This is a genomic window from Duganella sp. GW821-FHT07F09 (assembly GCF_059418705.1).
Window position 1 is genome coordinate 57672 of sequence record NZ_JBWKQJ010000014.1, and the last position, 89413, is coordinate 147084.

Sequence of the window (89413 nt, forward strand, 5' to 3'; positions counted from 1 at the left end):
TTTGACGGCACCTGGACCACTGACAAGGGCACGGTCACTGCCTATACGAAGCCGACGCTGAACGAGGTGATCGGCACCGCCGCCGGCACCATCTCCGGCGGCAAAGGCGTCAGCATCACCGGGCGCAGCTTTACCAACGTCGACGTCACCGCCGGCACGGCCGGCAACATCCTCGACAGCGTCAACGTCGTCGCCACCGGTAACAACATCGCCACGGCCGCCAGCCACGCCTCCGGCAGCGGCGGCAGCGGCGGCAGCGCCTACGGACAGGTCGGCGGCAGCGGCGTCGGCAACCACGCCTCGGGCGGCGGCCTGAACGGCGCGAGCGGCCTGGTCAACAACGCCCTCACCAACGGCCAGGCAGGCGCCAGCGGCACGGGCAACAACGCCCAAACCATGCTGGACACCAACGGCAGCGGTCTGGTCAACAATGCGGGCGACGCCAGCAGCGCCAACGGCAGCGGCGTCACCGGCGGCGCACGCGGCGCGGATCGCGTCAACGGCAGCGGTGCCAACGGCGGCGCACTGGGCGACCTCACCACCGGACGCGGCGCCGGGCAGACGCAGGGCGCCTCGCAAGTCGGCGGCAACGCCAACGCGGTCAAGGTCTCGCCCAATGGCTTGTCCACGATCAATCCCGACGCCAATGGCAGCTATGTGTTCGAAACCCGCTCGCAATTCGCCAACCATGGCAACTGGGTCAGCAGCGATTACCTGCTCAACCAGCTGGCGATGGACCCGTCGACCACCCAGAAACGCCTGGGCGACGGCTTCTACGAGCAGAAAATGGTGCGCGACCAGTTGATCGAGCTGACCGGCCGCGCCCCTGCCACAGGCGAGAGCGATGACAGCCGCTACAAGGCGTTGCTGACCAGCGGCGTCAGCTTTGCCCAGCAATTCAACCTGCGTCCCGGCATCGCGCTGACGGCCGATCAAATCAGCCGCCTGACCAGCGACATCGTCTGGATGGAAAGCGAAACCGTCATGCTGCCCGATGGCACTGTCGAAAAAGTACTTGTGCCCAAGGTCTATTTGGCGCACGCCGGCAACGACGCCGTCAAGCCTGGCGGCGCGCTCGTCACCGGCGCGGGCGTCTTCATCGATACCGCTGATAGCATCGTCAACCGGGGCGGTCTGATTGACGGCGGCAACGGCCGTACTGTGCTGATCGCGGGGCAGGACATCGTCAACCAGGGCGGCGCGATCAAGGGCGGCGACGTCGGCCTGAAGGCCGAGCGCGACGTCATCAACCAATCGCTCAGCGTCAAGCAGGAGTATGCCAGCGTCAACACAAGCGGCAGCTACACGTCGCTGTCGAACCAGGCCAGCATCACGGCCACGGGCGCGCTCGGCATCTCGGCCGGACGCGACGTCACCGACACCGGCGGCGCCATCGTCGGCGCCAGCGCCGTCATCGACGCCGGACGCGACATCGCCTTTAACGCCATCCAGACTGGCAGCGCCTATTCCGCCAAGATTGGCAGCCACACGCAGAATGACAGCAGTATCACTCACGTGGTCGGCCAGCTTGGTACCACCGGCGACCTGTCGCTCAAGGCCGGGCAGGACATCAAGCTGAGCGGCACGCAAGTGAACCTGGGCGCCACCGGCAACGGTACGATGGTTGCCGGGCGCGATATTTCCATCGCGGCGGTCGTCGACGAGGTCAAGACCCACCGGGAAAACGATCCGTCTGGCAAACTCTACGAAAAAGTCATCCATGAGAACCAGACGGTCGTGGGCGCCACGGTGGCCGGCGGCGGCAACCTGACGATCAAGGCGGGCGACGCCGCCGCGGGCGGATTGGCTATCGCCGGCAGCAACATCGCCGGCGGCGGCAACGTGTCGCTGGCGGCGAGCGGCGACGTCAGCATCACCCAGGTGCAGGAGAACCACCTCTCGGATCTGGCTTATCACAGCGAATCGAAGAGCACCTTCAAGAAAAGCAGCGACACGACGGCCGATTACAGCAGCGTGAGCAACGTTATCGGCAGTAACGTCAGCGGTGGCTCGGTCTCGGTCAAATCGGGCAATGACATCGTCATCGGCGGCAGCCAGCTGACGGCGGAGAACGCCTTGACCTTGAACGCCGGGCGCGACCTGCTGGTGTCGAGCGCCGCGCAGACGGGCAGCGAGAACCACAGCGCTGAACACAAGAAGAGCGGCTTCTCGCTCGACATCACCGAAGGCGTCGGTTACACCAAGAGCCAGGACAACAAGACCGGCAGCAGCAACACGGTCACGCAGGTGGGCAGCGTGCTCAGCGGCGGCAGCGTGAATGCCACCAGCGGGCGCGACACGATCATCACCGGCAGCACGGTGGTGGCCGACAAGGACATCGTCATCGACGCCAAGCGTGACCTGAGCATCGTCAGCGCCGAGAACAGCGTCGACAGCGAATCGGCCACCAGCAGCAAGAAATCCGGCTCGATCGGCACGCGCTTCCAGGCGGCGATCGGCACCGTCAAGACGACCAACGACGGCACGGCCGAGAGCGTGACGCAGGTGGGCAGCCAGATCGCCAGCCTGGGCGGCAATGTGACGTTGAAGGCGGGCGGGCAGTACACGCAGACGTCGAGTGAGGTGACCACGCCGGAAGGGGACATCAAGATCGTCGCCAAGGACGTGCTGATCAACGCGGCCAACAACATCAACAACAGCACCGATCACACGACCTACAACAAGACGGCGATCGGCGGCACGATCACCTCGCCGGTGGTGGAAGCGCTCAAGAGCGTGGGTAGCATGGTCAAGGCCGCCGAGGGCACTGGGAGCAGCCGCATGCAGGCGCTGGCGGCGCTCAACGCGGCAGCCAGCTTGAAGGACGCTGCCACGTCGCTGATGACGGCGACGAACGCCGGCCTGCGCGTCAGCATCAGCCTGGGCAACTCCAAGAGCGAGAATAATGTCGTCTCGACCAGCAGCACCGTCGCGGGTTCCACCATCGCCGCAGGCGGCAACGTCAGCATCACCGCCACCGGCGGCGGCAAGGACAGCAACCTGACGGCGATCGGCAGCGACATCACGGCCGGCGGGAACGTTTTCCTGTCGGCGGACAACGACGTCAGCCTGTTGGCGGCGGAAAACACGGTCAGCCAGCACAGCACGAACAAGTCTAGCGGGGCCAGCATCGGCATCGGGTTTGGGATCGGCGGTACCTCCAATGGCTTTACCATCGACCTGGCGGTCAGCCAGGCGCGTGGCAAGGCGGACGGGGATGACATCGGCTACACCAACACGCACGTCAACGCTGGCAACAACGTGACCGTGATCAGCGGTGGCGATACGACGTTGAAGGGCGGCGTTATCTCCGCTGACAGCGTCGTCGCCGACGTCGGAGGCGATCTGAACATCGAAAGCCTGCAGGACAGTAGTCACTTCGACAGCAAGCAAAGCAGTTCCGGTCTCAACGCGAGCTTGTGCATACCGCCGTTCTGCTACGGCGCCAGTACGGTCGGCGGCAGCATCAGCAAATCGAAGGTGAACGGTGAGTTCCTGTCGGTGCTCGAGCAAAGCGGCATCAAGGCTGGCGATGGCGGCTTCCAGGTGACCGTTGGCGGTAACACGGACTTGAAGGGGGGCTTGCTGAGCAGCAGCCAGGCGGCCGTTGACGAAGGTAACAACATACTGATGACTGGCAGCCTGACCGCAAGCGACCTGCAGAACAAGGATGAGTTCAGCGCTAGTGGCTTCTCGATGTCCGGCTCGGTGAGTGGAACCTTTGGCAACCAGACGCTGCCGCCGGGTAAAACACTTACGGAAGAGCAGCAAAAGGCGGCGAACGCGGGAGGCACGCCAACCGCCAGTGCCGGTATCGGTTCGGCCAGCGGTAGCCAGAGCAGTACTACATTGAGTGGTATTAGCGGCGGCTTGGTAGTCATTACAGATCAAGCCAAACAACTCGCGACTGGCAAAGACGCTGCTGCTGTCGCGGAGAGTGTTAACCGGGCAGTAACGACTGAGACCGCTGATGCAGGTGCGCTAACGAAACTTTGGGATGGCAATAATCTTCAGAAGGACATAGATTCACAGATAGCCATTACGCAGGAATTCAGCAAACAGGCGCCAAAGGCGATCGCTGAATTCGCCGATAAGCAGATTGCCGCACTTGTCAAGCAAGGCGCTACTCCAGAAGAAATTGAAAAGTGGAAGGATGGAGGAATTTATCGAGTTGCACTGCATACCGTTAGTGGCGCGCTGTCAGGGGGAATTGGTGGCGCTGCAGGTTCTGCAACAGTTGCTGAGTCAGCGAAATTACTGAATGAACTACAGAATAGTGCCATAGAGAAACTTTCCGGACAGGGCATGGGGTACGAAACAGCAAAAGTAATGGTTCAAGGACTTGGGGAACTGATGTCCGTGGGCGCCGGTGCTTTAGTCGGGGGTGTAGCGGGCGCGGCGAGCGCTCTTGGCACCGATACGAACAACCGGCAGATGCATTGGAAAGACTACCTGAAGGCTTCGGAAGATTGCCGTAGCAATCCGGCTGCCGGAGGTTGTGGAACTATCTTAAAAATGGGTGGCGTCGGTTCTCAAGTTCTGGGATTTATGGCGACGCCTACTGCGAACGTAGCGGTTAATACGGACGCTAATGGTGCGGTAGTTAGCTTTACGTTGCTAGATAAAATCTCCCACCAACCGCTGGCGATTATGGAGCCTTTAGATTTCGAAGCTTTCAGGAACGCTCCAGCCGGCTTTCAGGCACTAATTTTGAAAGTTTCGCCTCAGTATTCGTTAGATATGGCATCTGCAATGCTAGAAGCAGCGGCTGGAAACACAGATAAAGCCACTGCCGCTGGCATGGCAGTCATTACTTCTCCTGAATATTGGAGAGATGTCATCCTAGGTGTTGGCGGCGAGATTGTGGTAGGTGGTTCTTTAGGTAAGACTGTAGGGACCAATGGCACCGCAAATGCAGCGACATCGGTGGCCTTAAAGGAGCAGTTAGCATTAGAAAACCTCGCAAATATTGCGGCACAAGACATCCGTCTAGCCGAAGCCATAAAAGGAAGCGGCACTAAAAATCCCAATTTTTCCATTGGAAGTGGCACTGTGGCGGAGGCTGATCAGTTAGGGAAGACTTGGGTCGGGGATGGTGCTAAACTTACTAGTGATGGCAGCGGTTGGATAAGCGCTGATGGGACAAGGGTATACCGAACGCCTGTAGTAAAGTCTTCGGAATTTGCGACCACCGGAGTTCAAGCAAACTTTGAGATTTATCGTATAAATCCTGTAACGGGGGTTAAGGAGAAAGTTTCAAACGGGCATTTAAATGTAAAAAAGGAATAGTGATGAAGGCAGTATTAAAAGGTTTGACCTCTGATGAGGTGAATGTGGAAAACTATACGCCGGATAATTCTGAGTGTTTTAATGTTAAGCTGTTGGCAAAAATTGGGCCTAGCGATCAGGAAGGGAGCGACTATTTCGAATTCTACGTGTGTACCGCTGAATGGATCAAGCTATATGGCGCTTTTCCATGGTGGGGCAGGAATCACCTTGTGGTTAATGTATATGATATCATGGCGATTCGCAAGGCTATCGAATTACTTCTGGAAAATGGTGAGGCTGAAAAATGGGGGGATTTGGCTAAAGATTTATCTACATATATGGCGTGGGAATATGCCGGTTATAATTCGTAATTATTTATTAGTTCATAATTGTTACGAATTTTGCGCCGTGGTTAGTGTTGCTGGATCAAGTCGATGCTTAAAAGAAAAATGAAAATGGAGTCGTTGGCACTTCGTACTCTGCTTTAGAAGCATTCGCCGGTTGATGTGGACGTTAAAGAAGTATTGGATACTGTTAAGCCATTTCTTGATGGCATTGACGCTGGCTTAGTCATGAAGGGCGAGAGGAAGCAGTCACCCATCAGGATCAGGCAAGTCAGTAAGCTGTACCGGTCGTCCACCGAGGAATAGGATCAGGTCCATTATCGCTATGTGAGGTGTGCTTGAGGACCGAAGCTTCGTCACGGCTGCCAACACCATCTCCGGCGGCAAAGGCGTCAGCATCACCGGACGCAGCTTCACCAACGTCGACGTCACCGCAGGCTCGGCCGGCAACATCCTCGACAGCGTCAACGTCGTCGCCACCGGTAACAACATCGCCACGGCCGCCAGCCACGCCTCCGGCAGCGGCGGCAGCGCCTACGGACAGGTCGGCGGTAGCGGCGTCGGCAACCATGCCTCGGTCGGCGGCCTGAACGGTGCGAGCGGCTTGGTCAACAACGCCCTCACCAACGGCCAGGCAGGCGCCAGCGGCACGGGCAACAACGCCCAAACCATGCTGGACACGAACGGCAGCGGTTTGGTCAACAATGCGGGCGACGCCAGCAGCGCCAACGGCAGCGGCGTCACCGGCGGCGCACGCGGCGCGGATCGCGTCAACGGCAGCGGCGCCAACGGCGGCGCACTGGGCGACCTCACCACCGGACGCGGCGCCGGGCAGACGCAGGGCGCCTCGCAAGTCGGCGGCAACGCCAACGCGGTCAAGGTCTCGCCCAATGGCTTGTCCACGATCAATCCCGACGCCAATGGCAGCTATGTGTTCGAAACCCGCTCGCAATTCGCCAACCATGGCAACTGGGTCAGCAGCGATTACCTGCTCAACCAGCTGGCGATGGACCCGTCGACCACCCAGAAACGCCTGGGCGACGGCTTCTACGAGCAGAAAATGGTGCGCGACCAGTTGATCGAGCTGACCGGCCGCGCCCCTGCCACAGGCGAGAGCGATGACAGCCGCTACAAGGCGTTGCTGACCAGCGGCGTCAGCTTCGCCCAGCAGTTCAACCTGCGTCCCGGGATCGCGCTGACGGCCGATCAGATCAGCCATCTGACGAGCGACATCGTCTGGATGGAAACCGAAACCGTCATGCTGCCCGATGGCACCGTCGAGAAGGTGCTCGTGCCCAAGGTTTATCTGGCGCACGCGGGCAACGACGCCGTCAAGCCTGGCGGCGCGCTCGTCACCGGCGCGGGCGTCTTCATCGACACCACCGACAGCATTGTCAACCGGGGCGGCCTGATCGACGGCGGCAACGGCCGCACGGTGCTTATCGCCGGGCAGGACATCGTCAACCAGGGCGGCGCCATCAAGGGCGGCGAAGTCGGCTTGAAGGCCGAGCGCGACGTTATCAACCAATCGCTCAGCGTCAAGCAGGAGTATGCCAGTGTCAACACCAGCGGCAGCTACACGTCGCTGTCGAACCAGGCCAGCATCACGGCCACGGGCGCGCTCGGCATCTCGGCCGGACGCGACGTCACCGACACCGGCGGCGCCATCGTCGCCGCCAGCGCCGTCATCCAGGCAGGGCGCGACATCGCCTTCAACGCCATCCAGACCGGCAGCGCCTATGTCGCCGACGTCAACGGCAACCGGCAGAACGACAGCAGCATCACCAACAAGGTCGGCCAGATAAGCACCACCGGCGACCTGTCGCTCAAGGCGGGGCAGGACATCAAGCTGAGCGGCACGCAAGTGAACCTGGGCGCCACCGGCAACGGCTCGATGGTGGCCGGGCGCGATATTTTCATCGCGGCTGTCGTCGACGAGGTCAAGACGCACCAGGAAAATGATCCTAAGAGCAAGAGCTACGACAAGATCCTCCACGAGGACCAGACCGTCGTGGGCGCTACGGTGGCCGCAGGCGGCAACCTGACGATCAAGGCGGGCGACGCCGGCGCCGGTGGGTTGGCCATCTCCGGCAGCAACATCGCCGGTGGCGGCAATGTGTCGCTGGCGGCAAGCGGCGACGTCAGCATCACCCAGGTGCAGGAAAACCACCTGTCCGACGTGGTCTTCCACCGCGAATCGAAGAGCACTTTCAAGAAAAGCAGCGACACGACGGCCGACTACAGCAGCGTGAGCAATGTAATCGGCAGCAACGTCAGCGGTGGCTCGGTCTCGGTCAAATCGGGCAACGACATCGTCATCGGCGGCAGCCAACTGACGGCGGAGAACGCCTTGACCTTGAACGCCGGGCGCGATTTGCTGGTGTCGAGCGCCGCGCAGACGGGCAGCGAGAACCACAGCGCCGAACACAAGAAGAGCGGCTTCTCGCTCGACATCACAGAAGGCGTCGGTTACACCAAGAGCCAGGACAACAAGATCGGCAGCAGCAACACGGTCACGCAGGTGGGCAGCGTGCTCAGCGGCGCCAGCGTGAGCGCCACGAGCGGGCGCGACACGATCATCACCGGCAGCACGGTGGTGGCCGACAAGGACATCGTCATCGACGCCAAGCGCGACCTGAGCATCGTCAGCGCCGAGAACAGCGTCGACAGCGAATCGGCCAGCAGCAGCAAGAAGTCCGGCTCGATCGGCACGCGCTTCCAGGCGGCGATCGGCACCGTCAAGACGACCAACAACGGCACGGCCGAGAGCGTGACGCAGGTGGGCAGCCAGATCGCCAGCCTGGGCGGCAACGTGACGTTGAAGGCGGGCGAGCAGTACACGCAGACCTCGAGCGAAGTAACCACGCCGGACGGTGACATCAAGATCGTCGCCAAGGACGTGCTGATCAACGCAGCCAACAACATCAACAACAGCACCGATCACACGACCTATAGCAAGACAGCGATCGGCGGCACGATCACCTCGCCGGTGGTGGAAGCGCTCAAGAGCGTGGGTAGCATGGTCAAGGCCGCCGAGGGCACTGGGAACAGCCGCATGCAGGCGCTGGCGGCGCTTAATGCAGCGGCCAGCTTGAAGGATGCTGCCACGTCGCTGATGGCGGCGACGAACGCCGGCCTGCGCGTCAGCATCAGCCTTGGTAACTCGAAGAGCGAGAACAATGTCGTCTCGACCAGCAGCACCGTGGCGGGTTCCACCGTCGCCGCAGGCGGCAACGTCAGCATCACCGCCACCGGCGGCGGCAAGGACAGCAACCTGACGGCGATCGGCAGCGACATCACGGCAGGCGGGAACGTTTTGCTGTCGGCGGACAACGACGTCAGCCTGTTGGCGGCGGAAAACACGGTCAGCCAGCACAGCACCAACAAGTCCAGCGGGGCCAGCATCGGCATCGGGTTCGGGATCGGCGGCACCTCCAACGGCTTTACCATCGATCTGGCGGTCAGCCAGGCGCGTGGCAAGGCGGACGGGGATGACATCGGCTACACCAACACGCACGTCAACGCTGGCAACAACGTGACCGTGATCAGCGGTGGCGACACGACGTTGAAGGGCGGGGTGATCTCCGGTGATAGCGTGGTCGCCGACATCGGTGGCGATCTGAACATCGAAAGCCTGCAGGACAGCAGTCACTTCGACAGCAAGCAAAGCAGTTCCGGCCTCAATGCGAGCCTTTGCATACCGCCGGCCTGCTACGGCGCCAGTACGGTCGGCGGCAGCATCAGCAAATCGAAGGTGAACGGTGAGTTCCTGTCCGTGCTCGAGCAAAGCGGCATCAAGGCTGGCGATGGCGGCTTCCAGGTGACGGTTGCTGGCAACACGGACCTGAAGGGTGGGGTGCTGAGCAGCAGCCAGGTAGCAATCGATCAAAGCAATAATTTGCTAGCGACCGGTAGCCTGACCTCTAGCGATCTGCAGAACAAGGATGAGTATAGTGCTAGTGGCTTTTCTATGTCTGGATCTGTCAGCGGGAAACTTCGGGACCAGAGCAGTTTGCCAGATAAGCTAACTACCGCCCAAAAGAAAGCGGCTACTGCGGATGCTGGCTCGGGCGGCAGTGCAGGCTTCGGGTCGGCAAGCGGAAGCCAGAGTAGCACGACATATAGTGCGATCAGTGGAGGTGCTGTATTCATCACCAACCAGGAAAAACAGTTGGCAACGGGCAAAGATGCGGATGCGGCATTGGCTGAGATTAATCGTCGTGTGACGACTGAAAACGGTGACGCCGTAGCTGGCTCTTTGATCAAAGGCTGGGACGGCAAGCAATTGCAGAGCGAGGTCGATGCGCAAGTTGCGATTACCAGTGAATTTGGAAAGTTAGCGTCTAAGAAGGTCGGTGATTTCGCAGATGAGAAGCGAGATGACGCGTTGCTGCGCGGGGATCTGGCAGAGGCTGACAAGTGGGACGAGGGCGGTGCGTATCGTGTTGCTGCGCATGCCGCAGTTGGGGCTGTGGCTGGCGGTGTGAACGGTGCGTTTGGCGCTGCAGCAAGTGCGATAGCTGCGCCTCAAATTAATGAACTGATTGCCGATATGGGTTTACCTGACGAGGTAAGAAAACTGGTGATCGCTGCCGCCAGTTCAGGCGTTGCTGCAGTAGCTGGTGGCGCGGGTCTGGCCAGTGGCTTCAACCAAGTTGAGAACAACTTCCTAATGCATGAGCAAGCAGCAGCGATGAAGAAGGAGTTTGACCAATGCGGTAAGAAAGCAGGCGGTTGTACTGACTCAGAATATGTTGGTTTGCGCGATAAATATCTAGCGTTGTCCAATAAAAACATCGCACAGGTACAATCTTGTGTCTTCAGCGGTAATGTGGCTTGCGTTTCAGCTCTTGAGGGACAAGCAGCGACTACGAGAGAGCTGAGTCGCGACTTGATTAGTGCGGATTTCACTGTTTTTGCAGGTAAACAAAATAGCGTGTTGTCGTACCAATCGGTTAATGGTTCTGCTTCTTTGTTTGGAACTGATGCGCAGCAGGCGACTGAGATTGCCAAGTTTAGGCTAACTAATTGCGGAGGCGTCAGTTCTGCCGCTTGTGACGGCATGGTTAAAGATGCCTTGGCGGATCAGAAGGCTCGCGTCGGATTATTGATGGCTGCGGGGACAGTCGTTCCGTTGGCAAGTCAGGCAACTATCAACGGTTTAAGAAGTTTGAAATCGCCGACCAAAGTAGCGAGTACTAAGCCAGTAGAGTCTGGAGGTACAAGTAAAACCGGTACTCCGGACGATCTTCTGCCCGACGCGGATTTTGCTGGACAATTTGTTCCTCGTCCGGACCTGGAGAGTCACTTGACAAATGGTACCGTGTCGGGAAAGCAAATATCAGGTGGGCATGACCTGAATAATTTTAAGGCTGTGCTTGCGGATGCTGGAGGCACGGAAGTTTCACGGACTGAAGTCGCACCTGGTATATATGAAGTAAAGTATGTTCTTCCTAAATCGAAGAAGCCAGCAGATAAAACGCTTTACGATCCTACCATGTATCCGGAGATGCCTTCAATGACATCGCAAGCCGCAAATAAGGGATTGATGCAATATCAAATAACCGGGGAAACAACGCAAACAGTTATTGTTGGTGGGATTAAATTTAACGTGAATATTAGTGCTAAGCCGGGTGTGTGCCGGCGACCGTTACTACGGCATATCCGAAAGGAAAGGTATAAGTATATGAAGTGGGCAATATTGGACGGAATCGAACCGGATAAGAAGTTGTTATATCAAGTTCTGATCTGGGTAATCGCGCCATATGACAACAGGCCGGTCGATCATCATCTTAAAGAAGTACTCGGCCCGGAAAAAGGTTTGGGTGGAGATCCTGGGTGGGAAGTAGAGCGAGTTACTGATGAGCATGATGGTGAGTATTTTCGCGTCTGGGCTGATTCATACCATAGTGGCTGCGATCTGGAGGACCAGAGATATGATGCCGCGACGTTCTTGACCGCCGTTCGAGAGACTTTAATGGCCTACGCAGTAAGGTATCCCTCCCGTTCTGGCGAAGTAGATAAAATTATACGTAACTATGGATTATGACAGGCTTACCCTCCCGACACTATGCAGAACCTGCACCTCTATCTGATCCGTTACTAGCAAGGTGTTTTGAAGACGATGTAACAGACTTCACAAATCCGCGATTGCGATTCAATACTTGACTTTTGGTGTGAGCGCTGGCCATGATCTGTTTAAGTTTGTCAGACGGCCCGCTTGTTCTACTTGAGAACGCTGTCCCGCTACGAGCCCTTGTGCTTGAGCACGTGTTTGTGGAATATTTGAATAATGAATTAGATGTTATTGGGATTGGTAATGGGAATAATGATGGTATTTGAGTCAAGTCCAGAGATCGATCCGCATATGTTGCGGGATATTTTGGCTGAGTGTGGCGCCGTGCCCTTTGATGACGAGACTTTTAACTTCGAAAATTCAAATATGTATTGCGTCATTGCGAATCCATCCAAGCTCGTTGAGGTTGATTTTTTGGGGCTGGATTATTCTCCTTGGATTGTGAAGTGCAGGTTGATCTTCCATTATGCAAGATCTAATTTTGCTGAATGCAGTGCCCAATTGCATGATTTTATAGACAAGGTCGGATTATTAGAGGGGAAATTCTTCCTGACTTTTCAAAATGAAACGCCTTGTGCAGTGAAGAGTGAGCATGAAATTTTTATTTGGGATAGGTTTTAGTTAAAACGTGGACGGGTTTAGAATGAAAAAGACAGGTTTTGCAACGATATTGGTTATAGCTGCCTCTCGTCAGCAATAGCAGCGCCAACCCAGCAGTGCAGGGATCAGAAGGTCGAACAGTCCTACATAGAAATCTGCTTGGTTCCGGGCGCTGCCTTCCAGCACGACATGTACCCACTCAAGGCCGATAAGGTACTGATCGCGGCCTTTGTCGATGATTACGTTGAAAACGTGGAGTTGACGCATACTATCCCCGAAGGCTTGACGATTGAGCTGCCGTTTTCGAAGCAAGGCGAGAAGGTGGTCAAGATCGGCGGCGGCTGCCTCCCGGAAAGCAAGGACGGCGCGGAGGTCGCCAGGGTTTGTAATTTCTTCTGGGGCAAGCACCAGATCGTAAAAGACGTTCGATTCCAGTTCGACTGAGCCCGGCAGGGCTTGCGGCGAACCTGGGTTTTTCAAAAAGGAATTCGCCAATGAAGACAGTAACGTTTCCATCAGGCCGTGCAGTGCCAGTACTCGGCCAAGGCACCTGGAACATGGGCGAGGACCCATCCCGCAAGGGCGATGAGGTCCGCGCGCTGCAAATGGGCCTCGATCTTGGCATGACGTTGATCGACACCGCCGAAATGTACGGCGAGGGTGGCGCGGAGTTGGTCGTCGGCGAGGCGATCGCCAGCCGCCGGTCCGAGGTCTACCTGGTCACCAAAGTCTATCCGCACAACGCCAACCTGGAAGGCACGCAAGCGGCCTGCGAGCGTAGCCTTAAACGGTTGAAGGTCGATTGCATCGATCTCTATCTGCTGCATTGGCCCGGATGTTTCGCGCTGGACGAGACCTTCGACGCCTTCGAGACGCTGAAGAAGGCCGGTAAGATCAAGGAGTACGGTGTGAGTAATTTCGACCTGGAGGGCATGCAGGACGCCGTCGATTGCGGCGCCGTGTCCACCGACCAAGTGCTTTACAATTTGATGAAGCGCGGGATCGAGTTCGATCTGCTGCCGTGGTGCCGCCAACAGGGCATGCCGGTGATGGCCTACTCTCCGCTGGAGTCGACCGGCCGTGAACAAGCCGCGCTGCTTGGCAATCCCGGCCTGCTCGCCGTGGCCGAGGCGCATGGCGTCACGCCCGCGCAGGTGGCGTTGGCGTGGGTGCTGCATCAGGAAGGCGTGATCGCCATCCCCAAGGCCGTCGATCCTGTACACTTGCGCGCTAATCGCGCCGCCGCCGATATCCGCCTCTCTGCGGAAGACCTGACGGCGCTGGACCGAGCGTTTCCACCGCCGCGCCGTCGCCGTGCGCTGGATATGCGTTAAATGACGAATCACTTATGCTAAACCGAATCAAACAATTCTTCGCCGCGAAAGACATCAGTAACCACATCCTGCTTAACGCCTACTGCACGGTGGCCGACGCGCCCAAGCTCGATTTCGCGCATGTGCTGAACGCGCGCCGCGATTTGTCCGATCCTGAATTGCAGCCGCATCTCAATGGTTTCATGAACTTCGTGGCGGATGCCGGCCAGGGCAACATGACGCGCGTGCGCTACCACGTTATCCGCCACCTCCAGCGCGTGCGCCAGCACGTCAGCCTGGCCGTGGAGGAGGGTGAGATGGCTCGTTTCTCCGCGTGGGCGAAGGCGGCCAACGCCATCGTGTTCATGGCAGATGGCAGCGTGCGCGATCCGCTGGGACGCATTCTTTTGCCGGCTTCCGGCGACGATGGAGATGCGCAGGCTGTGGTGCCGTACCCGCCGCAGGCCTGGGAGCGCAAGGCGCGCAGCGACGAGCTGCTCGCCGCCCGCAAGGTCACCGTGCCGGCGGATCTACCGCCGCTGGTGTCCGAGCCGGAACTGCGCTTGCGCGCGCCCGAGGATGTGCTGCGAAGGATGCTGGCCTTGTTCGTCGTGGCGATACGCGCCGAGTCTTTGAACGGCGAGACGCCGATTACGGCCGCCGATCTTCAACGGCGCTTCCCGCCGGCGTTTGCCGGTTTGACGGACGCGGAGCGCGCATTCCTGGCGCAGGAGGCGCCAACGCAGCAGGAAATCACGCAGTTCCTGTGGCGCTACGAGGCCATCCTGGTGTTGCAGTGGGCCTTGGGGCTGCAGGATGCGCTGCCGTTCGCGGACGCGATCTGTGATGTGTCGTCGATCTCCCGCACCGCGATCGAGCGCGGAACCGAAGGCTTGCGCAAGCAGCCGGCAATGCGGTCGGCGACGGAGATTTTGGATGCGCTGGATTTGCACTATCGGCTCCATTGGGCCACTCGCCAGGCGCTGTTGAAGAAGTACCCGGCGCCGGCGGGCTTGAACGATGGCGTGCTGCAGGAGCGTCATCACGCGTTGAACTGGCTGGTTAGATTCGAAGACCGTGATTGGGATGAAGTCGATACGCCCACATAACGGCTGTCTCGCCTGCGCGCGACGTCTGCTAGGATAGACGCTTTGCAAACGGATAGAGGCGCGGGATGATCTACAGGCACCGGCTGGCACTGCTGGCCACCACGACCGCCATGGCGGCTTTCTGCGCGCCGGCGCGGGCGGCGGTGGAACGTATCGAAGTGATCGAGCGCACGCCGTTCGCGGCGGGGATGACTTTCGGCGACACCGGTGCGTATGAAAAGATACGCGGCGTCGCTTACTACGCGTTGGATCCCAAGTCGAAGTCCAACGCCGTTATCGTGGATTTGAAGCGTGCACCCCGCGATGCGCGCGGCCGCGTGGTTTTCTCCAGCGAGTTCGTACTGCTGCGTCCAATCGGAACCAAGCCCTCCAGTTTGATCTATGACGTCAACAACCGTGGCGGCATCGCGATCATGGGGCAGGTCAATGGCCGCAGCCCGGTCAACAACGATCCCACCACCGCCGCAGACGCGGGCGACGGTTTCCTGGTGCGCCACGGTTACTCGCTGCTGTTCTCCGCCTGGACGTGGGATGTGGCGCCGCAGGCTGCCGGCGCGCGTCCGCTGGTGTTTGCGCCGCCGGTCGCCAAGGGCATCAAGGGCAAGGTGCAAAATGAATTCACCGTCAACGCACCGGTCGATATCGCGGTCTACGCCGGCCAGCGTGGCCTTACCTACGAACCGGCCAAGCCTGGCGATCCTAAAGCACAGTTGACCCAACGCGCGCGTCCCGCCGACAAGCGCAAGCCTATTCCGCGCAGCAGCTGGAGTTTCGTGGCGCCGGAGAAGAAGGGCGGGCCCGGCCGCGTGCAGTTGGACGGCGGCTTTAAGCCCGATACCATTTATGAGTTGACGTACGTGGCGAAAGATCCTTACGTCACCGGAGCGGGGCTGGCTGGCATACGCGATCTGCTGGCCTACTTCCGCGATACACCGTTTGAGGGCGCGCCCGTGCCGAAGGCTGTGCTCATGTTTGGCATCAGCCAGTCCGGCCGCCTGATTGGACGGATGCTGCACGACGGGTTGAATGTGGACGAATCCGGGCGGTTGGCTTTCAGCGGCGCGTACCTCCAAGTGCCTGGCGCCGGCGGTTCGGCGGGGTTTAATAGCCGCTTCGTACAGCCTACGCGTCACCCGTCGATGATGGAGGAGCATGAGTATCCGGCGGATGCCTTCCCGTTCACCACGGCGCCGTCGCGCGATCCTGTTAGCGGCAAAACGGCGTCCACCCTTGATCGGGCGCGGGACAAGCAGGGGAATTTGCCGAAGCTGATCTATGCGAACACGTCGACCGAGTACTGGAATCGCGGTGCGTCGCTGATCACCACCACGACGGATGGCGCGCGCGACGTGGCGCCAGCTGACAATGCGCGCGTGTATGGCTTCATGGGCGCGCAGCATTATGTCGGCCGTTCGCGCGTGCGCGCGCCGTTCACCGCTTGCGTCTCCACCAGTAATCACTATTTGCCTATGCGGGCGTTGATCGTGGGGCTGGAGGGTTGGGTGGTCGAGGGCAAACAACCGCCGGACAGCGCTTATCCGCAACTGGCCGACGGTTCGCTGACGACGGTTGCCGATTACCGGGCGATCTTCCCCAAAGGGGTGGGCTTAACGCCGCCGGAGCAGAATCTTCGTGAACCGAGGTTGATCGGTGACGGAGCGCCGGTCAAGCGGGGCGAGGACTTTGAGACGCGGGTGCCGACGCCGGATGCCGATGGCAATGACCGGGGTGGGGTGCGGCTGGTGGAGTTGCAGGCACCTTTGGGAACGCATACGGGCTGGAACTTGCGGGCGACGGAGACAGGGTTTGCTTGGGCCACGTCGCGTTTCGATGGGAGTTTTGTGCCGTTCGCGCGGACCGAGGCGGAGCGGGTCGCGGCTGGCGATCCTCGGCCTAGTTTGGAGGTGCGCTATCCGACGCGGGATGACTTTGTGGCGGCTGTTCGGGCCGCGGCGGAGCGGCAGGTCGTGGCGGGGTTGCTGCTGCCGGAGGATGTGGAGAGGACTCTGGCGGAGAATGCTGGGTTGTATGACAGGATATTGGCGCGCGATCCTTCGGATCAGGGGTGCGGGTATTTGTTCGCGCCTTGACCTGTATTGCTTGCGTTATCGGCGACGCGCGCATTTGCGGATTACGGCGTCCCGCCTAATCCGCCCTACGTGTCTCCGTGGGTTTTTGTTACCCCATTGGCCTTAGCGCGATGATCGCGTCCCGCAGTACTTGCTGCATATGCTGGTCGTGCTTCATCTGGTCTTCGTCCGCGCTGTTTGAGGGCGGTGCCGTACCGTCGCGGCGCTGGCTCAGTTCTTCCAGCGCTTGCGTGAGATAGGCTTCCTCGTTGCCGAACCACTCTAGCGTGACCTTTTCGTCCAGCATGCGGTTGCGCAGCTGTTCCCGCTGCCGCTGCCAGCCGATCAGGCGATTGAGGTCGGGCGTGGCGCCAAAATTTTGCGCCGCCAGCAGTCGGTCGTGCGCGTTCAAATACGCGTTGTAGCTGGTCGCAAGCTGTCCGGCCTCGCGCGCCGCGTTGGCGGGCAGGTGGCGATTCAAGTAGTCCAGTAGCGCCTGAAGACCTCCGTTGTCGCCGCCTCCGAGTAAATAGGAATCCATCACTTTACGCAACGCGCTGTCGGCGATCAGCTCTTGATTATCGGTGAGCGCGATATCCGACGACATGACACCGGGCTCGCGCAGCGGCGATACACCGCGAGGTGGTGCGGTGCCCGCTACCACAGGCGCCGCTGTCGCCGGCGGAGGTGCGGGCGCGGTAGCCGGTTCGTCGTCCGGCCATCGTGCCCACATCAGCGCTGCCGCGCCGAGGATGCCGCCCGCTGCTGCCGCCAGCATCACCGGCCAGCGCTTTTTCTCCGCCTGGTACGTCATCAGAAAGTCGGCCAGCCGTTCGTGAAGTACAGGTCGCTGATGAACAGTACCCCGTTGTAGTTGTTCTGACTGTCGAGACGGTGGCGCACCATCGCGCCGTTGCTGATCGATTCGCCGCCAGGGGCGATGAAGCGCGCGCCGCCCGAGTCGAGCACGGTGCCGCCGCCGTTGCGCATGTCGACGCCATTCTTGTCGACATACGGCCCGGTGATGCTGGTGGAGCGTCCGTAGGAGATGTGATAGGTGCTGTTGGCGCCCGCGCAGCAGGTGCCTTTGGAGACGAACAGGTAGTAGTAGGAGCCGTTGGCGATGATGAACGGGTTTTCGATGCCGGCCGCGTCATCGGCCAGACGGTATTTGGTGCCGATTGGCTTGAGCGTGTTGGCGTCGACTCGCGTCAGGAAGATCCCGTCCCAGAAGGAGCCATAGCTTAGCCAGGGTTGCCCCGATTTGTCGACCACGAAGTTGGGATCGATCGCGTTGAAATTGTCGCCCGGTGCGGAGGTGATGACGACACCTTTGTCCACCCAGTTACCCTGGGCGATGCTGCTCGCCGTCGCTAGCCCGATCGCCGATTTCTGGTTGCCGAACGTGGACACCGCGTAGTACATGATCGCCTTGCCGTTCCACACATGGATGTCCGGCGCCCACACGGTTTTGCTGTTGCCGTTGTACTGGCCCCACCACGACAACCCGCCGCCGAAGATGCTGACGCCTTGCGTCCACGCGCGGCCATCCGGCGAGTATTTGACGCCGATGCCTGTGTCGCTGGTCTCGGTGATCCACCAGGTATTGCCTTCCTTGTAGACGCTTGGGTCGTGCGTGACGACCGCGCCGGTCAGCGTCCATGTGGTGGCGCCGGCGTTGAAGGACGAGGCCAGCGCGATGCAGCCGACCGCCGCCCACTTCTTCAGGTGCGTGAATTTACTCATGTTTGTCTCCGTTTTTATTGGTGTGTACAGCCACCCCATGCTGTGCCACGCACCGGTGTCCGTCTAATGACTTTTTTCACATGGTTGATATTCCGATCTGTATCGCGACTACATATATATATGTAGTCGCCTTACATATTGTAAGGCGCCATAGGAGAAAATAATTCAGATTCCAGTTGATGTTTACTGTAGTTCTGCTACATTTTGTGTGGGAGACAGTATTTCCCTAAACATAACGATAAGGACACATGATGATCAATACGACACAACGCAGTCTGATGAAATCCCTTTGCGCCGCAGGTTTGTTGAGCGCCCTGATGGTCGTGCCGGCGCATGCGGCGCTCAACGCGCCCGATACCTCGGTGCAGATGTTCCGCTGGAAGTGGAACGACATCGCCAAGGAGTGCACCAACTGGCTGGGGCCCCAGGGTTACGGCGCGGTGCAGGTGTCGCCGCCGACGGCTGCGGCCAGCCTGGGTACGTGGTGGGATGTTTACCAGCCGGTCAACTTCAATTCGCTCAAAAGTAATATGGGCACCGAGGCCGAGTTCCAGTCCATGGTCAACACCTGCCACGCGGCCAAAGTGCGCATCTACGTCGACGTGGTGGTCAATCACGTGGCGGCGGGCGCCGGCACCGCTACCGACGGCTCGACCTGGAATTCGACGTCGCTGACCTATCCCTTCTTCAGCGCCAGCGATTTCCATCCGGCTTGCGACATCGCCGGCGGCGACTACGGCTCGCCCGGCAATCGCAACAACGTGATGTTCTGCCGCCTGAGCGGCCTGCCGGATCTTAAGACGGAGGGCGCGTACGTACAAGGCCAGGTGAAAACCTATTTGAACAAATTGGTCTCCATGGGCGTGGACGGTTTGCGTTTCGACGCGGCCAAGCATATGCAGCCATCCGATATCCAGGCGATCATGAGCGGCGTGACGCAGACCACCACGTCCGGCGAGCCGCTGTGGGTGACGCAGGAGGTTATCCCGGACAGCAATGTGGTGAGATCGAGCTACTTCGCGAGCGGGACGCTGAACGAGTTCCAGTACACCTATGCGATCAAGGCCGTGTTCCGCAACGAGAATGGCGCCAACCTGTCGCAGATCCGCACCATCATGGGCACGCCGGGTAACTGGGGCGGCACCTGGGGTTTCATCCCGAGCGAGAAGGCGACGGTGTTCGTCAACAACTGGGACACGGAGCGCAACAACAGCTCACTTGTGGCCAGCAATTACGTCTCCGGTTCGCCCAACGACACGCAAGGCACCAAGCGCTACGACCTGGCCAATATCTTCATGCTGGCGTGGCCGTACGGCGCGGCGCAGCTGCATTCGGGCTTCCGCTTCACCAGCTATGATCAGGGTCCACCGAGCGCCAGCCCGTTCGACGCCGGCGGCGCGCCGCTGATCAACCAGCAGTGGGACTTCATCCACCGCTGGAGCGATATCTCGAACATGGTGGCCTTCCGCGCGGTGACGTCCGGCCAGGGTGTCGACAACTTCACCAACGGCACCGGCAACCAGATCGCCTTCGGTCGCGGTGCGAAAGGCTACGTCGCGATCAATAACGATAGCGCGGCGTGGAACGCGTCGCTGCAAACGCAGCTGCCTGCGGGGACCTATTGCAACGTCGTGCATGGGCAGCTGAACGCTGCGGGAACCGCCTGCACCAGCGACAGTGTGACGGTCGGCACCAATGGCGTGATCAGCGTGAGCATTCCTGGTAACGGTGGTTCGGTCGTTCCGGCGGTGGCGCTGCACATCAACCAAAAGATAGGCGGCAGCGGTAGCGGCGGTGGCGCTTGCACCACGGTGCCGGTGACCTTCCGCGTGGCGAACGCGAACACGGTGGTCGGGCAGAACGTTTACGTGGTCGGCAACCGCGCGGAACTGGGCAACTGGGTGCAGGGGACAAGCAACCAGTTGACCATCGAAGGCAGCGGCGCCAATGTGCCGTGGTCGCGCACCTTCCAGCTGCCGCCGGCGACCGCCATCCAGTACAAGTTCATGAAGTACGGCGTGAGCACCGTGTGGGAGGGTAATCAGTCCACCGCCAGCGGCAATCGCGAAGCCACGACGCCGGCGTGCGGCGGGTCGCTGACCCTGGACGCGGGCAGCTTCAAGTTCTAAGCGCGGCTTAGTGCACGCTGGCTGGAACCGCTTTTTCCTGCTGCACGATGATGAACGGGCTGACGACGACCGCCCATAGTTCGGCGTTCGCTTCCAGCCAGCCTTGCGCCTGCTCGTCGCTGACGCGCGCGAGCAGGCCCGCGTTCATCCATTGGCTGATGTTGGCCTTGTCGTCGTGCGAGATGCGCACGGCGACATCGACCAGATCGAGCGAGTTGGCGACCCACACCACGTTGCCGGCGGCGAAGTGCTTGAGCAGTTCGGTCCATGGCATGCGCGCGGTTTCGCGGTTCACTTTGAGGCGCAGTTCAGTGTCGTTTTCAGGTTTGGTTTGCATGGTAAAAATGAGTCAGATAATGTCGATGGTCGGTTCCGGGCTGCCTTGCCAGGTCAAGCGGTAGACCGCGCCTTTGCGCACGTTGCCCACCAAGGCGGGCCGGAAGCAGGCCAGGTTGGTGCCGCTCGGGCGCCGCACGCTCGGGTAGATGATGCCGAGCGAGCCGCCGTCGAGCAGGCGTTCGGCCAGTGTCTGCGATTCGATGTAGCTGGCCGGCGACAGGCAGGCGTCGTAGCGCGGCTGGCCGCGCAGGTCGTGGAAGGTGGCGGTGAAGTCGGCCAGCATGCATTGATACTGCACGCTGTCGTCGAAGCGGTTGATTTCCGCGTATTCCACCGCCTTGTGAAAGCTGACCTCCGCCAGCGCGGTTTCCACGTCGAAGGCGCAGTACCAGGCGCCGCGCCGGCCGTCGTTGAAGCGGCTGCCTTGCGGGTGCGCGTAGGTGAAGGCGGCGTTCACGATGCGGAAGTTCGGCACGCCGAACACCAGTTCATCGACATTGATGCCGGCCGAGCCGCCGTTTTGCGTGCGCAGGCGCGCATTGGTGGCGTTGTCAAGGTCGAACAGGTCGCGCAGCATGTCGTCGCTGTCGGCCAGCGGCGACAGCACGGAATCCTCCAGGTCGGCGAACCGGGATGGCAGCAAACGGCAAGTGTCGAACTGGCGCAGCGTGGTAAGTGGTGGAATCAGGCTGACCGGCACTTACAGTCCTCCGCGGCGCGCATCTAATAATTGACGCACGGTTTGCATCGCCAGCAGGCCGCCGCCCAGCATGTACGCCAGCGGCGTGCGGCCTTCAAAAATCTGGTTGTTGTTGGGTAGGTTGACCCATTCGTCGGCGAGTTTGTCGCCGTAGATGATGTGCAGCGCCTTGTAGATGCCCAGCAGGTAGGAGATGCGGGTTATACAGTCCACCTCCAGTGTGCGTTCCGGGTTCTTTTTCCATTCGTACAGGGCGCTGCTCGACAGCCCGCCCAGCAGCTGGCGGGCGTCCTCGTCGCGCACGTGCCACGTGGCGGCGAGCTTGAAAAAGCCTTTGAGGGCCGACTTCGATAACCGCTCGCGCTCGGCCTTGGCGTTCAGGTCCACCAAGACGGTCGGCTCGAAGCGGCTGCGAGGGTAAGCATAGGTCAGATTCATAGATCCTCCGGTAATGGAGTACTTATACTCCTTTTTCGGATGAATAGCAATCGGGGAGTGAATCGGGCGGCGATATTGGCGGCTCGGTGGCGGATTACGCGCTTTGCGCTAATCCGCCCTACGTGTTTCCGCGGCATTGCTGGCTATGACGGCCTGGTTTTACGCTGGTTCGGCGTGCTCTACTAATAATTGCACTTTTGTTACCCCATTGTATTCATTGGCGTCCAGGCGGAAGGCGACTTTGGCCCGTTCGCCCAGCGAGTCGACGTGGCCGAACCAGATGGCGTCGTAGCGCGCGCCGTTCTTTTCGAGCAATAGTTTGAGGTGGCGCTCTTTTAATATGCGCTGGCTGACCACGCGGAATTCGTCGCAGAACACCGGTGGGGCGAAGCCCTGGCCCCACACCTGGCCGGCCATCAGGTCGATGAAGGCGGTGGTGTAATAGGCGTCTTCCAGCGGGCCGTCGGTTTCGACGATGCGTTCCAGTTGCTGCTTGCTCAGCCACGCCCGGCCGACTTCCTCGAAGGCGGCGGCGAAGGCGTCGAAGGCGTCGGCGCGCAGGGTTAGTCCGGCCGCCATCGCGTGGCCGCCGAACTTGTCGATCAGGCTGGGGGCCTTCTTGTAGACCAGGTCGAGCGCGTCGCGCAGGTGGAAGCCGGGGATCGAACGGCCCGACCCCTTGATCCAGCCGTCGGCGCCGGGCGCGAAGGTGATCGTCGGGCGGAAGAATTTTTCCTTTAGCCGCGAGGCGACGATGCCGATCACGCCTTGGTGCCACGATTCGTCGAACACGCAGATGGTGCTGCTGTTGGCCGGCTCGAAGGTGTCGAGGTGCAGCAGCGCCGCGTCCTGCATCTCGGCCTCGATCTCGCGCCGTTTCAGGTTGATCTCGTTGAGCCGCTGCGCCAGTTCCCAGGCGCGGCCCTCGTCGTCGGTGATCAGGCATTCGATCCCGAGCGACATGTCTTCCAGCCGGCCGGCGGCGTTTAGGCGCGGGCCGAGCGCGAAACCGAGGTCGAACGGGCTGGCGGTGCGCGGCTCGCGCCCGGCCACGCGGAACAGCGCGGCCACGCCGGCGTGCATGCGGCCGGCGCGCATGCGCTTGAGCCCTTGCGCCACCAGGATGCGGTTGTTCGGGTCCAGCCGCACCACGTCGGCGACGGTGCCCAGCGCCACCAGGTCGAGCAGGTTGTCCAGCTTGGGCTGCGGCTGCGTCTCGTAGGCGCCGCGCTTGCGGAATTCGGCGCGCAACGCCAGCAGCACGTAGAACACCACGCCGACACCGGCGATATGCTTGCTCGGAAAGCCGCATTCGGGCTGGTTTGGGTTGACGATCACGCGCGCGGCGGGCAGGGTGTCTGCGGGCAGGTGGTGGTCGGTGATCACCACCTCGATGCCGCGCCGGTTGGCCTCGGCCACGCCGTCGATGCTGGCGATGCCGTTGTCCACGGTGATGATGATGTCGGGCCGCTTCTCGCGCGCCGTCAGTTCCACGATCTCCGGCGTCAGGCCGTAGCCGTATTCGAAGCGGTTGGGGACGATGAAGTCGATGTTGGCGCCCATGGCGCGCAGGCCGCGCAGCGCGACCGCGCAGGCGGTGGCGCCGTCGCAGTCGTAGTCGGCCACGATCACCATGCGTTTGCCGGCGGCGATGGCGTCGGCCAGGAAGACGGCGGCGGCGCCGATGTGCAGCAGGCCCGATGGCGGGATCATCGCCGTCAGCTCGCTCGACAAATCCTTGATGTCGGTCAGGCCGCGCGCCGCGTACAGGCGCGCCAGCACCGGATGGATGCCTCCCTGGCGCAGCATTTCGGATTCGCGGTAAGGGCAGGGGCGGGTGGCGATACGGGTCATGTGCGGACGGTGCTCAATAAAGTGTTCAGGTTCTGCTTGCGCCAGAATTTGCGCTGGGCCAGTTTGGTGCTCGAGACGGTCATCCAGCTGTGACGGTGGCTGAGCACCAGGGTGACGCGGTCGACGCGGCCTTCTTTGAGCGCCGCCAGCAGCGGCGCGAACCACTCCTGTTCCAGGCGCTGCATGCGGGCCAGCCAGTCGGCCCAGTCGCCGGTTTGCGCCGATGGAATCAACTCCGCCAGCACCGCGGTGACGGCTCCGCCCTCATTGCCCGCATCGGCGATCAGCCGCGCGGCCTCCGGCGCGCGCCGCCCGGGCGCGGCCAAGGCCTGCATCCATGACGGCGCGCCGGCGCCGGCCACCCATAGCGGCAGCGCCGCCGGGGTCACCGGTCTCGAACCGCCCCACAGCCAGAACGAATTGACCTGTTGCAGGCCGCGTTCATGACGTGCCTCGTTGACCGGGTGTTCATGCCACAGCATCTGGATCTCGTTTTGCAGCTTGCGGTAGTCGCGCGCGCGCTCGCCCTCCGGCACCCAGTCGCTGATGTATTGGGTGGTGGCGGCGTCCGGCGACGCCGTGCGCAGGCCGGACCAGTCGTCCGCGCGGGCGAACCACAGCCCCGGCGTGGCGTACAGCAGCGGCTTGCCCAGTTCCTCGAAGTAGGGGCGGGCCAGCTCGTACAGGCTGCGCGATTCGTCCTCGGTCAGCTGCAGCGCGCGCGGGTCCGACAGCAGCGAGTGGGTGCGCGAGATCTGGATATTGGCCGGCTGGACAACGAACCAGTGGCCGCTGGCCGCCGCAGCCGCCAGCTCCGGACCGCAGCCGCGCATGGCGGCGGTGGCCACGGGCGCGCCGGTGTCCGGATGGTCGGGCGCCGGCGCCAGGCCGATGGCGTGGCTCAGCCACGCCTCGTGCGGCAGCACGCGGCTGTTGTTGTCGAAAGTGTTGGTGTTGGCACCGCCGTGGCGCGAAACCAGCGCCGCCAGGGCGGGTGTTTGCAGGGCGCGGATCAGGTCGCGCGCCATCTCCGGCGGAGGTAGCGCGTAAGGCAGAACAAGGGTGATTTCAGTCATCCCGAGATTGTAGGGCATTGCGGCGGGGACCGAAAAAATCTTTCAAGCAAAATACTGATGGGGTTGTCAAGTTAAAAACACAACATTCCAGAAAGATATTGAAAATAAAATCACTGTCATGGATAAAAATCAATTGTCCAAAATCAAATCTATATGTAATATGAGCAACTTAGATGATTTGTAGGCATCACTTAACGTCCGTGAGTGCCTCCGCGTGCAGCGCTGCTGACCACCTCAACCACGTGGCAGCAGCAGTTCAGCTCCCTCAATTTTTAAAAGAATACGAAGGCTTTACGACATGAGTTCGATCAACCTTGCTACCTCTATTCACATTTGCGAAGACACTGAAGGTACCTACGATGTACGCGACATTCTGACCGCAGCGGGCTATGCGGCAAGCTCATCGCTCAACGTGAGCGCCATGTACGTCGTGCTGCCGGACGGCACCACGTCAACCAAGAACACCCCATTGTTCGGCAAGGTCGATGCCGACACCGTCTACATCCGCCCGGGCCAGTGGCACGCCGACTACAACGGCCAGTTCACCACCATCGAGTTCGTCGTGGACCAGGGCGGCGGCAACACCGTGACCATGACCCTGCAAGTGATCGTCGATCCGGTCAACGACGCGCCCACCGCCGCCAACAAAACCTTCAATCTGGATAACGGCAACGCCGTGGTGCTGTCGCAAGGCGACTTCGGCTTCGTCGACGCGGTCGAGCACGACGCCTTCCAGTCCGTCATCGTCACCTCGCTGCCTACCGCCGGCACATTGCTGCTCAACGGCGTGGCCATCGCCGCCAACACCGAGGTGTCGGCCGCCGACATCGCCGCCGGCAAGCTGGCCTTCGAGCCGAGCCAAAGCACCTCGGGCACCTTCGACATCGGCTTCAAGGTGCGCGACGCTGGCGGCCTGGTCGGCTGCAACGCGGCCGATACCAGCGCCACGCCGAACTACCTGACCTTCAAGGTGCCGCAGGCGCAACTGGGCGATTTCGTCTGGGAAGACAGCAACGCCAACGGCGTGCAGGACGCCGGCGAAGCCGGCCTGGTCGGCGTCAACGTCGAGTTGCGCGATGCCAACGGCAACGTGGTCGCGACCACCACCACCGGCGCCGACGGCAAATACAGCTTCACCGTCGACGCCGGCCAGTACAAGATCGCCGTCACCGCGCCGGCCGGCATGATCGTCACCGGCCAGCACAGCGGCACCGACGCCGCCGTCGACAGCAATATCGACGCCACCGGCCAGAGTGGCCTGATCACGCTTGCCCCGGGTCAGGTCGACAACACCATCGACGCCGGCTTGTACAAGGCCGCCTCGCTGGGCGACCGCGTGTGGCTCGACGCCAACCGCAACGGCGTGCAGGACAGCGGCGAGGCGGGCGTGGCCGGCGTCAAGGTCACCCTGCTCGACGCCGGCGGCAACCCGGCCGCCGCCAGCGCCATCACCGATGCCGACGGCGCCTATAGCTTCACCAACCTCAAGCCGGGCACCTATAGCGTGCAGTTCGACAAGGCCACCTTGCCGGCCAACCACGTCTTCACCGCCGCCGACCAGGGCGCCAGCGACGCGGCCGACTCCGACGCCGACGCCGCCACCGGCATCAGCGCGCAAGTGACCCTGGTCGCCGGCGCCAACAACGCCGACCTCGACGCCGGCGTGGTGGCGGCCCAGGCCAAGTTGGGCGATACCGTGTGGGAAGACATGAATGGCAACGGTGTGCAGGACGGCGGCGAAGCCGGCATCGGCAACGTCACCGTCGAGCTCAAGGACGGTAGCGGCAAGGTGGTGCAAACCACCAGCACCGACGCCGCCGGCCGCTACAACTTCACCGCCGATCCGGGCAGCTACACCGTTTCGGTCAAGGCACCGGCCGGCTACATCTTCACCGGCAACGATGCCGGCGCGGACGACGCCAAGGACAGCGATGTCGACGCCACCGGCCAGAGCGGCACGATCGTGCTGAACGCGGGCGACGTCAACAACACCATTGATGCCGGCCTGTACAAGACCGCCGCCGTGGGCGACCGCGTCTGGCTCGACACCAACAAGAACGGCGTGCAGGACAGCGGCGAAGCCGGCGTCTCCAACGTCAAGGTCAGCCTGTTCGACGCCGACGGCAAGCAGGTCGGCGCCAGCGTGGCCACCGACGTCAACGGAAATTATCAGTTCAGCAACCTCAAGCCTGGCAGCTACAGCGTCGTGTTCGACAAGGCGAGCCTGCCGGAAGGCATGAGCTTCACCGCCGCCAACCAGGGCGGCAACGACGCCGCCGACTCCGACGTCAGCGCCGCCGGCCAGTCGCACACCTTCACCCTGGCTTCGGGCCAGGTCGACAAGACCGTCGACGCCGGCGTCGTCGCCGCCGCCACCATCGGCGACCGCGTCTGGATCGACAACAACGGCAACGGCCTGCAGGACAGCGGCGAAAGCGGCAAATCCGGCGTGGCCGTCGAGCTGCGCGACACCGCCGGCAAGGTCATCAAGACCACCACCACGGACAACGCGGGCAACTACAAGTTCAGCGTCGAGGCGGGCACCTACTCGGTCGCCATCAAGACCCCGACCGGCTACACCGTGACCACGCAGGACGTCGGCGCCAATAACGACATCGATAGCGACGCCAACGCTAGCGGCAACCTCGGCAGCGTGACCGTCACGGCGGGCCAGAACGTCACCAACATGGACGCTGGCATCTACCAGAAGGGCAGCCTCGGCGACAAGGTCTGGTTCGACACCAACGGCGACGGCATCCAGCAAAGCGGCGAAGCCGGCGCCAAGGGCGTGGGCGTGACCTTGTTCAACGAGAAAAACGTTGCAATCGGCACCACCACCACCGACGCCAGTGGCCTGTATTCGTTCAACGACCTCGGTCCGGGCAAGTATTCGGTCAAGTTCGCGGCGGTCGACGGCTATCTGTTCACCAAGCAGAACCAGGGTAGCAACGATGCGGTCGACTCGGACGTCGACGCTACCGGCAAGAGCGGGCAGATCACGCTGGCCTCGGGCGTGAATGACAAGACCAATGACGCCGGCCTGGTCAAGGCCGCCAGCATCGGCGACACCATCTGGGAAGATGCCAACTACAACGGCGTGCAGGACACGGGCGAAAAGGGCGTCGACGGCGTCACGGTCAAACTGTACGACGGCAATAACGTGCTCAAGCAGACCGTGGTCACCGCCAATGGCGGCAAGTACCTGTTCGACGGCCTGCAGGCGGGCGGCTACAAGGTCGAAGTGGTCAAGGCCAACGGCTGGTTCTTCACCAAGGCCGACGCCGGCGACTACACCAAGGATTCGGACGTCACCAGCGTCGTCGGCAACAGCGGTCGCACCGACACGATCAATCTGGCCACCGGCGAGCAGTTGCGCACGGTCGATGCCGGCATCTACCGCAAGGCCAGCATTGGCGACAAGGTCTGGCGCGACAGCAACCACAACGGCGTGCAGGACAGCGGCGAGGAAGGCATCGGCGGCATCACCGTGTCGCTGTTCGACACCGCCAACAACAAGCTGGGCACGGTCAAGACCGACAGCAGCGGCCACTACAAGTTTGGCGATCTGACGCCGGGCAACTATTACCTGGTGTTCGACAAGTCCAATGTCATCTTCAAGAACTACAACATGAACGACTGGAAGTGGGGCGTGAAGAACACCGGCGGCAACGACGCCATCGATTCCGACGTCAACGGCGACATGGTTTCCAAGGTCAACGTCACCAAGACCGACACCATCAACCTGAGCTCGGGCGAGAACGATATGAGCTGGGACGCCGCCATCACGCCGATCGCGATCGATCTGAACGGCGACGGCATCCACACCATCGCCCGCGCCGACATGCAGGGCAGCTTCGACCTGCTGGGCACCGGCAAGGCGATCCAGTCGGGCTGGCTGTCCAAGGGCGACGGCTTCCTGGCCATCGACAGCAACGGCAACGGCAACATCGACAACATCGGCGAACTGTTTGGCGGCACCGGCAAGGGTTCGGGCTTCGCCAAGCTGGCCAGCTACGACAGCAACGGCGACGGCGTGGTCAACGTCTCGGACGCGCAGTTCGGCAGCCTGCTGATCTGGCAAGACGCCAACAGCAACGGCAAGACCGACGCCGGCGAGCTGGTGTCGCTGAAGGCGGCCGGCGTGGCCAGCCTGACCGTTGGCTACACCGAGCTGCCGTTCCTTGACGCCAACAACAACCTGCACCTGGAGCGCAGCAGCGTGACCATGAGCAACGGCAAAACGGCCGACATGACCGACGTCTACTTCAACGTCGCGGCGGCTGATGCTGCGGCGGCAGGTGTGACGCTGCCGACCATGGCCGACCTGATGGCCGATGGCGCGCAGCAGGTTCAACTGGTGGGTCAAAGCCAGCAGTGCCAGGTCGAGTTCGCCTAAGTTTGTATTAATTTCTCCCTAAAGCCGTACAACGACATTTACTTTTATAGAAGAAAAAATATCATGCAAATCAAATTCAACGCCATCAAAGCAGCCATACTCGCCGTCTCCCTGACCCTGTCGGGCGCGGCCCTCGCCAACGAGACCTACAATTCGAACCCTGTCATCGGCGCCGGTGGCCTGGTGGTCAACTTCGGCGGCCAGAACTTCAACGGCACGCCTTTCGTCGGCATTCCGGTGATCGAGCTGACCAATACCGTCAACGCGCAGGACAGCTTCCTGGCATTCTGCATCGAGCCTAACACCGATTTGCAGTCGCACACCGTCTACACCGGCGCCACCGCCAACCTGAAGGACAACGTCAAGGCGCTGTACGAAACCTCGTACGCCAGCGCCATCAAGGACACCGACGGCCAAAAGGCGTTCCAGCTGGCGCTGTGGGAATTGGTCGCCGACGACGGCAACATCTACGACAACGGCGGCTCGCAGTACTTCATCAGTGGTGCCGATTCGAGCGCCGACGCCGCCTTCAAGATGCTGGACCTGGCATCCAAGCACACCGTGCTGAGCAATATGTACGCCTACACCAGCTTCACCGGCACCGGCTCCAACGGTCTGGCGTCGCAACAACTGCTGGGCGTGCAGATGGCCGCGCCGGTGCCGGAAGCGAGCACCTGGGCCATGCTGGGCCTGGGTCTGGGTCTGATCGGCTTCATGGGCCGCCGCAAGTCGGGCCAGGACGAAAAGTTCGCCTGATAGCTTGAGCGCCGCGCCGCCACCCCCTGGCGGCGCGACGATTTGTCGGCGCGTCTACGGCGTTTCACCCATGAAATGCTATTTGTATGGCAAACTTCGGGCTCACTTCAGTTGATCGCCCCGTTAGCCCATGAGTATAGTCAAGAATTTGCCGTTTGAATGGCTGGTCGGCCTGCGCTACACGCGCGCCGGCAAGCGTAGCGGCCGCAACAGTTTCATCTCCTTCATTTCCCTGATTTCGATGGCCGGCATCGGCCTGGGCACGGCCGCGCTGATCGTGGTGCTGTCCGTGATGAACGGCTTCGAAAAGGAAGTGACCACCCGCATGCTGTCGGTGCTGGCGCACGTCGAGGTGTTCGACCTGCGCGGCGCCATGCCGGACTGGGAGCAGCGCGCCCGCCAGGCCGCCGCCAACCCCGAGGTGCGCGCCGCCGCGCCCTTCGTCGAAACCGAGGGCATGCTGATCCGCGATGACATCCTGCGCCCGTCGGTGGTGCGCGGCGTGTTGCCCGAGGCGGAGAAGAACGTTTCCGAGGTCGGCGAGCGCATGCGCGCCGGCAGCCTCGACACGCTCAAACCGGGTCAATTCAATATCGTGCTGGGTGCCGAACTGGCCCGGGCGCTCAAAGTCGAGCTCGGGCAGACGGTGACGCTGGCGCGGGCCCAGGGACCGGGATCGGGCGGCGCCATGCAGCCGCGCGTGCGTTCGCTGACCGTGACCGGCATCTTCGAGGTCGGCCACAACCAGTTCGACTCCGGTCTTGCGCTCATCAATATCAGCGATGCCGAGCAGTTGGCGGGGGTGGCCGCGCCGTCCGGCCTGCGCCTGCGCCTGGCCGATATGCAGCGCGCGCCCGAGGTGGCGCGTCAATTGAAGCAGTCGATGCCGGGCGATTTGTTCATGCGCGACTGGACCAGCGCCAACTCGACCTGGTTCGCCGCCGTGAAAAGCCAGAAGAACATGATGTTCATCATCCTGACCATGATTATCGCGGTCGCGGCCTTCAACCTGGTCGCCACCCTGGTGATGACGGTGACCGACAAGCAAGCCGACATCGCCATCCTGCGCACCCTGGGCGCCTCGCCGGCGTCGATCATGAAGATCTTCATGATCCAGGGCGGGCTGACCGGGGTGCTGGGCACCGGCTTCGGCATCGCGCTGGGTTCGGTGCTGGCGGTCAACGTCCACATCATCGTACCGTTCATCGAGGGCTTGTTCGGGATGCATTTCCTGTCCAAGGACATATATCTGATCAGCTCGGTGCCTTCGGACCTGCGCCTGTCCGATGTCACCAACATCGGAGTGATCTCGGTGCTGCTGGCCTTCGTGGCGACGATCTACCCGAGCTGGCGCGGCGCCCGTGTCAAGCCGGCGCAAGCCTTACGCTACGAGTGAGGCGCGTCGACGGCCGCTGTGTGCCGTGCAGCACGCATGGAACACTCGCATCGATTACCATTTATTATGGCAAACTGCTGACTTTGCCGATTATGTCCGCTGGAACACATGAGTATCATTAAGAATCTACCGTTTGAATGGCTGGTCGGCCTGCGCTACACGCGCGCCGGCAAGCGCAGCGGGCGCAATAGCTTTATCTCGTTTATCTCCCTGATTTCGATGGCCGGCATCGGCCTCGGCGTGGCCGCGCTGATCGTGGTGCTGTCCGTGATGAACGGCTTCCAGAAGGACGTGACCGGTCGCATGCTGTCGGTGCTGGCCCACGTGGAGGTGTTCGACGCACGCGGCTCGATGCCGAACTGGCAGGCCGAAGCGGCCGAGGCGCGCAAGAATCCCGAGGTGATCGGCACCGCGCCGTTCGCCGAGACGCAGGGCATGCTGGTGCGCGACGACATTCTGCGTCCGGCCATCATCCGCGGCGTGCTGCCGGAGCAGGAGCCCAACGTCTCGGACGTCGCCAGGCAGACCCGCAGGGGCAGTTTCAACGCGCTGCAACCGGGCGCCTACAACATCGTGCTCGGGATCGAACTGGCGCGCGCGCTGCGCGTCAACCTGGGCGAGAAAGTGACCCTGGCGCTGGCCCAGGGCCAGGCCACGCCCGCCGGCGTGCTGCCGCGCATGCGCTCTTTCAATGTGGTCGGCATCTTCGAGGCGGGCCACAACGAGTTCGATTCCGCGCTCGCCTTCGTGCACCTGACTGACGCCGAAAAGCTGCTGCGCCTGGACGCGCCGGCCGGTTTGCGTCTGCGCCTGTCCGACATGAACCGCGCCCCGCAAGTGGCGCTGGACCTCAAACGTACGATGTCGGGCGACCTGACCATGCGCGACTGGTCCAAACTCAATGCCAACTGGTTCGCCGCCGTGCAGACCGAAAAGCGCATGATGTTTATCATCCTGACCTTGATCATCGCGGTCGCCGCCTTCAACCTCGTGTCGACGCTGGTGATGACGGTGACCGACAAGCAGGCCGACATCGCCATTCTGCGCACCCTGGGCGCCTCGCCGCGATCGATCATGAAGATATTCATGATCCAGGGGGCGCTGGTCGGCATTCTCGGCACCATTCTGGGCGTGGCCGGCGGTGTGCTGGTGGCGCTCAATATCGACGTCATCGTGCCGTTTATCGAACATTTATTAGGAGTGCAGTTCTTGTCCAAGGATATTTACTACATCAGCGTCGTGCCGTCGGACCTGCGCTGGCCGGACGTCTTCAAGATCGGCGGCGTGGCCGTGGTGCTGGCGTTCGTCGCCACGATCTACCCAAGCTGGTGGGCCGCCCGCGTCAAACCTGCGGAGGCATTGCGCTATGAGTGATCCAATGACCAACTCCACTACCAACCTGGAACCGGTGGTCCTGTCCTGCCGCAATCTGGGCAAGACCTTCACGCAGGGCAGCTACTCGGTCAAGGTGCTGGCCGGGATCGACATCGACGTGCGGCGCGGCGAACGTGTCGCCATCGTCGGCGCCTCCGGCTCCGGCAAATCGACGCTGCTGCATCTGCTGGGCGGCCTCGATACGCCGACCACCGGCAGCGTGACCTTGCTGGGCAAGGACTTCGCCAGCCTGAACGAGTCGGCGCGCGGCGATCTGCGCAACGCTTCGTTGGGCTTTGTCTACCAGTTCCATCACCTGCTGCCGGAGTTCTCCGCGCTGGACAACGTCGGCATGCCGCTGATGATACGGCGTGTCAAACGCAGCGACGCGACCAGCGCCGCGCAGCAAATCCTGGCCCGCGTGAATCTGGCCAAGCGCGTCACCCACGTGCCGGGCGAATTGTCCGGTGGCGAACGTCAGCGCGTGGCGCTGGCGCGCGCGCTGGTCACGCAGCCCGCCTGCGTGCTGGCCGATGAACCGACCGGCAACCTGGATCACGCCACCGCGCAGCAGATTTTCGACCTGATGCTGGAGCTGTCGCGCACCCTGGGCACCGCCTTCGTCATCGTCACCCACGACATAGAACTGGCGCGCCGCTGCGACCGCGTGCTGCGCCTGACCGACGAGGGCTTGAAACCCTACCAGGACTGACATCATGTGGATCGACACCCATTGCCATCTCGATGCGCACGAATTCGGCGGCGAATCCGTCGAACAGGCGCGGAAGGCGAGGGAGCAGGGTGTCGGCATGATCGTGATCCCGGCGGTGGAAACGGCCAATTTTTCCATCGTCGCCGATTTGGCGGCCAGCGTGGACAATGGCTGCTATGCGCTCGGCATCCATCCGATCTATGTTCCGAACGCGCAGGAGGACGACTTGCGCGTGCTGCGCGGACAGGTCGAGGCGGCGCTGGCCGACTCCCGCTTCGTCGCACTGGGCGAGATCGGCCTGGACTTCTTCATCCCCATGTTGACCGAGCCGGCGATGCGCGAGAAGCAGATCTTCTTCTTCCGTGAGCAGCTCAAGATCGCCCGCGACTTCGAGCTGCCGGTGTTGATGCATGTGCGCCGCTCGCAGGACGTGGTGCTCAAGCACGCGCGCCAGATCCGGCCCGCCGGCGGCATCGCGCACGCCTTTAACGGCAGCTTCCAGCAGGCGCAGGGCTATATCGACCTGGGATTCAAGCTCGGTTTCGGCGGCGCCATGACCTTTACGCGCGCCTTGCAGATACGCCGCATGGCGGCCGAGCTGCCACTGGAGGCGATCGTGCTGGAGACCGACGCGCCGGACATTTCGCCCAGCTGGATCCACCCGGGGCGCAACAGCCCCGATCAAATCCCCAGAATCGGCGCCGTGCTGGCCGAGCTGCGCGGCATTAGCGTGGAGGAGGTCGCGTTGGCGACCACGGCCAATGCCAAGGCGGCGTTGTCGCGGATGATAGTTTCTTAAGTGATAATTGACTTTGTGACATTTGGATAGAATTATTGATGAGTTGACAGTGCATAATCGCCAATATTTGCCTGTAACAACCCACGGAAATCCATATGAAACCAGACGTTCGCCTCGCCGCCGCCCTCCTGTTCATCCCCGCGATGTGCTTCGCCGATACCAGCACGGTGTCCGAGCGCCAGATTGACGTGCCCAAGTGCAATACTCCTGCGGCCAAGGTCGTCTTCACCGAATTCAAATGCAAATCCGCCGACTGCTCGTCGGGCGCCGGCCAGCAGGACCCGCGCCAGTACCGTTGGTGGGAGCGTTCGGGCACTGTGGCGCAGCCTAGTTACACGGGCGTGGGCACCGGCATGACCGAAATGCTTGCCACCGCGCTGACGCAGACCGGCTGCTTCGACGTGCAGGAGCGCGCCGAAATGGAAGAGATCAACAAGGAGCTGGCGCTGATCGGCAAAAAGGTCGAAGCCGAAGCGGCCGATTACATGATCACCGGCTCGATCACGTCGCTGGGCTTCGAGCAAAGCTCGACCGGCCTGGGTGGCTTGAGCTTCCTCAAGGGCCCGCTGAGCATGCTGGCCGGCGCGGTCGACTACAAGAAGTCCAAGGTCCACATGAACATGGACATTCGCGTGGTGGACGTGCGCCGCGCCAAGATCATCGCCTCCAAGACCTTCCAGGCCAACAACGAGAAGACCGGCTTCGGCATCTCCGCAATGGGGTGGGGCGGCGGCACCGGGCTGGGTGGCAATCACGCCAGCATCAGCGGCTCGCCGCTGGAAGAGGTGGCGCGCGACCTGCTGGTGAAATCGACGTCGTTCCTGACCGAGACCATCGCCGCGAAGAACATCGCTGAGCGCATCGCGGTGAAGGCAACTGACGTTTCGCCGAAATAAGCGTCACATTTTCTTCGGCCCGTATCGAGCGCCGGCAGGGTTGTTCCTGCCGGCGTTTTTGTTTGCCTACAGAATTTCTTACATTGATGCGAATCAAAGACTGGATCGCTGACTTCGATAGTCCTCGGAAGCTTGCATAGTATCGCTGTGTCGGTCGGACGGACTGGCCGAACGCTCTGATGCGAGGGCGACGCACTGGCGGAGTGGCGATGCGATTGGCGATAATCGGCTTTGCGGCGGGGGCGGCCTTCTTGCAAACGCAAGCGGTGCTGCCTGACGTCCCGGTCATCGCTTGGGCTGTCGGGTTTTTGTCAATCTGGCTGGCGTTGTGGCAGATGGCGGTCAAGCGCAAATTTCCTACCAATAGGGGAGTCCGCAATCAGACTTTGCGCGCGATGCACGCTTTACTGGTTGGCGCGATTGTCGGCTTCTATTGGGCTGCCTGGCTGGCGCACGGGGCGCTGTCATCGCAGCTGGCGAGCGCGGATGAGGGGCGGGATTTTACGGTCATTGGCATCGTGGATAACTTACCCTATCGTTTCGCGCAGGGCGTGCGCTTCAATTTCGCCGTGGAGCGCGTGCTGGATGGGCGGGGCGGGGCGCGAACGACCATGCCCGGGCCGCCTCCGGTCCCGCCGCGCATCGCGCTGTCCTGGTACGCAGGCTTTCGCGACCAGATCACGGAAGTCGGGAACGTGCAGCCGGGCGAACGCTGGCAACTGACGGTTCGTCTCCAGCGGCCCCACGGCAACGCCAACGAATATGGCTTCGACTACGAAGCCTGGTTGCTGGAGCAGGGCGTACGCGCGACCGGTTACGTGCGGCCGAACAATGCCAACCAGCGCCTGGACAGCTTTGTCTTCAGTGCCCGCAACGTCATCGAGCATTGCCGGGCCGCGCTGCGGGCGCGCATTGTGGCGGCGCTACCGGACAAGCCTTATGTCGGTGTGATCGTCGCATTGGTCGTCGGCGATCAGCGCGGGATCGATCAGTCGGATTGGAAGGTCTTCACCAATACCGGTATCGGTCATCTGGTCAGCATCAGCGGATTGCACATCACCATGGTGGCGGGGTTGTTCGCGCTGATCGCCTTCACGTTGTGGCGGCATTCGTTTTTCACGCGCGCGCAATTGCCGTTGATGATGCCGGCGCAAAAAGTCGCGGCGCTGGTCGGCGCGACGGTCGCGTTGTTCTATGTGCTGCTGGCCGGCTTCGGCGTACCGGCGCAGCGTACTCTGTATATGCTGATCGTGGTCGCCGTCGCGCTGTGGCTGAACCGGATCGCCAGCGTTTCGCATGTGCTGTGCACAGCGCTCGGCGTTGTGGTGCTGCTTGACCCGTGGGCTGTGCTATGGCCGGGATTTTGGCTGTCCTTTGGCGCGGTGGCCGTCATCCTGTATTCCACAGTCGGCCGTACCACGCTGCGGCCAGCCCGGCTAGCCGCCGGCGTCGACGATCCACCGCAGAACGCCCAGCCCGCGTTGACGATTGGTGATCGATGCTGGCAGGCCTTGCGCGTCGGCGTCCACACCCAGTACGCCGTCACGCTTGGACTCGTGCCGCTGACGATGCTGCTGTTTGCGCAGGTGTCCGTCATCAGTCCGTTGGCGAACGCGGTGGCGATTCCGTTGATTAGTCTTGTCGTCACGCCGCTGGCGCTGGTGGGCAGCATGCTGCCGATGTCATTGGCAGCCTGGGTCCTCGGTTTGGCGCATCTGCTGGTCGAGTGGCTGACTATTTGCCTGCAATGGTTCAGCGGCCTGCGTTACGCGGTCTGGCGCGCACCGACTCCGCCTCTGTGGCTGTTTTGTTGGGCGATGTTCGGCACTCTGTGGCTTCTCGCGCCACGCGGGTGGCCGGCGCGCTGGCTTGGCTTGGCGACGTGGATACCGCTGCTGGCGGCCGAGCCATCGCACCCGGAACCCGGTCGCATGACCGTGACCGCTTTCGATGTGGGGCAGGGCATGGCGTTGCTGATTGAAACCAGCCATCACCGTCTGCTTTATGATACCGGCCCAAGCTACGGCCCCGAGATCAACGCCGGCAGCCGTGTCATCCTGCCGTATTTGCGGGCGCGCGGCATCGCGGCGCTGGACGGCATGATCGTCAGTCATAGCGACGCCGATCACTCTGGAGGTGCCTTGTCCGTGCTCGATGGCTTGCCGGTCGGTTGGGTGCTGGGGTCTCTTTTGCCAGATCATCCGATAGCTGCTGCGGCCAGGCACCACGTGCAATGCGCCGCCGGACAGGCGTGGACCTGGGACGGCGTGCGCTTCGAGATACTGCATCCACTCGCCGTCAGCTATGCGGACTTGACTCTTAAACCCAATGCGCGCGGGTGTACCTTGAAGATTACCGCCGGTGGCAAGTCGATGCTGCTCGCTGGCGATATAGAGGCCTTGCAAGAGTCGCAACTTGTGTCGCGCGACCGGGAGCGGCTGCGTGCCGATGTTTTGCTGGTTCCGCACCATGGCAGTGGCACCAGTTCGACGCTGGATTTTTTGAAGGCTGTGGGGCCGCAGGCGGCTGTCTTTCAGGTGGGGTATCGCAATCGTTATCAACATCCTAAAAGGGAAGTCTATGATCGCTATGGCGATTTGGGGATTCAGCGTCTGCGCACCGATCAATCAGGGGCGTTGACCATAGACTTTGGCCAGACGATCTGGATTGCGGGATATCGCGATGTGCATGCACGCTATTGGTACGGCCGGTGATTTTCGTCGAGCCGCCGACGGCGCGTAGATGGGTTCCTGATGTCGTGGCCGGGATTGGAGGCGCTGAATTAGAGCCTTCCTACCAGCCGCTTGTGGGAACTGCCGTTACAATTGGTCGACAATAACCATACGGAGACCGCTTGTGAGCAAGCCCAAGCTGCATTTCGCCCATGCCAACAGCTATCCGGCGGGCGTTTACCGCCAGTTCTTCGAGAGCCTGAGCGACCAGTTCGAGATTCAGGCGCTGGATATGCACGCGCATAATCCCAATTATCCCGTCACCGACTGCTGGCCGCATCTTGTGGACGAATACATCGCCGAACTGACCGCGCGTTACTCCGAACCCGTGATCCTGGTGGGGCATTCCCTGGGCGGCATGCTTAGTTTACTGGTCGCCCATGCGCGGCCGGACCTCGTGCGCTGCGTCGTCATGCTCGATGCGCCGGTGGTCGCGGGCTGGCGCGCGCTGGTCTGGCGCACCATCAAACTGGTTGGCAAGGCGTACGACGTTCCGCCGGCTAAATTCTCCAAGCGCCGCCGGAATGTGTGGCCGAGCGCCGCCGCCGCGTATGAGCACTTCGCCAGCAAGGATATCTTCGCCGCTTGGGCGCCGGGCGTGCTGACCGATTACATCGACAACGGCCTGAAGCCGCACCCGGAAGGGGTTCAGTTGCGCTACACGCGGGAGATCGAGACGGCGGTCTACGCCACCTTGCCCCATCATCTGCCGAAAATCGTGCGCGGGCGCTTTCCGGTGCCCATCGGCTTCATCGGCGGCACCGATTCGTGGGAAACCAGCCAATCTGGCCATGAACATACGCAAGCACTGGTGGGCAGCCACTTCCGGCTGATCCCCGGTGGCCATCTGTTCCCGATGGAGACGCCGGTTGCGGCGGCCGGGGCCACAGCCGATATGATCGCCGGTCTGCTGGACGAACAATCCATCGCCGGCGGCGCTAAAAAAGTTCTTAAATACGGGGCTTTCGCGTAAAATCTCGTCCATTCGGCGCGGTAGCGCCCCCCCGACAATTTTAGGAATACCTTGCGATGACGATTAAAAGCGATAAATGGATACGCCGCATGGCGGAGCAGCATGGGATGATCGAGCCGTTCTTCCCGGACCAGGTGCGCGAGCAGGATGGCCGCAAAGTCATCTCCTACGGAACCTCGTCGTATGGCTACGATATCCGCTGCGCCGACGAATTCAAGATCTTCACGAACATTAACAGCACCATCGTCGATCCGAAGAACTTCGATTCGAACTCCTTCGTCGACGTCAAGAGCGATGTCTGCATCATTCCGCCGAATTCCTTCGCGCTGGCCCGCACGATGGAGTACTTCCGTATTCCACGCAGCGTGCTGACCGTCTGCCTGGGTAAATCGACCTACGCGCGTTGCGGCATCATCGTCAACGTAACGCCGTTCGAGCCGGAATGGGAAGGCTATGTGACGCTGGAATTCTCCAACACCACGCCGCTGCCAGCGAAAATCTACGCCGGCGAGGGCTGCGCCCAGGTGCTGTTCTTCGAGAGCGATGAGGTGTGCGAGGTGTCGTACAAGGACCGCAACGGTAAATATCAGGGTCAGCGTGGCGTGACTTTGCCGAAAGCCTAAGGGCGCTCGATCACGTAATGAAATCAATAATCTTTTGCACGAGCTATATCCGGGACGCCGACGCATGGGAGACTCGGTATAAGCGCTGGCTCGATTATTATCAGGATTTCCCGCTTGATGTGGTCAAACGGCTCATGATCGACGACGGGTCGCCGTACCTGCCGCCGGCCGACGTCATCAAAACGGTTTCCAATACCGCTCCCCTGGCATCGTTAGATGACAAGAATTTAATCATTCGATTCGACGATAACCTGGGGCGGCAGAGTATCAAGGACTATCCCGGCTGGTGGCGCAGCTTTCTCCACTCGGTGGAGGTGGCCAGGGAGCTGGGTGTCGATAAAATCATCCACATCGAGTCGGATGCGTATATCTTGAGTCCACGCCTGCGCGATTTCATCGATCAGACCAGCACCGGCTGGCACGTTCTGTGGACGCAGCATAACAATTTTCCTGAAACGGCGATCCAGGTGATTTGCCGCGATCAGTTCGAGATTTTCGAAGACTTCAAACAGAAGAATCCGACCTTGCATTTCCCCGATATGGCCGAGCATATGCTGCCGTTTACGGCGGTGAATAAGGAATTCAAGGGCGACCGCTATAGTGAGCTCAAGCGAAATCGCGGTATATTCAAATCGAAGAAATTCAATTTTCTTCCGATTTTCAAGTGGGACTTCTTTAACGTACAAGTTCCGGAGGACGCGGACTTCGTGACGCAAGGCGTTATCAGCCAGCATCTGGAATACCGGCGCCGCGCATAAGCCGTTTTACAGCTTCACCGGCAGTATCATCTCCACACACAAGCCACCACCCGCACGGTTGGTGGCTTTTATACTTCCGCCGTGCGCTTCGATCACGTGCTGGGCGATCGCCAGACCCAGGCCGTGGCCTTCGGTGCCGGCGTTGGCGGACCGGAAGAAGGGCTGGAAGATGGTTTCCAGGTCGGCCGGCGCCACGCCCGGTCCCCGATCCAGCACGCGTATGCATAGCTGGCGCGCCTCGGGCAGGGCGCGCACTTGCAGCTGCACCTCGCCACCTTCGGCGCTGTGTTTGATGGCGTTGCGGACCACGTTCTCGATTGCGCGCCCCAGCAAATCGGCCTGCCCGACCACCAGCACATCGGCATCGCCTTCGCGCACCACCGTGCGTTGCTGGCTGGCCGCCTCGTAACTGGCGTCGTCGGCGATTTGCTCCAGCAGATCGGCCATGCTGATCTCTTCCTGGCTGGCCTTGATCGCGCCGGCCTCCAGGCGCGCCAACGTCAGCAGCTCGCCCACCAGTTTGTCCATGCGGACGCTCTCGCGCTCGATGCGCTCCATCGAGGCGGCGATCTTGTCCGGCTGCTGGTGCGCCAGGCCGATGGCCGCCTGCAGCCGCGCCAGCGGCGAGCGCAGTTCGTGCGACACGTCGTGCAGCAGGCGCGTTTGGCCGTCGATCAGATTGCGCAGGCGCGCTGTCATGCGGTCAAAGTCGCGACCGAGATCGTTCAGTTCCGTAAGGCTTTTGCCGGATGCGCTGACGAAACGCGGCGCCAGATCGCCGCCTGCGGCGGCATCGAATGCCGCCCGCAAGGCGCGGATCGGCCGCGAGAAGTACCACGCCAGGATCACCGAGAACAGCAGGCTGGCGAAAATCGCCGCGACGATCGGTATCCACGGCGTGAGCGGCTGGAATCGTGGACCCATCGGCCCGCGCGGGCCCTGCATGCCCGGCGCGCCGTTGGCGCCATTGCCACCCTGCGCCTGGCCGGGAGGCTGACCGCCGGGGGGCGCGCCGTCTGGCGGCGGATCGCCGGGACCACCGGGCCGATTTGGATCGAACCGGCCGTCGAAACCGCCGGCCATGCGCCGGTCCTCCAACAGCATCTGCTGGTTTTTCAAGCCGGCGAGTAGTTGCCGCGATTCGCTGTCGAAGCCGCGCTGGCGCTCGGCCCACGGTAGGAACAGCATATAGCGATTGCCTTGCGGATCGTACACCTGGCGCACCACGCGGCGTTTGCCGTCGTCCTTGAGCAAGGCGCGCGACTCGCGCAGCATGGCGGGGCTGACGACACGGCCCAGCATTTCGCGGCCTTCGTCGTCGACCGCGTAAACACGCCGCCTGTCCATATTTTCGAGCATGCGCCGCAGGGCGTTGGTGCCGCCGTATTCCAAGGTGGCGGCGGCGGCGTTGATGGCGATTTCCGCCGGCGGGCTGGTGTCGATGTCGGCCGGCGCGGTCTTTTGCTGGCTGCGGTCCTTGAGCCAGATGCCGCCGAGGACGCCCACGGTCGCAGTCATCTGTGCCAGCAGTATGCACACGAAAAACTTCCAGAACAGACGGCCCACAGGCTACTCCTTGATCAGTTGGTAGCCAAGGCGGTAGACGGTTTGCAGGCAGGAGCGGCCGTCGGCGATGGTGCCGAGTTTGTGGCGCAGGCTGCTCAGGTGGACATCGATATTGCGGTCGAAGCGGGCCAGCGGGCGGCCCAGGCCTTGTTCGGACAGGGTGTTCTTGCTGACCGGCCGTCCGGCGTTGCGGGCCAGGACCTCCAGCAGATTGAATTCGGTGCTGGTCAGTTCCAGCTTGGCGCCGGCCCAGGCGGCGCGGCGCTGCTCCGGCCACATGGTGAGCTGGCCGACGTTGAGGGCGGCCGGCGTGCCGTTGTCGGTCGGCGCGCTTTGCGCCCGGCGCAGGATGGCGCGGATGCGGGCCGTCAGTTCGCGCGGCGTGCAGGGTTTGGTGACGTAGTCGTCGGCGCCCAGCTCGAGGCCGACGATGCGGTCGGTGTCGTCGCCGCGGCCGGTGAGCATCAGGATCGGCAACTGGCTGTTGGTGCGGATGCGGCGCAGCGTCTCCAGGCCATTCATGCGCGGCATCATGACGTCGAGGATGGCGATGGAGTACGTGCCGGTGGCCGCTTCCGCGGTGCCGGCTTCGCCGTCGTGCACGGCTTTGACGTCGAAGCCTTCCTGCTCCAGATACTCCTGGAACATGCCCACCAGCTCGATGTCGTCGTCGATCAACAGTACTTTGCTCTTCATTGCCGCGCAATTCTTTGTATAAGGATCATCAATCATACCAGCGGGAGAGTTCCCGCCAGTCTACTTTTACGTCGATTTACAACGGCTTGCAGGGGTGCAATTCCGACGACAAAACCGGTTTTACGCCGATTTACGTTGTCCTTACGCTACTTAACATACGGCAACTAGAGAATGGCGTCTTCCAGTCGAGAAAGGATGGATTTGCATGAAAACCAACAAACTGAATGTACAAAAGCTGTTGCTGGCCATGGCGGTGGCGCTGCCCTTGTTCGCCGTGACCGGCGCCAGCGGCGCCAACGAGATGGACGATCATTCTCCGGGCATGCCGCCGGGCGGCGCCGCTCCCGACGGCGGTCCGCGCATGCATGGCGGCATGCCGCCGTTCGGTGCGCCGGTCATGGTCGGGCGCCCGCTGCTTTTGCGCGGCGTCGAGCTCAGCGAGGCGCAGGACGACAAAGTCTTCGCGATCCTGCATGAGGAACAGCCGTATCTGCGCGAGCAGGGCAAGGCGGCGGCCAAGGCGCAGGAAGCGCTGCGCGAGCTCGCCGCCGCCGACAAGTACGACGACGCCAAAGCGGCATCGCTGGCGCAGGCGGCCGCTACCGCCATGGCCAATATCTCGCTGCAGCGTACGCGCACCGAGCAAAAGCTGTTGGCGGTGCTCACGCCCGAGCAGCGCAAACAGCTGGATGCGGACAGGGACGGCAAGGGCAAGCCGCGCCGTTCGCGTTCCTAGATCTAACTGCAGCACCACCGAACCACCCCGGCCAGCGCGGGGTGGCGGTTCAATCACTAAGAAAGGGGAGCAAGCATGGAACATCATGACGATAGCGAACACAGCCTGGCGGCCGATCTGGCCGCAATGCTCAATCTGAACAGCGACCGTCGACAGACGTTGCGCTGGCTGTTGGCGGGCGCTTCGGCGCTGCCGATCATGGGTTGCGGCGGCGGGGACAGCGCCACCGGTACCACCAGCACCACCACGACGACGCCAGCCACCACGACCACCACCACTACAACGACGCCCACCACCGCCGGCTCGTGCTCGGTGATACCGGAGGAAACCGGCGGCCCGTATCCGGCCGACGGCACCAACAGCAATTCGAGCGGCGTGGTCAATGTGCTGACGCAATCGGGCGTCGTGCGCAGCGACATCCGCAGCAGCTTCAATGGCGCCACCGGCGTGGCGGCCGGCGTGCCGCTGACCATCAAGCTGCAGATCGTCAACACCAACGGCAGTTGCGCATCGCTCGAGGGTTTCGCGGTGTATCTGTGGCACTGCGACCGCGACGGTAATTATTCGTTGTATTCGAGTGGGGTGACGGCGCAAAACTATCTGCGCGGCGTGCAGGCGACGGATAGCAGCGGCAATGTGTCGTTCACCACGATCTTCCCCGGCTGCTATTCGGGGCGCGTGCCGCATGTGCACTTCGAGGTGTACCGGTCGTTGTCGGCGGCGACCAGCGCGGCCAACCGCATCAAGACGTCGCAATTCAGCTTCCCGGTGGCGACTTGCAATGAGGTGTACGCCACCACCGGCTACAGCGCGAGTGTGCGCAATATGGCCGCGATCAGCCTGGCGACCGACAACGTGTTTAGTGATGGATACTCGCTGCAGATGACCACGGTGACGGGCAATGCCACCGATGGTTATGTGGCGACGTTGACGGTGGGGGTGGCCGGTTAAGGCGGAGGTATCGTGGAGGCACGTAGGGCGGATTAGGCGGAACGCCGTAATCCGCCATCTTCGAGCCGCCGGCGGCGCACGCAAATGGCGGATTACGCTACGCTAATCCGCCCTACGTGTCTCCAGAATGAATCAGCCTTTAGCGGCCGCCCAAAGCGTCGCGAATCTTTTGGTCGGTCTTGTACTGGCTGAGCGCATACACCGCCCAGATCGCCGCTGGCAGCCAGCCGATCACGGTGATTTGCAGGATCAGGCAGATGATGCCGGCGAACGGACGGCCGATCGTGAAGAAGGTCAGCCACGGAAGGATCAGGGCAATAAGAAGGCGCATGTGTGTCTTGTCTCTCTATCTGACGACGGGGGCGTGCCGGCGGCACGCCCAAGCCGGAAATTTACCATATCGGCCGGACCATCCCGGCCGCGCCGTTAAGCGTCCAGCTTGACGCAATCGACGAAGTAACCACGCTTGCCATCGACCTCGCGCTTGACCAGGCCGTGCACGTCCGTCTCGAAGCCCGGGAAGCGCTCGTTGAAGTCGCGCGCGAAGCGCAGGTAATCGACGATGGTCTTGTTGAAGCGCTCGCCCGGAATCAGCAGCGGAATGCCCGGTGGGTACGGCGTCAGCAGGATCGACGTAATCCGGCCTTCCAGCTCCTCGATCGCCACGCGCTCGATTTCGCGGTGCGCCATCTTGGCGAACGCGTCCGACGGCTTCATCGCCGGGATCATGTCCGACAGATACATCTCGGTCGTCAGGCGCGCGACGTCGTAGGCTTTGTAGAAATCGTGGATCTGCTGGCACAGGTCGCGCAGGCCCATTTTTTCGTAGGTCGGGTTGGCTGCCGCGAATTCCGGCAGGATGCGCCACATCGGCTGGTTCTTGTCGTAGTCGTCCTTGAACTGCTGCAACGCCGTCAGCAGGGTATTCCAGCGGCCCTTGGTGATGCCGATGGTGAACATGATGAAGAACGAGTACAGGCCGCACTTTTCGATGATGACGCCGTGCTCGGCCAGGTACTTGGTGACGATCGACGCCGGGATGCCGCTGTCGGCGAACTGGCCGTCGAGCGACAGGCCCGGGTTGACGATGGTCGCCTTGATCGGGTCGAGCATGTTGAAGTTCGGCGCCAGGTTGCCGAAGCCGTGCCAGTCGTCCTCGGCGCGGATGACCCAGTCTTCGCGCGAACCGATGCCTTCTTCGGCGAAGTTCTGCGGGCCCCACACCTGGAACCACCAATCCTTGCCCCATTCCTGGTCGATCTTCTGCATGGCGCGGCGGAAGTCCAGCGCCTCCAGGATCGATTCCTCGACCAGCGCTGTGCCGCCCGGCGCTTCCATCATGGCCGCTGCGACGTCGCACGAGGCGATGATCGAGTACTGCGGCGAGGTCGACGTGTGCATCAGGTACGCCTCATTGAAAGCGTCGCGGTCCAGCTTGACGGTTTCCGATTCGCGCACCAGCACCTGCGAGGCCTGCGACAGGCCGGCGAGCAGCTTGTGGGTCGACTGGGTCGAGAAGATCATCGACTCTTTCGCGCGTGGACGGTCCTTGCCGATCGCGTGCATGTCTTTGTAGAAATCGTGGAAGGTGGCGTGCGGCAGCCACGCTTCGTCGAAGTGCAGCGTGTCGATTTTGCCGTCCAGCAGTTCGCGCAGGGTCTCGACGTTGTAAACCACGCCGTCGTAGGTCGACTGCGTGATGGTCAGGATGCGCGGCTTCTTGTTCTTGGCTTCGCGGGCGAACGGGTTCGCCTCGATCTTGCGCATGATGCTCTCCATCGAGAACTCTTCCAGCGGAATCGGACCGATGATGCCCAGGTGGTTACGCGTCGGCATCAGGAACACCGGAATCGCGCCGCACATGATGATCGAGTGCAGGATGGACTTGTGGCAGTTGCGGTCGACGACGACGATGTCGCCCGGCGCCACGGTCGAGTGCCAGACCATCTTGTTCGACGTCGACGTGCCGTTGGTGACGAAGTAGCAGTGGTCGGCGTTGAAGATGCGCGCGGCGTTGCGCTCGGACGCGGCGACCGGGCCGGTGTGGTCGAGCAGCTGGCCGAGTTCCTCGACGGCGTTGCAGACGTCGGCGCGCAGCATGTTTTCACCGAAGAATTGGTGGAACATCTGGCCGATCGGCGACTTCAGGAAGGCGACGCCGCCCGAGTGCCCGGGACAATGCCACGAGTACGAACCGTCGTTGGCGTAGTGCACCAGCGCGCGGAAGAACGGCGGCGACAGGCCGTCCAGGTAGGACTTGGCTTCGCGGATGATGTGGCGGGCCACGAATTCGGGCGTGTCCTCGAACATGTGGATGAAGCCGTGCAGCTCGCGCAGGATATCGTTGGGGATGTGGCGCGAGGTGCGCGTTTCGCCGTACAGATAGATCGGGATGTCGGCGTTCTTGTAGCGGATTTCTTCGACGAAGGCGCGCAGCGATTTGAGCGCGGTGTCGGTCTCCTCGACCGAGCCGGCGCCGAATTCCTCGTCATCGATCGACAGCACGAAGGCCGACGCGCGCGATTGCTGCTGGGCGAACTGGGACAGGTCGCCGTAGCTGGTCACGCCCACCACTTCCATGCCTTCTTTTTCCATTGCATCGGCGAGGGCGCGAATGCCCAGGCCGGACGTGTTCTCGGAACGGAAATCCTCGTCGATGATGACGATGGGGAAACGAAATTTCATGCATGTCTCCAAAAAAGCAAGCCGCCCCTGACAAATGTGAAGGGGCGGACAGGGCGCGACACTATTGCTAGGAATCGCAGAAAAAAAATAAGAACGGGATTCTCGCAGAAATGCGCCCGCTGCGGGAAAAAAATATCATATAGAAAAAATGAGCAAACCGCGCAGTAGAGTGCCTCAGCGGTGTGACGGGCGTATTACAGCCGGCCAGACCTTAATGGAGCCAGGCGATGACGCCCAACGCAATGCCCACGCCGGCCACGCCGTACGCCAGGCCCATCATCCATTTCTTGCGGGTGAGCAGGGTAATGGCCGCCAGCGAAATGGCGATCTGCTCGGCGGTGGTCGCCAGCGCCCATTGGTGATGATGGTGCATGGCCTCGTCGGACTTGTGATTCCATTCCTTCGACGATTCCTCCCATTTCTCGGCTTCCTTGCGGATATCGTCCTTTTCGGCCTTGTAGCGGGCGACCTCGGCCTCATATTTCTTAGGATCGACCCCGGGCAGTGTCATGGCCAGCTCGGCCAGATTCTGCTTGCTGGACTTGGCCTGGTAGTAATTCCAGCTGTTGGCGGCCTGCGTCTTGTCGATCGCGGCGTTATTCTTGAACATGGCCGCGTCGTTCTGCGTCGCCCCGCCAAGATAGCCGAAAGCGGCACCGACGGTTGCCAGAATGGCCGTCATGACGGCAATATTGTTTGAAAAGCCATCGTTTCCGTGGGCTGCGTGTTCCACCGCGTGATCGTGCGGTCCGTGTACGTGAAAACCTTGGCCTGACATGGTTGCTTGAATCCTTGAAGAGTAAAGTTAAACTTTGCGGCGATAGGTGACAAACGCATACGACAAGCCGGACGTCTCGGAGGTGTGCTGCTCGCGGGCGGTTTCTTCCCACACAGCGCGGTCGATTGCGGGAAAGAAGGCGTCGCAGTCGAAGGTTTTGCCGACTTCGGTGACGATCAAGCGGTCGGTCAACGCCATCGACTGCTTGTAGATCTCGGCGCCGCCGATGACGTAGCCTTCGGCGCCGTCCAGCAGCGCGATGGCCGCTTCGACCGAGTCCACCGCTTCGACGCCGTCATGGCGCCAGCCGGCGTTGCGGGTGATGACGATGTTGCGGCGGTTGGGCAGCGGGCGGCCGATGGAGTCGAAGGTTTTGCGGCCCATGATGATTGGATGGCCGGTGGTCAGGCGCTTGAAATGGGCCAGATCCTCCGGCAATTTCCACGGCAAAGTGTTGTTGATGCCGATGCCGCCTTGCTGGTCGGTGGCGACGATGATGGTCAGTGTGCTCATGGATACTCTGTAAGGTTGGGTGAGAATTCCCGGTGGCTGGTATTATCGTTGAAATTGCGGTCCGCTTCCATGACCGTTGAGTAATTTGCCAGAGCGAGTAGCAAGCGCGAACGCTGGCGCGAACACCCTATGAATCCGGCCTCACGGCCATACCGAGTACCTATGACGAATTTCGAAAAAACCGGCAGCCGTTCCATCCCGTCCCTGCAAGCGACCGTTGAAGAATATATCGAGCCGCGCAGCGGCGCGCGCCACATCCATCTGGCCAGCGACCAGCAGGAGCTGGTGTTCCTGGTCGCCTTCCCGACGGTGCCGGACGTCAGCGACGGCCGCGCCCACATTCTGGAACACCTGTCGCTGTGCGGCTCCGAGCGCTATCCCGTGCGCGATCCGTTTTTCTCGATGCTGCGCCGCTCCACGGCCACCTTCATGAACGCGTTCACCTATGCCGACCGCACCGTCTACCCGTTCGCCAGCACCGACCGCAAGGATTTCTTCAACCTGCTCGACGTGTATCTGGACGCGACCTTCTTCCCCAACCTGGACTACCTGAACTTCCTGCAGGAGGGCTGGCGCCATGTCCTCAAGGACGGCAAACTGGCCTACCAGGGCGTGGTGTTCAACGAAATGAAGGGCGCCTTCAACGATCCAATGCGCGCTCTGTATAGCGGCATCGAAGGCACGCTGCTCAAAGGGACGACCTATGAGGTGGAATCCGGCGGCGATCCGCTGGTGATCCCGGAGCTGACGCACGAGATGCTCAAGGAATTCCACGCCAGTCATTATCATCCGTCGCAAGCGGTGTTCATGACAGCGGGCGCCATCAGCGCCGAGGAAATCCAGGAGCAGATCAAGCTGCGCGTGCTTTCCAAATTGCCGGCCGCCGCGCAGGAACGCATGTTGCCGCAGTTGGCGGAATACTGGACCGCGCCCCGTGTCAACGAGGTGCGCATTCCGTCGCAGCAGGCCAAGGCCGACGAATACGGTCTGCAGTTTTCGTGGTTGCTGGGTGAATCGACCGACCCGATGGCGTATTACAACGCCTATCTGCTTGACTCCGGCCTGCTGGGCGACGCCTCGTCGCCGCTGATGAAGGCCATGGAATCGGCCGGTTACGGTCGCCCATCGCGCCTGAACGGTCACGACGACGGCCCGCGCCAGCTGATTTTCCACGTTGGCATGGAAGGCCTGACCGAGCCGCAGATCGAAAAAGCGCGGGTGCGCATCTGGTCCGCGCTGGAGCGCGCGGCAAAGCAGGGCGTGCCGACCGACGCGCTGCAAGCGGCGTTGCGCGACATCCGCTACAGCCAGCGCGACACCGCCAACTCCCATATGCCGAACGCCTTGAGCCGCCTGCTGCACGCGCTGCCGGTGGCCATGCGCGGCGGCGACGTGTTCGATGCGCTCGACGGCGAAGCACACCTGGCCAAGCTGGAAGAAGCGATCCAGGACCCGGACTACTTCAAGTCGCTGGTGCGCTCGCTGCTGGAAAGCCCGACGCGCTTGACCACCAGCGTCATTCCGGATGCCGCTTACTTCACGGAGCGCGACGCGCTGGAAGAGGCGCAACTGGCCGTGCGCAATGCCGCGCTGACCGATCACGAACGCGCCCGCATCGAAGCCGAAACGGCCGCTCTGGACAAGCACCAGCAACTGCCTTCCAATTCGGAGGTGCTGCCGCGCATCCGCCCGTCGGACGTCAGCATCCACCCGGCGCCGGCGCTGCCGTTGCCCGCGCCGTTGGCCGCGCAGGGTGGCCCGGTGCTGCCGTTCACCATCGCCTCCAACGGCTTGTCGTACGCGCGCGTGAACTACGACGTATCGCATTTCGACGCGGCCGACTGGCCCTGGTTGCGCCTCTACGCGGATGTGGTCACCGAGATCGGTGTCGGCGACATGGATTACGAGGACGCCGACGCTTGGCGCCAGCTGATGGCGCCATCGTTCGACGTCGGCCTGGACGCGACCCAGCAGCCCGGCGGCGCGTTGAGCCTGGAGCTGTGGTTCGGCGCCAGCGGCTTGCGCGAGGATCACGAGGGTATCGCGGAACTGATTTCGCGCACCCTGTCTGAGACGCGCTTCGACGAATACGAGCGCCTGGCCTTCTTGATCGACAGCGAAGCGCAGGACCGTTTGACCGGCCTGGCGCAGGCGGGCAACCGCTACGCCATGCTGGCGGCGACCGCGCCGTTGTCGCCGCTGCGCCGTTTCGACGACGTTGTCGGCGGCGCGGCGTCGCTGCCGTTTTACGCCAAGCTGCTCGAGCAGAGCAAAACGCAGGAGGGCATCGCGACGATCGCCAGGCGTCTGAGCGCGCTGCACAGCCGCGTGACCGGCGTGACGCCGATCGTGTTGTCGGCCGGTTCCGGCGACGACAGCACCGATTTGGCGCGCATGGTCAAGCTGCCGGCGTCGCAAGCGGAAACGCCGGGTGTTTCGGCGGCGCCGGAGAGTTTGCCGTTGGCGGATGCGGCGCTGCACGCGGTTAGCCAGATCAACCATTGCGTGGTGGCCTGGCGTGTGCCGATGGTGCACGAAGCCGGTGCGGCGGCGCTGGCGGTTGCCGCCGAGTTGATGACCAACCAGTTGCTGCACGCGGCCTTGCGCGAGAAGGGCGGGGCGTATGGCGGCAGCGCGGGCTACGGCGGTGGCAGCGGTACGTTTGTGATGGCGTCTTACCGCGATCCGCGTCTGGCCGAGACCTACGCCGACTTCGGCGTGGCGATCGATCAGATGCTGGAGAACGACTTCTCGCAGGAGGAGCTGGAAGAGGCGATCATCTGCGTGATCAAGGGGCTGGACAAGCCGAATTCGCCGCACGAGCAGGTCACGCACGCGTGGAGTTTGTACCGTCGCGGGATCAGCGAGGAATTGCGTCAGCAGTTCCGCACCGGGGTGCTGAATTGCACGCTGGACGATATCCGCGCGGCGGTGCGCACGTGGATCAAGGATGGTCAGGCCAGCCGCGCGGCGTTCGTCGGCGACCTGTCGCAGGACTTGTCTGGATTGAAGACGGTGGATTTGGTGGAGTTGGCCAACGCTGCGTAGACGAGCGTAGGGCGGATTAGGCGGAACGCCGTAATCGGCCATGCATGCGTCAACGGGGCGCATGCATGGCCGATTACGCTTCGCTAATCCGCCCTACGTGGTTTAGATAATTTCAGCGTTTGTGGCCGTCGCGTGGAAAGCGAGCATGTGGTCCGCCAGCGCCTGCGGCGCCTCCAGCGGAATCATATGCCCGGTATCGCCCGTCAGCATCCTCAAACTGGCGTTGGGAAAACGCTCCGCCATCTGCCGTAGATCCTCCGGGGGCACAAGGTTGTCCTCTTCCGCGCCGACGATCAACACCGGAAAACTCAACTCCGCCAACCGGTCCATCAAATCCGGCCGGTCGATGGTCGTCGCGAACTGCGTCAGCAGCACTTCCTTCCCGAGATCGAGCGCCATTTGCTGGATCGGCCCGACGATCGCCTCATCGTCCAGATGCGACGGGTGCAGCAACTCACGCAACCTCTGTCGCGACATTCCCGCATATGCGTTCCGCTCCAACATCGCCACGATGCGCTCGCGCGCCAGCACCTCCGCAGGTTTCAGTCCCTTGGCCGAATTGGCGATCAACACCAGCGACTTCACCCGCTCGGGATGAGCCACCGCGTGCTCGATCGCCAGGTAGGCACCAAGCGAAAACGCCACCAGATGGGCCGCCGGCGCGCTGTGCGCGGCGATCAGCTCCCGCATCTGTTGCCGTGTGCGGGCCTTGTGCAGCGGTACATAATTAAAATCGAAGGCGTCACCCAGCAGCGGCGTGAGCCTCGACCACATCCGCTCGTCGCACAAGGTGCCCGGAAGAAGATCGAGTCTGGTTGTCATTTTATTTAACGTGTTTAACTGCCTGTTGAATAGTGGCCGTATTGTAGGGCAAACCGGCGAATCTACGATCTGCTGAGCCGTTGGGCAAGCGCGAGAGCAAACCGTCGCAGGTCCGGGACGGCGGTCGCCTCCCAATATGTAGCTTTGAGCCAAGGACCAATATAAAACAGAGAACCGGAACTCATGCCGTGCTGATCGATGGCCGCGCAGTCACTCCCGACCTCCAGTCCCAGTCCCAATCTGTCCGCCCGGATTAAGCCATCTCGCAGAAGTTGCTGGACTAGTTCGTTGCCACTATTGCGCGGATCGGCGCAAGGCCCGGTACAATTGATAACGGCGCCAGCACGCACAACGATCGTCTGAGCCGCGCCGCGCCGGCGCAACGTCACCGCGATATCGGTGTTGTTTTCGTCAAAGCCAATAATCCGCGCGGCGAACGTTTGTACCACTCCAGATTGGAGCGATTCGGTCAGTTGCTGGTGCAAGGTGGGGGAGAGGCGGTGGCGATGGATATCCCAGTACGCCTGAACATGGCGCAAAAAACGTTTTCGTTCTTTTTCCGTATATCCCAACCAGATATCCGCAGCGACGGGGCGCAGCAGCGTCATGGCATCGCGCCAGTCCCGACGCTCCGCCGCGAGCCTCCGGACATAACGCCGAAATTCGCATAGTTGTTCCCGCACGGTGGTGGCCTCTCCCCAAATGGCCTGCGGTCCGGAGTCGCCGCCGTGACGATGGCCGTCATGACGATGGGGATGTGGTACCAGCCCCCTGCGCGACACTGCGATGATTGGACGCGCAGGATTCTGTTTCAGCAGAGTTGTCGCCGTGTCCACCATGGTCAATCCCGTGCCCAATAGCAATACGGGTTGATCCGCCGGGATGCGTGCCATGCCACCAGGCTCCCAAGGATCCCCAAGGTACCGTTTGCTGCTAAGAATGGCCTTGCCGGCGATGGGCAGGGTGGACGGGAAGTACCCCAGCGCTAACACTATGTGGTCGGCTATGATGGTTGAACCATCATCCAGCTGGGCGACCAGCGCGGTGGCATCGTTCGCGGGGTGTATGGCAGCGACATGCCGGAAGACACGCTCAAGTGTGACATGGGGCGGAGCATCCCGTTCAGTCTGCTCCAGCAGCCATTCCAGGTAGTCACCGTAGATCTGGCGCGGGACGAAGCTGCCGGCATCAATTCGCATATCCACGGTGTGGGCAAAACGCAGGAAGTGCTCCGCGTCGTCTTCGAGCGCGCTCATGTTGCCCGCTGGTACATTCAGCGTATGGTCGGGACTTTGGGTGCCGTAGGCCATACCCCGTGCGATACGTTCGCCGCCGTTGACCAACACCACGCGCACGGGGGAAGTATGGTGCTGCCTAAGAAGTTGCACTGTAGTAACGGCACCGGAAAAGCCGGCGCCGATGATAACAATGGTTTTCATTTTCAATTTTTTTTCAAATAGGCCATGCAGGCAGATTTGATATCATAAATTGAATAATTATTTATTTATAAGAAAATTAACTTCACAGGTGGCCAGATTTAAACCGCCATTGGCGCCGTGATCGGCGCGTGGTGTTGGTAGCCTTCCAGCGAGAAGTCGGACGGTTCGACCTTTTCCAGCCATTCCGGCTCGTACTTGCCGGTCTTGGCGAAGTCCGGTACGCGCTCGGAGATGCGCAGTTGCGGCGCGGCGAACGGCGTGCGGGTCAACTGCTCCTTGACCATGTCCATGTGGTTTTCGTAGATGTGGGCGTCGCCGATGAAATAGCTGAACCAGCGCGGCGTGTAGCCGGTCAGGCGGCCGACCAGATGCATCAGCGCCGCGCCCTCGGCCAGGTTGAACGGCGTGCCCAGACCCAGGTCGTTCGAGCGTACGTAGAGGCACATGGACAGCTCGCGGGTGGTTGGATTCGGGATGAACTGGTACAGCAGGTGGCAGGCCGGCAGGGCGACCGCGTCCAGCACGGCCGGATTCCAGCCGTGGAACAGGATGCGGCGGCTGCCTGGATTGTTGACGATGGTATCGAGGCACTCGCGCAGCTGGTCGATCGATTTGTGCAGCAGGACCTTGGGTACGCCGGCGTCGTCGAATTGGGAGATCAGGCGGAAGCCGTTCTTCTGCGCGTCGGCGATTTGCGCCGGTTGATCGAGTTCGATCAGCTTGAAGCCGGGCCACTGGCGCCATTGAACGCCGTAGACCGGACCAAGGTCGTCCTCGCCGAGGCGATACGGATTGTCCAGCCATTGTTTGTTTTCGTTGGCGTTCTGGTCCCAGACTTTACACCCCAGCGCGCGGAAGTCGGCGGCGCTGCGGGACGCGCGCAGGAACGCGCACAGTTCTCCGACCACGGATTTGAAGGCCAGGCGCTTGGTCGTCACGGCGGGAAAGCCGTCGTTGAGCAGGTCGAAGCGCATCATCGCGCCCGGCACGCTCAGTGTGCGGATGCCGGTGCGGTTGTCTTGCCAGCTGCCGGTGTCGAGGACGGTCTGGATCAGTTCCTGGTATTGCTGCATATGTTCTCCAACGTGAGCGTTGCGGCTCTAAAGTCGGGTATTTTATCAGAGGCATGTAGGGCGGATTAGGCGGAACGCCGTAATCGGCCATGCATGCGCTGCCGGCGGCTTATGCATGGCCGATTACGCTTCGCTAATCCGCCCTACGTGTCTCCGTGGTGTCTCGTCAGCTGCTTGTCCAGGTGTGCGACGATCGCTCTCATCGCCGGATCGGCGGCCAGATTATTGAGCTGGTATGGGTCCGTTCGGACGTCGTACAGCTCCGCCGCCTGACGCTTGGCGGTCGCAAGATCCAGCAGCCGGTCCATAGCGGGATTGCCCCGGCCGACGATCATCGCGGTCTTGGTGGGGCTGGGGGCGATGCCGGCGAACGCCGCATCGACATCGCTGTCCAGCTGCGCTGGCGTGATGGCTTGTTGTGCGGGCGCCCCAGCCGGCCAGCGGTCCGGGAAGGCGTTGCGAATGTAAAGGTACTGAGGTGTTCTGATCGCGCGGGCAGGATAGCTTTCGCTGGCGCTCAGCACAAAGGGCCGCCCGCTAATTGCCGCCCGCTTGCTCACGCCGGCGACGTCAAGGACGATTGACGCCAGATCGGCGCTGCTGACCAGCGCTCTCGATACTCGCCCGCCGGCTATTCCGCCGGGGTACAGGACGACCAGTGGCACATGAGTACCGGCGTCGTAAAGCGTCCCTTTACCGCGCGGGAAGGACCAGCCGCCTTTGCCGGTCATGACGACCAAGGTACTCGACAGTTGGCCCGCGCGTTCCAGCCGGTCGATCAGCAAGCCCGCTTGGTGGTCGAAGCGCTCGATCTCCGAACGGTAGGCGGAGATATCGCTACGCACTGTCGGCGTATCGGGCAGGTAAGGCGGCACCATGAGGTTTTCGATATCGACGGGCGCGCTGGACCGGCGCTGTGGACTTTTCGATTCAAGGCAGAACAAAAGGGGCTTGCCGGCGGGCCGCTTGGCGAGGAAAGCGTCGAAATTGTCGTTTACGACCGCGTAGCCATTTTTTCTGAGCAGGTTGACGTAGGGGAGTTGCGCGCCCGGCGATTCGATAAATGCGTTTTCAAAGCTGATGCCAGCGCGTTCGAGGCGGGCGAATGTCGGCATGCGTATACCAAGCTTGTCCACCGCCTCCGAGCCTTGCCAACTCCAGCCGTCCGCGATCAGCAGCAGAATATTGGGGCGTTGCGCGGACTTGGCGCCGGTTGGAGCAGCCAGCGCCAGGCCCAGATTACCCAGTAACGCGCCGCCAAGCGCCATCGATGTTCGCGTGATCGCCTGGCGTCGGGTTATCTTTTTGCTCATGCCCGTCCGGTCCTCTTAGCGGCTGCCAGACTTGGGCTTGCGGCCGCCCGGTTGCGCGGTCACCTTGCCGGCGGCGCGGGCGAGCGATTTGGCGCCACGGCCGCCGGTGACAACGACAGCACCCTTCGGCGCCGCCGGTTTGCCGCCACCGCCGTATATGCGGCCCGTGCCGGCTTTGCCGCCGGCGGAGCGGGCACCGCCGGTTCCCTTGCCGGTCGCCGGTACGGGTGGTGTCCAAGTGCCCAGAGAGGCGTCGCCGCCTGCCGGCCGCGCGGTCGCTTTTCCGGCAGCCGTTCCGCTGGCAGTCTTGCCGGCCGCCGATCCACCCGCCGGGCCGGTGAACGGACGTTTTTTCTTGGCCGGGGCTTCGGCCGCCGCTTTCTTCGCCAGCGCCGCCGCCACGCCTTTAGGGCCGGTTTCCGGCACGCGGTGATCGGCCTCGAAACCCGGTTCCTCTTCGCGCCGTATCACTTGGCCGGTCAGCGTTTCGATCGTCTTCAGGATCTCGACTTCGTCGGCGCATACCAGCGATACCGCTTCGCCTTCCATGCCCGCGCGGCCGGTGCGGCCGATGCGGTGGATGTAGTCTTCCGCGACTGTCGGTAAATCGAAGTTGACCACCTGCGGCAGCGCTTCGATATCCAGGCCGCGCGCGGCGACGTCGGTCGCCACCAGCAGCTGGACTTCGGCCTGTTTAAAGCGCGCCAATGCCTTCAGGCGCGCCGGCTGGGTTTTGTCGCCATGGATGGAATCGGCCGAGATGCCGTGTTCCTGCAACGTCTTGACCAGCGTCTCGACGCCTTTGCGCGTTTTGACGAATACCAGCACCTGGCCCCACTGCAGTTTCTTCAGCAGATGCAGCAGCAGTTCCGGCTTGCGGCGCTTATCGGTGGGGATCAGCCATTGTTTGACGGTTTTGGTGGTGGTGTTACTGGCGCTGACCTGGATCGATACCGGGTCCTTCAACATCCCTTTTGCCAGTTTGCGGATCTCGTCGGAGAACGTGGCCGAGAACAGCAAGGTCTGGCGCTTCTTCGGCAGCGCCGCGAGGAGGATGTCCAGATCGCGCTCGAAACCCAGGTCCAGCATGCGGTCCGCCTCGTCCAGCACCAGTGTTTGCAGCATCGTGAAGCTGATCGCGCCCTGGTCGTGCAGGTCTTTCAGTCGGCCGGGCGTCGCCACCAGCACGTCCAGGCCTTTGCGCAGCTTGGTGATCTGCGGCTCGATCGGCACGCCGCCGTAGGCCACGGCGGAGCGCAATGGCAGATTGCCGCCGTAGGTGCGGAAGCTTTCATAGACCTGCTCGGCCAGTTCGCGCGTCGGCACCAGCACCAGGCAGCGCACCGCTTTCGGTCCGGTCACGCCGTCCATGGTCAGGCGCTGAAGGATGGGCAGCGCGAAGCCGGCCGTCTTGCCGGTGCCGGTTTGGGCTGCGGCCATCAGGTCGCGGCCCGCCAGGACGACGGGAATGGCTTGCTTTTGGACGGGCGTCGGCTGTTTGTAGCCCAGGGTGTCCAGCGTGCGCTGGATTGGATCGATCAGGCCGAGTGCTTGGAAGGTCATTGTATGTGCAGTAAAACGAAAAGAGGGCGCAGTGTAGCCGGTTGTCCCGGCTTGTGCGAAATTAGTTGGCCAGTGCGGCGGACCACAGCGATAGGACCTCGCGCACGCGGTCGTCCGGCATGTTGAGCAGATTGTCGCCGACGTACAGCTCCACCGAGCTGCGGTCCTGCAGCGCCCCATGGCTGGCGCCGTTGAACAGCCATATGCTGTGCCGCTCGGCGATCAGGTTGCGGATGTTCAGCGCGCGGTCGCGGCTCACCGGCAGATGCAGGTGCAGCATGCTGGCTTGCGGGCGCGCCGGATTGGGCGTCAGCAGCGGATAGTCGCGCAGCGTCTCGTAGAGCCACAGCGTGCGGCGAAAGTAATCCGGCATCGCCGCCAGCCGCGCATCGAACTGCATCGCGGCGGCCACCACGTACGGCGTGCGCTGGTAGACATTGCCGCCCTGGCGGCGGTACCACTCCTGCGCTTTAGCGACAAACCGGGAGGACCCAAGCAGCATGGCGCCGCCCATGCCGCCTATGCCTTTATACAGCGACACGTAGACCGTGTCGAAACCGGCGGCGATCTCGCTGGCCGGCCGTCCATAAGCGGCGGCGGTTTCCCACAGGCGGGCACCGTCCAGGTGCAAATGAATGGCCTCCTCGCGGCAGTAGGTCTTGATGGCGGTGAGATCTTCCCATTCCGGGCATTGGCCGCCGATCTCGCGCATCGGCAGTTCCAGCGTGGCCGCGCCCAGTTTGTCCGGTATGCCCTGGAGTTCTTCGAGCGTCCATGGACGGTTCTGGTCACCGATCTGCAAGGCGTGGAAATGGTCGAACAGCTGGTGGTTGCCACGTTCGTGGCGCAGGATGTGCGAGGTCGGGTGCAACGCCACCAGCTTGCTGCCGCGTTCCTCGCAGGCGATGCGCAGCGCGGTCGCTTGCGTCATGGTACCGGTGATGCAGAACAGCGCCGCCTCGAAACCCAGCAGTTTTGAGACTTTTTGCTCGAATTCCTGGATCAGGGTGCCGCTGCCGTAGGTGTCGTGTTCCACGCCGTTGGCTTCGCACCACGCCGCCATCGCCGCGAACAGCTGCGCGGGCGAGGGTTGGCGGTGGCCGGGAAGGTGGGTTCGGCAGCGCAGGCGCAGTTCGGCGTCGGTCAATTCATTCTCCTGAAAGGTGAATGATAACCCGATCATGGACAAACGCCGTCAAATATACCGGCGTGGTTTGGATGTCCGGTTCAATGCGCGGTGTGGACGTTGTGGAACTGCAGCGCGGCCAGGTTGGCGTAAATGCCGCCCAGCGCCACCAGCGACGTGTGGGTGCCGGTTTCGACGATTTTGCCGTCTTCCATGACGATGATCCGGTCCGCGCGCTGCACGGTCGCCAGGCGGTGGGCGATGATGACGGTGGTGCGGCCGACCATCGCCGCTTCCAGCGCCTTTTGCACCAGGCGTTCCGATTCGGCGTCCAGCGCGCTGGTGGCTTCGTCGAGCAGCAGCAGTGGCGGATTTTTCAGCAGCGCGCGGGCGATGGCGATGCGTTGGCGCTGTCCGCCGGACAGGCGCACACCGCGCTCGCCCAGGAACGATTTGTAGCCCTGCGGCAGACGTTCGATGAATTCGTGGGCGGCGGCCAGCTTGGCGGCCTGGATCACTTCCTCGTCGGTGGCACCGGCGCGGCCGTAGCGGATGTTTTCCATCGCGTCGGCCGAGAAGATCACCGTATCCTGCGGCACGATGCCGATGGCGTCGCGCAGCGTGTGCAGGTCAAGCTGCGTGATGTCGACGCCATCGAGCTTGATGCTGCCGCTCTGCGGATCGTAGAAACGCAGGAACAGCTGGAACAGCGTGGTCTTGCCGGCGCCGGAGGGCCCGACCACGGCCACGGTTTCACCGGGCTTGATGTCCAGCCACAAGTGGCCCAGCGCGGCCGTTTCGGGCCGCGACGGATACGAGAACGTGACATCGTTCAGGGTCAAGGCAGCGCCGTTGGCGGCGCGCGGCGGCAGCGCCAGCGGCTTGGCCGGCGACTGGATATTCGATTTGACCGCCATCAGTTCCAGCAGGCGCTCGGTGGCGCCGGCGGCGCGCTGCGCCTCGCCCATCACTTCCGACAGGGCGCCAATGGCGCCGGCCACGATCGAGGCGTACAGGATGAACTGACCCAGGTCGCCGCCCGTCATGTCGCCCGACAGCACGGCGTGGGCGCCCAGCCACAGCACGAATACGATGGTGCCGAATACCAGCACGATGGCGATCATGGTCAGCAGTGCCCGGGCGCGGATGCGGCGCATCGCGGTCTTGAACGCGCCCTCGACGGAGGCGCCGAAGCGGTTCGATTCGATTTTCTCGTGCGTGAAGGCCTGCACGGTCGGCATGGCGTTGAGGATTTCGCCGGCCATGGCCGAGGCGTCGGCCACGCGGTCCTGGGAGTCGCGCGACAGCTCGCGCACGCGGCGGCCGAACATCACGATCGGCAGCACCGTCAACACCAGCAGGCCGATGATGATGGCCGACAGTTTGACACTGGTCACGAACAGCATCACCAGGCCGCCGATGAACAGCAGCACATTACGCAGCGCCATCGAGATGCTGGTGCCGACGACCGCTTGTATCAGCGTGGTGTCGGTGGTGATACGCGACAGGACTTCGCCGGTCTGCGTGGTCTCGAAGAACTCGGGGCTTTGGGTGACGACATGCTTGTAGACGGCGCTGCGGATATCGGCGGTGACCCGTTCGCCCAGCCAGGAGACGGTATAAAAGCGCGCAGCCGTGGCCAGCGCCAGCACTGTGGCCACGCCGAACAGCGCCAGGAACACCAGGTCGACATGTTTGATGCTTTTATCGCCGGTGCCGCCGAAACCGAGATCGATCATCTGCTTGAAGGCGGCCGGAATGGCGAGGGTGGCGCAGGCGGCGACCACCAGCGCGATACCGGCCATGACGAATTGACGCTTGTACGGCGCCAGGAACGGCAGCAGGCCGCGCAGGGTGGAAATGCTGCCTTTCTTTTGTTCCCTGTTGACGTTGGGCGCGACTGCGGAGGGGGTGCTGGCGGTGGTGCTGTTGGTCATCGTGTGGCTGCGGTTTCGGTAAATATGCTTTGGGTTGTTCTAATATTCTTCTACAGTTTCATCGGGCTGACATACCCCGTCAGTTCCAGATAGGCGCGACCCGCCGGCTTGCCGTCCCGCGTCAGCGTCACCGCGCCTTCCCAGTACACCGCGCCGGTCGAGCGGCGCGAGTCCAGCTCTTGGTCGTCCTGTAACGGCACGATCCGCCATTCGACGTTGCCGGTGGTGAGCCGGCTCTCGACCGGATACTCGGCATTGGTGCGGGGCGAGCGCCAGCGCCTTTGCCCGGCAAAACCCACCTGCTCCGGTGGGAACTGCGTGATCTTACCGGATGCGTCGCGCCATGTCGCGTGCGACCATAGTTTAGCACCTGTCTTGTCGCGGAGTTGGAAAGCCATCAGGGCGCCGCCGTCATCGAGGTTGGCGCCTATCCAATCCCAGCCGACGGCGCCCGAATCGCCGCCCATGATATCGCTGGACCACTCGTGGTCGAGCCAGCTTGCGCCGGTGACGGCCGACGCCTTGCCGCCGCGCGTGATGGTGCCGGTGGTGGCCAGTTGCGGCTCGCTGTAGTAGTAGCTGGCCTGCTCGGGACGCGGCCCCTTGCGCGAATAGCCGCGTTGGCCCTGGAGCAGCACCGGCTGCGACGGCGCCAGCTTCAGGTTGAGCGCGAAGTTGGCGGCGTCCACGCGGATCGCATAGCTGCCGTCGGCGTTGCGCGTCATGCGCCAGTCGTCCAGCTTCACATCGGCGTCGCCGACCTTGGCGTAGGCGATGTCGAAGCCTTCGCGCGCGCTGCGCTGGTCGTGCAGCAGTTTGCCGTTGGCCGGGTCGGAGACGGCGGCGTGGCCGATGATCAGCTGTTTCGGCGCGAACTTGCTCGGGTTGGCCCGGTCATGTTCCGTCCCGCTGCGGAAGAATGTGACCTGGAAGCCCAGCGGCTTGCCATCGGTTGTATTGAGCCAGCCGGTGACGTACCACCATTCGATTTTGTAATCCGGATGGGCGCCATAGTCGGCGGGGAAGCGCAGCGAGGCGCCGGCCGGCAGCGGCGCGACCGGTGAGTATCCGGGCGCCGCCGCCCGCGAGGACAGGCCGCACAACAGCATTAGAAACACCACGCAGTAGCGCATCAAGTACATCACCAGTCCTCCCTGACCGCGCGTATAGGCCCGCCGGACAGCGATTGGCGGCCCGCCAGCAGGGCCGTCAGCGCCGACGCGGCCAGCAACAACCCGGCGACGGCCGCCAGCAAACCCCAAGGCAGATGCAGCTGCATGGTCCAGTGGAACGACTGCGGATTGACGACGAAGACCAAAATCAAGCTGATGACCCAACCCAGGACGAAGCCGGTGGCGATGCCCAGGCCGGTGAGCGCGCCGCCCTCGATGGCCAGTATCGACAGGATCTGGCCCCGCGTGACGCCGACGTGGCGCAACATGCCGAACTCCTTGGAGCGCGCCAAGGTCTGCGCCGAGAAGGTGGCGGCGACGCCGAACAGGCCGATGACGATGGCGATCGCCTCCAGCAGATAGGTGATGGCGAAGCTGCGGTCGAACACCTTCATGCTCATGTCGCGGATCTCCGACGGCGCGCTGGTTTCCAGCGCGGAGGCGAACGGCAGCCGCTTCAACGCTTGCACGGTATTCTCGGGTTTTGCGCCGGGTTCCAGCCACAGGGCGGCGCTGCCGACCTGCTGGTCGCCGGTGATGGCGCGGTAGTCGCTCAGCCGCATTTGAATTGAGCCCGTGGGACGGGCGTAGTCGCGCCACACGCCTGCCACCTGGAAGGGATGCAGCCTGCCGTTGAGAGGGATTTCCACCCGTTTGCCGACCGTCATGTCGTACAAATCGACCATCGCCTCCGATACCCAGACCGGCGGAGGTTCGTCCGGCGTGGGCGGCTTCGTCTCGCCGACGATGGCCAGCGATTGGGCGGGATCTTGCGCATTGACGATGCTCGCCAGCAGCGCCACGGGCGGGCGGCCCGGCGCCAGCGAGATGCCCCGCACACGCAGGAAACTTGCTTTCTGCACGCCGGGCAGGGCGGCGATGGCCGCCTGTTCCTGCGGCCGCATGCCCGCCGTGGTGCCGGCGCCGACGGTGCTGACGTAGATGTCGGCCGGCAGGACCTGGTGCAGCCAGTCGTCGAGCGACACGCGGAAGCTGGCCACCATGATGGCCATGGCCACCATCAGGCTGAAGCTCGACAGCACGCCGCCGAGCGCGATACCCGCCTGGCTGGAGGCGTTGGCCAGACGTGATAGCGTCAGCGTCAATACGGGCGAGGCGCCGGGGCGGCTGGCGGTGGCGGCGCTCCAGCGTTTGTGGGCAATGCGGAAGACGATGGCGGCCAGGCGCGGCATCAGGGCGATCACCCCGACCAGCAGCAGCGCGATCGACAGATAGCCGAAGATCGGCAGTTCGAACAGCGGCGGCGCTTGCGACAGCAGCGCGGCCAGCGCGATGCTGGCCAGGGCCGGCCATGCCGTCGCCAGGCGTGACATCGACGCTTCCTCGGTGCCGGATTTAAGCGCGACCGCCGGTTTGGCGCGGGCGGCGTCGAAGGCCGGCGCGGCGCAGCCCAGCAGCGACACGCCGACGCCGAGCGCGAAGTAGACGGCGGCGGCCACCGGTGTGAAGTGCACCGTCGGCTGTACGCCGGAGAAGAAGCCCGCGCCCAGATCCGCACCCATGAAGTGCAGCGCGGCGGCGGCCAGGCCGTAGCCGGCGGCGATGCCGATGGCCGATCCGGCGATGCCGAGGCTCAGGCCCTCCAGCAGGATCTGGCGCAGCAAGTGGCGGCGGTCCATGCCCAGCACGCGCAGCAGCGCGAACTGGCTGCGGCGGCGTATCACCGACAGCGCCTGCGTGGAGAACACCAGGAAGGCGCCGGTGAACAGCGCGACCAGCGCCAGCACCGTCAGATTGACGCGGTAGGCGCGGCTCATGCCTTCGTTGCGGCTGTTCTGTTCCTGGTCGTTGGGCTGGTTGACGCGGAAGCGCCCTGGGTACTCGCGCTGCAGGTCCTGTTCGAGTTGCGCCTTGAAGGCGTCGCGATTGACGCCGTCGCGCAGTTTCAGGTCGACGCGCGACAGCTGGCCCAGTTTGTCGAAGCGCCATTGCGCCGCGCCCAGGTCCATCACGCCGATGCGCTGGCCGGCGCGCGCGCTTTGCAGCGATCCGGCCACGCGCAGTTGCAGTTGATCGACGCCGACTTGCAGGGTTACCCTATCCGCGGCGGGTTGGAGCCACTGCTGCGCGGCGGGCGACAGGAAAATCGTATCGTCGGCGAGCGTGGAGCTGGGGTCGCCGTTGACCGGCACGCCGATCAGGTCCGGCGCGACGAAACCGGCCCGGAACACATCGATGCCGACGATTTTGAGCGCGCTGCGCTGGCCAGGGACCGAGGCGTCGAATTCGAGCACCGGCGAGGCGACGGTGACGCCGTCGCGCCGTGCCAGTATCGGATAGATCGCCTCGTCGAAGGCTGGCTCGGTGCCGCGCACCTGCACGTCTGCCACGCCGGACAGACCCTTGATCGCCGACGAGAACTCGTTGAAGGCGGCGGCGTTGATCAGGTGGATCGCGAAGCCGAGCGAGATACCGACCGCGATGGCGGCGATGGCCACCAGCGCGCGCATCGGGTGCGCGCGCCATTCGCCCAGCAGCAGCCAGCGTGACAGGCGGCGCATCGACGCCGCCTCGCGTTCTGATGCGATGCCGTCCTTGTCGCCTGCCGCGCTCACCGGATCGGACATCAGTGGGCGCACTCCAGCGAAAACGATTCGCCGGCGCGCTTGGCGCGCAGCCTGGCCTTGTCGGCGTTGGCGTGGGTGGCGCCGCGCGCGTCCTCGTCCGCCCACTTTTTGGTCAGGGCGAGCTTGGCGCAGCGCTTGCGTTGTGTCGTGGCGGCGCGGGCGGCGCGCTCTGATTCGCGGGCCTCGCGTTCCTCGACCTTATGGCGGGATTTTTGCAGCGCGGCCGATTCCTTTTGCATCCGCTGCAAGTCCGCCGCCGCGCCCTCGACGCCGGCGGGCGCCTTCGGCACGGCCAGCGTCGATGACGCGGCCGCGCCGGCCGGGCAGGGCATGTCGCTGTAGCTGATCTTGCCGTCGACGGTACATTTATAGACGCTTTGCGCGACGGCGTTGTTGCCCGCCAGCGCGGCGGCGCACAGCATGGCGGCGCAAGGCGTGCGAAGATGGTGGTTCATGGCGTTCCCGTTCACAGAATTTTCCCGGGATTCATGATACCCAGCGGGTCCAGCGCCGCTTTGATGGCCCGCATCATGTTGAGCTCCACCGCCGATTTGTAGTGCGCCAGTTCGTCGCGTTTCAGCGCGCCAATGCCGTGCTCGGCGGAAATGGAGCCGCCGAAACTGACCACGCTGTCGTGCACCAGGCGGTTGACCTTGTCCTGATTGACAAGGAAATCCTCGTTGGAAATGCCCTCGGGCGGCGCGACGTTGAAATGCAGGTTGCCGTCGCCCAAGTGTCCGAAGCACACCAGCTGGCAGCCGGGAAAGGCCGCCTGCAATTGCGGCGCGGTGACGTCGATGAAGTCGGCGATGCGCGACACCGGCAGCGAGATATCGTGCTTGATGTTCTTGCCGGCCTTGGCCTGGGCCAGCGGAATATGTTCGCGCAACTGCCAGAAACCGGCCGATTGCGTGGTCGATGTCGCCACCACGGCGTCGGTGACCACGTCGCGCTCGAGCGCCGCGCCGATCGCGCGCTCCAGCAGCTCGATCGCATGCTGCTCCGATTCGCTGCTCGACAGCTCCAGCAGCACGTATTGGGGATGGGCGTCGGCGAAAGGCTTGGGCAGTTGCGGGAACTGCGCTGCGACCAGCTCCAGGCAGTAGCGCGACATCAGCTCGAAGCCGGTCAGGCTGGAGCCGCAGTGGTCCTGCATCAGTACCAGCAATCGCAGCGCGTGGGTGGGAGAGGGCAGGGCCGCCAGCGCGGTGATGCCGGCCTTGGGTTGCGGGTACAGCTTGAGCACCGCGCCGGTGATGACGCCCAGCGTGCCCTCGGCGCCGATGAACAGATCGCGCAGATCGTAGCCGGTATTATCCTTACGCAGGCCGCGCAAGCCGCTCCAGATCTCGCCCTGCGGCGTGACCACTTCCAGTCCGAGACATAGCTCGCGCGTATTGCCGTAGCGGAGAACCGCCGTGCCGCCGGCGTTGGTGGACAGGTTGCCGCCGATTGTGCAGCTGCCCTCGGCCGCCAGCGACAGCGGGAACAGACAGCCCTCGGCAGCGGCGGCTTCCTGCGCCTGTTGAAGGATGCAGCCTGCATCGACGGTCATGGTGCGGTTGATGGTGTCGATCTGGCGGATGGTGTTGAGCCGCGCCAGCGACAGCACCACGGCGGTGCCGCTGGCGTCGGGGATGCTGCCGAGTACCAGGCCGGTATTGCCGCCTTGCGGCACCAGCGGCACGCGCCAGTGCGCGCAGGCCTTCACCAGCGCGGCCACCTGTTCCACCGAACCGGGACGCAGCACAGCGGCGGCTTTGCCGGTGAAGCGTCCGCGCCAGTCGGTGAGGAAGGGCGCCATGTCGGCGTCGGTGTCGAGCACGTAGGCATCGCCGAGCAGCCCACGGCACTCCAGCAGAAACTCCATCATTTGACCGTGGTGCCCTTCACCTTGTCGAGCAATTCCTTGGACAGCTTCTTGGCCGCTTTCTTATACGGACGCAGATACATGACGGCGCAGACGAAGTAGACGCAGACGATCGCCGCCTCGCCCCAGGCCAGCCAGGAGGACAGCTCGTCCTTGTCGCTCCAGCCGCGCACCACGCCCTCGGTGAAGTACAGCAGTATCATCATCGAGGTCCACTGCAGGGTATAGATGTCGCGCTTCCACACGCCGTACAGCGGCAGCAGCAGCGGCGCGGCCTTGAGCACCAGCCACGAGCCGCCCGGCTTGAGCGGCGCCAGCACCATCTCCCACAGCACGCACCAGACAATCAGCAGACCAAGGCTGCCGATGGCGCCCCAGTGAAAATACTTGTGCATCGCGTTTTGCATTTTGCGTCCCCGTCTTGTATCTTGAAATCAGGTGGCGGCGCGCAGCTTCACGGCCGTTTCGGCCAGGCGCCGGCCCAGCGCGAGCGCCAGGCGTTTCTCGTCTTCCGTGATGGTCTTTTTACCATCGAGGCCCGACCAGTGGCTGGCGCCGTAGGGCGTGCCGCCGCTGGAGGTGGTCATCAACTCCGGATTGGTGTAGGGCAGTCCCATCACCATCAGGCCGTGATGGAACAAGGGTATCATCATCGACAGCAAAGTCGATTCCTGGCCGCCGTGCAGGCTGCCGGTGGAGGTGAACACGCACGCCGGCTTGCCCGCCAGGGTCCCGGCCAGCCACTCGGTGGCGGTGCCGTCCCAAAAATACTTCATCGCCGCCGCCATATTGCCGAAGCGGGTGGGCGAGCCCACGGCCAGGCCCGCGCATTCCCGCAGATCGTCCAACTCGACGTAGGGCGCGCCCTCGGCCGGCACGTCCGCCTCGGTGGCCTCGGCCACCGTCGATACGGCGGGCACGGTGCGCAGGCGCGCGTCGCAACCGGACACGCTTTCGACGCCCTGCGCGATCAGCTCCGCCAATTTGCGCGTCGCGCCATGGCGCGAATAAAACAATACAAGAATAATCAGATTAGGTTGGTTCATCGGCGGTATTATAGGGCGCTTTCACTGGGGGCAACACTGCCAGTCTTGTAATCTGATTATCGCTCATGTACGCAAAATATATACACCCGATTCTGCTTTATGTATTCCGCACCTGCCGCAACGGCGTCGAGACCATGCGCTCGCTGTCCTGGCCGGAGGTGCGCGACCTGGTGCTGTTCGCCCACCGTCGCTTGCGCGAGGAAAGCCTGCCGCAGGTGGCCGGCAGCCTCACTTTCACCACCGTGTTCGCGCTGGTGCCGCTGCTGACGATCGCGTTGGCGATCTTCACCACCTTCCCGCTGTTTAACACCTTCCGCATGTCGCTGGAGGCGTATTTCGTCCAGAGCGTGATGCCGAAGTCGATATCGACGACCATCCTCAATTATCTGACGATGTTCGCCTCCAAGGCCACGCGGCTGTCGGCGGTGGGCGCGGTGGCGCTGATCGTGACGTCGATCGCGATGATGAACCTGATCGAGCGCGTGTTCAACCGCATCTGGCGCGTGCGCGGGGAGCGCAGCTGGACGCGCCGCATCCTGGTCTACTGGGCCATCATCACGCTTGGGCCGCTGCTGATCGGCGTGTCGCTGACGTTGTCGTCGCAGGTGTTCATGGCCACCGTCGATTTGTTCGGACGGGTGCCGGTGCTCGGCGCGATCATCTACACGGTGGCGTCGCTGGCGCTGACCACGGCCGGCTTCACCTTGCTGTACCTGGCGGTGCCGAACCGCGATGTCGACTGGCAGGATGCGGCCTGGGGCGGGCTGGTGGCCGGCCTGGCGTTCGAACTGGCCAAGCGCGGCTTCGCCATCTTCATCACCCAGTTCCCGACTTATTCGAAGATTTACGGCGCCTTGGCGGCGCTGCCGCTGTTCCTGCTGTGGGTCTACGTGTCGTGGGTGATTACCCTGATCGGCGCGCTGCTGGTGGCCGCGCTGCCGGTGGTGAAGTATGAGCGCTGGTGGCACGAGGCCCAGCCAGGCGGCGAGTTTGTCGACGCCATGGCGATCATCAAGGTGCTTTACGTGGCCTGTAAATGCGGCGATACGGCGCTGGTGGGCGCAGGCGCGATCCGCCTGCGCACCCGCCTCGGCTTCGACGAGATGGACAATCTGCTGGAAAAAATGATGGCCGAGGGCTGGGTGGGGCGGGTCAAGGTGGAGGCGCCGCCACGGGTTCAATGGGGCAAGCGTGTCAGCGACGGTTCCGACCATTGGGTGCTGCTGGCCAACGTCGAGAAACTGACCCTGGCCGAGGTCTATCGCCTGTTTGTTTTCGGTGGCATGGCGGTCAATTCGGGCGTGGTGGCCGTTGGCGACGACGCGCGCGATCTGCAGGCCGCGCGCGAGGCGGCCAGCTTGGCGCGCGAGGTGGAAAACGCCGTCGAAACCGGACTGGGTAAAACCCTGGCCGAGCATTTCGGAACGCCGGACTGTCGATAGTTCTTGAGCTTTCATTTTTTGAATGCTATATAGATAACATTCAAAAAACTGGAGACGCGTCATGTTGAAAATGTCGGCGGCGGTTGTTTTGTTGGGATGCGCCGCGATGGCGTCGGCGCAGCGTTTGCATCCGCCCGGCCTGGGCGAGCGCGCGGACGAATCGAGCATCGCGGTCGATATCAATTCGGCGGGCCAGGTGGCCGGCATCATCGAGGAAGAGGATGGCCGCCAGCGCGCCGTGTTGTGGGACAAGCGCCTGATCGAACTGGGTACCCTGGGCGGCGACAGCGCCTTCACGCGCGGTATCAACGCCGGCGGCGACGTCGTCGGTACGGCCCAGGACAGCGACGGCCGCTGGCGCGCCTTCATCCGCCGCGCGGGCCTGGGCATGCGCGACCTGGGCACACTGGGCGGCGGCAGCAGCTACGGCATGGGCATCAACCGCAGCGGCCAGGTGGTCGGCTATGCCGACACCAGCGACGGCTACTTCCGCGCTTTCGCCACCAACGGCGACGGCCCGCTGACCGACCTGGGTACGCTGGGCGGCAAGATCAGCTACGCGGCCGGCATCAACAGCCACGGCGACATCGTCGGCACGGCGGCGCTGGGCGACGGCTACCGGCGCGCCTTCCTGTACCGGCCCGGCGCCGGCATGACCAACCTGGGCACCTTGGGCGGGCGCTCCAGCAGCGCCACGGCGATCAGCGACAACGGCATCGTGGTTGGCGCGTCGGAGACGGCGGACCGCCGCTGGCACGCCTTCATGCATGACGGCGCGAAGATGGTCGACCTCGGGGCGCTGATCGGCTACGGCAACAGTTTCGCCACCGCCGTCAACGCCGCCGGACACGTGGTGGGCAGCGTGCGCATCGGCGACGAGCGGCGTGCCTTCGTCTACCGCGACGGCAAGATGACGGTGCATCCGGGCGGCTACGGCCTGTATCTGGTCAACAGCATCAATGCCGAGGAACTGGTGATCGGCGCCAAGTACTCGGCCAAGCGCTTCGAGGCAGCGACGATGCGTTCGAGCCAGCCGGCGGTGACCACGCACGGCGGCCGGGATCTGCTGACTGTGGGCGCGGTGGTGATCACGGCGGCCTTCGGCATCGTGCTGTATCGGCGCCGATATCGGGGCATCGCACTGCGCGCTGAATCACACCCGGGCAACATAAGCACAAGAATGTTGTGATTTGCTTATCCGCAGCGCTGGATTTTTTGCCGGGCATAGGCTACATTCGCTATAAGGCTAGAACAACTACAAACCCCATTCACACAGCCTATATCTCAGCGGACAGGACGGCCAAAATGAAAGTCTCCGAAATTCTTCAGGTAAAAGGTAGCATCCTTTATACCATCTCTCCTGACCAGCCCTTGGCGGACGCCGCCAACACCATGGCTGAAAAGGACATCGGCTCGCTGGTCGTCATGGAGTTCGGCGATCTGGTCGGCATGCTGACGTTCCGCGAAGTGCTGCGGGCGTTGCACGACAACGCCGGCACGGTCGGCGGCGGCACGGTGCGCAAGCACATGGACGACCATCCGATCACCGTGACCCCGGACACCGAGGTCAACGAAGTGCGCCGCATCATGCTGGAAAAGCACGCGCGCTATCTGCCGGTGATGAACGCCAAGACCATCCTCGGCGTGATCTCGTTCTACGACGTCGCGCGCGCGGTGCTGGAGGCGCAAAGCTTCGAGAACCGCATGCTCAAGGCGTATATCCGCGACTGGCCGGCCGAGACGGCGGATCAGCACCCGGACTAAAAAACGACGCGCACAAAAAAACGCCATTGGCCCGCGCCCATGGCGTTTTTTTGCATTTATAGATCCGGGGTCAGGTCACCATTGCTACACGAACGCGGCAGTGCAGGGCGCGAATCGGGCTCCAGGGACCAGCCCGTGTAGAAATGGTGGACCTGACCCCGGAGTTGCTTTTAGGCGGCGCCTTCGAGGGCGTCGTTGCTGAGCCAGCCGTCGAGGGCGGCGGCCGTCATCGGGCGCGCGAACAGGAAGCCTTGCGCCAGCGGGCAGCCCAGCGCCTGCAGGATCTGCGCCTGGCGCTCGTCCTCGACGCCTTCGGCGATGACCGACAGGCCGAGGTTGCGCCCCAGCTGGATCACCATCTCGGCGATGCTGCTGCCGCGCGCGGAACCGGTGATCTCGGTGACGAAGGCGCGGTCGATCTTCAAACGGTCGATCTGTAGCCGCTGTAAATACGACAGCGACGAGAAGCCGGTGCCGAAATCGTCGATGGCGATGCTGACGCCCGTTTGCTTGATCTGGCCCAGCATTTTGATCAGCATGTCCGGCTCTTCCATGGCCATCGACTCGGTGATCTCCAGTTCGATGTATTGCGGCGGCGCCTGCGTGTCCTCCAGCGCCTTGCGCAGCATCTCGAGGAAGTGCGGATGGCGGAACTGCACCTGCGAGACGTTGATCGACATCATGAAGTCGTGGTGCCCGGCCTTGCGCAGGTCGACCAGCTCGCGGCAGGCGGTGCGCATGACCCATTCGCCCAAATCGATGATCAGGCCGGAGTATTCGGCGATCGGGATGAAGCGGTCCGGCGAGATGAACTTGCCGTCCGGCGTTTGCCAGCGCAGCAGCGCCTCGGCGCCCACCGGCCGCCGTGTGGCCAGGTCGATCTGCGGCTGGTAGACGACGAACAGCTGGTTCTGGCCGAAGGCGGTGCGCAGCGCGTGCATCATGCGCACCCGCTCGCGGATCTCGACGCCCATGCTGCGCGAGAAGTAGAAGTGGCCGGCGCGCTGCTGCGATTTGGCGCGCTTGAGGGCGATGTCGGCGTCCTTCAGGGCGTCGGCGCCGCTGCCTTCGTGCTCCGACAACCGCACCAGGCCCAGGGTGGCCGACAGTTGCACGTCCTGGCCGTCGATGCTGAACGGGGGCTGGAACAGCGCCAGGATCTTGCCCGGATTGACTTGCGCCGAGTCGCCCACCAGGCAGAAGATGTCGCCGCCGATGCGCGCCACCGTCAACTGGCCGCCCAGCTCGAACTGCAGCCGGCCGGCGACGGCGACCAGCAGCAGGTCGCCGAACTGGTGGCCGAGCGCGTCGTTGGTCTCGGCGAAGTGGTCGAGGTCGACCAGCGACAGCGTGGACGCCTCGCGCGACGGGCCGGCGAGGGTGGCGTCGAGGATCTCGACCAGGCGGGTGCGGTTGGGCAGCTTGGACAGCTGGTCGTAAAAGGCGGCGTTGTGCAGGTGCGAGACCAGTTCGACATTGTCGAGGCCGACGGCGACGTTGCTGCAGAAGACGTCCAGCAGCCGCTCGTTGATCTCGCCGGGCTGGCGGCGGACGTCGATGTGGGCGACGAAGTCGCGGCTGGCCTTGCCGGCGAAATACAGCGTGACCGAATCGGGGCGGTAGACGTTGCGGCGCTCCAGCAGCGCCAGTTCCATGGCCTCGTGCGCGCGCGGGTCCTTGTCGGCCGTCAGGATGGTGTTGTCGAGGTGGCCGTAGGCGCCCGACGTGGCCATGACCACCAGCTCGTGGCAGCTCTCGTCCGGGCATTCCTTCACGCACAGCACGCCGCTGTCGTCCTGGCACAGCAGCGCGCCGATCTGCGCCAGCACGCCGGCGGCGAAATTCTTCACGCCGTGCAGGCTCATCAGTTCGGTGCTGCCCTGGACGATCTGGGTCAGGCCGCGTCGGCTGTCGCTGATCTTGCGGATCTGCTCGTACGAGCGGATCGCCGAGGTCACCGTCGTGAACAGCTTGATGCGGGTGAGCTCGGACTTGGTCTTGTAATCGTTGATGTCGAAATCGCGGATGGCGTCGATCTCGGGTGCGTAGCCGGGCTGCCCGGTGCGCAGGATGATGCGCACGTCGGCCAGCTTGAGGGTCTCGCGGATGTAGCGCACCAGGTGCAGGCCGGCGTCGTCCTGTTCCATGACGACGTCCAGCAGGATGACGGCGATCTCCGGCTCGTGTTGGAGCATTTCGCGCGCCTGGCTGGCCGAATACGCGTGCACGAATTCGAGCGGCCGGTGCTGCATGTCGAGGTTGCCGAGCGCGAAGGTGGTGGTCGAGTGGACGTCCTCGTCATCGTCGATGATCATGACGCGCCATACGTTGCGCGCGCGCGAGGAAGCGGGCGCCGCCGGATGTTCTTCCAAGAATACCAGATCGTCTTGATCATCCTTGGCCGCTGAAGGCTCAAGTGGCGTGATCGGTGGGGGCATGTGTAGCTTCTCCAGGATTTCTCGGTGTTCTTGTAATCAAGTATATAGCGGAATGTCAAAAAGAACGCGGATTTCCCGAGCTTTGGACGTAAGGTTACGTACCTGAATGCAACTTGCCGCATAGTTGTCTGTTACTTGTCACAACTGGATAATATTTTGCCAAGGTTCTCAACGGGCATAGTATCAAGCAATACTTGTTTTTATGCAAATTATTGTCGTGGCCGGCCGCGAGCGGCGGGGGGCTGGTAGAATGAGGAACTTTCCACCTTTTTCCGAAGATTCTCTTCCTATGTCCGGCAATACATTTGGCAAATTGTTTTCTGTTACTACTTTTGGTGAGTCGCACGGCCCGGCGATCGGCTGCGTGATCGATGGATGCCCACCGGGTTTGCCTTTGTCGGAAGCCGATATCCAGCCGGAACTGGACCGCCGCAAGCCTGGCACGTCGCGCCACGTCACCCAGCGCAAGGAGCCCGACACGGTCGAGATCCTGTCCGGCGTGTACCAGGGCGTGACGACCGGCACGCCGATCGCGCTGCTGATCCGCAACGAGGACCAGCGCAGCAAGGATTACGGCAATATCGTCGACAGTTTCCGTCCCGGCCACGCGGACTACACCTATTGGCATAAGTACGGCGTGCGCGATCCGCGCGGCGGCGGCCGGTCGTCGGCGCGCCTGACGGCGCCGGTGGTGGGCGCTGCGGCCGTGGCCAAGAAGTGGCTCAAGCAGCAATACGGCACCGAATTCCTCGGCTGCATGAGCCAGCTGGGCGACATTCCGGTGCCGTTCCAGGACTGGTCGCACGTGCACGACAACCCGTTCTTCGCCGCCAGCGGCGACGCCGGCCTGATCGCCCGCATGGAGGCGGCGATGGACGAGCTGCGCAAGGCCGGCGACTCGATCGGCGCGCGCATCGACGTTATCGCGCGCAACGTGCCGGTGGGCCTGGGCCAGCCGATCTACGACAAGCTCGACGCCGACATCGCCTACGCGATGATGGGCATCAACGCCGTCAAGGGTGTGGAAATCGGCGCCGGCTTCAAGTCGGTGGCGCAAAAGGGCACCGAGCATGGCGATTCGTTGACGCCGCAGGGCTTCATCGGCAACAACGCCGGCGGCGTGCTGGGCGGCATTTCGACCGGCCAGGACATCACCGTGTCGATCGCGATCAAACCGACCTCGTCCATTCGTTCGCCGCGCGACTCCATCGACAAGGACGGCAACCCGGTCGTGGTCGAGACGTTCGGGCGCCACGATCCGTGCGTGGGCATCCGCGCCACGCCGATCGCCGAGGCCATGCTGGCCCTGGTGCTGATCGACCACGCGCTGATGCACCGCGCCCAATGCGGCGACGTCAAGGTATCGACTCCGGATATCACGCTGTAAGCGAAGCGGCCGGCGCCATGGCCGGCCCGCTTACACGCGGCTGCTGACGATTTCCTGCGCGTGCCGGCGTTCCACCGCGCGCACCACGAGCGTGCGCATGTCGTTGAGCAGCGAGAATTCGGTCTGGCTTAGCTGGATCGGCGGGAAGGAGTCGTCCCAGTCGCCGTACAGGAAGCCGGCCGGCTGGCCGTTGGCCGACAACGGCAGGATCACAAAGCTGCGCGCCTCGGCCAGCGAACTTTTCCACCACAGCGGCAGCTTGGCGGCGAACTTGGCGTCGCGCGCGTTTTCGATGAAGATCACGCGGTCGCTATTGAGGGCGGCGTGGAACACGTTCGGTTCGTAGGCGTCGTCGAACGTCAGCGCCGCCAGCAGCTCTTTGGTGCCTTCGCCGAAGGAGATCTTGGCCGAATAGTGGCTCTCCTTGCGGTTGCGGACGAACGCCACCGCGCGCGAAAAATCCAATCCCTTGTAGACGGTTTCCAGCGCGATCTGCACCATCTGGCCCGGGCTGGCCGTGTCGAGCATGTCGCGCATGTCGGCCAGGCCGCTGAGCAGGATCTTGTTGCCGGCCGCGCGCTGGCGCGTCTTGGCCAGCGCCTTGGCGCGCCGCTCGGCGGGCCGCGACAGCGGGGCGATGGTCAGGTCGTTCGCCGCCACCACCTTGGCCTGCTCGATGGCGTGCATCAGATTGGCCGGCTCCACGCCCAGCATCACCGAGTAGCTTTCGGTCAGCTGCTTGACGATGGCCGCGCCGGCCGGGTCGTCGTGCCACAGCGATTCGGCGCACAAGGCCGACATCGTCGACAGGCCGGCGATCCAGTCGGAGGCGCTGACTTCGGCGCCGTCCGCGGTCGGCGCCAGTTTGCGCATGCCCTTGACCAGGCTGGCCGGCAGCCCCCAGTGCAGGGCGGCGGCGTGGCCGATCTCCTCCATGCTCAGGCCCAGCATTTCAGGCGCGACGTCGTCGATGGCGCGGCCATCCTGGTCGGCCAGGTGCTGCAGCTCGTTCCAGCGCTGCGGCATATAGAAGGTCATCATCATGCGGCCCAGGGTGTGCAGCATCGAGCACACCACGGCCGCCTCGCCATGCTGGCTTTCGGCCGTGTAGGCGATTTGCTGGGCGACGATCCCCGCCAGCACGGCCTTTTCCATTTCGATGTGGGCGATGGTGGCGTCGTTGGACGTGCCGGCCAGTTCCTCGATCAGCTTCAGGCCGAGCGCCAGATGGCCGATCGCCTCGGTGCCCAGCACCAGCACCGCTTTCGAGACGGTGTTGACGTGCTGGCCGAAGGCCGAGTACATGCCGCTGTTGGCGAGCCGCAGCACCTTTTGCGTGAGCACCGGATCGGACAGCACGGTGCGCGTCATGTTGAATTCCTGTTCGTCCTCGCCGCGCATGGCGCTCAGGATGGCCGTGATGGCCTTGGCGAAGCCGGGCATGTCGCCGCGGCGGCGGGTGCAGTCCCACAGCTCGGCCAGCGTTTTGTCGCCCAACGGCGTGCTGGCTTTGAAGCTGTCCGTCATTGCGCCACCTGACGCAGTTCGGCCGGCACCATCTTGACGTGGATGCTTTCCCTGAGCGCGGCCAGGGCGACGTTGGCGGCCATCGGCTTGCCGGTCAGGTAGCCCTGGATGTACTGGCAGCCGCGCCGCTCGAGGAAGTGCAGCTGTTCTTCGGTTTCGACACCCTCGGCCACCACCGACAAGTCCAGGTGCTTGGCCAGGTCGAGCACGGCGTTGCAGATGGCGCCGTCCTTTTGCGATTCGGGCAGGTCGCGGATAAACGCGCGGTCGATCTTGAGCACGGAAATCGGGAAGCGTTTGAGGTAGGCGAGCGAGGAGTAGCCGGTGCCGAAATCGTCGATGGCGATGCGGGCCTTGCGCTCCGCCATTTTGGACAGGATCGATTCGGCGTGGACCGGATCGATCATCAATGTGCCTTCTGTGATTTCTAACACCAATTGCTCACCAAGTAGGCCCGAGAACGCGATGGCGTCGTCGAGCACGTCGAGAAACTTATCATTACGGAATTGCCGGGGGCTAATATTAACAGAGATGTAGAGGGGCCGTTTGGCCACCTCCTCGAACTGTTTGAGCTGCACGCACGCGGCCTTGAGCGCCCAGGCGCCCAGCAGGTTGATCAAGCCGTTGGTCTCGGCGATGGGGATGAAGCGGGCCGGCGGCACCATGCCCAGGGTCGGATGCTTCCAGCGCATCAGCGTTTCGAAGCCCTGGATCTCGCGGGTTTTGGCGTCCACGATGGGCTGGTAGTAGAGCAGGAACTCGCCCTCGCGCACCGCCTGGAACATCGCCGCCTCGAGCGAGATGTCGTGCGCCGGCGGGCCGGCTTCGGCGGGGCTGTAGACCACGCAGCGCGCCTTGCCGGTTTCCTTGGCGCGCGACATGGCCGCATCGGCCAGGGCGACCAGGCGCACCTCGTCCTCGGCGTGGGTCGGATAGACGGCCACGCCGACCGAGGCGCCGACATAGATCGTGTGGCTGTCGATCTCGAACGGCGACTGCAAGGTGGCGATCAGGCGGCCGGTGACCAGCTTGATCTGCGCTTCGGTGGCGGTGCCGGGCAGGATGGCGACGAATTCGTCGCCGCCGACGCGCGCCAGGGTGTCGCTGTCGCGCAGCGTTTTGCGCAGGCGGGCGGCGGCCATGCGCAGCAGCGCGTCGCCGATCGGGTGTCCCAGGCCGTCGTTGACCTTCTTGAAGCCATCGAGGCCGATGGTGGCGACGGCGAAACCCTGGCCGGAGCGGCGGGCGTTGGCGATGACCATGCGCATGCGGTCCGACAGCAGCAGGCGGTTGGGCAGCTCGGTCAGCGCGTCGTGCGTGGCCATGTGGCGCAGGCGTTCCTCGGTGGCGTGCTGGATCGACATGTCGCGTCCGACGACAAATAGTCCGGCGACCTCGTTTTGCCGGTTGACGTGGCAGGAGATCCGCAACTCGTGCCAGACCTCCGCGTCCGGGGTTTTGAAGCGCACTTCGACCAGGCGCGTGGTGCGCGCTTCGGTCGCTTCGGCCAGGGCGGCCGCCAGCGGCGCCTGGTCGGCTTCGCATATCAGCTTGGTCAGCGTGCCGCCGGTGAGCGCGTCCGAACGGGCCAGCAGCGCGGTCGCGCGGCGGCTGGCGAAGGCGATCTCGCCGAGCGCGTCGAGACGGAAAACGACATCGCCAGCCTCCTCCATTAGGTGGCCCGCGTAGTGGTCCGATTCGTTGCGCTCGTCGCGCCCGGGCTGTGATGGATGAGTGGGGTGCATCGCGTGGTTCTACACTTTCAAGTTGTTCATGTAACAATTGGGTTGCTTTTATCTTGCAAAACCAGAACGAAATGTATCACTGATGAGTTTGGATTTACATGAAAACAGACAACATTCCGTCGAGTTTTACTCATTTCTATTGAGAAACCTCTAAAAATATGCTGTCAGGCGGAAGGTATGGCCGGCGCGGGCGCGTTTCGCCGCTGCGCGGCGCCCGGACGCGGTGACGGTGCGTGCGCTTGCCTGGCACTTTTGTTTGCGCTAGTCTGGCTTGTCAATTCAGCCCCGGCACCGCCCGGGAGGAGCCTGCCGTGAACGATTTCGACACCCCTTTCGATACCCATCAGGTGCGCAACAGCGTCGCGCCGCTGGAGAATTTCAACCTGTTTACGGCGGACCCCGCGTTGCGGGAGGCGCTGATGCGCGAGGGCGGTGGCGCGCATGCCGATGCGCTGCAGGCGCTGGGCGGGCAACTGGGCCGCGCCGAAACGCTGGACCTGGCGCGCCTGGCCAACCGGTATCCGCCGACCTTGCACAACTTCGACCGCGCCGGCAATCGTATCGACGAGGTGGAGTTCCATCCGGCCTGGCATGGCCTGATGACGCTATTAATAGAGAACGGCGCCCACGCTTCCCCCTGGCTGGGCGGCGACGGCGCGCAGGTGGCGCGGGCGGCGAAGTATTTGATGTTCGGCCAGGTGGAGAACGGATCGCAATGCCCGGTGACGATGACCTATGCGTGCGTGCCCGCGCTGCGCCAGGCGCCGGCGCTCGCCGCCAAATGGCTGCCGAAGATCCTGTCGATGGAATACGACCCGCGCTCCTTGCCGGTCGAGCAAAAGCGCGGCGCCATCGTCGGCATGGGCATGACGGAAAAGCAGGGCGGCTCCGACGTGCGCTCCAACACCACCCGCGCCGAGCCGCTGTCGCCGGCCGATGCGAAGGCGAGGTACGGCGACGAGGGCGTCGATGTGTACCGCATCGTCGGCCACAAATGGTTTTTCTCGGCGCCGCAAAGCGATGCGCACCTGATCCTGGCGCAAACCGACGATGGCGGCAGCGCCGGGCTGTCATGCTTTTTCCTGCCGCGCTATCTGCCGGACGGCAGCCGCAACCAGATCCGCGTGCAGCGGCTGAAGGACAAGGTGGGCAACCGCTCCAACGCCTCGTCGGAAGTCGAGTTCACCGGCGCCCACGGCTGGTTGATCGGCAAGCCGGGACGCGGCATCCCGACGATACTGGAGATGGGCGGCCACACGCGGCTCGACTGCGTGCTCGGTAGCGCCGGCGCGATGCGGGCGGCGCTGACGCACGCGCTGCACCACGCGCGCGGCCGCTCCGCGTTCGGCCGGCCGCTGTCCGAACAGCCGTTGATGCGCAACGTGCTGGCCGACCTGGCGCTCGAATCGGAGGCCGCCACCGCCTTCGCGATGCGGCTGGCGCGCTGCGTCGACCAGGGCGGCGATCCGGCGCAGCAGCTGCTGGCGCGCATCCTGACGCCGGCCGGCAAGTACTGGATCTGCAAGCGTGGTCCGGCCTTCGGCGCCGAGGCGATGGAGGTCATCGGCGGCAGCGGGTATGTGGAGGACGGGCCGCTGGCGCGCCTGTACCGTGAGCTGCCGGTCAATTCGATCTGGGAGGGCTCCGGCAACGTGATGTGCCTGGACCTGTTGCGGGCCTTCGGCAAGACACCGGCCGCGCGCGAGGCGCTGGCGGCGGAGCTGGAGCTGGCCGGCGCCGGCGAGGGCGCCGGGGAAATCCCGGGACTGGGCGACTATGTGCGTTACACCCAGGCGCTGCTCGCGGACCTGGGCCAGCCGCAGGCCGACGAATTCGGCGCGCGGCTGTTGGCCGAGCGCGTGGTGTTGGCGGTGCAGGCGGGCCTGCTGCTGCGCCACGCGCCGTTGTATGTGTCGTCGGCGTTCGTCGCCTCGCGGCTGGCGCGCGAGCCCGGAGGAGCGTTCGGACGGCTGCCGGCGGGCGTGGATTGCGAGGCGATTCTTGGCCGGGCGCTCGTGCTTGCCTAGTATAATGGCGCGATCATGACACGATAACCCGTCTAAAAAGAGCAAACAATGAAACAAGATCCGCGCTTCCCCAATCTGTTCATCACCGACCATCCGCTGATCCAACACAAACTGAGTCATATGCGCGAGAAGGATACGTCGACCCGTACCTTCCGCGAACTGCTCAAGGAAATCACGCTGCTGATGGGTTACGAGATCACCCGCGACCTGCCGCTGACCACCCGCACCATCGAAACCCCGCTGATGACCATCGACGCACCCGTCATCGCCGGAAAAAAACTGGCGATCGTGCCGATCCTGCGCGCCGGCATCGGCATGAGCGACGGCCTGCTGAACCTCGTGCCATCGGCGCGCGTGGGCCACATCGGCGTGTTCCGCGACCCCGACACCCATCAGCCGGTGGAGTATCTGGTGCGTCTGCCGGATCTGGCCGAGCGCACCTTCATCCTGTGCGACCCGATGGTCGCCACCGGCAATTCGGCGGTGCACGCGGTGGACGTGCTCAAATCGCGCGGCGTGACCGACGAGCAGATTATCTTCCTGGCGCTGGTGGCCGCGCCGGAAGGCGTCGAGGTATTCCAGAAGTCGCACCCGGGCGTGAAGATCTACTGCGCCTCGCTCGATTCGCACCTGAACGAGCACGCCTACATCGTGCCTGGCCTGGGCGATGCCGGCGATCGCATCTTCGGCACCAAGTAATAACGTCATGGCCACTCCAGTCGATCCCGATTTCCGCGCGCGCCTGGCGGCGCTGAACGAAAAGTTCGCCGCGACCGTGCCGGTGACGATGGAAAAGATCGCGTCGGCGCTGGCCGTCTGTGTCGCGGAAGGCGGGGGCGGGGGAGCGCCAACCGAAGCGGCGATGCATCAGTTGCACGCGCTGCTGCACGGTGTGGCCGGATCGGCCGGCACCTTCGGCTTCGGCACCTTGGGCCAGGAGGCGCGCCGCATCGAGCACATGCTGCGCGAGGCGATGGCCTCCGGTTCCGGCTGGGAAGCGGTGCCGCCCGAGGTGGAAAAACTGCTGCGCTGGGCCGCGCGTGACCCGCACGCAACAGTTTTCGGTTGAGGCGTGCGCTTGATGTAAATCAAACCAGTTATCATTTACTTGTCTATAGTGACAGTTACACCACTCACGGAGAGGGAAGGAAGTACCGGCGGGAACCCCGAACAACTCGGTTTTTCTACCAAAAAAAGCGACGGTTTGCATTTATTTTCGTGAACACGTGCTTTTCTCTCGTAAATGGGTATAATGCGGGATCGTTTAGATTCAAGAGTAGTGCAGTTAGTCTGTCATTTCTTTCTTGCCTCAAACGATATCACGGGCGCAAGCCCAACTTAACTGAAATAGGAATTGTAATGGCAACTGGTATCGTAAAATGGTTCAATGATTCGAAGGGCTTCGGCTTTATCACCCCTGACGAAGGCGGCGAAGATCTGTTCGCTCACTTCTCGGCGATTCAGTCGGCAGGCTTCAAGTCGCTGCAAGAGAACCAACGTGTTTCTTTTGAAGTGACTGCTGGTCCTAAGGGCAAGCAAGCTTCGAACATTCAGCCTCTGTAATACGCTGAATCAAACGAAATAAAGAAATCCTCGGTACCCGAGGATTTTTTTTCGTCCGCGTTTTTGTTGTTGCAGTTTTATCAGAATTATTGCTTTCCTGATTTGCGCCAGTAATCCCCCTGCGCATAGGTATGCCGCAGGAAGTCGACGAACGCGCGTATCCGCAACGGCAAATGCCGGCGCTGCGCGAACACCGCGTAGATATCGTTGCCCGGCGCCGCGTGTTGATCGAGCACCGTCTGCAGCTTGCCCGCCTCGATCTCGCTGCCCACCTCCCACATCGAACGCCACGCCAGCCCCTTGCCGGCCAGCGCCCAGTCGTGCAGCACCTGGCCGTCGTTGCAGCCCATGTTGCCGTTCACCTTCAGCACCACGTTCTTGCCGTTGTCGCGGAAGGTCCAGCCGCGCTGGCTGCCTTCGCTGCTGATGGCCAGGCAATTGTGCTTGGCCAGGTCGGCCAAGGTCTTCGGCTCGCCGTAGCGCTTGAGGTAGGAGGGCGCGGCGACCACCACGCGCTCGTTGTCGGCCAGCTTGACGCTCACCAGGTTGGAATCGGCCAGGCTGGCGATGCGAATCGCCACGTCGATGCCTTCGCCGACGATGTCGACCACGCGGTCGCTCATGTTCAACGTGGCTGTGACGTCGCGGTGCTCGCTGAGGAAGGAGGGCAGCAGCGGCGCTACGTGCTGGCGGCCGAAACCTGCCGGTGCCGAGATCATCAGATGGCCCGTGGCGTGCGCGCTGCGTTCGGCCACCGCCGACTCGGCTTCCTCCAGTTCCGCCAGGATGCGCTGGCAATCCTCCAGGAAGGCCGCGCCTTCGTCCGTCAGCGCCAGCTTGCGCGTGGTCCGCTGCAACAGCTTGACGCCAAGGCGGCTTTCCAGCGCGTCCAGGCGGCGTCCGATCATGGCCGGCGCGATGCCCTCGGCCCGGGCGGCGGCCGACAGGCTGCCCCTGGCGACGACTTCAACGAAGGTGGATATTTGTCTGAACTGGCCCATGAAGCGGCATGCCTCTCACTTGTGATAAAAACGCATAGATGAAGTGATTTTTAGTCTCGTTTGCATAACTTATCAGTGAATATACTGTAAAACAGAACGCCGCGTAACCGAGCAGCCACACTAAAAGATTCAGGCGCGCATCCGCATCATCAGTGCTTATAATTTGGTATGGAAGTTAATATTTTCTTACGGAGACCTATCCCATGACGCAGTCCACCATCACTTTGCCGGCAGGCATGCAAATCACCGGCGAGATCAAGCCCGGCTACGAAAACATCCTCACCGCCGAGGCGCTGTCGCTGGTGGTCAAGCTGACGCGCGAGTTCGAGGCGCGCCGCCAACAGCTGCTGGCCGTGCGGGTCGAGCGCGCCAAGCGCCTTGACGCGGGCGAGCGTCCGGACTTCCTGCCCGAGACCGCGCACATTCGCGCCGGCGACTGGAAAATCGCGCCGATTCCGAAAGCGCTGGAATGCCGCCGCGTCGAGATCACCGGTCCGGTCGAGCGCAAAATGGTCATCAACGCCTTCAACTCGGGCGCCGACAGCTACATGACCGACTTCGAGGATTCCAACACGCCGAACTGGGACAACCAGATCACCGGCCAGATCAACATGTTCGACGCCGTGCGCCGCACCATCGCGCTCGAGCAGAACGGCAAGTCCTACAAGCTCAACGACAAGATCGCCACGCTGGTCGTGCGTCCGCGCGGCTGGCACCTGGATGAAAAACATGTGCTGGTCGACGGCAAGCGCATCTCCGGCGGCATCTTCGACTTCGCGCTGTTCATGTTCCACAACGCCAAGGAACAGCTGGCGCGCGGCGCCGGCCCATACTTCTATCTGCCGAAGATGGAATCGCATTTGGAAGCGCGGCTGTGGAACGACATCTTCGTGATGACGCAGAACGAGCTGGGCCTGCCGCAGGGCACGATCAAGGCCACCGTGTTGATCGAGACCATCCTGGCCGCGTTTGAGATGGACGAGATCCTGTACGAGCTGCGCGAGCACAGCTCGGGCCTGAACGCCGGCCGCTGGGATTACATCTTCTCGTGCATCAAGAAGTTCAAGCTGGACAAGGATTTCTGCCTGGCCGACCGCGCCAAGGTGACGATGACGGCGCCGTTCATGCGCGCTTATGCGTTGCTGTTGCTCAAAACCTGCCACAAACGCAACGCGCCGGCCATCGGCGGCATGGCCGCGCTGATCCCGATCAAGAACGATCCGGAAAAGAACGAGGTGGCCATGGGCGGCGTGCGCAACGACAAGGCGCGTGACGCCACCGACGGTTACGACGGCGGCTGGGTCGCCCACCCGGGCCTGGTCGAACTGGCGATGACCGAATTCACCAAGGTGCTGGGCGATAAACCGAATCAGATCGACAAGCAACGTCCGGACATCGACGTCAGCGCCGCACAACTGCTGGACTTCAAGCCGGAAGCGCCGATCACCGAGGCGGGCCTGCGTTACAACATCAACGTCGGCATCCATTATCTGGGCAGCTGGCTGGCCGGCAACGGTTGCGTGCCGATCCACAATCTGATGGAAGACGCGGCCACGGCCGAAATCAGCCGCTCGCAGGTGTGGCAGTGGATCCGGTCCGACAAAGGGGTGCTGGACGACGGCCGCAAAGTGACGGCCGACATGGTGCGGGCGATGATCCCGGAGGAATTGGCCAAGGTGCAGCGTGACGCGCCCGGCGGCGACGGTCCGACCTATGTGCGCGCCGGCCAGATCTTCGAACAGATGTCGACGTCGACGGAGTTCGCGGAGTTCCTGACCCTGCCGTTGTATGAAGAGATTTAAAGCTAGGTTTTAAGAACCAAGGCCGGCGGATGAGGTTTATCCGCCGGTTTTCACATCAAAAATCATTTTTCCACAAGCGCAGCGCGGTGAAGGTGGCCAGCGCCGTATCGATACGATCGAGTCGTCCGGCTTTGACCAGTTGTTCCGCGATGGCCGGTTCCCGGTAGCGCAGGAAGGGATTGGTCGCCCTCTCGACGCCGATCGTGCTCGGCACCGTCGGCAGATTGTGCTCCCGCTTGTCGGTCTCCACTTTTACACGCTCCCGCAGCGCCACATTGTCCGGGTCCACCACGCGCGCAAAGCGCAGGTTGGACAGCGTATATTCGTGGGCGCAGTACACCTTGGTATCATCCGGTAGCGCGGCGAGTTTTCCGAGTGAGCTGATCATCTGAGCCGGCGTGCCCTCGAACAGGCGTCCGCAGCCGCCCGCGAACAAGGTGTCGCCGCAGAACAGCCAGGTCGGCTCGTCGGCGGACGGTTCGCGCACGTAGGCGATGTGGCCCATCGTGTGGCCGGGCACGTCGAGCACGGACAGGCGCAGCGCCAGGCCCGGCACGTCGAACTGCTTGCCTTCGCCGACCGGCAAGGTGACGGCGGCGATGGTCTCGTTGCGCGGGCCGAAAACGGGAACCTGATAATGCTGTAATAATTCGGGAACGCCGCCGATGTGGTCAGCGTGGTGATGGGTGAGTAGAATGGCGGTGAGCTTGAGTCCGTTTGCTTTGAGCGCCGCCAGTATCGGCTTGGCGTCGCCCGGGTCGACTACGGCGGCATGGACACCATCATGTATCAGCCACAGGTAATTGTCGTGGAATGCTGGAACCGTCAGAACACAGAGAGCTTGGTTAGAAGATATGGTCATTGGATCGCAAAAGGCTAAACATGGATAAAGCGGGATCGGAGCAATCCATTATAGCGCTGGAAGGCTGGCTGCAAACGCCCGCAGGCGTGTACTTGCGTGCGTGGGAACAAACATGTCTCGATAATTTAACAGCCGATATCTTCGGATTCAACGCGGTGCAGATCGGCATGCCTCAAATCGATGCGCTCGCGGCCAACCGCATGCCGTACAAATGGCTGGCCGACCGCAAGGTCCGGCCGCCTGCCGCGCCGCAGCAGCAGGTCGCGCCGGCGCACGGCGGACCGGTGATCGAACCGGCACCGCCGCCGCGTCCGGTTGCGCTCACGCTCGACTACACCGAGTTGCCGTTCGCGTCGCAAAGCATGGATTTGGTGGTGCTGCCGCACGTGCTCGAATTTTCCACCGACCCGCACCAGGTGCTGCGCGAGGTCGAGCGCGTGCTGATCCCGGAAGGCCAGGTCATCATCTGCGGCTTCAATCCGGCCAGCCTGTGGGGCGCGCGCCATGTGATGCGGCGCGTCGGCGGCACCTCGTTCCTGCCGCGCACCGAGGAGTTGATTACTATGCCGCGCATGAAAGACTGGTTAAAATTATTGAACATGAGCGCCAGTCAAAGTCATTTCGGCTGCTACGCGCCGGCCTGCCGCACAGAAAAATGGCTGCATCGCTACGCATTCATGGATAATGCCGGGCCGCGCTGGTGGCCGTTCTTCGGCGGCGTCTATATCGTGCAAGCGATCAAGCGGGTCAAGGGCATGCATCTGATCGGTCCGGCTTGGACCAAAAAATCGGCGACGGCCCAGGTGGTCGTCCCTGCAACAAACAAAAGGCGGGAATAGCAGTATGGATAAGGTGGAAATTTTTACCGACGGCGCGTGCAAGGGCAACCCTGGCCTGGGCGGCTGGGGCGCGTTGCTGGTGGCCGACGGCGCCGAGAAGGAAATCTGCGGTGGCGCGCGCGACACCACCAACAACCGCATGGAATTGCAGGCGGTGATCGAAGCGTTGAGCGCGCTCAAGCGCCCGTGCACGGTGGTGCTGCACACCGACAGTCAGTATGTTCAAAAAGGCATCAGCGAATGGATACACGGCTGGAAGGCGCGCGGCTGGAAGACCGCCGCCAAGGAGCCGGTCAAGAACGAGGACTTGTGGAGGGCGCTGGACGCCGCGCAAACCCTGCACACGGTCGAATGGCGCTGGGTGCGCGGCCACAACGGCCACCCGGGCAACGAGCGCGCCGACATGCTGGCCAACCGCGGCGTCGAAGTGGCCCGGGGCCGCTAGGCCGCGAAGCCGATGAGCCGCCTGTTATACTTCTCCGCCTGACCGTAGCAACCACAGAGTACTTATGCGCCAAATCGTTCTCGATACCGAAACCACCGGTATCAACCCCAAGTTGGGCAACCGCATCATCGAGATCGGCTGCGTCGAACTGCACAACCGCATGCTGACCGGGAATAACTTCCACGTCTACATCAATCCGGAACGCGAATCGGAAGAGGGCGCGCTCAACGTCCACGGCCTGACCACCGAGTTCTTGCGCGACAAGCCGAAATTCCACGAGATCGTCGACCAGCTGCGCGAATACATCCAGGGTGCCGAAGTCATCATCCACAACGCGCCGTTCGACCTGGGGTTCCTGAACCACGAATTCCGTCTGCTCAAGCTGCCGGACTTCTCGACCCACATCGGCGGCGTGATCGACACGCTGGTGCACGCCAAGGAACTCCACCCGGGCAAGCGCAACTCGCTCGACGCGCTGTGCGACCGCTACGGCGTGTCGAACTCGCACCGCAAGCTGCACGGCGCGTTGCTCGATGCCGAGCTGCTGGCCGACGTCTACCTGTCGATGACGCGCGGGCAGAACAGTCTGGGCATGGATGTGGAGGAGGAGGTCGTCGTCGGCGGCGCCTTGCTCGAACCGGTGCCGCTGGCCGACATCATCTTCCTGCCGGCGTCTGACGAGGAAATCGCCGCCCACCAGGCGACCCTGGCGGGCCTCGACAAGGCCGTCAAGGGGCAGTGCATCTGGACCGCCAGCCTGGCGCCGGCCGCCTGACCGGGATGGATAGTCGGGCCGAATGCATAATTTTCACGCCGGCCCTTCCATTTCCCCGGGGATGTATGCGATAATTCGCCCCGCTTCGGGAGGTTAGCTCAGGGGTAGAGCACTGCATTCACACTGCAGGGGTCGCAAGTTCGAAACTTGCACTTCCCACCAAGAATATCTTCAGTTTTCAAAGGCTTACATCATATTGATGAGGCTTATGGGAAATTTGGGGCAGATTTGGGGCAATGCGAAATTCGCTGCACCATGATTAAACCGGCCGAGGCCGGTTTTTTTGTTTTTACGTCAAGTTGAAAATAAAGTGTTGACAGGTTCGCGAACAGATTGGTTTCGAGGGAGCGCGGCGCCCAACCATCACTCGAAAGGACGCGCATGGATCTCTCAACCGTCTCATTTTCAGAATTCGACACAGGCCAAGTGCAGGAGCTTTTGCGGAAGTTCATCGGCATTGAATCAAAGAGTGAGTTCGTCGATGGGGCCTTTGTGCGCCATCGAAAAATTTTGGACAGCGCGTTTATTGAGCGGCATTTCAAATGCGGCCATGAAAAGGCCAAGCTTCTGTTAGCGGAGCTGATCAGCGGCGAATATTTGGATGGCTCACGCCTGACGCCGTTGCCCAAGGGCATGGGCCTCGCGCATGACAAAGGCCTGCCGCGCATCTCACGCGCCGACGCGGAGAAGATTGTCGAGGATCTGATCGCCGCGGCCATAGCAGTCAATGCTAGGCTTGGCGCGCGGGTGTTCGTCGAGAGCCTCGACGTGTTCGGAAGCTATGTGTCGGGAAAGCCGACGCTGGGCGACGTCGACGTGCGCTTGGTCACGGTGGTCGATGGTGAGCACCAGCCGGAGGACCAATACGAAATGGATGATATCAACGACATGCTGCAGGTCTCCGATTACGTGAGCTTCACCGGCGAGTACGACATTGTGGCGAACCAAGCACCGAGGATTCGGATCTTCGCCCGCACCCCATGATCAACGTCATCGATCCGTGGGCAGCGGTCGGCTTCCCACGCAGGGCGAGTCATGCAACTCGCTTTCGCTAAATTTCCAAGGGCCGATGAATAGATATTCCGGTGTTCGAAGGTTCTGGTGTATCGGCTTGACTTTGATGTAGACATGCTTGAGTTCATAGGGCCTCTTGAACTGTGAGCAATCAACAGGTGCGGCCAGGCGCAGGCGTAGAATCAGGCGCTTTCCCGGTTCGATCGTCACCACGTGCTCGCTCTTGGTCGCGCCTCCATCCTCGGAAATTCCCGAATCGCCTTCCAGCGCATCCTTGTAAACTAGCGGGTCCATATTGCTACGCGTATGTGGGTTACCTTTTCCATCTTGATGGGAAAACCTCTCCGCCGCCCTAGCCTGCGGGAATGGCCGCGCGTAAATCAAATTGGCGGCATGGATGTCAAAACTGAGTGGCCCCGAACTTTTGAAGTCGGCCACAAAAATGCAATTCATGACATTCGTAGCCACGCTAGCAGTTCATGCGAGCAATGCGTTGGTCTGTCAGTAAGCGGTGCCTGGGCGGGGACGTGAGCGACCAGATCGGCACCTGTCGGCAACTGCGCCGGTATGAGCACCTGCGGCCTCAATGCGCTTTGCGCCACTGCGGTGACGATTTGTAAGGAGCGGCTTGGTACCTGTCGATGTAGAGGCGCACATAGGCGCCGTCGGCCGCGATCGGCGCGATGGGCCGGTCCAGCAGCAGCGCGCTCAGCTCGTCGGTATATTCGCGTGACTCGCGCTTGCTGACGAAAATCGCGCCGTTCGCGAACGGTCACGATGGGATTGAGGTTGACTGGCGCTTAGTACGAAACGGTTGTTGATTCTTAGGGTTTGTTCTTTCGTTGAGCCGAACGGAGAGTGCGACGGTTGGCTAGCCGGCGCAAATCGCCTTGCCCGCGGACGTAGCGAATCTTGACTTCAGAACCGTTGCCGTCGGGAGGTAATTCTCCGTTTGCAATGCGGTGGCGCTCGTGAACTACAACTGTCCCTGTAGCCTCAAGTTGAGCAATGTGGTGCGAACTTGTGAAGAGGAGCCTACCGGTGTATTCGCCGCGTTGCACGTCGGGTCGCAAATGTGCATGCCCAGCGCGCTCGATGACCGCACAAATTGCATGGAGCGATTGGTTCGATTTCTCTTGTAGACCATGAAGATATTTTCCCGTGATCTGTATCGCATGCTCTAGACTAGGACTGTAGTGCAATGTCTCGATTGCATCGAACTGATGCAAAAAATTCTTGGAGGGATTTGATAGCTGGTCACGCAAGTTTTGCAGGTGACGAAATATAAAGGGCTCAGCATGTAGAAGGGTAATCCCCCCATTTTTAGAGCGCGCTAAAAGTAGAGGTTAAGCGGCCAGGGCAAGCTTCTGTTTTGGTGTGATGC

69 protein-coding genes and 1 tRNA gene (1 of these 70 running past the window's edge) are annotated in these 89413 nt (G+C 62.5%); 36 read left to right on the forward strand and 34 right to left on the reverse strand.

Features of this window, described 5'->3' with window-relative positions; all coding sequences use genetic code 11:
- From AC07P1_RS29185 to AC07P1_RS29200, 4 genes are all read left to right on the forward strand, one after another.
- On the forward strand, positions 1-5289 hold the 3' portion of the coding sequence (locus AC07P1_RS29185; RefSeq protein WP_494699129.1) for a hemagglutinin repeat-containing protein. The gene continues 8622 nt to the left of window position 1, outside the view; 5289 of the gene's 13911 nt are visible here — the last part of the coding sequence; its start codon lies beyond the left edge, outside the window; its stop codon occupies positions 5287-5289.
- Between the two features lie 2 nt (positions 5290-5291).
- Entirely contained in the window at positions 5292-5639 is a 348-nt protein-coding gene (locus tag AC07P1_RS29190) for an Imm8 family immunity protein (RefSeq protein ID WP_494699130.1), read from the forward strand.
- 307 nt (positions 5640-5946) lie between these two features.
- Positions 5947-11661 carry a hemagglutinin repeat-containing protein gene (locus tag AC07P1_RS29195; RefSeq protein ID WP_494699131.1) on the forward strand — a complete coding sequence of 1905 codons (5715 nt, stop codon included), beginning with the start codon at positions 5947-5949 and terminating at the stop codon, positions 11659-11661.
- 270 nt (positions 11662-11931) lie between these two features.
- The gene (locus AC07P1_RS29200) at positions 11932-12309 is read left to right on the forward strand and encodes a hypothetical protein (protein WP_494699132.1); all 378 of its coding nucleotides are present in this window, start codon (positions 11932-11934) and stop codon (positions 12307-12309) included.
- Between the two features lie 69 nt (positions 12310-12378).
- On the opposite strand, the gene AC07P1_RS29205 is transcribed toward AC07P1_RS29200, so the two are convergent.
- On the reverse strand, positions 12379-12804 hold the full coding sequence (locus tag AC07P1_RS29205) for a hypothetical protein (RefSeq protein WP_494699133.1): 426 nt from the start codon (positions 12802-12804) through the stop codon (positions 12379-12381).
- On the opposite strand from AC07P1_RS29205, the gene AC07P1_RS29210 reads away from it, so the two are divergent.
- From AC07P1_RS29210 to AC07P1_RS29220, 3 genes are all read left to right on the forward strand, one after another.
- Positions 12783-13622, forward strand: coding sequence for an aldo/keto reductase (locus AC07P1_RS29210; protein ID WP_494699134.1), 840 nt, complete (start codon positions 12783-12785; stop codon positions 13620-13622). The two genes, AC07P1_RS29205 and AC07P1_RS29210, sit on opposite strands and share 22 nt — an antisense overlap.
- Before the next feature lie 14 nt (positions 13623-13636).
- Positions 13637-14710, forward strand: a complete 1074-nt coding sequence (locus AC07P1_RS29215; RefSeq protein ID WP_494699135.1) for a DUF4272 domain-containing protein — start codon at positions 13637-13639, stop codon at positions 14708-14710.
- A 65-nt stretch (positions 14711-14775) separates the two neighbouring features.
- Positions 14776-16800: an alpha/beta hydrolase domain-containing protein gene (locus tag AC07P1_RS29220; RefSeq protein WP_494699136.1), complete on the forward strand. Its 2025-nt coding sequence runs from the start codon at positions 14776-14778 to the stop codon at positions 16798-16800.
- A gap of 88 nt (positions 16801-16888) precedes the next feature.
- Here the strand turns inward: AC07P1_RS29220 and AC07P1_RS29225 are convergent, their stop codons facing one another.
- A complete protein-coding gene (locus AC07P1_RS29225) occupies positions 16889-17593 on the reverse strand; it encodes a hypothetical protein (protein WP_494699137.1) in 705 nt (234 codons plus the stop codon).
- Positions 17593-18525, reverse strand: coding sequence for a glycoside hydrolase family 43 protein (locus AC07P1_RS29230; protein WP_494699138.1), 933 nt, complete (start codon positions 18523-18525; stop codon positions 17593-17595). Before AC07P1_RS29230 ends, AC07P1_RS29225 begins: the two co-directional genes overlap by 1 nt.
- Before the next feature lie 251 nt (positions 18526-18776).
- Between AC07P1_RS29230 and AC07P1_RS29235 the strand changes: the two genes are divergently transcribed.
- The gene (locus AC07P1_RS29235; RefSeq protein ID WP_494699139.1) at positions 18777-20654 is read left to right on the forward strand and encodes a carbohydrate-binding module family 20 domain-containing protein; all 1878 of its coding nucleotides are present in this window, start codon (positions 18777-18779) and stop codon (positions 20652-20654) included.
- 7 nt (positions 20655-20661) lie between these two features.
- On the opposite strand, the gene AC07P1_RS29240 is transcribed toward AC07P1_RS29235, so the two are convergent.
- From AC07P1_RS29240 to AC07P1_RS29260, 5 genes are all read right to left on the reverse strand, one after another.
- On the reverse strand, positions 20662-20991 hold the full coding sequence (locus tag AC07P1_RS29240; protein WP_494699140.1) for a DUF2288 domain-containing protein: 330 nt from the start codon (positions 20989-20991) through the stop codon (positions 20662-20664).
- Positions 20992-21003: 12 nt separating this feature from the next.
- Positions 21004-21693 (reverse strand): RES family NAD+ phosphorylase, encoded by a 690-nt coding sequence (locus AC07P1_RS29245; RefSeq protein WP_494699141.1) that lies wholly within the window; start codon positions 21691-21693, stop codon positions 21004-21006.
- Positions 21694-22131 carry an antitoxin Xre/MbcA/ParS toxin-binding domain-containing protein gene (locus AC07P1_RS29250; RefSeq protein WP_090319512.1) on the reverse strand — a complete coding sequence of 146 codons (438 nt, stop codon included), beginning with the start codon at positions 22129-22131 and terminating at the stop codon, positions 21694-21696.
- 159 nt (positions 22132-22290) lie between these two features.
- A complete protein-coding gene (recJ, locus tag AC07P1_RS29255; RefSeq protein WP_494699142.1) occupies positions 22291-23985 on the reverse strand; it encodes a single-stranded-DNA-specific exonuclease RecJ in 1695 nt (564 codons plus the stop codon).
- Complete coding sequence (locus tag AC07P1_RS29260) at positions 23982-25061, reverse strand: hypothetical protein (protein WP_494699143.1); 1080 nt, start codon at positions 25059-25061, stop codon at positions 23982-23984. Before AC07P1_RS29260 ends, recJ begins: the two co-directional genes overlap by 4 nt.
- 421 nt (positions 25062-25482) lie before the next feature.
- Here AC07P1_RS29260 and AC07P1_RS29265 point away from each other — a divergent pair, with 421 nt between their 5' ends.
- The 11 genes from AC07P1_RS29265 to AC07P1_RS29315 all read left to right on the forward strand — a co-directional run bounded on the left by AC07P1_RS29265 (position 25483) and on the right by AC07P1_RS29315 (position 40476).
- Positions 25483-29457 carry an SdrD B-like domain-containing protein gene (locus tag AC07P1_RS29265; protein WP_494699144.1) on the forward strand — a complete coding sequence of 1325 codons (3975 nt, stop codon included), beginning with the start codon at positions 25483-25485 and terminating at the stop codon, positions 29455-29457.
- 63 nt (positions 29458-29520) lie between these two features.
- The gene (locus tag AC07P1_RS29270; RefSeq protein ID WP_494699145.1) at positions 29521-30213 is read left to right on the forward strand and encodes a PEP-CTERM sorting domain-containing protein; all 693 of its coding nucleotides are present in this window, start codon (positions 29521-29523) and stop codon (positions 30211-30213) included.
- A 130-nt stretch (positions 30214-30343) separates the two neighbouring features.
- Positions 30344-31609, forward strand: a complete 1266-nt coding sequence (locus AC07P1_RS29275) for a lipoprotein-releasing ABC transporter permease subunit (protein WP_494699146.1) — start codon at positions 30344-30346, stop codon at positions 31607-31609.
- A gap of 108 nt (positions 31610-31717) precedes the next feature.
- A complete protein-coding gene (locus tag AC07P1_RS29280; protein ID WP_494699147.1) occupies positions 31718-32983 on the forward strand; it encodes a lipoprotein-releasing ABC transporter permease subunit in 1266 nt (421 codons plus the stop codon).
- A 4-nt stretch (positions 32984-32987) separates the two neighbouring features.
- Positions 32988-33695, forward strand: a complete 708-nt coding sequence (gene lolD / locus AC07P1_RS29285) for a lipoprotein-releasing ABC transporter ATP-binding protein LolD (protein WP_315218063.1) — start codon at positions 32988-32990, stop codon at positions 33693-33695.
- A gap of 4 nt (positions 33696-33699) precedes the next feature.
- Complete coding sequence (locus AC07P1_RS29290; protein WP_494699148.1) at positions 33700-34494, forward strand: TatD family hydrolase; 795 nt, start codon at positions 33700-33702, stop codon at positions 34492-34494.
- Between the two features lie 95 nt (positions 34495-34589).
- Positions 34590-35390 carry a CsgG/HfaB family protein gene (locus AC07P1_RS29295; RefSeq protein ID WP_494699149.1) on the forward strand — a complete coding sequence of 267 codons (801 nt, stop codon included), beginning with the start codon at positions 34590-34592 and terminating at the stop codon, positions 35388-35390.
- A 209-nt stretch (positions 35391-35599) separates the two neighbouring features.
- Entirely contained in the window at positions 35600-38104 is a 2505-nt protein-coding gene (locus AC07P1_RS29300) for a DNA internalization-related competence protein ComEC/Rec2 (protein WP_494699150.1), read from the forward strand.
- Between the two features lie 142 nt (positions 38105-38246).
- A complete protein-coding gene (locus AC07P1_RS29305) occupies positions 38247-39095 on the forward strand; it encodes an alpha/beta fold hydrolase (protein ID WP_494699151.1) in 849 nt (282 codons plus the stop codon).
- Between the two features lie 56 nt (positions 39096-39151).
- Positions 39152-39718: a dCTP deaminase gene (gene dcd / locus AC07P1_RS29310; protein WP_090319479.1), complete on the forward strand. Its 567-nt coding sequence runs from the start codon at positions 39152-39154 to the stop codon at positions 39716-39718.
- A gap of 17 nt (positions 39719-39735) precedes the next feature.
- Positions 39736-40476 (forward strand): hypothetical protein, encoded by a 741-nt coding sequence (locus AC07P1_RS29315; RefSeq protein WP_494699152.1) that lies wholly within the window; start codon positions 39736-39738, stop codon positions 40474-40476.
- 6 nt (positions 40477-40482) lie between these two features.
- Here AC07P1_RS29315 and AC07P1_RS29320 read toward each other — a convergent pair whose 3' ends face one another.
- Both AC07P1_RS29320 and AC07P1_RS29325 read right to left on the reverse strand, forming a co-directional pair.
- Positions 40483-42042 (reverse strand): sensor histidine kinase, encoded by a 1560-nt coding sequence (locus tag AC07P1_RS29320; protein ID WP_494699153.1) that lies wholly within the window; start codon positions 42040-42042, stop codon positions 40483-40485.
- Positions 42043-42045: 3 nt separating this feature from the next.
- A complete protein-coding gene (locus AC07P1_RS29325; protein WP_494699154.1) occupies positions 42046-42738 on the reverse strand; it encodes a response regulator in 693 nt (230 codons plus the stop codon).
- 205 nt (positions 42739-42943) lie between these two features.
- Between AC07P1_RS29325 and AC07P1_RS29330 the strand changes: the two genes are divergently transcribed.
- Positions 42944-43474, forward strand: a complete 531-nt coding sequence (locus AC07P1_RS29330; protein WP_494699155.1) for a Spy/CpxP family protein refolding chaperone — start codon at positions 42944-42946, stop codon at positions 43472-43474.
- Positions 43475-43549: 75 nt separating this feature from the next.
- A complete protein-coding gene (locus tag AC07P1_RS29335; RefSeq protein ID WP_494699156.1) occupies positions 43550-44425 on the forward strand; it encodes an intradiol ring-cleavage dioxygenase in 876 nt (291 codons plus the stop codon).
- Positions 44426-44564: 139 nt separating this feature from the next.
- On the opposite strand, the gene AC07P1_RS29340 is transcribed toward AC07P1_RS29335, so the two are convergent.
- The 4 genes from AC07P1_RS29340 to AC07P1_RS29355 all read right to left on the reverse strand — a co-directional run bounded on the left by AC07P1_RS29340 (position 44565) and on the right by AC07P1_RS29355 (position 48401).
- On the reverse strand, positions 44565-44756 hold the full coding sequence (locus AC07P1_RS29340; RefSeq protein ID WP_315396496.1) for a YqaE/Pmp3 family membrane protein: 192 nt from the start codon (positions 44754-44756) through the stop codon (positions 44565-44567).
- Positions 44757-44851: 95 nt separating this feature from the next.
- Complete coding sequence (locus AC07P1_RS29345; RefSeq protein WP_471705725.1) at positions 44852-47110, reverse strand: arginine/lysine/ornithine decarboxylase; 2259 nt, start codon at positions 47108-47110, stop codon at positions 44852-44854.
- A 211-nt stretch (positions 47111-47321) separates the two neighbouring features.
- Complete coding sequence (locus AC07P1_RS29350; protein ID WP_363508803.1) at positions 47322-47888, reverse strand: DUF4337 domain-containing protein; 567 nt, start codon at positions 47886-47888, stop codon at positions 47322-47324.
- Between the two features lie 27 nt (positions 47889-47915).
- Complete coding sequence (locus AC07P1_RS29355; protein ID WP_494699157.1) at positions 47916-48401, reverse strand: dihydrofolate reductase; 486 nt, start codon at positions 48399-48401, stop codon at positions 47916-47918.
- A gap of 162 nt (positions 48402-48563) precedes the next feature.
- On the opposite strand from AC07P1_RS29355, the gene AC07P1_RS29360 reads away from it, so the two are divergent.
- Positions 48564-51449, forward strand: coding sequence for an insulinase family protein (locus AC07P1_RS29360; protein WP_494699158.1), 2886 nt, complete (start codon positions 48564-48566; stop codon positions 51447-51449).
- Positions 51450-51551: 102 nt separating this feature from the next.
- Here AC07P1_RS29360 and AC07P1_RS29365 read toward each other — a convergent pair whose 3' ends face one another.
- The 13 genes from AC07P1_RS29365 to wrbA form a co-directional block, all read right to left on the reverse strand.
- Positions 51552-52271, reverse strand: a complete 720-nt coding sequence (locus AC07P1_RS29365) for an alpha/beta fold hydrolase (RefSeq protein ID WP_494699159.1) — start codon at positions 52269-52271, stop codon at positions 51552-51554.
- 62 nt (positions 52272-52333) lie between these two features.
- Complete coding sequence (locus AC07P1_RS29370) at positions 52334-53710, reverse strand: FAD/NAD(P)-binding protein (RefSeq protein ID WP_494699160.1); 1377 nt, start codon at positions 53708-53710, stop codon at positions 52334-52336.
- A gap of 98 nt (positions 53711-53808) precedes the next feature.
- Entirely contained in the window at positions 53809-54783 is a 975-nt protein-coding gene (locus tag AC07P1_RS29375) for a thymidylate synthase (RefSeq protein ID WP_494699161.1), read from the reverse strand.
- A 143-nt stretch (positions 54784-54926) separates the two neighbouring features.
- Entirely contained in the window at positions 54927-56096 is a 1170-nt protein-coding gene (locus AC07P1_RS29380; protein WP_494699162.1) for a sulfatase-like hydrolase/transferase, read from the reverse strand.
- A gap of 15 nt (positions 56097-56111) precedes the next feature.
- Positions 56112-57659: a DEAD/DEAH box helicase gene (locus AC07P1_RS29385; protein ID WP_494699163.1), complete on the reverse strand. Its 1548-nt coding sequence runs from the start codon at positions 57657-57659 to the stop codon at positions 56112-56114.
- Between the two features lie 61 nt (positions 57660-57720).
- Positions 57721-58806, reverse strand: a complete 1086-nt coding sequence (locus tag AC07P1_RS29390) for a threonine aldolase family protein (RefSeq protein ID WP_494699164.1) — start codon at positions 58804-58806, stop codon at positions 57721-57723.
- 80 nt (positions 58807-58886) lie between these two features.
- A complete protein-coding gene (locus tag AC07P1_RS29395) occupies positions 58887-60722 on the reverse strand; it encodes an ABC transporter transmembrane domain-containing protein (protein WP_494699165.1) in 1836 nt (611 codons plus the stop codon).
- Positions 60723-60772: 50 nt separating this feature from the next.
- On the reverse strand, positions 60773-61864 hold the full coding sequence (locus AC07P1_RS29400) for a lipocalin-like domain-containing protein (protein WP_494699189.1): 1092 nt from the start codon (positions 61862-61864) through the stop codon (positions 60773-60775).
- A complete protein-coding gene (locus AC07P1_RS29405; protein WP_494699190.1) occupies positions 61864-64416 on the reverse strand; it encodes an FtsX-like permease family protein in 2553 nt (850 codons plus the stop codon). The genes AC07P1_RS29400 and AC07P1_RS29405 overlap by 1 nt, the downstream gene beginning before the upstream one ends.
- 65 nt (positions 64417-64481) lie before the next feature.
- Positions 64482-64937: a DUF4124 domain-containing protein gene (locus tag AC07P1_RS29410; protein WP_494699166.1), complete on the reverse strand. Its 456-nt coding sequence runs from the start codon at positions 64935-64937 to the stop codon at positions 64482-64484.
- Positions 64938-64948: 11 nt separating this feature from the next.
- Positions 64949-66355 carry an FAD-binding oxidoreductase gene (locus AC07P1_RS29415; protein WP_494699167.1) on the reverse strand — a complete coding sequence of 469 codons (1407 nt, stop codon included), beginning with the start codon at positions 66353-66355 and terminating at the stop codon, positions 64949-64951.
- Entirely contained in the window at positions 66352-66759 is a 408-nt protein-coding gene (locus AC07P1_RS29420; RefSeq protein WP_494699168.1) for a DUF2069 domain-containing protein, read from the reverse strand. Before AC07P1_RS29420 ends, AC07P1_RS29415 begins: the two co-directional genes overlap by 4 nt.
- Before the next feature lie 27 nt (positions 66760-66786).
- Complete coding sequence (gene wrbA / locus AC07P1_RS29425; protein WP_494699169.1) at positions 66787-67398, reverse strand: NAD(P)H:quinone oxidoreductase; 612 nt, start codon at positions 67396-67398, stop codon at positions 66787-66789.
- Between the two features lie 65 nt (positions 67399-67463).
- On the opposite strand from wrbA, the gene AC07P1_RS29430 reads away from it, so the two are divergent.
- The 3 genes from AC07P1_RS29430 to AC07P1_RS29440 all read left to right on the forward strand — a co-directional run bounded on the left by AC07P1_RS29430 (position 67464) and on the right by AC07P1_RS29440 (position 70604).
- Positions 67464-68840 (forward strand): YihY family inner membrane protein, encoded by a 1377-nt coding sequence (locus AC07P1_RS29430; protein WP_494699170.1) that lies wholly within the window; start codon positions 67464-67466, stop codon positions 68838-68840.
- 61 nt (positions 68841-68901) lie between these two features.
- A complete protein-coding gene (locus tag AC07P1_RS29435; protein ID WP_494699171.1) occupies positions 68902-70029 on the forward strand; it encodes an HAF repeat-containing protein in 1128 nt (375 codons plus the stop codon).
- A gap of 116 nt (positions 70030-70145) precedes the next feature.
- The gene (locus tag AC07P1_RS29440; RefSeq protein WP_090319407.1) at positions 70146-70604 is read left to right on the forward strand and encodes a CBS domain-containing protein; all 459 of its coding nucleotides are present in this window, start codon (positions 70146-70148) and stop codon (positions 70602-70604) included.
- A gap of 170 nt (positions 70605-70774) precedes the next feature.
- Here the strand turns inward: AC07P1_RS29440 and AC07P1_RS29445 are convergent, their stop codons facing one another.
- A complete protein-coding gene (locus AC07P1_RS29445; protein WP_494699172.1) occupies positions 70775-73042 on the reverse strand; it encodes an EAL domain-containing response regulator in 2268 nt (755 codons plus the stop codon).
- Positions 73043-73331: 289 nt separating this feature from the next.
- Here AC07P1_RS29445 and aroC point away from each other — a divergent pair, with 289 nt between their 5' ends.
- Positions 73332-74429 carry a chorismate synthase gene (gene aroC, locus AC07P1_RS29450; protein WP_494699173.1) on the forward strand — a complete coding sequence of 366 codons (1098 nt, stop codon included), beginning with the start codon at positions 73332-73334 and terminating at the stop codon, positions 74427-74429.
- Between the two features lie 30 nt (positions 74430-74459).
- Here aroC and AC07P1_RS29455 read toward each other — a convergent pair whose 3' ends face one another.
- Positions 74460-75956 (reverse strand): HDOD domain-containing protein, encoded by a 1497-nt coding sequence (locus tag AC07P1_RS29455; protein ID WP_494699174.1) that lies wholly within the window; start codon positions 75954-75956, stop codon positions 74460-74462.
- Complete coding sequence (locus AC07P1_RS29460; RefSeq protein ID WP_494699191.1) at positions 75953-77629, reverse strand: putative bifunctional diguanylate cyclase/phosphodiesterase; 1677 nt, start codon at positions 77627-77629, stop codon at positions 75953-75955. The genes AC07P1_RS29455 and AC07P1_RS29460 overlap by 4 nt, the downstream gene beginning before the upstream one ends.
- A gap of 383 nt (positions 77630-78012) precedes the next feature.
- On the opposite strand from AC07P1_RS29460, the gene AC07P1_RS29465 reads away from it, so the two are divergent.
- From AC07P1_RS29465 to AC07P1_RS29480, 4 genes are all read left to right on the forward strand, one after another.
- Positions 78013-79728: an isovaleryl-CoA dehydrogenase gene (locus tag AC07P1_RS29465; RefSeq protein ID WP_494699175.1), complete on the forward strand. Its 1716-nt coding sequence runs from the start codon at positions 78013-78015 to the stop codon at positions 79726-79728.
- Positions 79729-79776: 48 nt separating this feature from the next.
- Positions 79777-80427: a uracil phosphoribosyltransferase gene (upp, locus tag AC07P1_RS29470; RefSeq protein WP_494699176.1), complete on the forward strand. Its 651-nt coding sequence runs from the start codon at positions 79777-79779 to the stop codon at positions 80425-80427.
- A gap of 7 nt (positions 80428-80434) precedes the next feature.
- Positions 80435-80797 (forward strand): Hpt domain-containing protein, encoded by a 363-nt coding sequence (locus AC07P1_RS29475; protein ID WP_494699177.1) that lies wholly within the window; start codon positions 80435-80437, stop codon positions 80795-80797.
- Between the two features lie 290 nt (positions 80798-81087).
- Positions 81088-81291, forward strand: a complete 204-nt coding sequence (locus AC07P1_RS29480) for a cold-shock protein (protein WP_008448165.1) — start codon at positions 81088-81090, stop codon at positions 81289-81291.
- Between the two features lie 86 nt (positions 81292-81377).
- On the opposite strand, the gene AC07P1_RS29485 is transcribed toward AC07P1_RS29480, so the two are convergent.
- On the reverse strand, positions 81378-82292 hold the full coding sequence (locus AC07P1_RS29485) for a LysR family transcriptional regulator (protein WP_494699178.1): 915 nt from the start codon (positions 82290-82292) through the stop codon (positions 81378-81380).
- A 203-nt stretch (positions 82293-82495) separates the two neighbouring features.
- On the opposite strand from AC07P1_RS29485, the gene aceB reads away from it, so the two are divergent.
- Positions 82496-84094 (forward strand): malate synthase A, encoded by a 1599-nt coding sequence (aceB, locus tag AC07P1_RS29490; protein WP_494699179.1) that lies wholly within the window; start codon positions 82496-82498, stop codon positions 84092-84094.
- Between the two features lie 55 nt (positions 84095-84149).
- Here aceB and gloB read toward each other — a convergent pair whose 3' ends face one another.
- Positions 84150-84956 (reverse strand): hydroxyacylglutathione hydrolase, encoded by an 807-nt coding sequence (gene gloB / locus AC07P1_RS29495; protein WP_494699180.1) that lies wholly within the window; start codon positions 84954-84956, stop codon positions 84150-84152.
- Between the two features lie 20 nt (positions 84957-84976).
- Here gloB and AC07P1_RS29500 point away from each other — a divergent pair, with 20 nt between their 5' ends.
- From AC07P1_RS29500 to AC07P1_RS29520, 5 genes are all read left to right on the forward strand, one after another.
- Positions 84977-85795 carry a class I SAM-dependent methyltransferase gene (locus tag AC07P1_RS29500; RefSeq protein ID WP_494699181.1) on the forward strand — a complete coding sequence of 273 codons (819 nt, stop codon included), beginning with the start codon at positions 84977-84979 and terminating at the stop codon, positions 85793-85795.
- A gap of 4 nt (positions 85796-85799) precedes the next feature.
- Positions 85800-86240, forward strand: coding sequence for a ribonuclease HI (rnhA, locus tag AC07P1_RS29505; protein WP_494699182.1), 441 nt, complete (start codon positions 85800-85802; stop codon positions 86238-86240).
- A gap of 64 nt (positions 86241-86304) precedes the next feature.
- Complete coding sequence (dnaQ, locus tag AC07P1_RS29510) at positions 86305-87015, forward strand: DNA polymerase III subunit epsilon (protein ID WP_494699183.1); 711 nt, start codon at positions 86305-86307, stop codon at positions 87013-87015.
- 87 nt (positions 87016-87102) lie between these two features.
- A tRNA-Val gene (locus AC07P1_RS29515) sits at positions 87103-87177 on the forward strand.
- A 219-nt stretch (positions 87178-87396) separates the two neighbouring features.
- A complete protein-coding gene (locus AC07P1_RS29520; protein ID WP_494699184.1) occupies positions 87397-87999 on the forward strand; it encodes a hypothetical protein in 603 nt (200 codons plus the stop codon).
- Positions 88000-88005: 6 nt separating this feature from the next.
- Here AC07P1_RS29520 and AC07P1_RS29525 read toward each other — a convergent pair whose 3' ends face one another.
- Complete coding sequence (locus AC07P1_RS29525; protein WP_494699185.1) at positions 88006-88482, reverse strand: hypothetical protein; 477 nt, start codon at positions 88480-88482, stop codon at positions 88006-88008.
- A 371-nt stretch (positions 88483-88853) separates the two neighbouring features.
- Positions 88854-89090 (reverse strand): KfrB domain-containing protein, encoded by a 237-nt coding sequence (locus tag AC07P1_RS29530; protein WP_494699192.1) that lies wholly within the window; start codon positions 89088-89090, stop codon positions 88854-88856.
- Positions 89091-89413: the final 323 nt, after the last annotated feature.

Bases quoted from the DNA above. Each gene is read 5' to 3' on its own strand.
- AC07P1_RS29225 (WP_494699137.1), bottom strand. From the start codon at position 17,593: ATGACGTACCAGGCGGAGAAAAAGCGCTGGCCGGTGATGCTGGCGGCA.
- aceB (WP_494699179.1), top strand. From the start codon at position 82,496: ATGACGCAGTCCACCATCACTTTGCCGGCAGGCATGCAAATCACCGGC.
- AC07P1_RS29445 (WP_494699172.1), bottom strand. From the start codon at position 73,042: ATGCCCCCACCGATCACGCCACTTGAGCCTTCAGCGGCCAAGGATGAT.
- dcd (WP_090319479.1), top strand. From the start codon at position 39,152: ATGACGATTAAAAGCGATAAATGGATACGCCGCATGGCGGAGCAGCAT.
- AC07P1_RS29460 (WP_494699191.1), bottom strand. From the start codon at position 77,629: ATGGAGGAGGCTGGCGATGTCGTTTTCCGTCTCGACGCGCTCGGCGAG.
- AC07P1_RS29380 (WP_494699162.1), bottom strand. From the start codon at position 56,096: ATGAGCAAAAAGATAACCCGACGCCAGGCGATCACGCGAACATCGATG.
- AC07P1_RS29340 (WP_315396496.1), bottom strand. From the start codon at position 44,756: ATGCGCCTTCTTATTGCCCTGATCCTTCCGTGGCTGACCTTCTTCACG.
- AC07P1_RS29260 (WP_494699143.1), bottom strand. From the start codon at position 25,061: ATGACTGAAATCACCCTTGTTCTGCCTTACGCGCTACCTCCGCCGGAG.
- AC07P1_RS29400 (WP_494699189.1), bottom strand. From the start codon at position 61,864: ATGTACTTGATGCGCTACTGCGTGGTGTTTCTAATGCTGTTGTGCGGC.
- AC07P1_RS29485 (WP_494699178.1), bottom strand. From the start codon at position 82,292: ATGGGCCAGTTCAGACAAATATCCACCTTCGTTGAAGTCGTCGCCAGG.
- AC07P1_RS29525 (WP_494699185.1), bottom strand. From the start codon at position 88,482: ATGAATTGCATTTTTGTGGCCGACTTCAAAAGTTCGGGGCCACTCAGT.
- AC07P1_RS29365 (WP_494699159.1), bottom strand. From the start codon at position 52,271: ATGACAACCAGACTCGATCTTCTTCCGGGCACCTTGTGCGACGAGCGG.
- AC07P1_RS29350 (WP_363508803.1), bottom strand. From the start codon at position 47,888: ATGTCAGGCCAAGGTTTTCACGTACACGGACCGCACGATCACGCGGTG.
- AC07P1_RS29220 (WP_494699136.1), top strand. From the start codon at position 14,776: ATGATCTACAGGCACCGGCTGGCACTGCTGGCCACCACGACCGCCATG.
- AC07P1_RS29395 (WP_494699165.1), bottom strand. From the start codon at position 60,722: ATGACCAACAGCACCACCGCCAGCACCCCCTCCGCAGTCGCGCCCAAC.
- AC07P1_RS29440 (WP_090319407.1), top strand. From the start codon at position 70,146: ATGAAAGTCTCCGAAATTCTTCAGGTAAAAGGTAGCATCCTTTATACC.
- dnaQ (WP_494699183.1), top strand. From the start codon at position 86,305: ATGCGCCAAATCGTTCTCGATACCGAAACCACCGGTATCAACCCCAAG.
- rnhA (WP_494699182.1), top strand. From the start codon at position 85,800: ATGGATAAGGTGGAAATTTTTACCGACGGCGCGTGCAAGGGCAACCCT.
- gloB (WP_494699180.1), bottom strand. From the start codon at position 84,956: ATGACCATATCTTCTAACCAAGCTCTCTGTGTTCTGACGGTTCCAGCA.
- AC07P1_RS29300 (WP_494699150.1), top strand. From the start codon at position 35,600: ATGCGATTGGCGATAATCGGCTTTGCGGCGGGGGCGGCCTTCTTGCAA.
- AC07P1_RS29520 (WP_494699184.1), top strand. From the start codon at position 87,397: ATGGATCTCTCAACCGTCTCATTTTCAGAATTCGACACAGGCCAAGTG.
- AC07P1_RS29345 (WP_471705725.1), bottom strand. From the start codon at position 47,110: ATGAAATTTCGTTTCCCCATCGTCATCATCGACGAGGATTTCCGTTCC.
- AC07P1_RS29330 (WP_494699155.1), top strand. From the start codon at position 42,944: ATGAAAACCAACAAACTGAATGTACAAAAGCTGTTGCTGGCCATGGCG.
- AC07P1_RS29455 (WP_494699174.1), bottom strand. From the start codon at position 75,956: ATGACGGACAGCTTCAAAGCCAGCACGCCGTTGGGCGACAAAACGCTG.
- AC07P1_RS29415 (WP_494699167.1), bottom strand. From the start codon at position 66,355: ATGATGGAGTTTCTGCTGGAGTGCCGTGGGCTGCTCGGCGATGCCTAC.
- AC07P1_RS29270 (WP_494699145.1), top strand. From the start codon at position 29,521: ATGCAAATCAAATTCAACGCCATCAAAGCAGCCATACTCGCCGTCTCC.
- AC07P1_RS29210 (WP_494699134.1), top strand. From the start codon at position 12,783: ATGAAGACAGTAACGTTTCCATCAGGCCGTGCAGTGCCAGTACTCGGC.
- upp (WP_494699176.1), top strand. From the start codon at position 79,777: ATGAAACAAGATCCGCGCTTCCCCAATCTGTTCATCACCGACCATCCG.
- AC07P1_RS29325 (WP_494699154.1), bottom strand. From the start codon at position 42,738: ATGAAGAGCAAAGTACTGTTGATCGACGACGACATCGAGCTGGTGGGC.
- AC07P1_RS29430 (WP_494699170.1), top strand. From the start codon at position 67,464: ATGTACGCAAAATATATACACCCGATTCTGCTTTATGTATTCCGCACC.
- AC07P1_RS29215 (WP_494699135.1), top strand. From the start codon at position 13,637: ATGCTAAACCGAATCAAACAATTCTTCGCCGCGAAAGACATCAGTAAC.
- AC07P1_RS29200 (WP_494699132.1), top strand. From the start codon at position 11,932: ATGGGAATAATGATGGTATTTGAGTCAAGTCCAGAGATCGATCCGCAT.
- AC07P1_RS29385 (WP_494699163.1), bottom strand. From the start codon at position 57,659: ATGACCTTCCAAGCACTCGGCCTGATCGATCCAATCCAGCGCACGCTG.
- AC07P1_RS29335 (WP_494699156.1), top strand. From the start codon at position 43,550: ATGGAACATCATGACGATAGCGAACACAGCCTGGCGGCCGATCTGGCC.
- AC07P1_RS29420 (WP_494699168.1), bottom strand. From the start codon at position 66,759: ATGCAAAACGCGATGCACAAGTATTTTCACTGGGGCGCCATCGGCAGC.
- AC07P1_RS29360 (WP_494699158.1), top strand. From the start codon at position 48,564: ATGACGAATTTCGAAAAAACCGGCAGCCGTTCCATCCCGTCCCTGCAA.
- AC07P1_RS29475 (WP_494699177.1), top strand. From the start codon at position 80,435: ATGGCCACTCCAGTCGATCCCGATTTCCGCGCGCGCCTGGCGGCGCTG.
- AC07P1_RS29265 (WP_494699144.1), top strand. From the start codon at position 25,483: ATGTACGTCGTGCTGCCGGACGGCACCACGTCAACCAAGAACACCCCA.
- AC07P1_RS29355 (WP_494699157.1), bottom strand. From the start codon at position 48,401: ATGAGCACACTGACCATCATCGTCGCCACCGACCAGCAAGGCGGCATC.
- AC07P1_RS29205 (WP_494699133.1), bottom strand. From the start codon at position 12,804: ATGGAAACGTTACTGTCTTCATTGGCGAATTCCTTTTTGAAAAACCCA.
- recJ (WP_494699142.1), bottom strand. From the start codon at position 23,985: ATGACCCGTATCGCCACCCGCCCCTGCCCTTACCGCGAATCCGAAATG.
- AC07P1_RS29280 (WP_494699147.1), top strand. From the start codon at position 31,718: ATGAGTATCATTAAGAATCTACCGTTTGAATGGCTGGTCGGCCTGCGC.
- AC07P1_RS29405 (WP_494699190.1), bottom strand. From the start codon at position 64,416: ATGCGCCGCCTGTCACGCTGGCTGCTGCTGGGCGAATGGCGCGCGCAC.
- wrbA (WP_494699169.1), bottom strand. From the start codon at position 67,398: ATGAACCAACCTAATCTGATTATTCTTGTATTGTTTTATTCGCGCCAT.
- AC07P1_RS29435 (WP_494699171.1), top strand. From the start codon at position 68,902: ATGTTGAAAATGTCGGCGGCGGTTGTTTTGTTGGGATGCGCCGCGATG.
- lolD (WP_315218063.1), top strand. From the start codon at position 32,988: ATGACCAACTCCACTACCAACCTGGAACCGGTGGTCCTGTCCTGCCGC.
- aroC (WP_494699173.1), top strand. From the start codon at position 73,332: ATGTCCGGCAATACATTTGGCAAATTGTTTTCTGTTACTACTTTTGGT.
- AC07P1_RS29235 (WP_494699139.1), top strand. From the start codon at position 18,777: ATGATCAATACGACACAACGCAGTCTGATGAAATCCCTTTGCGCCGCA.
- AC07P1_RS29375 (WP_494699161.1), bottom strand. From the start codon at position 54,783: ATGCAGCAATACCAGGAACTGATCCAGACCGTCCTCGACACCGGCAGC.
- AC07P1_RS29410 (WP_494699166.1), bottom strand. From the start codon at position 64,937: ATGAACCACCATCTTCGCACGCCTTGCGCCGCCATGCTGTGCGCCGCC.
- AC07P1_RS29315 (WP_494699152.1), top strand. From the start codon at position 39,736: ATGAAATCAATAATCTTTTGCACGAGCTATATCCGGGACGCCGACGCA.
- AC07P1_RS29250 (WP_090319512.1), bottom strand. From the start codon at position 22,131: ATGAATCTGACCTATGCTTACCCTCGCAGCCGCTTCGAGCCGACCGTC.
- AC07P1_RS29240 (WP_494699140.1), bottom strand. From the start codon at position 20,991: ATGCAAACCAAACCTGAAAACGACACTGAACTGCGCCTCAAAGTGAAC.
- AC07P1_RS29230 (WP_494699138.1), bottom strand. From the start codon at position 18,525: ATGAGTAAATTCACGCACCTGAAGAAGTGGGCGGCGGTCGGCTGCATC.
- AC07P1_RS29290 (WP_494699148.1), top strand. From the start codon at position 33,700: ATGTGGATCGACACCCATTGCCATCTCGATGCGCACGAATTCGGCGGC.
- AC07P1_RS29500 (WP_494699181.1), top strand. From the start codon at position 84,977: ATGGATAAAGCGGGATCGGAGCAATCCATTATAGCGCTGGAAGGCTGG.
- AC07P1_RS29370 (WP_494699160.1), bottom strand. From the start codon at position 53,710: ATGAAAACCATTGTTATCATCGGCGCCGGCTTTTCCGGTGCCGTTACT.
- AC07P1_RS29480 (WP_008448165.1), top strand. From the start codon at position 81,088: ATGGCAACTGGTATCGTAAAATGGTTCAATGATTCGAAGGGCTTCGGC.
- AC07P1_RS29190 (WP_494699130.1), top strand. From the start codon at position 5,292: ATGAAGGCAGTATTAAAAGGTTTGACCTCTGATGAGGTGAATGTGGAA.
- AC07P1_RS29295 (WP_494699149.1), top strand. From the start codon at position 34,590: ATGAAACCAGACGTTCGCCTCGCCGCCGCCCTCCTGTTCATCCCCGCG.
- AC07P1_RS29275 (WP_494699146.1), top strand. From the start codon at position 30,344: ATGAGTATAGTCAAGAATTTGCCGTTTGAATGGCTGGTCGGCCTGCGC.